A 100905-nucleotide genomic window follows, 5' to 3' on the forward strand; every position below is an offset into this window, starting at 1 on the left:
GATCAGTAATCAATTTTACAGCTTCATCTTTAAATTCTGGGGTATAACGTTGTCCACTCATAATGTTTTCTCCTATGCAAAAAGAATAGACCATATTTGTCTAGGAGAGTGGTGGCAGTCCAAGCCGCTTAACCAACTGTCCAACTTTATGGGGTCAGTTCATTAATGGCGGTTTTTTATATGTTGAGAAAATAGAAATGTGTGCTAAGAAATCTTTAGTAGAAGGGTATTGTAGAACCTTTAAAGATTGCAGGTAGTGCCGGTGGAGCATCATTGGGAGGATATGCTGCTGGTACGGTAGTTGGTCTAATAATTGGAGTTGGTACTGGAGGAGTAGGGCTAATTGTTATTGGTTTAGCTGTTGCAGCTGGAGGCTACATTGGTGGAGAAATAGGGAAATCTAGTGGTGATATAGCTGGAACATTTATAGCAGATCAGGTAAATGAATATTATGAGTAATTCTCAATTTTTTTATAATGTAATTAATATATTAAATATATTATTTTTATTTCTTTATTTAATCTCTATGTTGATTGAACGAACATATATCAAAAGAAACTTATCTAGAATATGTAAATTATCATTTGATAATGAGAGTTATTTTACTAAGATTGATTTAGGTAATTATATGGTTCTCAGCTTCTTGCCTATTGTTATACAAATAGGTTTTTTACGAGAAAAAATTATTTTAAAGAGAAAAGTGGTATTTCCAAATCCTCCAATTTTATTTTCATCTATCAATGATGAAAAGATGGATACATTTTTTAAAAAATATAAATCTTGGTTATATATATCTAATTTAAAATGGATATTTGGATTTTTATGGTTTTTTATTATTGGTGTAATAAACTTATATTTAAAGTAATTAAGATAGTACCTTATCAAAGGTACAACTTAGTGAAGTGAAAATGACCGCCTGAAAGGGCGGTTTTTTATATCTAATAATCGAAGACTACAAGCCATATTTTAATACAAAATTCCTATGAGCAATTTGAAGCAAAAGCCTAAAAAAGCTGTAGAGAAATGATGCTCTAAATTATTGATTTTATTGGGTCTAGTTTGGTAAGAAAGTGACTAAAATACGCTCAAAAATAAGTAATGAAATTGTTATATTCTAAAGGCTTATGTCGGGTTTTGACTTCATCTTGACATCGTAGAGGTCTCCAGTTCGAGTCTGAACATATTTGCCAATTACAGTTTAGTATTAAATCCAAATTGATGGAAAAAAGTTCTTACACACGCAATATAATTAAAGTATGCAAGTATTATGCTGGAAAAACATTTTAAAGTTAAAAATCAGAAGAGCAATGGGTTATACTCAAATTCACCTTTAAAAAGTTATTCGATCATTATTTATGAGCACATTGCTCTTTTTAACCAGTCGAAGGTGTCAATGGTAAATCTAGGAGATAAAGAGAGTAGGTGGACTACTACGTATTTCCAAAATTAAAGAAGTGAATCAAGATAAAACTATTCAACGCATTTAATTAAGATTAGAATAATTTTATTGTAAAATTGATGGTTTAAATAAATATATTTTATCAGTGAGATTGTTGATATTTAAAATATATAGAAATAAGGTTTTTAAATGGCGTTATTTGAAATTTATGTTAATTTTCTTCTATTTCTGACTTCTTTAAAATACGATTTATAACAGTTCGAGTGACAGAGTACTCTTTTGCTATAGAGTAAATGCTATACCCTTTTTTAAACTTATCTTTAACTTCCTTTTGTTGTTTTAGATTTAATTTTTCAGGACGTCCAACTTTTTTAACACTTTTGCTGAGAGGTTTGATTTTTGATTCAAATATGAAATTATTTTCAAAATCGAAACATAGTTTTAAAAAATGAATAAAACTTTCTTTTGCACTTCCTTCTATTACTGATTTAGAATAATCTAAACAGATGAGATTTATATTTTTTTGATAGATCCTATGAACGCTATTGTATATTTCTTTAAAATCCTTTCCCAAACAGTCAAAGCTTTTGACTATGAGTAAGTCTCCTTCTTCTAATGTTAGGTTAATAAGAGCCATAAATTTATCTCTATAAATAACAGAGGTTTCTACTGTCACGTTCTCGATAATCAAACGATTTGATGGGATTGAATAACCGAATTTATTTAAATTTATTCTATCCTGTAATTTTTTTAATCTATTTGGATTTTCCCTGAAATATCCATAAATACGCATGTAGCCCTCAAAATATAATTAATATAAAGTCCTGATTTGTATTTTATAATTAAATAAGTATTAAATAAATATGATGAAAACAGATATATGAATAAAACAGTGTTTAAAACATGTTTTTAATTATTAATTTTAACATTTGTTAAACGAAATAGTGGTTGCTTTTATTATTACCACGCATGCCTAAAATAAATCTATAGCTAGGTAGCAGATAATCTGAAGTTTGTTTAGATTAGCTGCGTAAACCTAGCATGATAGGCTGGGTATAGTGTTTACTCTCTTCTGAAAAATTAGTGATAGCTTAAAACAATCACTTTATGTGATTTGTCTGTATGACTAGTCGTGATATTAGCAACAGAATTTGAATTATTTGGAGTTTCATTACTCAGGTAACTCTTTTCGGATTTGATACTTTCGATCGTTTTCTGAATATCTTCACAAAGTTTATTTGGTTTGTTGTAATTACAGGTGAATTCTGAAATAGAGCCTTGAAAATTAATTTTTTGTGCATGACTCAGCTCACTGCCGCCCCATAAAAAAACTGTGCAAATAATAGGTATATACTTATTTAACATCATCTCTTTTCCCCATTTTGAGATGTCTTAGTTAAAAAATACATGCCTATATTATGAAAAACAACAAGAAAACCCAGAACTTATAAAAAAAAATTATAAATTGTGATGTAGTTCTATTAATCGTATTCTATTGTGACGGTTGCCATTCCTCTGACTGTCCCTGGTGATACAGTTTGTTCGGTTTGATAATAGCGCGCCTTCATTGGAACAGTGTATTGGAGAGTTTGGTTTGAGCTTAGAGTACCAAGAGTTAATTTATCACCCTTAGAAATTACTTTGTTTTGCTTCTGATAATCCCAAACGATTTGTGTACCCACACCTTTTGCACGTGTGCTAATTGGGGCTGTGTTCATAAGGACTTGATTATTGCTATTTGCTAAAGAAGTATAATCAAAACTTAAGCTAATTTTATTACTTTCTTCATATCCTGTCGGGTTTTTTCCACCATTACATAAAATATTGAGATCAAAAGCCTGTTCGCCTTGGGTAGATCCAATACCTTTAAAATCAGCTTTATTGACTACGGGTAATTGCACTACTTTATTAATACTTCCTTGAATTTCACATGAAGAAGAGGCGATTGTAATGGCATTGCCGTATACAGTACTGGTTAATATCGGGTTGTTGGGGTATTCATCTATATGGTAGCTACTATAACGGCCTGGCACGAGTGTTCCTGAACCAGTGTTTTCTGCTGTTTTTATAATTTCGACGACAAAATAGCCATTAGCCAATGAGTATGATCGACCTCGTTCAAGTTTTCGGCTATAAGGATAATAGCCTGAGAAGCCTGAAGCACCTTCGGCTTCACGATATAACCGTATACCGATGCCAGGAATATTGGTACTATAAACTGAATTACCGACTGAACTTAATGGATAACGTTGAGTTAATATTGCCTTAACATCTGAGGGCGAACTCCATCGATCACAAGTTATTGTTGAATTATTAGAATAAATAGGGAAGGTTGCTTTTCTGAGAACACTGCCTACAGCATCACTTGGTTTTACAACCACACGTCCGACAGCCATGCTTACATCTTGTGATTTAAAACCTCTCTCTGGAGTACAAGCGGCATAAACTTCGCTTATTGAAACTGTGCCAATCAACAGTACTAGTGTATTTACAATTTTAAGTTTCATTGACAAATACCCTCTGTGGTAATCATGTTTAATTTTTCATTTGACGTTTGTTTACTTACATCGTATTCAATACGGCATTGCTCACTGATGTCATCACCCCATTTTACGGTGATCGTATCTGCTGTTTTATTGGTACGTATGTAGACCATGCTACCTTGAGCGACTATACCGATATTCTCTCCGCCTGAATTATATGCCTCAGCTGCAAATGGTAGCGTTTTTCCGTCAGACGTTAGCCCATGAATATAAATGGCTTTACCTGTTTTGGTTGCAAAGCTAACCTGAGTAATCGCCCCTGCATAAGGTGCAATACGTTGACTGGTTTCTTCAAGTTCAACATCTGACGACATGTTCTGTGGATCTAGCGTGATATCATTTAAACGGTAAGGCGTAACATATGGAATGACAGCATAGCCAGCCTTATTTACTGTAAGGCCTGTTGCGTTATTGACTTTTGCTCCTGCTGCATCAGGTGCATGGACTAAGACCATGGTTTGTCCTTGATCTGGACCAAGTAAAACGCCTTTAGTGTGTGCAACAATATTGCCTCGTGCAGAAAGCATAGCTTGTTGATATTGATCAGAAATACTATATGAGCCACCCACTGTAGTAAAATTGGTACGGTATTGGGCATTCATGTTCATACTCGGGTTATTACCATAGGTATCCGTAATAGAAGTCCCATAATTGAATCGGTCACCAAGTAGGCCGCTCATTCCGACCGTTGTGCTGTCACGAGTGGTAATGGAGTTAAAATTGACCGAATTCTTTTTGAATGACCATGGCAGTGACAAGGTCAGCATATATTCCGTATCATTGGTAATCAGCTTTGTTGCCGTGTCTTCAACAGTACGTCTAGTAGCGGATAGGCCGTAGGTTAAAGCACTATAGGTATTGCTGTAACCCACTTGATACTGCCGTGTTGTCTCCTGACGATTCCAGTAATCACTCCATGAGCCAGTAGCATAAAAATTGCCCCAATTATTCGGCAAGCCTTGGTTCAATGTGATTTGAAACTCACTCCGCTGTTTGCCAACATGGCTTGAACTGATGCCTTTTTCATCGAGGTCTTGAATCATTAATGCATCACGAAGTTTGTAAAAATTCTCGGTAGAATAACGGTAAGCTGCTAATGTTAAATTAGTATTGGTTGGATTAATGAGCTTACTGTAACTTAATCGATAACTTTGTCCTGTTTCACTGTCCCGTTTTTTGAAATCTGCTTGTGAGTGTGTGACGTCTAGCGAAACTGCACCAATTGGAGTTGAAAAAGCGCTACCTAAAGTCACAGCTCGGTAATCTTCTGCACTTTGTATACCAGTAAAAGCAGTAATATAGTTATTAATGCCTCGTTGGTATTTGGCCTGAATAATCCATGGATCAAGATCAATCTCTTTATCTCGGAATTGTCCTGTGGTAATTGAATAACGGCTCATACCGGGTCTGAGCATTTGTACTACAGATGCATAAGGTACATTAAAGTGTTGAATTTCACCGTTAGCTTCTAAAATGGATACTTCTAGTTCACCACCGAAACCTGTTGGGTAAAGGTCATTAATTTCAAAACTACCCGGTGCGACAGTTGTTTGATAAATGAGTTGACCTTGTTGGCGTACTTCCACTTTTGCATGTGTTTTGGCATTTCCTCGAATACGTGGGGCGTAACCCAGCATGCTGTTTGGTAGCATACGGTCATCACTAGAAAAATCAGCACCGCGATAGCCAAATGAGTCGAAAATTTCACCATCAGTATAGCTATCACCTAAAGTCAGGACAGCTCTGTAGTTAGGGAATGCACGTTGAACATAAGTACTAACAGCATCATAACTACTTTGTTTATTTGTTGATGCATCGTTATTATCTTGATCGTGGTCTCGCCATTGCCACTGACCATTGTGGCGGAATTGCCAGCCTGCTAGATTGGCACCCGCATTAATTGAAGTAAATGCAGTGGTTCGTTCTTGATGTCCTTGCATTTGATCAAATGTTTTAAATGCGCTGGCATTATAAGAAAGAAATGCCGCATTAATACCTCGATCCCATACGCTTGGATCGACATAGCCTTGCGCATTTTTCTGCATCACAATTTGAGGAATTGAAATATCTATTCTCAATTTCGATTGATCAAATTCGTAATATGCATCCTCGACCCATTGTTCAATTTTTTGACAAGGGTTGATGTTGAGTGCTTCATTTTGTTGAATTAAAGCCTCTGGTTTAACACCATATTCAATTAAGTTTTTTTGAGTAAAACAGGTAAAGGCATTTTCTTTATTATCTAAAGCCTTAAATACCATACGATGTTTACCAAACCAATTATCATTCACATAAACATCTAGGCTATATTCACCAGGTAAAATTGGATTACCAAATTTAAAGCGGTCAATATCAATTTTTTTGGCATCACCCATTAAAAAAGCGGAGTCAAATTCTGCTTCTTCTGCAACATTTGCTTTATCTTCTGTTTCAGATGCATGAACAAGTGCGGGCATACTGAGTGTGATCACACCAAACGCAATATAGTAGCTAATGTGATGTTTAACCCATTTAAGACTTTGTTGTTTTTTTGGCATGAAACTGTCCGCCTATTAATTGAAATAGGTGTGTTTTTGAGTAAATTTACTTATCTTTGAATAATGTTATTGCACGCGAATTGGCAATTCGACACGACCACCGTAGTCATTGATGCTGGTGAAGACCATTTTGGAGGTGTTGCCTCCTTTCAACTTAACACTGTCCTCAGAAAAAGGTTTTAGCATTAAGCCTTCTTTAATTAAGTCTGTGCGCTGACCCGCGTTGTTCTGATTGATAGACGTCAATGTAATATGAAATGGCGTAGGATTTTTTACCTTAAGTTGGTCGCCTAGTACTGTCCATTGAAGTTTAGAGGGAGCAGCACCAGAGTCCCCTTTAATTTCACTTGGGCGATAAAAAAACTTAATGCGCGAGCGGATTGCTAATTGTAAGAAATTATCTGGTACGTCATTTGTAGTTTTTGCACTAGGTTTGGGAGGAATATCTAAAATATTCAACCAATACAAGGTTTCTTGAGTTTGAGATAAGTTTGCAGTTTTTGGTAAAGCTGAAATTCTTAAAGTTTGACCTTGTTGACTATCTACCCGTGAAATTGGAGGAGTAATCATAAAAGGGGCTTGAGATTGGTCTGGAGTACTTTTCGCATCACCTTCATCAATCCAAGCTTGTACAAGTGCAGGTTTGTTACCATTATTGCTCACTTGTAAAGTGATTTCACGAGCATCTGAAGGATAGATTACACGTGTGCCATGAATAATAATCTCGGCATTTGTTGCAGTAAATGGCATAAAACAAGCTAAAAGTGCAGTTTTGAAAAGGGATGACTTAAAGTGCATGATATATTCTCTCAAACAAATCTTAACAAGTGAGCTTATGCAAATAGCAGCACAAGCTCTCAGCTATACGCTATAAATTATTGATAAATAATTGTATATTGAATAGAAGTTGTTACTTTGCCTGCCGTAGAAGCATCAGTTGCATAGTATTCAGCATAGTAGTTCAAGTCTGCAGAACCTTGGTCAGCAACATCAACCCATTGAGAGTTTTCTTGAGCACCATTTGCACCTGCAGCTTTTAATGGAATGAATAAATTATTTGAACCTAAAAGTTGAACTTGTACGTTTTTCGCACCACTAGCATCTTGGTTATTTAGGCGGCCAGTTGAGAAATCAACAGTAGCACCTGGTTCAAAATAAGTAGCTACCTTACCTTCTGAACAGTTATCGAGTTGAATGGTGAACGGAGTACGGCCAGCTACGTCACCAACTTTAGCAAGGGTTTGTCGAGAAACGGTAGGTAAAGTTACAGTGAAGTCTTTACCTTGGGGAGTAACGATGTCACATGTTTTATCTGTTACTAATCCGTTGATCGTAATTGTGCCATCTGCTGCATTTGCTGCACTCATAGCTAATATAGTTGTAGTTGCGATAACTGCGATACTTTTCATTTAAAATCTTCCAAAAAAGATGTGGATAATTGTTAATAATGTACCATTTTGGTGCGCAAACTATAACAAACTAAAATATAAATGCAAACTATGTCACATATTAATTAAAATATGTTTAATTTGTACGATGAATTAAAAGCATATATATTGACAAAAAATTACAATAAATATCTTCTTAAATATAATAGTGACTTAGCAGTTTTTATATATTCATATAGGTCAAATATTCGTTCTTTTTATTCTTAATATTTGTCACACTTTTTTATAAAAAATTTATACATTTCTTATTGAAATAACTAAAAACTGAATTTTAAAAGCTTAAAATTTAAGCGAATTTCTAACTATTCTTACGTAACATCGACTTTTAAGTGTGGCTGTTTACGGAGATTAGTCATTAGGAGAGTGATCTGAAGAGATGACTATCACTTGTGAAGTTGAGTTGATATCAAAAAGGAAATTGAATTGAAATAAACATAATCTAAAAATTGATAAACGAGTTCAATTTGCACCTAGTCAAAAACTGCTTATTTATATATGGACAGTTGTTTGTTGTAAATCGAGTAGGACTCTATAACACTATAATCAGTGGTCGTATATTCAAAATATACAATTTGTTTTATATATTTGGGTGTAAATGCAACTGTCATTTGTATAGACATTCGGAATTTTATAAGAAGGTAATCGCTTTAAATCAGGCAAATTGGCATTTCAATCCTAAAACAATTGATGCTGACACGTGTATCTACAAAAAGCTACTGAATGGCTTGGAACACCCCGATGTCTGTCCAAAAGTATAAGGCTGAATTTTACTTCTTTTTATAGGCCATTTTTAGCAGAATCGTTATTACATACATATCAAAGGAATGATTAAGCTCATATGGGTATCGAAAATGTTCTAATTGCATTAGGCTTTTTTGCTTTTTGTGGAGGCTTAATTGATGCTGCTGTTGGTGGTGGAGGATTGGTCCAATTACCTGCACTTATACATGCACTACCACAGTATAGTTTGGCGACGGTTTTTGGAACGAATAAAGTTGCTGTTCTGGCAGGAACACTGTCCTCTATTTTTACCTATATAAAAAGAATAAAAATTGTATGGGTATTAATGTTACCCACCATGATTTCTGCATTTATTTTTGCATTTTTAGGAGCGATGTCTGTTTCATTTATTCCCAAAGAGTTAATGAAATATATTGTTTTCTTTCTATTGGTAGTTATGGCCATTTATACCTTTATTAAGAAAGATTTAGGAAAAATTCATAGCTATATTCAATGCAGTAAAAGAGAAATTTTATTGGGTATATTCTTTGGTGCACTCATTGGGTTTTATGATGGAGTCTTTGGCCCTGGTAGTGGAAGCTTTTTACTTTTCTTATTTGTTAAATGTTTTGGATTTGATTTCTTAAATGCTTCAGCTTCCGCCAAACTGGTCAATTTAGGAACATTCAGTGCGTCTCTCTTGTTTTTTATCCCTGCTGGTCATGTTTTATGGAACATCGGTGTGATTGTGGCTGTATGTAATATCGCAGGATCTATTTTAGGTTCATTTTTGGCTTTACGTTATGGAAGTGGTTTTATTCGAATATTTTTCCTGATATTACTGGTCTTTCTGATCGGGCGAATGGGGATGTCTATTTTTGTTTCATAAGGCCATACTTTTGAACGGTCATGTTTTAAAGTTCTAAGCGATTATCACAAAAACATGGCTGAAAATAATAAACCTAATAATACAATAGGAGCAATATATGAGTGAGCCGATAACGGGCCCTACCTTGTTTATTTGTGATAGATGCTGTTTACATATAGAGAAAAAGACAAAAAAAGGTTTCAAAAATAGAGTAGTTACTTCTTATGAATTTTAAAGCTTTTGAATCTCCAAATGAAGCTTAGCAAATCTGAAATCATCATCTCTGAAGTGTTTTTTCTCTTTGAGCATTTATTAACGCTTTATTTCGATTTGCATTTTCTTCTAAGTTCAATGCACCAGTATCATGATTGATTAAGTAATAATGTGACCTTTCAAATGAGCTCATATTTGCGGTATGTCTACGGTCTTCCTGTGTTTTGAATAAATCGTTTTCATGTTGTTGTATTGAATTTAATTCTTGCTGTTTGGCAGACTTAAAAAAATCAAATGGCTGTGGAGTTGAGTTCACCACCGAACTTGGTTTTTCTAATGGATATAGCTGGGGTTGAGCTAAAGAAAGTGTCGATGTCGAGATTGTTGTGGTAAGAATGATCCCATACACAGCTAAAAACATGCTTCTTTTCATTAAGTTTGTCCAATTTTAAAAGTTGCCTATTTTAAAATAAAACTACACAAATAGGGTAGTATTTCTAAAGGATGAAGACGCTTAAAAGCTTAGAACACCATTATTTTTTAGTGTGTTTTTTGGATTATCTTATCCACACTGCTGATATTTAGTTTGAAACTAGAATTGGGCAAAAGTCAGTATCTATATAGGATGACTATCATCTATAGAAATGTTTTACAAGCTTGCAAATTTTTCTATTCACGGTCGGGGAGAATGTAGCTAAATTTTGGACAAAATTCAGCTTGCTATTGGTATTTAGTCTACAGGCTAATACGTTCTAGGATTTAAAAAAAACTATTGTGTAGAATATATCCGATAATTATGGATAGCTGTTTGAGTTAAAGGCTTTGCAGCAGTTTAAATATCAAAAATGACCAATACTATTTGAATGGAAACTGGATTGTGTGCAAGGTATGTGGATCTCGTTTGATCGAGGTAATGGATTTCATTAGAGGAGGAGTCTTATTTTATTACTGGATCTGAACTACTGTCTATAATGTTAAATAGGCTTATTGGGGGCGATTTATGTGATTTTAGTAGAGGCTTAAACTCGAATTTCTGGAGAGAGTGAGCTAAGTGCTAGTGGATTGGATCTTGTTTATAAGTTTAAAAGGTAATATATGCTAGGCATTTACTTATTTAGATACTATAAGTGAAGGAGTTTTTTGCAGATTTTCTGGCTGATATTCAATCAGAGTGATGCTTAGTGTAAGGGAGATTCATATCAAGTACTACGAGAAGGCTATTTACATAGCCCACGTTAAAAGTGGGCTATGGTGTATTTAAAAATCTATTGAGTCAATTTCGGTTTTAAAGCTGTTAAATTTAATACACTTTATCTTTATTTCTTAAACTCAGTAATCTGGATCGGCTTATCTTTGACAAACTCAACAATGCCTTCACTTCCTTTGATATGAATAGAAACACCTTTGCCGTCCGTCATAAACATACCGCTTGCGGCTGGTGCACTTTTCAGCATGAATGTTCGATCTGAGTTATCCGTCATCATCGCTGTTTCAAAATTATCAGATGACTTCAGTTCAATGGTTAAATCCATTGGGCCGGTGAAGTGAATCACTTGTGTTTCTGCAGTATTACTGCCTGATGTATTTTCTTGGGTGACTTTTCCCGTTGGTGCAGAAGTACAGCCCACTAAGGCTAAAGTAATGAGTGTTGCACCTAAAATATTTTTCATAAAACTGACCTTTTTATATATAAATCATAAGTCCGTATATACTATTTGTTATACCTTAAGTTTAAAAGTTTGCTTTACATTCGCCTTACATAAATGGAGCTTTATGCTGTATAAACGTACTTTTATTCACCTTAAATGAATTCAAAATACGGTTTAAAGTGCTCATTCAAACTTTACACAACAGAGTAAATTGATATTTAAAAGTTCAATTTATTCAGTGGCATTAAATGCGTCATGATAACTGACAACGCCCTGAGGTATTTCTCCATTGAAACTAAGGGATTGAAAGTATTCGCTAGGAACGCTAGGTAAAACCAACTCTAGATAAGGTCGAAACCCAAAGCGATGATAATAATTTGGATCCCCTAATAGAACACAGCCTTTGGCACCCAGTTGTTTTAATTTTTCAAGGGATGCCTGCATCAGCTGTGACCCAATGCCCAAACCTTGTTTAGTTGGGTAGACAGAAATTGGGCCTAGGCCATACCAACCTGTTGTACCTGTCGAGATAGATACAGGTGAAATGGCGACATGACCGATAATTGAATCATCTTCAACAGCAACCAAAGAAATCGTGAGTTGACCACTTTTTCGGAGGCTGTTCACAATGAATTGTTCCGTATGGCTGGTATGTTCTGCATTTAAAAATGCAGTGCGAGTCAATGTCTCAATGCCTTCAATATCTTCTGGCTGTTCGTCTCGAATCGTGATGTTCATTCAAAAAATCCTTATGCGTATTCGCTTAGTTGAAAGTGACACTACTTTTATGAAGACACGATTTCAACCCACTCTAAAGAGCTCCGACCAGTTGCTTAAATAGGCAGGAGAGCGATTGCACTGATTCATTTGCCAAGGTTCTTTTTTCTCATGGCAAACCCCTAAAGAAATCATATTTTTACCAAAACGTTCAGCAATGGCATCCATTGTATTGGAGAGTTCTTCACGGTCATTTTTATGGCTATAGTCGGTAAAAAGATCATGCACAAATTTAGATTTATCCATAATTTCCAAAAGGACGATGCCCGCCTTTTTGTATTTAAACCCTGACTTGAAAATTTGGTCAATGCCTTTCATGGCCGCCTGTGTAATTTCAAGTAAATCATCGGTATGTTCATGCATATGCACAATGGTATAGGGCGAGTAACGTTCACTTTGACTAAAACGACCTGTTTGAATATACACCCCAATCATTTTACAAATAGAGCCATCATGACGTAAGCGTTTAACTGCACTGGCAACATATAAGCGTACAGAGGCTTTGATGTCATCAATTTCATACACAGCTTGACCATATGAGCGACTACTAATAATTTGCCTATGCGCAACCTCATCACTTTCAATATTGATGCAAGACATCCCTTGAAGTTCACGGACGGTCTTTTCCATGACAATACTAAAGTGCTTTTTAATTTCACTCGGCTTGGATTCGATCAAATCTAAAACCGTATAAATACCCATCGCGTTCAGCTTTTTGCAGTTCTGTCGACCGACGCCCCAGACTTCACCGACCTCCACATCTGCAAGCATGTATTCAGCAGTACATGGGTCCATGTGTGCCAAATTGCACACGCCATTCAACGCCTTATTTTTCTTGGCCAGATGATTGGCTATTTTGGCTTCTGTTTTTGAACGACCAATTCCAATACAGCAGGGAAGACCAAGCCACTGCCATGCCTTGTCTTTCATGTCTTTGGCATAGTCAGTGAGGTTAAATAAATGATCATAAGCCGTTAGCTTTAAAAAACATTCATCAATGGAATAGATCTCTTGTTCATCGGCTGCCACATATTGTCCCAATAACTGCATGAAGCGGCGAGACATTTCCCCATATAAAGCATAGTTACTCGAAAACACTTGAATATTATGCTGCTGGACAAGTTCTTGAATTTGAAAAAAAGGGACAGCCATACCAATTCTGAGATCCTTGGCTTCTTGGCTTCGAGCAACCACACAACCATCATTATTACTTAACACAATCACAGGGCGGTCATTGAGCTTTGGATTAAATACGCGTTCACACGAGACATAGCAATTATTCACGTCAACGAGCGCGAATATTTCAGTTTCATTTTTCATATTGCTTCTTCTTATTATTCTTAACGGTGGTACAGACGTTTTAAGTTAAACGTCACCACTCCCCAAATGACAAAGGTTTGATTTTCTGTAGGAATAATATGTTCATACTCGGGGTTTTCAGCTTTTAGCCAAAGTTGAGGCAAAGGGTAGTTTTCATCTCCAAAAATGTCTTTGATATCCGACTTTGACATTTTGTTTGTCATCATTAGTCTTTTAATCGTGGAGTCTTTATTATCAATTAAAGCCACTACAATGTCGTAGTGTTTGGCTTCAATACTCCGATCAATAATAATCGGGTCATTTACTTCAAGACCTACGCCCAACATTGACTCACTGTCTACATGAGCGATGAACGTTGAAATGGGGTTTTGTATTAAAAACTCATTGAGATCGATGGCTTTGCCTTGCTCATCTTTAGTGCTGAACGCTGGGCCTGCTGGAATGCGTTCTAAAGAAACAGGAATAGAGACTTTGGACTGAGGTAGAACAGGAGTCAGCCCAAGTTGATCCGCAAGTTCAGCTTGCTGCGCAATTTGTTCGAGCATGCTATTGATAGTGGGACTGGGTTTACCTTCTGGCCCCATGAGATCTTGTAAAGACGACCATGCGTCGTCCGAGAAGTAGATGGGTAACTTCTTTGACATGGTGAATACTCCTACGCTACAAGGCGTGTTTGGAAGTGAAATCTGTCTGTTTAGAATATGCTGATGTGGGTGAAAACTCAAATTTAAAAATGCTGAATAAACAATGCTCCGTCAATTTTGGTCGCGGATAAGAAAAATAAGAAACTTTCTTTTGGGTGATAAATAACCCTTTGATCAGGGCTATTATTAGTGCTGATTATATTGTTAAGCCGATGATCTAACTGAAAACTTAGGGATTAGTTCCTAAAAACTCAAAAGGTTTGGTGACTTTAAAGGATGCATTGGCTTTGCCTGCATACGTCATCGCTTGGTCTGGGCCAAGTTCTAACTTCTTGGTTTGACCATCTTTAAAGTTAATTTCCTTTAAATCCACCCAAAACACATTGGGTGAAACAGCAGATTCAAAGAAATATAAACCACGTTTATGGTCGACCACTGTACGCCAACGGGTTGAGGAAATATTTGGTTCTTCTTCAGTGTTCAATCCAAAGGGTACGGACGCATTGCGAATGACACCAAAAACACTCGCTAATGAGTGTTTATAATTCGCATTTTTTGGGATGGTATTGATATAAAAAGATGCTCTCGCAAAACGATCTGCCGCGCGGTTTGTACCCGGGAGCATGGTTGTTCCACCAATTTGCTTCCAATAAGCATTTAGCGCCAACTGCTGATCAAAGATTGGTGAGTTGGTCATGACTTGGTACTGGCGACTGTGGTGAATCACTTGTTTTCCGCCAATATATTCAATGATGGCACTGTCGCCTGTGGCATCTGAAATAGATAAATGCAGTGTCGCTAACCGTTTTTCACCGGGGACTTGGTCGGTCACCACCGTGAAAGGTTCTTTTTCCAATGCCTGAATGGCCTCGTTCACTGTGGCATAATTATCTAAGACGTATTGCGCCCACAGTGAAATGCCCAAAGTTGGCTTTTTAGAGGTTTTCACATTTGGATATTCAGATTCAACCAACCACAGTAAGTTTGCCATTAGCCCTTTTTCATTGACGCCGTCGGTAGTGGAGATGTCATAACCCGTTGCAACCACACTGCCGTATTTTGATGTCCATTGAATCGATTTTGGCCCCGCCATACCATTACGTTTGACACTATTGGGTAAAATCCACAAGTTGGTTCCAATATCGCTTTTCCAGTCCATCGAACGTGCTGTCATGACGTCATTATTGCCTAGATAAACCACACGAGTACATGCCATAGCAGCTTCTGCTACCACAAATATTCCTGCGGCAAATAATACTTTTTTTAATACATTGTTCATTATCATGCTCTCTTAGAAAATAGGTAACTGTGGTGTTAAATGTCTTAATAAAAATTGTTCGCTTTATAATTGTGTTCAAAATAACGATAACCTATTCCGAGATTTATTTTGGATCGCGTTGAGTTGTGTAGTCTCAGGAGATAGATACGCTTGATTGTAAATTCTATAACTGGTTTGATCTAATTGGGTATTTAAAGCAATAGGTAGGGACAATGCATGTTTTTCTTGAGAGGTTGCAGCTGTTTTCCAGTCAGCAAAAAAATTCAAGTTTTTTTGGCTTATTGTGTTGTCTAAATCTGCACCAAAGGCATACATGTTCGGGTTCAGTTTTAACGCGCCGTGCAAGCCTTCTATAAAGCGTTTAGCCTGAGTGCTTTGGCTCATAAAAATACCGATTGAAAGTAATGAATATATTTTTATTTTCATGTCATTCCCTTTTTTATATATTTTTACCACATGATATAAAAATAGAGTATGGCTTATTTGAACATTTTTAGCACAGTTTTATTTTAATGTCGGGTGAGTCGAAAAGATATCTTCAGAAGATAAATAGAAACCAATGTACAGCCAGATTTAATGAAATGATTGCACATTTTATGATTTAAATATGCTACTCATATTTTTAGGTACTTATTCAGAATATCGGCGCTGCCGATATTCTGAATAATTCACAGTTGCTGGTGCTATGAAACATCATAAATGGGTAAATAACAGATTCAGCGCCAGAGCAATTAATATGAGGCCCATCAATCGCTCAAACTGTTTTCCCATCTTTAAAAATTGCTGTCGAACGACGGGTCGAGAAAACAAAACAGCAACTAGCATGAACCAAAGTGCATTGATGCTACACATCCATATCCCATAAGCAAATTGTACTTTCATCGGAGTTGTTGGGCTGACGAGTGTGGTAAATATAGCTAGAAAAAAAATAGTCGCTTTGGGATTGAGTGCATTGGTCATAAAGCCCGTTATAAAGGCTTTGCTTTGACTCAAAGGTATATTGGCAGTTTCTTCAATTGAGGGGTCGATATTGACAGAGGGAGCACGTAATAAACTCCAACCTAAATAAATTAAATATAGTGCGCCTGCGATTCTTAAAATAAGCATGAACCACGGACTTTGTTGAATAATAATGCCCAAGCCTACAAGGGTATATAAAACATGAACTGAAATTCCTATACCAATGCCAATAGCCGTGATGCAGCCAATTGCATAGCCATAGCGCACGCTATTTCTAACTGTAATGGCGAAGTCAGGGCCGGGTAAAAGGACCGCAAGAAAATGCACCAAAGCCAAAGCTAAAAATTCTGAACTATATTGCATCCACATATTATTGATGCTCATCCGAAACGCTATAACTCACGGTTAACTTATCTTTTTTAAGTTTATAGCCTGTAATTTCGAGCGTCCCAATTTCAGATAAATTTTGGACATGGGTTCCACCACAAGCAAATGCAGGTAAATTCCCAAAAATGACTTCACGGTAGCCATCAGCATTTTGTTGGGTCAGTCTGACGAGTTGGCTAGAAATATATTGATTACATAGGTGCTGTAAAGTTTCTAAATCTTGGTCTTCAGAATGGTCTTGTTTGACAAATTGGACTTTGCATTCGTCTGGCCAGTGCTGTGCTTTGGTGGGTTGCCAACCAAAGGCTTGCATCACATGCCCGATTAAGTGGCCTGCTGAGTGTAGACGACTGTGATAGTGGCGTCGGTTGAGGTCAACTTGAGCCTGTGCCAGACCTAAAGAAATCGCGTGATTAGCATAATGAATAATTTGATCATCTTGCATAGCGACATGAAGCACATCTACACCATTGATTTTACCTAAATCACTAGGTTGACCACCACCTTGCGGATGAAACGGTGTTTGGGCAAGCTGAATGGCAAATCGTCCATCTTCACTGGGGTCACACTGTAAAACTTCTACCTCAGCTTGAGTAATGTCGGATAGATATAAAGCTTGTGTCATGATTATCTCTGTCAAAATTTCACAGAAAAGATTATATGAGGCCTAATTATTGATGATAATCTAGTAAAAAATTAAATTACTTTTTCCTCATGAGCACAAATCAAAGTATAGCTTTACTCCAAGAAATGGCTATTTTTGTCAAAGTTGTGGAGACTGGCAGTTTTTCAGAAACGGCTCGACAGCTTGGAAATACGCCGTCCGCAGTGAGTAAAGCCATTAGTCGATTGGAACGGGCTTTAGGAACAAGGCTGCTTGAAAGAACAACGCGAAAACTGCGTTTAAGTGAAAGTGGAAAACAAACGTATGATCATTGTTTAGAGATGGTTAGAGCTGCCCAAGCAGTAATTGAGCATTCAGGCAAATTCAATACTGAACCGAGTGGGACCGTTCGGATCAGTGTACCGAAAGCCGTAGGGCATTATCTGATTCATCCACATATACCCGAGTTTCTTGAACTTTATCCTCAAATAGATATTCAACTGCTATTGGAAGATCGTTTCATAGACTTTATTGATGATGAAATTGACTTGGCCATACGCATTACCAATGAACCACCGTTAGGCTTAAAGGGCCGACAGCTCATTCGCATTGACCATGTCTTAGTGGCGACAGCCAAGTATTTAAAAAAGAATGGAACACCTCAGCAACCGAGTGATTTAAGCTAACATCAATGTATTTATTTGGGGGAACAAGTCAGTGATTCAAAGTGGAAATTCCAAAAAGGCAATAAAACCACCAGTGTGACTGTAAAAGGACGATATTCGGCGAATCATACTGGTATCCGACTTGATGCGGCTTTGAAGCATATGGGAGTCGCAAGTTTGCCTTATTTTATGGCGAGACATGCTTTAAATAACCAAGCACTGATTCAAGTATTACCAGATTGGCATTTCAAGACCTATTATAGTGGAGATGCTTGGTTATTATATCCACCCACACGCTATTTAGCTCCGAAAATAGAGGTCTTTATCCAGTTTATTGCGCAGAAACTGAGTTTAGAACCCGTCCTAAAAAGTGAAGAGACGCTTGCTTAATTTATTAAGATGGCATCTTTCAACGAGCTTAGAGCATGACTAATGCTGAGTTAGATAGGTGATGAAGAGTAAACATTGATGATGCATCTTTTAAATAGCCTAAGCAGACTGTCGATATTTAAGCCATAGTATATGCATCCAATGTACCGCATAATTTGAATGATTTAATGTTTAAGTCCTAGCGTTGAAAAGACTTTAAAAATGAAATAAGCAATTTAATAAGAGATACGCAATGAAAAAACATCTACTTTATTCTTCTATTTTGGGTTTAAGCATCCCTACTTTGGGCTATGCAGATACAACCAATATTCATGTTTTAAGTGCAACGATAAAAGATCAAAATATTGCGAATGCACAAGTCATTTTACAAAAAAATGGTGAACAGTCTGCATCAACTTCAACTAATGCAGACGGCCGAGCAACGGTGAGCAGTAGCAGTGCGAATGGCGCAGACAATTTATTGATTATCAAAAAATCAGGCTATTCAACATTGGTTGCAAAATGTCCCTGTGATGGCATGACCTATGCTTTAAGTCCTATATTGAAAGACTTAAACAGTATGCGAATTGTTTTAAACTGGGGGCAGAGTCCTTTAGATTTAGACTCGCATTTAAGCTATAAAAATCAACATGTCTATTGGGACAATAAACAAGGGCAAGATGCCAATTTAGATGTCGACGATACAGACTCTTATGGCCCTGAAACTGTCACTATCGATAAACGTTTAGACGGGCAATATTATGTTTATTCAGTGCATGATTATTCAGATCGTGCTCAACCCAATACTGCGAACCTGTCGAATAGCCAAGCTAAAGTTATGGTTTATGCAGGCGAGTCTTTGATCCGTTCTTATTATATTCCAACCGGGCGGACAGGGAACTTATGGACTGTGTTCCGCATTAGTCCAGAGGGGGAAATCCAAGATATTAATCGTATTTCGGGGACAACTATTGGGGCAAGCCAAGTTGGTTCAACTGTATCGAGTTACCAAAGCCAAGCGACGCAGCTGCACTATGTTCCTGTTTCAGCCAATGCACAGGCACGAGCTAAAGCACTAAATTTGCAAGCGGATAAAGCCTATAAAAACAATCAATTTGAACAAGCTGCACTGATTTATCAACAATCTATTGATTACAATCCAAACGTTGGACAAACCTATAGTAATCTTGCTGTTGCTTATCAAAAGTTGAATCGTTCATCTGAAGCGTTATGGGCAAATCAAAAGGCGATTGCCTTAGCGTCTAATGACAATACCAGAGCGTATTCACATTACAACATTGGTAAAATTTATGAGAATAATCAGGACTATGCTCAAGCTAAACAACATTATCAACTAGCAAACCAATACAAACCAAGTGCGACCTATGATGAGGCTATTCAGAGAGTGAGTCGCTAAGTCTATTAATATATTGGCTTAAACTGAATAAGCCGTACTAGAGCGAAATGCACTCTAGAAGTTGGATCATTATGTCCAATTCGAAGGGTGCTTTTTTATTTGAGGTTTTTGTGATCTTTTTATGTCGTTAGCATGGCAAATGGCGAAGTATAGAGTAATGTTGCAAGCCAGAATTTTTACGTCCAATAAAAAGACACCTACAACATTAGGATCAATACAGCCCGAAATGTTGAAGATGCCTTGGATTTCAGTGAGTAATCGATTATTTCGGTTCGGTAATCACTGATAACTTCTCTACACCGACACGTTCTATACTGGCTAAAAGTTTAGCCACCGTACCATAAGGGACAGTTTCATCGGCATTTAGGTTTAATGCTAACTTGCTGTTGGCATTTTTACGCTGTGTGATTTCTTGCTCAAAATTTTCGAGTTTGACTGGGTCTTTATCCAAAAAGATTGCGCCATTAGGTTTTACACTAATCACCAATGCTTTGTTTTGATCAGTAGATTGTGTCGGTGCAGCTTTGGGTAAGTTGACCTTTACGCTATTGGTTAATAAAGGCGCCGTGACGATAAACACGATCAATAACACCAACATCACATCGACCAGTGGGGTAATGTTAATGTCACTGACGACATCGTCATCTTGAGAAGTTGAAATTGCCATTTAAGCCAAAGCCTCCTTTTCTTGAGATGATAACTGATGCGTCGCCACTGGTTTTGCTGCAACATGCACAGTTTGAGTTTTGGTTGGCAGTTGGAAACCTGCTTTTTGAGTGAGGCTGACAAAGTCTGTTGCAAAGTCATCTAAATCTGCACCAATGCCTTTTACTTTACGTACAAAATAGTTATAGGCAAGTACAGCAGGCACAGCCACAGCAATACCAATGCCTGTTGCAACCAGTGCCTGGCCAATTGGACCAGCAACCACATCCATACTGGCACTACCAGATTGTGCAATCGCCTGTAAGGCATGAATAATTCCGAACACGGTTCCAAACAAACCAATAAATGGAGCATTATTCCCAATGGATGCAAGAACAGCTGAACCTTTTTCCAGTTGACGACGTTCGGCAAGAATTTGCTTGCGTAAATGTCGCTCTAACAAATCCTGACGACTCCAGGTTTGTTGTAAGTCTTGATGGGTTTTTTCATTGGCTTCAGTCAAGGTTTTAAAACCAGTTTGGGCAATACGTGCTGTTGGTCCCTGCGCATCTTCAGACTGACCAATTGCATCTGCCAAGTTCTGGGCTGACCAAAAACTGTCGACAAACAGCTTACTTTGTTTAGTGGCTTTTGAGGTTTGTACGGCCTTCACCACAATTAAAACCCACGTTACGATCGAAAAACCGATCAATAACCAAATGGTTGCATCATGAATAATCGTATTAATATCAGACATATTGAGTTTTCCTAAGATAAAATTTTACAGTTTAATTGGGTAATTTGAAGTGAATCGGAACATCGACCCAACCGTCTACTGGCGTATTGCCACGCAGTGCAGGTGAAAATTTCCAACGCTTCACAGTTTTTACTGCTGCATCATCCAGTGCTTTTTTGCCGCTACTATTTTTCAGGTTGATTTCCAATGGACTGCCTGTGGGTGAGACTTTCACACGTAACATCACAACACCTTCCCAACCACGGTCTAATGCTACTTCTGGGTATTCAGGTGCAGGATTACTCAGGTAACCGGCATAACCTTTAGCTGCTGTCACGGGCAAGTTTTCTTGTGCAGGCTTAGTCACAGGTTCAGCGACTTTTGGGGTCGGTGTGACGTTTTCTGTAGGCTCAGTCTGTGGTACTGGTTGAGCAACGGATTTAGCGACTGGTCTAGGCTGCTCAATTGGCTTCTGCTCGACAGGCTTTTGAATGGATTTTTCAACTACTGGTTTTTGTACAGGTTGAGGCTTTGCTGAAACAGGAGGAATAATCGGTTTTTGTATTTCCTGTTTAAGTTTAGGCTCAATTACCTTAGGCGGTTCTTCCTTGGGTTTTTCAATTACAATCGCGATTGGTTCAGGCTTTTTCACGACTAAGGGCGGTGTTGGAAGATGCTCCGCAAGATAAAAAATGCCGTAATGTAACGCCAGAACAGCACCAATCGCCCAAAAGATCTTATAGGTTTGAACAGGTTTTTCTGCTGCGACTGGACTTGCCAAATGGGCAACAAATGGATCTACAGCATGAAATACATTGGACTGAACATTTTGAAGTTGTTCAAACAAAATTGCCTTTTTATAAGGACTTCGACTGACTTCACTCATATCAGTAATGCACCATTCAATAAGATTTAATTTGCATTGCAGAATATTTTTTATTTCATTAATTAAATTGCTTTAATTTGAATAAGGAAATATTCTTTCAATTCTAAGTTTTTAATTAATTCACAGATGCGTGAAATAATTTAGTTAAATGAGAGATTGGAAATATAATGAGTGATTTTTCTAAAATAGAAAAAGAACTTTTTTAGATTAGTATTTTTATAAAAAGGGATAAAAGAATAATTAAAGATCAAACCTTAGAGTAATTATGGATAATTTATTTTATATTTGAGATATCTATTTTGGTTATATCTATTTTTTCTCTGTGTGTAATTTAAATATCTCTAATAAATATATCTATTTATATGCAATAAGGCTGTCCATAGATAGAACAGCCTTATGCTATTTAAAGCTAAGATTTTTAAAATGCAGCAATCACGCTTAACTAAAGAATATTGGCCACTTTTAAAAAATGCTCACGCGCTCTAATACGTTCGATCCATGCTTTTAAGTGCGTATGATCATGCTGGTGCTCAACATCTAAATTGAACCAGTGATTGAGCGCTAAAGCCAACGGAATATCGGCAACACCAAAATGAGAGCCAGACAGATAGGGCTGTTGAGCCAACTCAGCATTGGCGACATCCAAGATCTTTTCTAGTTTTTCTGCTGCGACTTTGACCGCAGCCAAATCTCTTTTGTCTTCAGGCTGACGAACCAAATTAAAGAACACGATTCCAAACACAGGCAGGACGGTGGTGGTGTACCAGTCAATCCATTTTTCTGCACTAAAGCGTAAGCGTGGATCTTCAATCCATAATAAATTTTTCCCATATACTTCAGTCAGATAACGTAAAATGGTATTGGATTCCCACAAAACTGTGTCACCATCTTGAATGACTGGAATTAGACCATTGGGATTGAGCGCTAAAAATTCAGCAGTAACTGTCAGGCCATACCGCTGTCCCGCAGGAATATGTTCAAATTGAAGTCCAAGTTCGGCTGCAAGCCAAAGTACTTTGTGGACATTTAAAGAGTTGGGTCTACCCCAAATGGTGATGCTCATATATTTTCTCAGAAATTTGGAATGTGAAGATGCCATACTTTGGTGAAATCTAACATTTAAGCTATCGGCCATTTTGAACAGTCAAAATGGCTTAGATGATATTGAAATTTCACCAAAGTGTTTTGCTTTAAATAATTTTAGAAACGGTAATTAACACGTCCATAGTAATAGCCACCATAGAGTCCAAAAGGCGAAAGCTGGGCATAGTAGTTTTCACCTAAGCCATCGACAATGTTGGATTTTTCAGGGTAGGTATTAAATAAATTGTCCGCACCTAAAGTCAGTGAAAGACTGTCTGTAAGATGATAGGTTGCATCTAAATCAACAATCCATTTGGCATCAAAAGTTTGGTCAGTTGCAGCGGTTTCACTGCGCGCAATGTAACTACCATAGCGGGATAAACGGGTATTTAAATCCAGTTTTGCGTATTGCCAATTCGCAGCCAGCGTGAATTTAGTTTTCGGATCTGCATCGGTAATCATGCCTTGGGTGCGACGGGTGATACGATCAATGTTAATACCATCTAACTGGCTTGGATTATCCGCAATCGCTGTAATATCGGTTTCATTCCAGTTGAAGCCTAAGCTCCAGCGGATACGACCGTATTGATTTAAATTTTGAGTATAGTCCGCAACAACATCGACCCCATTGGTTTCTGTATCAAATAAGTTGGCATAGTAGGTGACATAGTTGACGTTAGAAAAACCGTTTGCCGCCAAGATGTTATAGATGCCTGTTCCTGTAAGTCCCGCCGTGGAGGCAATACGATCTTTCAGTTCAATTCGATAAGCATCGACTGCAAGGTTAAAATTCTTGAATGGGCTATAGGTTAAACCCAGTGAGAAGTTAGTCGATTCGGTGGGATCAAGTGCCTCTGCACCTAAAGCTTTTCCTAATGCTGAATCGGTACGTACAGATTTACTGTATACATCTGAGCGAACACCATTGTTTACCGTACTCACAATGCCTGTACTGGCAAAACCTTGTTGATATAAAGAGGGGGCAATAAAGCCTGTGCTGGCTGTTCCGCGTACTGCCAGTTGTGGGCTGAACTCATAACGGCTGTTAATTTTACCGTTAAATGTATCGCCCGAACTGTCATCATAATGCTCAAAACGGCCTGCTAAACCCACAAACCAGTTTTCGGTTACATCTAAACCCAAATCTAAATAGGCAGCGGTGTTACTCCGGCTAATATCGGCTTCATCTTCAGGTAAAAGTACACGAGCACCAAAGGTTCCAACAGTTGCAGGTAAGCCTGCATTATCACCTGTAGGAATAATATAACCGCCATTTTTATAGGCTAAAGGATCAGTGGCTTTAGAAGACCAACCTTCTTTACGATAGTCGAGCCCCCACGCAACACTCAGTGGGTTGGCACCAAAACCAATATCGAAGGTTTTCTTTAGGTCAAGGTTAGTGACCCATTGATAAGCATCGTATTTTTGCAAACCAAATGACGTTGGGCTAGACGGTCCAAGAGATGGATTTAAGTTATTTTGCGTAGAGTGATCTTGTGTGTTTTTACCATAAGAACTACTCACATCCCATGCCCAACCAAGCGCATTATCGCCTTTTAGTCCCCAAACGGTTTGTACATCCGTTTCATTTAAAATGACATCGGGTGTTGTCCCATTCGGGAATATTTCAACGATACCCGATCTAGAGTTCGGACGACGGTAGGATGCACCAGTCGAAGCATCGCGCCAGCCTGCGGTGGTGTAGCTATATAAGGTTGCGGCTTTACTTAAAGGCAGTTCAGCATTTGCAGAAACATTAAACTGTTCAACCGAAGGCAGACCTAATTTATTTAAATTACGATCTACCGTGGCTTCACGTGGGTCATCTTGACCATTCACTTTTGAATAGATTCTACCTGAAACAGCACCTGCACGAGTGGTGGCATCCTGATTTTTCAGGTCAAAACCCAAATTGATAAAGCCTTCTTGTCCCAGTGGTGCACCAACGTTGGCATTCAGTTGGAAGGTTTCTCCATTTCGGTCAGTAGCATCATAATGCTCTCGACCACCATAGGTGGCACTAATATTGCCGCCATTATCAGCAGACTTGAGCACGATGTTGATCACCCCTGCAATGGCATCGGAACCATATTGAGCGGCTGCACCATCACGTAAAACTTCAACTCGTGCAATAGCACCAATTGGAATCAGATCTAAGTCCGCTGCTTGGTAGCCCTCGCCAAAACCGTATTTGTTAATGGCCAAAGCACCGACATGACGACGTTTGCCATTCACAAGTACGAGCGTATGCCCACCACCCAAACCACGTAAACCCGCAGAACGGGCTACAGCTCCGTAACCATCAGGTTGGCTAGGCACGGTAGCCACGCTAAAAGAAGGAATTACTTTTGCCAAAATGTCTCTTAAAGCGAGGGTATTGCCTTGTTTGACGAGTTGTTCGCCACTAATCACATCTACAGGTGCAGGGCTTTCAGTGATGGTACGAATACCACCGCGGTTGCCTACCACGACTACGCTTTCGAGTTGTTGAACATCTTCTTTTTCAACGGATGTCACGGTTTTTTGTTGAATATCTTCAGCGTAGATTGAGCCGGTAATTCCGCAAGTTAATGCAAAAAAAATGGATTGATGAAGGAGTGATATTTTAAAACCCTGCTTTTCAGGCTGGGGCTGTATTAACTTGGTGTGCAGCATTATATTTTCCAATGATGATGTAATTTATAGAGGTTTACTTAAAATAATAATCTGATGAGTATTTCGACTCTGGTAGTCAATATATCGATTGTTTTTTTATTGTTAAATATTAAATAGTCATTTTAATATCACTTTTAATTGGAAGTTTTATTTTGAATATTTTAATAATTAATTCATTATTTTTTATAATAGATTATTTTTTAATTGGCTCTGTTTTTTCTCTTTTTTATATAACTTTAAGTTTATTTAATATTTAATTTTTAAAGCGTAAATTTGTTTAATAGATCCCAACTTTACATCTTTTGGGAAATAGGAAATGGGGCTGAATTATAAATTAAGCATACTGGATAAATGTCCAAGAGCCGAAGGTATCAGCGCGGAACAGTCATTTAAAAATGCCTTGAAAATTGCTCAAACGGCAGAAGCTTTAGGCTTTTATCGTTACTGGGTGGCTGAGCACCATTCCACAGCTTTGTTATCTAGTCCATCTCCCGAAATTTTGATTGCATGGTTATTGGCACAGACTAAAAGCATTCGAATTGGTTCGGGTGGGGTGATGTTGCAACACTACAGTCCTTATAAAGTTGCGGAAAATTTTAATGTTTTAGCAAGTCTTGCACCTGACCGCGTGGACTTGGGGGTAGGCAAAGCGCCTGGTGGTTTTCCTGTTTCAACGCAGGCATTACAACTTGGGTTAGACCAAAAACAAAAAGGCAACTTTAAAACCCAGTTACAAGCATTAGATCATTATTTGAATGCAAAATTAGATCGAAATCAGCCTGATCAGGTTGCTGCAACACCAATACCTCAGCAAAGTGCAGAAAAGTTCTTATTGGGGGCCAGTATTGAAAGCGCTCGACTTGCAGCAGATTTAGGCTGGAACTTCGTATTTGCTGCGCATTTAAATGGCGATGCCACCTTACTTCAAGATGCTTTGCAGACCTATTCAAACTTTTCAGCTGGAAAAAAGGCCATTGTTGCAGCACAAATTATTGTGGCTGATAGCCGTGATCAAGCAGAAGAACTGGCAGCAGGGCTATCCGTTTGGACCTTAGAACTTGAGAATGGGCAACGGGTAAAAATCCCGAATGAGCAAAGTGGCCAAGAGTTTTCGCGACAAGCTCAATCTGCGATTAAAAGCCTTAAAAAAGAGCAGCTAAATATTATTAAAGGTACTGCCGATGACATTCATCAGCAATTACACGCTTTGCATCAACAATATGGAATTCATGAATTTATTGTCGAATCGCCACTGTTGGATCATGCAACGCGTCTGAAATCTCTAACTTTACTGGCGCAGCACGCTGTGCTTGCAGCTTGAGTTGGAGAAATTGATGTCAAATAGACCATTACTAGAACAGCAGTTGCTGAGTTGGAGACATGAATTACATCGTCATCCAGAATTATCAGGTCAAGAGTTTCAAACCACCGACAAATTAAAACAATGGTTGTCTGAATATGGCATCGAAACCTCAACTTGGGGCTTAAAAACTGGACTGATTGCGGATATTGGCACTGGTCATCCGGTTGTGGCTATTCGAGCAGATATCGACGCTTTACCCATTCATGAAGAGATCGAGCAAGACTTTCGCTCGACTCAAAACGGAGTGATGCATGCTTGTGGACATGATTTACATAGCTCGACCATTTTAGGTGCTGCGATTTTACTCAAAGCGCAAGTGTCTGATTTAAAAGGCACGGTGCGCGTTATTTTTCAGCCTGCCGAGGAAACTTATAGTGGCGCTTATGAAGTAATCAATAGTGGAGCCTTGGAAGATGTATCCGCCATTTTCGGTTTTCATAATGTCCCTGAGTTACCTCTAGGCACTTTTGCGACACGTGCTGGTGGATTTTATGCCAACGTCGATCGATTCAAAATTGTGATTAAAGGCAAAGGAGGGCATGCAGGCCATCCACATGAAACCAAAGATCCAATCGTTGTCGCGGCACAGTTGATTAGTGCCGTGCAAACCATTGCTAGTCGCAACATTAATAATTTAGACACCTGTGTGGTCAGTATTACCCAAGTGCATGCAGGCACCAGTTGGAACATCTTGCCAGAAGAAGCTCACTTAGAGGGCACGGTACGAACCCATTCTCCTGAGGTTCGACTAGCCGTTGAACAAAAACTTAAACAAATTGCACAGGGTATTGCACTTGCCCACTCAGTTGAGATTGCTGTGGATTGGGACAATGGCCCCGCTGCATTAATCAACACTGCGACATGGACTGAACTGAGCCAATCTGTTGCACACGCGCAAGGTTATGAGGTGCAAGAGGCGCCGCTTTATTTGATCGGTGAAGACTTTGGCGCCTATTTAGAACAGATCCCGGGTGCCTTTGTCAGTATCGGCAGTGCCAGTCACTTCGGGCTGCACCATCCCCAATATCAACCCAATGAATCTTTAATTTATCCAGCTGCTCAGTACTTTGCTGCCTTAGCAACACAAGCACTTGAGTCTATTCATAAAAATGCAGAGGTTTAACATGAGTAATACCAAACAAATTCGCCTTGGAACAATCTTACACGGTGCAAACGGAAATATGTCTGCATGGCGCCATCCTGAAGCGGTAGTCGATGCCAGTATCAATTTTGAATTTGCCAAAAACGTCGCGCTTCAAGCAGAACGGGCAAAGTTTGATTTTGTCTTTGTGGCTGATGGTCTATATATCAATGAAAAATCAATTCCTCATTTTCTCAACCGTTTTGAACCGATTACCTTGCTTTCAGCACTAGCCAGTGTGACCCAAAATATTGGTTTAGTGGGTACGGTGTCGACCTCGTATAGCGAGCCTTTTACCATTGCCCGTCAGTTTGCCAGTCTGGATCATTTAAGTGGTGGACGTGCAGGATGGAATGTGGTGACCACACCGCTTGAAGGTACTGCAAAAAATCATACCCGTAAGCAGCATCCTGAGCACAGCCAGCGCTATGAAATTGCCGATGAATATTTGCAAGTGGCGAAAGGGCTTTGGGACTCATGGGGTGAAGGTGCTTTTGTTCGTAATAAAGAAACAGGGCAATTTTTTGAACGCAGTAAATTACATACGCTGAATCATCAAGGAAAACATTTTGAAGTGGCAGGCCCCCTCAATGTGGAGCGTTCGCCACAAGACCGTCCGATTTTGTTTCAAGCTGGAGCATCGGGTGCAGGTCGTGCATTAGCTGCGAAACATGCCGATGCTATTTTTACCCATCAAGCCTCTTTGGAAGAAGCACAAGCGTTTTACTTAGATGTGAAACAGCAAGTGATTAAGAATGGTCGCGACGCAGATGATTTGCTTATTTTCCAAGGGATTGGGGTCTTGATTGGAGATTCTGCTGAGGACGTAGAGCGTCAATATCTTGAAACTGCTGCATTGGTGACGATAGAGGATGCACTGAATTATTTGGGGCGCTTCTTTGAACACCATGATTTTTCTCAGTATGAACTCGATGCACCTTTTCCAGAACTGGGCACACTCGGTGAAAACAGCTTCAAAAGTGGCACTGATGAAATTAAACGTAAAGCCAAAGCAGAGAATTTAACTTTACGTCAGGTTGCACTGCAAGCAGCAACTCCACGTCCACCTTTTGCTGGAACCGCGGAAGAAGTGGCGGATCAGTTGGAACTGTGGGTAAAAGAAGAAGCGGCAGATGGCTTCATTATTGCGGGCGCAACCCCAAAAACTTTAGATACTTTTGTTGAAAAAGTCGTGCCATTGCTGCAACAGCGTGGCCTATATCGTACCGAGTATCCGGGCAGCACTTTACGTTCTAGTTTTGGTTTAAAGCGACCAGAAAATCAATTTGAACCATTAGAAAAGGAACAGTTTCATGCGGTTGAATAAAACACCTTTGACGATTGCTTTGGCATTGTTTCTAGGAATTTCTCTGGTTGGATGCAGTAAAGAACAGGCATCTACACAAACAGCGAGCTCAACAGCCGAGTCTACAAAATCGACCGATAAAACCGATTTTTATAGCCGTGAGCTTGCAAAGTTAAAAGAGAATATGACGCCGATTCATGTTGCTCAAAATGCAGAAGCCCGTCAAAAAATTCCAAAAGATTTTAAGTTTGTAAATGCAGGTTATTTAACGGTTGCTGCAATTTCAGGCGCACCTCCATTAAGTGTATTGGGACCCGATAACCAAACCTATATTGGAACGGAAATTGATATTGCCCGTTTGATTGCAGACAGTTTGGGCTTAAAGCTGAAACTGGTTCGTACCTCGTGGGAAGACTGGCCGCTCGGTGTGATTAGTGGCAAATATGATGCAGCCATTGCCAATGTCACTGTGACCAAAGAGCGTAAGGAGAAATTCGACTTTGCGACCTATCGCCAAGACGTATTGGCTTTTTATGTCTCAGAGAAAAGCAAAGTCAAAGCCATCAAAGGTCCCGATGATATTTCAGGTTTAAAAGTGATTGTTGGTTCTGGTACCAATCAGGAAAAAGTGCTGTTGGACTGGATTGAGGACAATAAAAAGAAAGGGCTGCCACCGGGGCAAGCACTTTATTACGATGATGGTGCATCCGCAAGTTTGGCGCTTCAGTCTGGGCGGGTTGATGCCTTATTTGGTCCTAACGTTGCTTATGCATGGCAAGCAGCAAATGGTGCAAAAATTCGTTTAGCAGGAACAGCGCTCGGTGGTGGAACACGACCTGCCGAATTGGGGGTCACGCTGAAAAAAGGCGGTGGTTTGGCCGATGCGGTACAGACCGCTTTAAATGGAGTAATTCAAACAGGGGAGTATCAAAAAGTCTTAGCGCGTTGGGGGGCACAGGCAGAAGCGATTCAGCATTCTGTAATCAACCCGCCGGGGCTAGGAGACTAAAAGGTACAATGCCCAGACAGTGGTAATTTTGTTCTGGCATTAAGAAGTGTGATGAGTTGCTACAACAATGGGAGAGCGGCTCACACGTAAAAAAGTTTGAAAACTGATTAATTGGATTAGATTAGTCTTCAATTGATTCAGGATAAATAAGAGGTCGTTATGCAAGAAAAATTTATCCAAATACCCGTTGATGTGCCCGAAGCACAGCCTTTACTGGATCAGTTATTTGCTGAATATGAAGAAATTTATGGTGATTTTTTTGCACGCCAAGATACTCACGTTATTGATGAACGCAAAAAAGCCACACATCGGGAACGCTATGAAGGCGCGGAAGACTTTTTACCGCCGCATGGATTATTCGTGGTGCTTAAACGTGATGATGAAGTCATTGCAATGGGTGCGTATAAACGCTATGACGCAGAAACCGCAGAGTTGAAACGGATTTGGTCACATCGGAACTTACGTAAACAGGGGCTGGCTGCAAAAATAGTCAAAGAACTAGAACGATGTGCGCTTGCTGCAGGGTATCGCAAAATCTTTCTCACCACGGGGTTTAAACAAATTCCAGCGGTGAAATTGTATTTGAGCTTAGGTTATGAACCGCAGTTTGAACTCACCCCAGATTTTAATTTTGATCGCTATATTGGCGCACCCTTACACGGTGGACTTCCTTTTAGAAAGACTTTATTGCAAAAGGAGGTCGCATGAATTTAGAGCACTATAAAATCGTTCCAGCACGTCATCCACTGCGTTACATTGGCGTCGCATTTTCGATATTAATTATTGCAGTCATCGCGGAATCGATATTTTCCAATCAAAACTGGGGCTGGCCTGTTTTTAGACAATGGTTCTTTGATCCTGCCATTCTTCAGGGCTTGTTGATGACACTGAAACTGACCTTTTGGTCAATCGTGTTTAGTTTAATTTTGGGCACCATTGTAGCCATGATGAGACTGTCTTCATCTTGGTTAATTCGCTCATTGGCATGGGTGTATATCTGGATGTTCAGATCATTACCATTGCTGTTGGTGTTGATTATTCTCTATAACTTTTCTTATTTATATGAATATATCAATGTCGGAGTGCCTTTTACTGACACGGTCTTTGCCCAGTTTAAAACCATCAATGCACTAGATCAGTTCTCAACAGCTTTGGTGGGTTTGGTGATTGTACAAAGTGCCTATACCGCGGAAGTCATCCGAGGCGGAATTTTGTCTGTCGATCATGGTCAATTTGAAGCAGCGGCAGCATTGGGTCTGTCATGGTGGCGCCGTACGACGCACATTATTTTACCGCAGTCCATTCGCAGTATCATTCCAGCGATTATCAATGAATGTGTGGGCTTATCTAAAGGCACATCGATTGTGTATGTTTTGGCAATGCCTGAACTCTTTTACACGGTACAAATGATCTATAACCGCAACCAAGAAGTGATTCCGTTGTTGATGGTTGCCGCCGTTTGGTACGTAATCGTCACCAGTGTTTTTTCCATCGTGCAATGGTATATCGAAAAAATATTGGCGAAAGGTGAACGGAAATCAGCCATTAATAGCTTTGCTTTTTTCAAGAAAGCGCAGCCACAAGTTACTCAGCCGCGCATAGGAGTCAGTTATGATAATTAATCAATCAGCACAGCCTACAAATGGTCATATCCAAGTGAGCCATGTCTTTAAAAACTATGCGGGACATGCGGCATTACAGGATATTAGTCTGGATATTCCGGCGGGATCCGTGACGGTAATTATTGGTCCATCTGGGTCGGGTAAATCAACTTTACTACGTACGATAAATCATTTAGAGCGTGTAGATGCAGGATTTATTCAAATTGATGATGAGTTTATCGGCTATCATAAAAAAGGCGATAAACTTTATGAATTAAAAGAACGAGACATTTTAAAACAACGTAAATCTGTGGGTTATGTTTTTCAGAACTTTAATTTATTTCCACATTTAAATGTTTTGCAAAATATTATTGAAGCACCCTTAGCACATAAAAAACTTAGTAAAGATCAAGCGATTTTAAAAGCCAATCAATTATTGGGTTTAGTTGGGCTAAGGGATAAAATTGCAGCATGGCCCAAACAACTTTCTGGGGGGCAGCAGCAGCGTGTTGCGATTGCCAGAGCTTTGGCACTAGACCCCAAAGTGATTTTATTTGACGAGCCAACTTCGGCTTTAGACCCTGAGTTGGTGGGTGAAGTTCTAAATGTAATCAAAAGTTTGGCGAAATTAGGTAAAACCATGGTGATTGTAACGCATGAAATTGCTTTTGCACGAGAAGTTGCCGACCATGTGGTGTTTATGGATCAAGGTAGAATTGTTGAACAAGGTACGGTGCAACAAGTTCTGGAACATCCTAAAGAAGAGCGTACTCAAAACTTTTTATCTCGGGTTTTATAAATTTGAGTCTTATTTTTTAATGATATCTATTTTAGTTTTATATATTAAAATCGTTGGTGAATGATAAAACTAACGATTTTTTTTATAAGTTTAATTTTGTTGATAAGGTATGATTAAATCCATATAAATAGAATAAATTTCATCGTTTATAATCATTTTAAATTTATTTTTAATAGTGATTAAAATGAGCAGATTAATTTATTTGGATTATGCAGCAACAACACCTATACTTCCTGAAATTTCTCAAGCAATGATTCGATGTTTGTCTGTAGAAGGTGATTTCGGAAATCCAGCCTCACAATCGCATCATTATGGTTGGGACGCGGCAAAACATATCACCACGTCTAGACAGCACGTTGCCAATTTAATCCACGCTAAACCTCAAGAAATTATTTGGACTTCAGGTGCAACAGAATCGAATAACCTCGCGCTCAAAGGCACTTTAGATATCTATAAGCATAAAAATAAACACATTATTACCAGTAAAATAGAGCATAAGGCCGTTTTAGATACCTGTGCAGAGTTAGAAAGTCTCGGTTTTCAGGTCACTTATTTGCAACCCGAATTGGTTACGGGGCTTATTCGCCCAGAACAGGTAGAGCAAGCCATTCAACCCAATACGGTTTTAATTTCGCTCATGATGGTGAATAACGAAATTGGCACATTAACTGATATTCAAGCGATTGGTCATATTGCACATCAGCATCAAATTTTATTTCATGTCGATGCCGCCCAAGCCGCTGGAAAGACACAGATTGATGTTCAGGCGATGCAGATTGATTTACTAAGTTTATCTGCCCACAAAATCTATGGACCCAAAGGCATTGGTGCGCTCTATGTTCGTCAAGACATTCAAAAACAGATCAAGACACAAATTCATGGCGGTGGACATGAACAGGGTTTACGTTCGGGAACTTTAGCCACACATCAAATCGTTGGAATGGGCGAAGCTTGCAGATTGGCTAAATTAGTCTTAGTGGAAGAACAACAGCGGATCCAACATCTAAGGAATAAGCTATTGCAAGGTTTACGGGCTTTGACACCCGTGAACTTAAATGGCCATGCTACACAGCATGTCGCAAATTATTTAAATGTCAGTTTTTTAGGCGAACGAGCTAATTCTATTATTGCCGCGATTAAACAGGTTGCCGCAGTTTCAAGTGGCTCGGCTTGTAATTCGCATCATGCCGCACCGTCGCATGTATTAAGTGCTTTAGGACTGAGTGAAAATTTAGTGTCAAATACGGTACGTCTTAGTTTTGGAAGATATACCACGCAAGATCATATAGAAATATTGTTGAAGCATTTAGCAATGGTTTTAAAGGAAAAAAAGAAAACAACACAGTTATCTTTTATCTAGCCCTTAAAGCTATGATTTATTTAGACTAAAAAACTAGAGTCTATTAATAAAATTTTCTCTAGTTTTTTAACTGATAAAGATGATACGCAAATTTCGTGTAAGTGATGTGTATTCAGTAAAATACAAATTAGTTTTAGTTTAATTCAGTACTTAGATGTGTGGGTATCTAAAATAAAAAAAAGTGTGTGTAAAATCAAAATAGTGATTTTGTGGTTTTGGGAGTGGGTTGTACTCAGTGTATAAAATATTGTGTTTTTAAATACAATATATATAAATTATTGTGATTTTGTTCTCATAAAAATCCATAAAAAAAATGTGCATTTTCATTCTTAATGTTACATAAAAAAACAATTTTATTTTTAATGTGTATAATTTTAAAAATAGATATCTTTCGATTTGTTAAAAATATTCATTATTGTTATCTATTTGTTTTTTATATAAAAAATAATTTTTAAAACATTGGTTTAACATGTGGATTTTAAAAGGTTTAATAAGATTTTTTAAAAAATCTTAATAATTTTTTGTCAGAATTGAGTGGGTTTATACAGGTGTATTTTAAAGAATAATAAACTAGTGTAAAAACACTTAGAGAAGAAAGAATTTACTTTTAATACTCATTTTTTATTTAATGAACCATAAGAACATACAGGTTATGAGTAGCTGAAAGTTGTTTAAGTTTAATAAGACCAGAAAACGCTTTTTTATTTTTGGATGGAAATAACAAATCAATACCATTTCAGAGGGTTATTTGTATGGTTACTCAAATTTCAATAGTAGGTAAGGAATCTCATAAAGAAGCTGTGGCTAATATGGGAGGATCAAATAAAGTTCAGTTATCAAAAGAAAACCCTTCGGTAGTCAAGCTTCAGCTAAATAAAGATGATGTTAAGAGTTTTTCAAAAGAAGGGAATGATCTCAAAGTTATTTTAAATAATGGAGAGATTATAACAATTGTTGGTTTTTTCGCATCGGATAATAGTTTAGTTTTAGAAGGTAGTAATGCCTTAATATGGGTAGATTTTGTTGCTAATGGCGATGCTATAAATGCAACATATTCAACTTTGAGTGATATTGAACCTTTACTTTACGATGATAATGGAATGTCTGCATTAGCGTGGATTGCAATTCCATTAGCTGCGGGAGGCATGATAGCTTGGGCAGCAAATGATTCAGATGATGATTCAGGTTCTGGTTCTAAAGGCGCTATAGGTGAAACGGGTGCCACTGGATCTACGGGTGAAGATGGAAAGTCAATTTTAGACCTGCTTATCGAAGCTGGAGAATTACCTGCAGATGCAACCATTACTGATTTAATTGAATATTTAAAAGGTGTGGATGGTGCGACAGGTGCATCAGGTGCAGATGGAAAATCAGCTTTAGAGTTATTGATTGATGCAGGTGAATTACCAACCGATGCGAATATTAATGATTTGATCAATTACCTAAAAGGGTTAGATGGTGCGATTGGTGCGACAGGTGCATCAGGTGCAGATGGGAAATCAGCCTTAGAGTTATTGATTGATGCAGGTGAATTACCAACCGATGCAACCCTTAATGACTTAATTGAATATTTAAAGGGTGCAGATGGTGCGACTGGCGCAACAGGTGCAGATGGCAAATCAGCACTAGAGTTGCTGATCGAAGCTGGAGAATTACCACCAGGTTCTGATACAAACGACTTGATTGATTACCTCAAAGGTGCAGATGGCGCGGCTGGCGCAACAGGTGCCACAGGTGCGGATGGTAAGTCAGCACTAGAGCTTTTGATTGATGCGGGTGAATTACCACCGGGTTCAGATACAAACGACTTGATTGACTACCTTAAAGGAGCAGATGGCGCGACTGGCGCAACAGGTGCCACAGGTGCGGATGGTAAGTCAGCACTAGAGCTTTTGATTGATGCGGGTGAATTACCACCGGGTTCAGATACAAACGACTTGATTGACTACCTTAAAGGCGCAGATGGCGCGACTGGCGCAACAGGTGCCACAGGTGCGGATGGTAAGTCAGCACTAGAGTTGCTGATCGAAGCTGGAGAATTACCACCGGGTTCAGATACGAATGACTTGATTGATTACCTCAAAGGCGCAGATGGAGCGACTGGCGCAACAGGTGCCACAGGTGCGGATGGTAAGTCAGCACTAGAGTTGCTGATCGAAGCTGGAGAATTACCACCGGGTTCAGATACGAATAACTTGATTGATTACCTCAAAGGTGCAGATGGTGCGACTGGCGCAACAGGTGCCACAGGTGCAGATGGCAAATCAGCACTAGAGTTGCTGATCGAAGCTGGAGAATTACCACCGGGTTCAGATACAAACGACTTGATTGACTACCTTAAAGGAGCAGATGGCGCGGCTGGCGCAACAGGTGCCACAGGTGCGGATGGTAAGTCAGCACTAGAGTTGCTGATCGAAGCTGGAGAATTACCACCGGGTTCAGATACGAATGATCTGATTGATTACCTTAAAGGCGCAGATGGCGCGGCTGGCGCAACAGGTGCCACAGGTGCGGATGGTAAGTCAGCACTAGAGTTGCTGATCGAAGCTGGAGAATTACCACCGGGTTCAGATACGAACGATCTGATTGACTACCTTAAAGGAGCAGATGGTGCGACTGGCGCCACAGGTGCGGATGGTAAATCAGTATTAGAATTATTGATTGATGCTGGTGAATTACCAGTAGGTTCTACAGTTTCAGACTTGGCTGAATATTTGAAAGGTGAGGCTGGCGCTACTGGATCTACGGGTGCTACAGGCGAAACAGGTGCAACGGGATCTACGGGTGCTACGGGCGAAACAGGTGCAACGGGATCTACAGGTGAAACTGGTGCTACAGGCGAAACTGGTGCAACGGGTGCTACGGGCGAAACTGGTGCAACGGGCGAAACAGGTGCCACAGGCGAAACTGGTGCTACAGGCGAAACTGGTGCAACGGGATCTATAGGCGCTACAGGCGAAACTGGTGCAACGGGCGAAACAGGTGCCACAGGCGAAACTGGCGCTACAGGCGAAACTGGTGCAACGGGCGAAACAGGCGCTACAGGTGGAACTGGTGCCACAGGCGAAACTGGTGCAACGGGATCTATAGGCGCTACAGGCGAAACTGGTGCAACGGGCGAAACAGGTGCCACAGGCGAAAATGGTGCTACGGGTGAAACAGGCGCTACAGGATCTACTGGTGCTACGGGTGCCACAGGCGAAACTGGTGCTACAGGCGAAACTGGTGCTACGGGATCTACAGGTGCTACGGGCGAAACAGGTGCTACAGGCGAAACAGGTGCAACGGGTGAAACTGGTGCCACAGGCGAAACTGGTGCAACGGGCGAAACTGGTGCAACGGGTGAAACAGGTGCAACGGGATCTACAGGCGCTACAGGTGAAACTGGTGCCACAGGTGCTACGGGCGAAACAGGTGCCACAGGCGAAACTGGTGCAACGGGTGAAACGGGTGAAACAGGTGCCACAGGCGAAACTGGCGCAACTGGTGCAACGGGATCTACAGGTGAAACAGGTGCCACAGGCGAAACGGGTGCTACAGGTGAAACTGGTGCCACAGGCGAAACGGGTGCTACAGGCGAAACTGGTGCCACAGGCGAAACTGGTGCAACGGGCGAAACAGGTGCTACAGGTGAAACAGGTGCTACAGGTGAAACTGGTGCAACGGGTGAAACAGGGCTTGTAGGTGCAGATGGTGCAACGGGTGCCACAGGCGAAACGGGTGCTACGGGTGCCACAGGCGAAACAGGCGCTACAGGCGAAACTGGTGCTACAGGTGTAAGTGGATCAGCTGATTTGATTACAGGTATTACTTTAAATGCCGATGCAAATGCAAATGGAAAACTCAGTCAGCGCGAGCTTCTAGATGGGCCAAATACAATAACGATTGGATTGGGTGCAGATGCCAAGGCAACAGATGTCATTATAGTAAATGGCACTCCGTATGTGCTTACTCAACAAGATATTGATGCAGGAGAAATAGAAGTTTCTGTATCTGTATTGGACGGGTTAAATTTCATACGTGTTGATGCCTCAAATAGCGATGGTCAGACAGATGTAGACTTTAAATTCTTTGAAGTCACTGATGGGAACTATATTGGTAATGTGAATGTCATAAGTGATACGAATGGAAATAACATTATTGATAACACTGAGCTAGGTGTAGGTAGTACGATCGATGTTCGTGTGCAGATTGGTGACGATGTCCGCGTAGGAGATGTTATCTCTTTGGGTGGCGTAGAACATACAGTAACGCAAGCTGACATAGATCAAAAATACGTAGAACTTTTAGATGTACCTGTAACACAAGGACAAACTGAGACGCTAGATGTCGATATTAAATCTAATACAGGGACTGAGTTAGATGATGCATCTAAAGATATACAGATTGATGGTGCACCGCGTGACATCGTAAGTTCGATTGACTTCCCTAATGATGTAAATATCGTAGGTGGCGATGGCATACTGACTCCAACAGAGATGGATGGTAAAAACTATACCCCTGTAAAAATTACATTAGGTGCAGATGCTCAGGTCGGAGATATCATTGTTGTCAATGGTGACAAATATATTCTTAATCCATCAGAGGTGAGCAGCCATACCTTAATAGTTAACGTATCAGTACGAGAAGGTCAAAATCCGATTGATGTTTCAGCAACGGATCAATGGGGTAATGTAGATCGAGTAACTGATTCAATCATTGTCGATTTATTACCACCTGTTGGAGGGGCTGTCAGTATTCTTACACCTATTGCTGGTGATGATGTTATTGATGCCAGCGAAGTTGGGGGTAATATTACGGTTACAGGGTCTGTAACGTTGCCTGCTGATACAGTCTCAGCAACAGTTGTGATAACGGTAAATGGTCAGACATATCCTGCAATTCTAACCGGAAACACATGGACAGCATCTATTCCAGGTAGTCAGTTTGCTGGCGGTGCTGGTAATGTTCATGCTGAAGCGACTTTTACTGACAGTGTTGGTAATACATCATTACCAACGGTGGCTGATGCTGCATATACCTTAGATATTCCAGCAGTACTGAGTGATTCCGTACTTGCAGGAGTTGGTGTAAATCCACCAGTTACAGGTAGTACTGTTAAAACAGGTACAAGCCTAGCTATGGACAGTACCTCAGCGCCCGTCACGGCAGTTGATGGAGTCGGTAACCCAATTGTACTCACTGTGGGTGGCGTTGCTGTGGTTTGGAATGGGGCAGGAACAGCAGCAAGTCCTTTTGTTGCAACGGTAGCAGGTCTTGCTGAGCCAGTGTTGAGTATCACGATCAATAATAATGGCGACTATACGATTGTTCAAAACCATAGTTTGGATCATGCATTGGCTGGTGCAGACAAAATCACAATTACTGTACCTGTTCTCGATGGTGGTGTTGCGCATGATGTATTGATACTAGACGTTGTAGATGGTGTACCTACAGCAGCGACAGATAGCACAGCTAACTTAACACAGCAAATCATACAAGGCGCAGATACGCTCGATATCAGCGTACCGCAAACCTACCGTGGCTCTGCCGTTGAAACTTTTGGTGGCGATTCAGAAGGCGCACATGTCAGTAAAGTGACTATCGAAGGAATAGAGTTTACTTATGATGGTACGACAGTGACAGCGCCTAATGACTTTGCTAATTCAGGTGTTGTTGCCTCACATACTGTAGTGGATGGTTCAGATACGTCTTTAGTGGTTACCACTGCTCGTGGTGAAACCATTACGGTGAATTTAGACACTGGAAACTATACAGTCGAGGTTACAGGCCAAGGTCTTGCAGTCAATGAAGCGCCTGAGGCCACAATCAATTCTAGTGGCGGATTGTTAGGCGTCGTTGATGCAAATGTATTGGGTGTTGTTGATTTATCGAAATCTCAAATGTTTAGTGTTAGTGATACTAATGAAAATCTAAAAACTGTTGAGATATCAATTACAACTGAATTAGGATCAGCCGTAATAAGTCAAGCAGTTGCTGGTATTCCTATTATTGGTGGAATTCTTGCAGGTCTATTGAATACATTAGGTATAACCGCAGTTTTAAACTATGCAGGAAGTGTCCTAGGTTCGTTAACTTCTGCTTTAGGTCTTAGTCAATATTCTTTGGATTACTCAACCACACTAGCGACAGAACTAGGTTTAACTGTAACGAAGAGTTCTGCAAATGCAACATTTATCCCAAATCCTAATGGTAGTGGGTATATTTACGGACAAACCCTTACAATTACTACTAGTGACCCCGAAGCCGCTGCTCAAAAGTTTAATGAGTTATTAGGATCTGTTAACGTTGCTACAAGCGCTTTGGGCGGGTTAGCACAAGCTGGAGTTGCCCCAACATTTACAGTCAAAGCGACTGATAGTAATAACGCCACAGATAGCTCAACGCACAGTGATTTAATTAGTGCGGATGTATTAGGTGGATTACTCGGTTCAAACAACGAATCTAACGAAGCTATTATTACTGGTACAGTAGGTGCAAACGTAATAGATCAAAGTGGAGCAGCTAACTCTGTACGCATTTATGGTCTAGACGGCAACGATATCATCACAGGCAGTAACTTTGCTGACATCATCCGTGGTGGAGCTGGTGACGACACAATCGATAGTGGTGCTGGAAATGACATTATCATTGGTGGAAAAGGCAATGACACGATGACAGGCTACTTAGGTCGTGTGGTCTTCAAGTGGGAAGCGGGCGACCAAGGAACTGTTTCATCAGCAGCAAGAGACACAATTCTTGATTTTGATACTCGCTCTGTAGCACAAGGTGGTGATGCAATTGATCTATCTGGTTTGTTGTCTGGTGCGAGTCGTGTTGGCACTAACTCAATTAATATAGGACAGTACTTATACTTTGTTGAAATTGGGGGGAACACAGAAATACATATCAGTTCAACAGGTGGTATTACAGATATTACAGCCTCTGATACGGTAAATGCAGTTGATCAAGTGATCGTACTTGAATTTGTGTCAGATCTGCTAGACCAATTTAATAGTCAAGAAGAACTCATCAATTTCTTACTTAAATCTGGAAAATTGATCATTGGCGAACAAGTGCTAGATCAGACGACTTATGACAGTATTAAAGCTGATGATCATCTGAATATCGACATTGAAGTCAAAGATGGAGATGGTGATACAGATACACATAACGTGGATTTAACAGTTGGTAGTTTAGAAGACGCCAATCAATATCAGCCAGACTTTGATCCAAATAATGTTGCACCAGAAATTAGTTTAGAAGTGAATACGCTTCTTGGCTTGATTGGTGTAGATGCACTTGGCTTACTAGATCTTAGTCGCCAGTCTTATTCAGTCATCGACCAAAACAACAATTTGCAACGCGTTGAATTGGTTTATCAACCTGTAGTTAATGTTGGCTTAACACGTGCTTACTTTGCCGTCAGTACAGAGTTGGCTACTGAGCTAGGTTTGAAATTTACCTCAGTGACAGATGGTGGTTTACTCAATCTACTCGGCTATAGCAATACACTCATCATTACGGCACTAGATGGTGGAACGATTAGCAATTTGGCTATCAATGAGCTTTTAGCAGCAGTTGAAATGCGTGCGGAAGATGGCACATTGCTTACAGGTAATTTGTTAACTACAAATGTACTGAACTCAGTTTCAATGACAGCCATTGATAGTCAAGGTGCATCATCAACGAAGAGTGGTGGTAGCTTAATCGATGTGAACTTACTCGATAGTTTTAGCAATGGTGATACGTTCATATTTGAAGGCTCCAATGTCACTGACAACCTAGACCATTCTGCGGCAACAGAAGGTGTACGTTTATATGGCTATGCTGGTAATGACACATTAACAGGTGGCGCTGGCAATGATCTGTTACGTGGTGGAGATGGAAATGACACACTCATTGGTGGCGCGGGGAATGACTTGTTGATTGGAGGGTCAGGCAATGACACGCTTACTGGTGGTACGGGTAATGACACAGCGCTATATGAACTTCTAGATAATTTAGATGCTAGAGGTGGTAATGGCACTGACACTTGGACTGATTTTACGGTTGGCGCGGGGGCAGATAAAATTGATGTTTCTGCATTGCTCGATGGACATCAGACTGCGACTAATATAGGTAACTATATTTCTGTGACAACTGATGTAAATGGACATGCAGTGATTGCAATTGACCGAGATGGTAGTGGAACGAACTTTACTGTCAAATCAGACTTGTTGGTGCTAGAAAACATTACAGCCAGTAGTTTAGGTGCTACAGCAGAGGATCAACTTCAGACCTTATTAAATAATAATCAGATCATCTTCTAAACAGAAGGAAAGGAATAAAAAAGGATGCTTTGTGGGTTTAAACACAAAGCATCTCTTCTCTATGTATTTGATGAATTGGATATAAGTAATAAATGAAAAAGCATATTCGCCTAAATATGATTGTTAAAAATGAGGCGCATGTCATCTTAAGATGTTTGGCGTCAGTTAAACCTTGGATAGATTCATGGTGCATTGTAGATACCGGTTCGAGTGATGGTACTCAGGACATTATTCAAGACTATTTAAAAGACATTCCTGGGCAGTTATATGAACGGCCTTGGAAAAATTTTGGGTACAACCGTACAGAGGCACTACAGCTTGCAGTCTCAAAAGATCTGCCTACTGCGGATTATCTCTTATTCATTGATGCGGATGAACAGTTGCAAGCTGCTGAAGATTTTGTTTTACCTGCACTTACGGCGAAAGCCTATTATTTTCCAGTGATTTATGGCGCTTTGCGTTATCGACGTAATGCCATGATTTCTACAACTCTAGAGTGGAGTTGGAAAGGGGTCATACATGAATATCTTCACTCACAGCAATTACATCGTTGGCAAACACTTGAAGGCTTGAACATATTTGTTCAGCATGATGGTGCTCGAGCAAAAAATAAAAATACATATCTCAATGATATTGCTTTGCTGGAACAAGGACTCATAGATGAGCCAGATAATTTGCGCTATGTTTTTTATTTGGCACAAAGTTACCGTGATGCTGGCATGTTTGAAAAAGCACGCGAGTATTTTTTAAAGCGTGCTGTAGCAGTTGGTTGGGAGGAGGAGCGCTGGATGGCCCAATTTCGGGCGGCGCAAATGGCTGAACGTCTAGGGCTAGATGAAGTCATCATTCATCGTGAATATTTAAAATCATGGATTTCAAATCAGTCACGCGCTGAACCACTCTATGCTCTAGCACGTTACTATCGGCTAAAAAAAGACTTTGACTTAGCTTGCTATTTTGCTATGCAAGCTATCGATATTCCTAGCCCCAAAGACGGGTTATTTGTGGATGCAAGTATCTATGAGTGGCGAGCATTAGATGAGTTGGCTGTTTCAGCAACCTATTGTAAAATATATAAAAAGCAAGGCCAAGAAGCCATGCAAAAATTGCTAACAGAAAAAAAGTACCCGAAGACACAGCAAGTGCGCATGTTGGCAAATGAGAAATTTTATAAATGAAAAAAAAGGAAATGATTCGCTCTGAATCAAAATCTGAATCCATCTTTTTAATGAACAAATGGTCTATTGCCGAAAAAAGAACGCATTTTATTTGTATGCTTAAGAGTTCTGGTTTTTGGCACTCCTCTTTATATTTAAGTTTAGTTCTATTGTTTCCCGTGACATTTGCAAGTGCCAATACAGAACAACCATCTTCTGTTAAAAGTAAAATCAATCAAATATGGCAGCCTAAACCTGACGATCAAGCCAATACGATTAAAATTGATGATTTTAATCGTTTATTCACCAATACATCGTCAGTCCAAGAGTTACCAAAAATAAGCGCCGCAGTGACGACTGACATGCCTAGTCATAGTGTAAGGTCTGTCGCTGTAACAAAAAGAAGCCAACTGGATTTTTTAGATGCGATTCGGCAGGCATTGCAACGTCGTCCCGAAATTACTCAAGGCATTGCGGAAATTGCTCAGCAGCAAGCAAACATTGATACCGTCAAATCACAGTATTTTCCTCAAATTTCAGGAGGATTTAATACTGGCGACTTTACGACAGGAGAGCGTGGCCGACAAGTTTTTAGTATTTCTGCGACACAAATGCTTTATGACTTCGGCAAAATAAAAAGTGCTGTGACTGTCGAACAAGCAAAGTTGATGCAAGACCAAGCACAGTTATTACTTGAAATTGATGATATTTCATACCAAGTAGCCAATGCAATTGTGAACATCAAACGTTATGAAGAGCTCGTAAAAATTGCTGATCAACAAATTAGTGGTATTGGTCGTATCGCCGAAATTGCGCGGTTACGTGCACAAGCTGGTATTAGTAGCCAAGCAGATCCGATTCAAGCGCAGTCAAATTTAGAAGCAGCGCAATCGACCAAGGTGGTTCAGGAAGCCCAATTACATCAGTATCAACAAAAACTCAGAACTTTATTGGGATACGACGTTTCAAATGTAAATATAAATATGCCCAGTTTTTTAGTTGAAAAAGCAGGGTTATACGATGAAATTGATTTTAATAACGTTTCAAAAATGATGGCCGCACAAACTGCAGTTCAGATTGCGAAATTTCAGAAGCAACAAACTAAATTAAATGTCTATCCAACGTTAAATATTAAAGGCAGCCTGAGTCAGGCGGTAAATGGGCGCAATCCAAATAATAACGAAGATGATGGTTTTTATAATTCAATCATGCTTGAAGCTTCAAGCACCTTTTTTCAAGGTGGAGCGATTAGTGCGAGAAACCGTGCTGCTAGTTATGCAGAGGAAGCAGCTAAAGCACAAGTCAGTACTGTTTATTTAGATGTATTGGATCAAACTCGTTTGATTCAGACAGAAGTGGAAAGTAAGCAAAAGCAAATGGTGGTTCTTGCTCAACGACGTGAAACCACAAAACGAACCAAAGAACTCTATCAAGAACAATATAAATTAGGCACACGAACTGTTGTTGACTTGCTCAATGCTGAACAAGCAATACATGGTGCAGCTCAGGAAATTGAAGCTGCTCGCTATGATATTTATACAGCACTGATTCGATATATTGAAATTACTGGCCGTAGTAGAGCTGTTTATCAATTAAATAATACGCCTATTCAGGGACTTGAGGTGGTGTCATGAGCAGTTCATTAAATTACCAACCATGGCTAAAAGCAGTGCTTCGTATTGCAAAGCACTATCGTATTGAAACATCAGAAGAACAACTGCGTTTGCAACTCAACTGGAATCAAAGTGATTCTATCGCGGAGACTTTGACACTCATAACCCGTCAACTGGGGATGAGTTTACGTCAAGTACCATTCAGTCAGGATTTGCTCAATCCATGGTTATTACCTGTTGTTGTCGAGTTATCGGATGGACAAGTTGCTGTAATTGAAAAAGCAGATTCAGAAGGCAATATCAGCATCCAATTTAGTGCTGACGCTGGGCTTACACAAACCTATACCATTACGAAACTACAAGAACATATTCGCTTTGTTTATATCATTCGACCTGAAAAATCGGTGAGTGATGTCCGGGTTGATGAATACATCAAGCCTTATGAAGCCAGTTGGTTTTGGGGCATTGTATTACAAGACTGGAAACGTTATATCGACATTATGTTTGCCTCTTTAATGGCGAATATCCTTGCATTAGCAACCGTCGTCTTTTCTATGAATGTCTATGACCGTGTCATTCCAGCACAGTCAATCCCAACGTTGTGGGTGCTGGCAGGTGGAGTATTAATTGCGGCAATTTTTGAGTTTTCGATACGCGTTGCACGGGTTTTTTTATCTGACATTATTGGTAAAAGAGCAGATTTAAAGATATCGGATCGGGTCTTTGGTCATGCTTTACGCATTAAAAATAAAGAACGCTCAAAATCAACAGGTACATTTATTTCTCAAATTAGAGAATTAGATGGGGTTCGTGAACTGGTCACTTCAACCACCATTTCAGCAATTGCTGACTTACCTTTTTTCTTAATGTTCTTAGTAATCTTTTGGCTTATTGGCGGCAATCTGTTTTGGGTCATGCTTGTGGTTGTTCCTTTGATGATTTTGCCGGGGCTGCTGATTCAAAAGCCTTTAGCAAAATTGGCTAAAGAAGGTATGCGTGAAGGTGCGATTCGTAATGCCATGCTCGTTGAAGTGGTACAGGGTATTGAAGACATTAAACTGCTTAGAGCTGAGTCTCGCTTTCAAAATCAATGGAACCGAATGAATGAAATTTCTGCGGATATTTCTATGCGTCAGAGAAAGTTGGTGGGTGTGTTGAATGCATGGACACAGAAGATTCAAGGGTTGACCTTTGCTGTTGTGGTGTTAGTGGGGTGTTTTGCGGTCATGAAAGGTGAAATGACAACGGGGGCATTGGTGGCATGTTCGATGCTGTCTTCTCGCATGCTTGGACCTATAGCCCAAATTGCAGGGGTACTTGGGCGCTTACAACAGGCAAAAGTTGCAAAAACAGGTCTAGATGAACTGATGAAACGTGCTGTTGATCAACCTGAGCGGGCACATTTAATTCATCGACCTGTGATCAATGGTGATTATGACTTAACAGACGTTAGTTTTAAATACAGTGATGGAGATGAAAAGCCCAACTTACACATTGCTAAATTGGTCATAAGAGCTGGCGAAAAAATTGCGATTCTTGGACGAAATGGCGCAGGTAAATCGACCTTATTGCAGTTGTTATCGGGGATGCAAGAACCCACACAAGGCAAAATTAAACTCGATGGACTGGAATTAAGACTGATTGATCCCGCAGATGTAAGGCGAGATATGGGATTGCTCAATCAAAATGCACATCTCTTTTTTGGCACAGTTCGAGAGAATTTGACGCTTGGAGCACCTCTGGCCAGTGATCAAGAAATTTTAAATGTCCTAAAAATTACAGGTGCACTCGATTTTATTCAAGCTAAAAAGGAAGGGCTCGATTTTCAAATTTTAGAAGGTGGTACAGGGTTTTCAGGTGGACAACGTCAGGCTTTGTTAATGGCGCGCTTATTGATTTGTCAGCCGAATATTTTACTGCTTGATGAACCAACGTCATTTTTAGATGAAGTCACAGAAAAACAATTAATTGATCATTTAAAGCACTGGTTAAGACCTAAAACTATGATTATTGCGACACATCGTCGTGCGGTCTTAGAGCTTGTCGATCGGATTATTGTGGTGAATGATGGAAAGATCGTCATGGATGGACCACGAGATCAGATTCTAAATCAATCAAAACAACAAAAAACTGCTGAGGTGTTGAAGTCATGAGTCAAACGGAGTCTAGTAAAAAAAGTGTTTCTGCTCTCAACTTTCAACCGCCTTTACCGAGTGTTAGCAAGTTCATATGGGTGATTTGTATTGGATTACTTGTGCTGTTGGCTTGGGCATGGTTTTTTGAATTAGAAGAAGTCTCTACAGGCTCAGGTAAAGTCATTCCATCATCTAAAGAACAATCGATTCAATCCTTAGAAGGCGGGATTTTAACTAAACTGTATGTCAGTGAAGGGGAAATTGTAAAGCAAGGACAAGTTCTAGCACAGCTAGATCCAACGCGTTTTGCTTCAAATGTAGGTGAGTCAGAATCACTCTTAATTGCGTCAAAAGCGACTGCTGCACGACTTCGTGCGGAGGTCAACGCTACTCCCTTGGTATTTCCAGAAGATGTGCTAAAAATTCCGAAGCTAGTTAGTGAAGAAACTGCACTATATCAATCTCGCCGTTCGAACTTAAATGATTCGATATCTGGCTTAAGTCAAGCTTTGGTTTTGGTGGAACAGGAGCTTGCGATGACAGAGCCCCTTGTCGCAAAAGGGGCAGCCAGTGAAGTAGAGGTGCTTCGTTTGAAACGAGAGGCCAATGACCTTCGAAATCAGATGAACGATATTCGCAATCAATATTATGTGAAAGCACGGGAAGAATTGGCCAAAGCCAATATTGATATTGAAACTCAAGCACAGGTGATTAAAGGCAAAACGGATACCTTACAGCGCACTGTTTTTAAGTCACCTGTACGGGGCATTGTCAAAGAAATTGATGTCATGACCATTGGTGGTGTCATTCCACAAAATGGAAAGTTGATGACCATCGTTCCTTTAGATGAACAGCTTTTAATTGAGGCCCGCATTTCGCCACGCGATATTGCTTTTATTCGACCTGACCAAGAGGCTTTGGTGAAAGTGACGGCCTATGATTATTCAATTTATGGCGGTTTGCATGGAAAAGTGACGGTCATTTCACCAGATACAATACGTGATGAGGTCAAACAAGATCAGTTCTATTACCGTGCTTATATCCGTACAGACTCTGACAAACTCATCAATAAGCAAGGTAAACAATTTAACATTACACCGGGTATGGTGGCAGTCGTGGATATTAAAACGGGGCATAAGACGGTGTTGGACTATTTAATAAAACCGTTTAACAAAGCCAAAGAAGCACTGCGTGAACGTTAATATCCGCCCATTGGTTTGAAACAATAAAAAAGCCAACGATGAGATCATATGCGTTGGCTTTTTTATTAAGTCACTGGTTTTAAAAAATAAGAATCAGCGCTGAAAATTGGCTTGAAATAGACGCTGTTTTAAATCATTTAAGCTTTGGTTTTGGTCGAAACCCAACAGAGTAGAGCACCAAGACAGACCATCAACGCGCCTTGCCAAAAACTGAAAGTTAAATGGGTACTTAAAATGAAGGCGGAAACCACAGCAGAAAGCACAGGAATAAAATATGATGCGGCAGCCAATAGCGTGACATTGCCATGCAATATACCAATATTCCATGCGCCATAGCCCATACCCATTGCAAAGGCTGCGAGGACTAAATAAATGGTGGGTTGCAGTTCAAAGTTCAAAGAGCCTTCACCTAACAACAACCATTTAACCCAAAGCACAATTGAAACTAAAACGAAAAATAGCGTTACGCCATTTTTACCATTCGCCAGTTTTGCGGTGAGGGTGCAATAAGACGCCCAAAGTACAGTGCCGAGCAATGCTAAACCATAGCTTAGAGGATTATTTTGCACATTGCTGAACATGCCTTTAAAGCTTAATCCTTGATCACCGCCCAGCACCCAACAAATACTGATCAGCGAGATTAAAAAGCCGGGTACGATGAGAAAATTGGCTTTTTGTTTATTAAATACAATCGCAAAAATGATAGTAAAGGTCGGCCACAGATAGTTCACCATACCAACTTCGATGGCTTGTCGACTGCTGGTTGAGTAACCAATGGACAGGGCAAGGCAAATTTCATAAGAGACAAACAGCAAGCTACCCCAAACCAGATAGGGAAGAGGAAATTCTTTTAACCGAGGCCAACCAAATAAGAGCAACAAAAAAACAGAGGCCAACGAGTAAATGAGGGCGGCACCACCAATTGCTCCAAAGCTGTTGCTCACTTCTTTAATCAGAGCAATAATTAAACTCCATAATACAATGGCCGCCAGACCAGTCCATGTTGCTTTCGTCGAGTTCATTTTGTTTGTAGTCTTTAACATATTCATTTAATTTGTAAATTCTGTTTAGCATTTCCATTGTTTAGTTTAAAAACAGATTTACAGTGCAGTTTTTAAGGCTACTGAGCGCCGCCGACATTATACGGAAAAATGGTGGTCAGTCGCTTATATACCTGATCATGAATCACGTGAATTTACTCCGCCTCAAGAGGCTGCTCATGCTGCTTAAGAACATGAGCCAAACTTTGTACAGCACGTTCTATTTGAATCAGCTCAAAATCACCTAAACCAAGTACTAAACCAGAGCGTTTACGTTCCAAGGAAAAGGTTGGCGAAACCGCTTTAATCGCAATACCAGCATAGAGTACAGCTTGAGCAATTTTCCGATCATCCATGTATTCTGCAAGCCATAGCACCATATGCATGCCTTGATCTCCAGCTTGTAAATAGCCTAAGTGTTTTGGAATATAACGCTCAATCATGTCAATCAAATATCGACGGTTCTCTGCATAGACATTACGAATCCGTCGAATATGACGTTCTAAATAACCTTCTTGAATAAAAGCAGCCAAAACATGCTGATCAGCAGAGGGAGGATGACGGTCGATTAAAACACGCAATCCACAAAAAGGGGCGACCAACGCTTTGGGAAGTACGGCATAGCCGAGTCGCAGTGATGGGAACAGCACTTTGCTAAATGTCCCCAAATAGATGACTTGTTCAGGTGCTAACCCTTGCAAGGCAGGAAAAGGCTGGCCACTGTAGCGCAGTTCACTGTCATAATCATCTTCAATAATCCAAGCGCTTTGCTGTTTGGCCCACGTGAGCAATGCTGTGCGTCTAGCTAAACTCATCGGCATGCCAATTGGGTATTGATGAGATGGGGTGACAAAAGCAGCACGGGCATTGGGCGCGAGGTTTATACCTGTATCGACTTGAATTCCTTCTTCATCCACGGGAACACGAACAATGTGTAAGGGTTGTATTGAGTTTTCTAGTAGCGCGGTTGTACCTCGGTAGGCAGGGTCTTCGACCCAAACTTGATCTTGTGCTTTAAATAGAATCTGACTAGATATATATAGAGCCTGTTGGATGCCACTGGTAATCACTATTTGCTCAGGTTCACAGCGGACAGAACGAGAGCGTCGGACATAGTCAGCAATCGCAACTCGTAAGGAAAATACACCTTGTGGGTCATCATAACCTGAGGGTGCACCTACTCCTTGAGCACGATAGCGGTTGCCAAATTTTCTCCAAATATCATTTGGTTGGGTGCGCCCAACAGGTACAGAGACTGCAAAAGGAAGATGGGGAAGTGGTTTAAATTCTTTCAATACTTCAGCATAGGCCTGAGCTGCGGGTGTTAGCTGAACGTGAGTAGGCTGAATATTTCTCCGCTCCTGAGTTTGCTGAGACTTTGAATGCGATAAGGTATCTGAAACGAAAGTTCCTTGGCGCGCACGTGCCTCTAAAACCCCTTCAGCCAAGAGTTGATCATACGCTTCAATGATGGTGCCACGCGAAACACTTAATGTCATCGCCAATTCTCGCGAAGAAGGTAAGGGATCCCCCGCTTGTAAATCACCGTTTTGTACTGCGTGTCGCAATGCTTGGATCAGCTGGGCAGCTATTTGTCCCTGCATTTTATTGAGTTTTGCGATAGAGGGAAGTTCTACGACTTTTGCCATTCTTGCCATAATTCTGGTCTACTCAAAGTAATACAAACTGGTACTTTTGAATAATCCAATTAAACCTGAAAATTTACAAGAACAAATATAGCAACATTGAGTTTAAGGAGGTTGTGCCGTGTATATTCCAGCAGATTTTGAAGTGACTCAAATAGATGAGCTATATCAGCTCATACAGAATTATCCATTGGGTATTTTATTTACACATGGGATCAGTGGTTTAGATGCAAATCACTTACCCTTTGAGTTACAAGCCGATACTACTGAATTTGGCATATTGCATGCCCATGTCTCTCGAAATAATCCTATTTGGCAAGAACTGAAGAGTGGCGATGAAGTGTTGGTGGTCTTTCGAGCTGGGGATGCGTATATCTCACCGCAGTGGTATCCCAGCAAACAAGAGCATCATCAGCAAGTACCGACATGGAATTATCGAGTGGTACATGCTTATGGTCGTGTGAGTATTCGGGATGATGAGCGCTATGTACGCGGTGTGGTGGCACGTTTGACACGAACTCATGAAGCGGCGCAGTCAGAGCCGTGGAAAATGTCGGATGCTCCGAAGGACTATCTTGAACCTATGCTAAAAGCAATTGTGGGGATCGAAATCGAAATTACTCACTTACAAGGCAAATCGAAACTAGGCCAAAACAAAGAGCACCGAGATGTTCTAGGTGTAGCGAATGCACTGACAAAAACGGGACAGCTTGAGATAGCCGATGCAATGCATTTGATTGCAACATCAAAAATCAACTCGAACTAGCCACAGATGATCCAATTTAACGAATTGAAATATAAGGAGTGAGCCATGCAGTGCTTAAAACCTGTGGTTTTACAAGGTGAGAGAATTATATTAAAACCGCTTGAATTTGAACATGCACCAGCACTGTGTGAGTCAGTGCGTGATGGTGAGCTATGGAAACTGTGGTATACCCGCATTCCTTCACCTGAGCAGATGACGGCTGAAATCCAACGCCGCCTAGATTTACAGCGGCTGGGCACTATGTTGCCATTTACGGTTGAAGCACGAGACAGTGGTCGGCTGTTAGGGATGACTACTTTTATGAATATTGAAGCCGAGCACCGCCGTGTTGAAATTGGCTCAACATGGTATAGCCAGTCCGCGCAGCGTAGTTATGTCAATACGGAGTGTAAAAATCTTCTGCTTTCGCATGCATTTGATACTTTGAATTGTATTGCGGTTGAGTTCCGTACGTCTTCTTTTAATTTTAAAAGTCGGGCTGCGATTGAACGTTTAGGGGCAAAATTAGACGGGGTACTTAGAAGTCACCAAATTGTGCAGAATGATATTTTAAGAGATACATATGTGTACAGTATTTTAAAAAGTGAATGGCCTGCGGTGCAGCAGCATTTGAGAGCGCTCTTGAGCAAGAAATAACGTTTTGTCTAGCCGACTCGTTTCATTAGAGAAAAATAATACATAAAAAAGCGGCATTACTTTCATATGAAAATAATGCCGTAGATGTACAACTAAATGATCAGTGATATTTGACCTAAAATTACCAGTCGTATTTTAGTCCCACTCTAAAGTTAGTTGGTGCGCCATAGTAGCTGTTTGTAGTTGATAGATGATATTTCTCATTGAACAGGTTATTTAAATTAAAATTCACTACAAGATTTTCATTGATTTTATAACGTGCCATCAAGTCAACCAATGTATAGCTGTCTTGTGTGAATCGAGTCTTATTAGACTCATTATCTTGATAAATTTCACTTTGCCAGCGTAGTCCACCACCTACTGTTAAAGCTTCGTCGAGGTAAGGCAGGGTATAAGTGGTAAATAATTTAGCGGTATTGTTTGGGATACTTGTATTTAAGTTCTTGCCATTTTTGTCCTGAGAGAGATTGCGTGAAAAACTTGCAGAAAGTTGCCAAGTATCCGTCAGTTTACCTGTGGTTTCTAACTCAAAGCCGCGGCTTTTTGTACCAGATTCTGTACGGTATGCTTGAGAGCCATTTGGTGCAGTTTTCCCTTCTATTGCAATGCTTTTATTATCTTCTTGGGTTTGATAAATGGCAGCACCGAAGTTTAGTTGGTTATCAAAGAATTCACCTTTAATCCCCAGCTCTGTGCTATTTCCTACCAGTGGATCGATATAGCTACCTGTGGTGGTTTGCTTGTCTTGTGGTAAGAAAATATTGGTATAACTTGCATAACCTGTCCATTGCTCTGTTAAGTCATAGGTGATGCCAACATAAGGAATGAGTTTGTTCTTTTCTTCACGTATTGAAGTCACGAGTTTTTGATCTGAGTTGGTGTAGTCTTTATCTACGCGTTGCCAATTTTCTAAACGTGTTCCTAAAATCACCGCCAGTGGATCAGCCAATTTTAAACGTACTGCACCAAATACAGATTGGCTTTTCTCATCATTGCTGTACCAGCCATCAATCGGCATTTCAGGGCGTGTCGGGTTATGCCCATCCCACTCGAAAATATTATCCAAAGTATTTACACTCCAACCCGAATAGGTTGGACGTTTATTTTTACTTCTGGCATAGGTGGTGCCTAAAACCACATCATGGCTTTGGTTGAGTAAGTCAAATGAACCATTTAAGGTTAAGTTAAAGAGGTCTTGAGTGGGTTCGTAGTCCCAGTGAGATCCATAGAGTAAAGTACCTGCCCCAGTTTCTTTATTAATTCCTGAGCGTGCGTAACCATAACCGACAATTTCATCAGAGGCTGTGATCGTACGAGATATGACACCTTTGAGCTTCCAACGCTCGTTAAACTGGTGCTCAATATCTGCAAAATAAGCTGTTGTTGTTCGATCAGACTCACTCCAACTTGCAGCATTTGAGTCCGAACGTGACCAATCGATGAGACTGCCATCGGTATAAAATGAAGGTAAACCGCCACGGGCAATACCTGAAATATCCATTTTTTGATAACTGAGCCCCAAACTGGCTTTGGTTTTTTCTGTAAGGTCTGCCTCAACAACACCATAGGCAATTTTACGTTCTTCACTATAGCGGTCGATATAAGAGTCGCCCGTTTGATAGGCGAGAACGGTACGTCCACGAATCGTGCCTGCTTGGTTTAATGGAGATGAGACATCGACATCGGTACGATAAGTGTCCCATGAACCTGCGCTAGCGCTAATAGAGGCTTTAAAATCTTGTAAAGGTTTCTTTCTTACCATATTAATACTTGCACTGGCAGAGCCTGCACCCGTCATTAAACCATTGGCACCACGCACCACCTCAACACGGTCAAATAAAGCAGTGTCCTGACTTTGGAAAATACTGCTATATGAACTTATCAGCTTTACGCCATCGAGTAGAAAGTTATCAACCGTTTGGCCACGTGCATAAATAGGCGAGTTATCACTGCCGATGTTACCGTTTTGGTTAATGGTCAAACCTGCGGCCTGTGAAACAACATCGGTTAGTTGGGTCAGGTTTTGATCTTCCATTTGTTGGCGCGTAATGACACTCACCAACTGTGGCGTCTCTTTGAGTGAAAGTGCCAAACCCGTCGAGGCTGTGGTGGCTTTGGCTGTATAAGAACCCGAGCCTTCAGTCGTTAAGTTATTGCCTGAGTTTGCTTTTAAAGAAATCGTTGCGAGCTGAGCAGTTCCATCTGCACTGGTCAATTGACTACTGTTTGCACCTGAAGCGTTATTGGCTTGACTATGAATGGCTTCAAGTTGAACTTCTCTTGTTTGAACGTGAGCTCGTTGTTTTGCTTGAACACTATAGCCGCCATTGTTGACTTTTACTGCAAGCAAAGCATGAGGTTGTAATAATGCAGCCAATGCCTGATCGACAGCATAATTACCTTTTAGCGCCTTCGCTTGCAAATTTGAGAGGGCCTTTGAGTCATAACTGATGGTAGTCCCTGTTTGGATTGCGAGTTGTTTTAGCGCCTCATCTAAAGGGAGTTGAGTAATGTTCACAGGATACGTTGTGGCAGCATAAACAGCAGTAGTAGCGAAGCTTCCTGCCATCAGTGGCATGCCCCATAAAACTGCGCGAATAGCCATCGCTAATCTACTTTTTGCCTGATAATCCTTCATGCGGTGTTCTCGACTGGGAGTGTATTTCTGTATAAGTCGAGTCAGCTCAAAAAAAGGGTCAAATTTTTATCTTTTTTTTATTTTTAATAGATAAGCACTGTAATAATCCAATTCAAGCTGATGGGTATAGGCCAAGTTCTCTAGACTTTGCTTTGGGTTTTTTAATGAAAACACCCCTGAAACACGAACTTTTTCTAACTCAGGATCGATAAAATAAGTTCCATTTTGATAACGATACAATTCATCCAATACTTTTTTAAGTGGCCATTGTTCTACAACCAGTAAATGTTGTGTCCAATAGGGTTGGTCATTTTGAAGCGGGTTGATGACTGAAATTGAACTGGCATCAAAACTGGTACGTTGACCTTGCTGTAAAAGTTTTCGTGTCGTTGTTTCAGCAGGATATAATGCTACCGCATGTTCATAAACTTTGACTTTGGTGCGATGTCGGTCTTCTTGGCGAACGGTAAATTGTGTACCCAGTGCTTCAATTTTGCCATCTTGGGTCGTAACCATAAATGGACGATGCTGCGGATCTTTTGCCGTCTGAATATAAATTTCGCCTTCTACCAATTCAATTTGTCGAGTTTGTTTTGAAAAGTCGACATTCACATAACTGTTACTGGCTAAAATCAGCTTCGTGCCATCTGCCAAAGGCACCGTTTTAATTTCACCCACTTGGGTGTGGTAGTCGGCTTGCCACTTTGCCCAAGGCATACTATGTGCACTTAAACCAAGGACTAAAAAGCTTGATAGCCCAAACAGCATATTGTGTTTTAAAGAAATATTAAATTTTTGCTTAGACTCTACTAATGCATCAGGTTGGAAAGAGGAAGGTAAATCCGATAAACCTTGTGTAAAACGTTCGATCTGCGAAATGGCTAAAGCATGTTCCTTACTTTCAGACTTCCATTGCTCAAATTGCTGTAGTTGTATTTCGGTGATTTCCCCAGAATGAATCAGCACCAGCCAATCCGCGGCTGCATCTAAGATACTTTCAGGAAGGGGGGAAGGCTGTGACATAGCAGTTGTAAGGAAATCGATTAGTCGGTTGGATTATAAAGACTTATACAGGCTAAAAAAGCCTGTTTCATATCTCTTTTTACCGTTGCTTCAGAAATATTCAGCTTTTCGCTAATCACTCGATAGGTCAGGCCATCTAACTGAGACAACAAAAAGACTTGAGATGTGCGCGTCGGTAGTTTCTCAAGCATACGATGAACCTGATACAAGGTTTCTCGAATGCACACCTCATGTTCTGCCGAAGGGTAGTAGTTTTCTGGTAGCTGTGCCAACGCATCTAAATACAACCTTTCAACATGCTGATGCCGCCAGTGATCAATGATCACATGTTTAGCAATACCCATGAGCCATGCTTGAGGCTCTTTAATTTTTTCAAAACAATATTCACTTTTGAGAGCACGATAAAACACTTCCTGACTCAGGTCTTCAGACTGATGATGGTGTTGCAGTTTGTGTTTGAACCATGACAACAAGGTTGTTTGATGGGTGTTGTAGAGATGACTAAACCACAATTTTTTTTGGACATTTAAGTTCATATTTTTAACTCATGACCCTAGAAAAATATCCTGAATCTCAGCAGTAAAAGTGGGATAAAGAAATGAAAGGTTGAATATTAATGATAATCATTATTAAATGCAATTACAAATCGCAACATTTAGCGTGAGCTGTTTTTTGTTTTCATCCGTCTTATTAATAGATATGCGTGATTTGGGATAGGAAGTTTCAATTTTTTAAATACTTAATTTGATCAAATTTTAAAAAAATGTATGGAACTTCCGATTTTGAACAGTATGTGTTTGGCGAGAATTTTTTGTAATGAATAGGAAATGTAATGAGTGAGCCATTGAACAATAACAACCCAGCAAAGCATTTTCTTCATCGTCGAACACTTTGGATTGGATTCATCATTGTCATTTTATTGTTAGGCATGGGAGGGTTGTATTGGAAAAAGGCCATGTCTCAGCCTAGTGAAGAATATAGTCAATGGGATAAACCTGTGCCTGTACGTGTTGTACCTGTGCAGCGACAAGACCTGCAGGTGGAAATCAAAGCCATTGGGACGGTTGTTCCGACCCATACAGTGAATGTGCAAACTCAGGTCTCAGGCGTTCTCAAGCAGATTTATTTTAAAGAAGGGCAGACTGTTCAAAAAGGACAACTTCTTGCTCAAGTTGACCCTGCACCATTTCAAGTGGCTTTGGCACAGGCAGAGGGGACACAACAGCAAAACTTAGCCCAACTCCGAAATGCAGAAACTGAGTTAGCACGTTATCAACTGCTGTTTAAGCAAGACTCCATTGCTAAACAACAAGTTGAACAACAGCTCGCTTTAGTCAATCAGTTGAAAGGGCAAATACAGGCCAATCGTGCACAGGTTGATGCAGCCAAATTACAATTGTCTTATACCAAAATTTATTCACCGATTAATGGACGAGTTGGTTTTCAGCAGAAAGATGCGGGTAATTTAATTCAGGCCAATGATACGACAGGTTTGGTCAGCATCACCCAAGTTCATCCTATTTATGTACAGTTTTCAGTTGCTGAACATGATTTGACTCATTTGCGTGAAAATATGAAACAGGGACATCAAGTCCCAGTCAAGGCATGGGATAAAGCAGAACAAAAGCAACTTGCGGTTGGGCAGGTGCAGGCGTTGGATAACCAGATTGATGCCAATACAGGTACCTTAAAGATCAAGGCAATTTTTGATAATCGTGATGATGTTTTATTTCCCAATCAGTTTGTCAATGTTCGTTTAAAAGCACATACCGTTCAAGATGCCATCAGTATTCCAAGTGACGCCGTGCAACATGGGGCCAAAGGCACTTATGTGTATATCGTCAATTCGCAGAAAAAAGCAGAAATTCGTATGCTCACCCTTGGCTTAAGTTCTAATGGGCAGATTCAAGTTTTAACAGGCTTAAATGGTACGGAGCAGGTGGTTTTAGAAGGAATTGACCGACTTGCAGAAGGCAAAGAAGTTCAAATTGTCTCGGATCAACCTCAAGCCATGGCCACATCAAAACCTGCTGTTGGATAAGACATGAATATTTCAAAGTTCTTTATTGTCCGTCCAGTCGCAACTACGTTGTTGATGCTGGCATTGCTGTTTAGTGGCTTATTGGTTTGGCGGCTTTTGCCAGTATCGGCTTTACCACAGGTCGACTACCCCATTATTCAGGTCTATACCTTTCAGCCTGGGGCAAACCCCGACACTGTACAACGAACTATCACCGCACCGCTTGAACGGGAAATGGGCAAAATTGCGGGCTTAAAGCAAATGTCTTCGCAGAGTTCTGTCGGGGCGTCTGTCATTACCTTACAGTTTGAGTTAAGTGCTGAACTGGGCGTAGTGGAGCAAGAAGTACAATCGGCACTAAGTACTGCCAGCAGTAAATTACCAAGTGATTTGCCAACGCCACCAGTATATCGAAAGGTCAATCCAGCCGATGTGCCTGTCATTACATTAGCGATTAGTTCAGAGACTTTACCCCTCACCACGGTTTATGACATGGTGGATACACGGGTGGCACAAAAGCTTTCTCAGCTCACGGGTGTGGGTATGGTGAGCCTTGCTGGTGGGCAACGACCAGCAATACGGGTGCAAATGAATCCTGCTGCGCTTGCCGCTTATAAAATGAGTGCCGAAGATGTCCGCACCGCAATCAATGCGGCCAATGCCAGTCAACCCAAAGGCAGTTTTGATGGGCCCTATCGCAGTACTATGCTAGATGCCAATGATCAAATCCGTTCAATTGGCGACTATGAAAGCCTCATTTTACGCTGGAATAACGGTGCTCCGATTCGATTAAAAGATGTGGCACAGGTGATTGAAGGTAGTGAAGACCGCTATATGGCGGCATGGGCAGACAGCCAAACCGCTATTTTGGTGAGTGTGCAGCGTCAACCGAATGCCAATGTCATTCAAGTGGCCGATCAGATTAAGCAGCTATTGCCTGAGCTGCAAAAGAACCTGCCTGAAAACGTCAAAATTCGAGTACTGACCGACCGTACAGAGAGTATTCGTAGTTCGATCCACGATGTGCAAAAGGAATTGGTTTTTGCGGTCTGTTTAGTGGTCATGGTGACTTTTCTCTTTCTAAGAAATTTATCAGCCACCATTATTCCGAGTATTGCCGTTCCACTGTCAATCATTGGTACCTTTGTACTGATGTATTTTTTAGGTTTTTCAGTCAATAACCTGACTTTAATGGCACTGACCATTGCCACAGGCTTTGTGGTGGATGATGCGATTGTGATGTTGGAAAATATTGCACGACATCGTGAAGCTGGTGAAAGCCTGATGCAAGCAGCGCTCAAAGGGTCGAAAGAAATAGGTTTTACGCTCATTTCTTTAACCATTTCATTGATTGCTGTTCTCATTCCGCTGCTGTTTATGGGCGATGTAGTCGGACGGTTGTTCCATGAGTTTGCAGTGACTTTAGCAGCTGCAATTGCAATTTCTCTAGTGGTCTCTTTAACCTTAACGCCGATGATGTGCGCTTATTTGCTCAAAGGCAAAGCGCCATTAAAAGAAGCAGAGCATCAAATTTCAGCCAATAGGTGGAGTTTGGATGGCATCATTCAGAAGTATGGAAAAGCTTTGCAATGGGTGTTTCAGCATCAAACCCTGACACTGGCCGTTATGCTCAGTACAGTGTTATTCGCAGGTTTTTTGTATTGGATGATTCCTAAAGGCTTTTTCCCTGTGCAGGACAGTGGCGTTATCCAAGTGGTGACCGAAGCGCCAGACGATATTTCATTTCAAGCCATGAGTGAGCGTCAGCAAGCACTAGCGGCTGAAATTGTAAAAGATCCCGCTGTTGAAAGCCTGTCTTCGTTTATTGGCATTGATGCCAATAACCCGAAACTTAGTAATGGCCGAATACTTATTAACTTAAAGTCACATGCTGAACGAGAGGGTGCAGATCAAGTCATGGCACGTCTGCGTGGAGAGTTGGGTCATGTTCAGGGTATTCGTGCTTGGATGCAACCTGTGCAAGAGTTGAGTATTGAAGATAAAGTTAGTCGTACTCAATATCAACTTAGTCTGACGGCAGCAAACTACTCAGACTTAGTGTTATGGACACCCGTCTTGGTAGATGCTTTACGCCAACAATCTGAGTTTGCAGAAGTGAGTAGTGAAAACGGTGGGCAAGGTTTACAGGCATATATTGATGTCAATCGAGATGCAGCAGCGAGATTCGGCTTAACAGTAGAAGACATTAGTTTGGCTTTGCAAAATCTATTTGCACAGCGGCAAATTGCGACTCTATATACCCAGTCGAATCAGTACCGCATTGTCTTAGAACTTGCGCCAGAATTAACTCAAGGGATACAAGCTTTAGAGCAAACCTATATCCATAATGCCAGGGGAGAACCGATTTTACTCAGTTCTGTGGCAAGCATTGTGCAAAAACGTGTCCCGATTATTTTACAGCAACAAGCTCAGTTTCCTGCCAATGCTATCTCTTTTAACCTTGCAACAGGCGTGGCCTTGGGAGATGCCATCCAAGCCATTCAACGTGTAGAGCAGCAGCTTAATTTACCTGCTGAAGTTAAACTTCAGCTACAAGGGGCTGCTGCTGCATTTGAAAACTCGCAACAGCATACCTTTTGGTTGGTGATCGCCGCGATTGTGACCATGTATATCGTGCTTGGGATGTTGTATGAGAGCTTTATTCATCCCATCACTATTCTTTCAACCTTACCATCTGCGGCAATCGGGGCTTTATTGGCGCTGTTTATGGTCGGTCGACCACTCGATATGATTGCTTTAATCGGCATTATTTTATTGATCGGCTTAGTAAAGAAAAACGGCATCATGATGGTGGACTTTGCCTTGGCAGCACAGCGTCAAGAGGGTCTTTCACCTCAGCAAGCGATTTATAAGGCGGCGTTGATGCGATTCCGCCCTATTCTAATGACGACACTGGCGGCATTGGTTGGTGCTATTCCACTCATGTTGGCATCAGGCTCTGGAGCTGAATTACGCCAGCCTCTAGGAATTGTCATGGTTGGTGGTTTGATTTTAAGTCAGGTACTGACGCTATTTACCACACCTGTGGTCTATTTGTTTTTTGACCGTTTACAGCTTGTTTTTCAAAAGCCGAAGTTGCCTTTCGTTGAACTTGATGAATCAAGGAGCGAGTTTTGAAATTGCTCTCTGCTTTGGTTCATCGTCCTGTTGCCAGTGTGTTATTGGGCATCGCAATTGTGTTGCTTGGTGTATTGGCGTATTTCCGCTTACCCGTGGCGTCCTTACCTCAGGCAGATATTCCGACCATCGTGGTGCGGGCCAGTTTACCTGGGGCAAGTCCTGAAAGTATGTCGGCGACCGTTGCCACACCCTTAGAACGGGCCATGATGAGCGTTTCTGGGGTAAAAGCAATTAACTCTTCCAGTAGTCAAAATGCAACGCAAGTGACTTTGCACTTTGACTTAGATACCGATATAAATGAGGCGGCACGAGAAGTACAGGCCGCTATTAATGTTGCAATGTCACAACTTCCATCAGGAATACCTAGCCCACCTGAATATTTCAAAGTTAATCCCAGCCAAAGCCCAATTTTTTATTTGGCATTGAGTTCAGCGCATTTATCTGCGGGTAAATTATATGAAATTGCCAGTAATCAACTCCAGCCCAATCTTGCGCAGATAAGTGGAGTTGGTGAGGTTGAAATTGATGGCGCGTCTATGCCTGCGGTGCGGATCACCTTAAATCCGAATGCACTCATTGCACAGGGTGTTTCATTGGAACAAGTCCGTACTGCAATTGAACAAAGTAATACAGTACAAGCATTGGGCGTGGTTGAAACCGATCAACTTCGTTGGCAAGTCGCACTGTCGAATGATTTGAAACAAGCGCAAGATTTTGCCAACTTGGTGATTCATCGTAATGCTCAAGCCATCGTACGTTTAAAAGATGTGGCTGAGGTGCAAGATTCTGTTGAAAACCGCTATGTCAGTGGTTTTCATAATGGTAAACCTGCGGTGATTATCAAAATCAGCCGTCAACCCAATGCCAATACTGTGGCGACCATTGATCAAATCAAAGAAAAATTGCCTGAATTAAAATCACTCATACCCGCAGATGTACAATTGACTACAGTGATGGATGGTTCTGAAATCATTCGCGCAGGCTTAGCGGAAGCTCGCGATACGCTGTTGTTTTCTATGCTGTTGGTCATTATTGTCGTTGCTTTAATGTTAGGGCGTATGCAAAGTGCTCTTGTGCCGAGTATTGCCATGTTGGTGACCTTAGTGGGGGCTTGTGGTTTGGTGTATTTGGCAGGCTTTTCGCTCAATAACCTCTCCATTATGGCGGTGATTGTCGCTATAGGATTGGTGGTGGATGATGCGATTGTGGTGCTGGAAAACATTGAGCGTCATATTGAGCAGGGAGACTCTCCTGTACAGGCTGCCATTAAAGGGATTCAGGAAGTGGGTCTGACTTTAGTGGCCATGAATTTGGCTTTGGTGGTGATTTTCATTTCAGTGTTGTTTATGGGCGGTGTGATTGAGCGACTGTTCCGCGAGTTTTCACTGACCTTAGTTTTTATTGTAGTGTTGTCTGTTTTTGTTTCCTTGGTCCTAACACCAAGCTTATCTGCACGTTGTTTAAAACCGTTAGAGAGCGACCAACATCAGCCTTTATATCAATTTAGCCATCGCTGCATGCAGCAGTTCAATCATGCTTATTTAACATCTTTAAAATGGATGCTAGCACATGGCTATGTCGTGATTTTATTTTGGCTAGGTGCGATAGGTGCTTCATTCTATGTCTATCAGCACCTCCCTAAACGAGTATTACCTGAGCAAGATACAGGACGGGTTGAGGCTTTTATTCGTGGTGATGACGGGTTTTCCTTTCAAATTATGCAACCCAAAATTGCAGCCTTTAGTGAAAGCTTGTTGAGTGATCCTGCTGTAAAAGATGTGGTTGGAACTTCAGGGGGAGCAGGCGGAACCACCAATTCCTTTTTCATGGTGAGTTTAAAACCCAAAGCAGAGCGTGAGGGGCAAAGCTCACATGCCATTGTCGAGCGTATGAAACAAAATGCGCCGTGGCAGGCTGGGGCAATTTTCTCAGCACGTGTGGAACAAGAATTAGAACTGGATGATCCTTTTTCAAGCGGTAGTGGTCAAGACTATATGCTGTTGCTACAGTCAGATGATGTTGCACAGCTACGCCAATGGGTGCCGAAAGTCGCGCAGGCCATGCAAAAACTGCCTGAACTTGAGGCAGTGGAAACTATGGGGGATGAAGGTGCGCAGCATGTCACCCTAGATGTAGACCGTGAAGCGGCACGCCGTTTGGGCGTTGATATTGAAAGCATTTCAAGTGTACTGAACAACTCATTTGCACAGCGCCAGATTTCAACCATTTATGATCCGACCCAACAGTTTCATGTGGTCATGGAGGTAGATAGGCACTTCACGGAACATCCTGAATCCTTAGCCAATGTACAAGTTCCTAATAAAGATGGACAAGCTGTGCCGCTGCGTAACTTTGCGACATGGTCTTATGGAATTACCAATGATCGAGTGTATAGACGTAATCAATATGCCGCGATGGGTATTGGTTATGTGGTGAAACAGGGCTATAGCTATGAACAGGCCGATGCCGCGATCCGATCTGTTTTAACTGAAGTGATGTTGCCAAACAACGTTTTTATGACCACGGATAAAGATGTAGAAGCAGAAAGTTTACAAGCGGGCTTAAGTACACCGTTGCTAATTCTTGCGGTAATTTTGTTGATTTATATCGTGCTTGGGGTGACCTATGAAAGTGTGGTACATCCATTAACGATTTTATCGACCATACCCGCTGTGGCTTTGGGCGCACTGTTAACCTTATGGATCTTTAACTTTGAGTTCACCCTGATTGCATTGTTGGGCATGTTTTTACTTATTGGTATCGTGGTGAAAAATGCCATTTTATTGATTGATTTTACTTTATATGAACGGCGTGCAGGAAAGTCAGCATATCAAGCTGTATTGTCTGCGGCGGCTCTGCGTTTTCGCCCGATCTTAATGACCAATACCGCAGCATTATTGGGTGCAATTCCGTTGGCTTGTAGTTGGGGTGAGGGGGCTGAGCTACGTCAGCCTTTGGGTGTGGTCATTGTGGGCGGCTTAGCGCTTGGGCAGCTCTTAACTTTGTACACAACGCCTGTTTTGTATTTGCTCTTTGAAAAATGGGCTGAATCTTGTTCGAGATTTAAACGTAAATTTGTGCTGCCAAGCTCAGGCAAATAGATAAAGAAATAGGAAAATAGAATGTCAGGTTTGGTTTATAAAAATGTCTTAAGCCTAAGTTGTGTGTTGTTGTTGACTGCATGTAGTTCTACGGCGGTCGTACGTCCTCCCGAATATAAAACACCGATGATTCATGTAGATGAGCAATATAAATATGCTGCGCTTAATTGGACAGAAACCGTAAAGTTAAAAGGCAAGACATTTGCATGGTGGGACATTTATCAAGACACTGTTTTAAGCCAACTGCTGCAACAGTTAAATGCAGAAAACTTAAATTTGAAACAGGCCGAGGCACGTTATAGACAAGCCAATGCTTTACTTGAGCAGCAAAAAGCCAGTCGTTCTGTCAGTCTAAGCTTAGAAAGTGCTGCCAACCGTAATGGCGCAAAGCATACCTCTCCAAACAGTCAGTTTAGCACAGGGGTTCAGGCCAGCTGGATTCCCGATGTCTGGGGGCGTGTAGCCAAAGCGATAGAGGGACGACAGGCAAATTTAGAAGCAGTGCAGGCGGACTTAGCCGCAGTGAAATTGAATCAACAGTTATTGGCGACCGAGGCCTATTGGAACATTCGTGTTTTGGATGCGCAACTTGATGTATTGCAGCAAACCCAAAAAAGTTACCTACGTTCAGTGCAAATTTTAAAAAACCAATATACAGCAGGGATGATTGCGCGGGCAGATGTGATACAGGCAGAAACACAGTTGAAACAAGTGCAAATACAGCAAATCGAAACGCAGCGTGAACGCAATTTACAGGAAAATGTGCTGGCGGTCTTGCAGGGTAAAAGTGTGGTTCAGTTTCAACTGGTGAAACGTCAGCAAGGTTTGAGTATTCCTACTGTACCTGCACAGTTACCCAGTCGCTTACTCATGCAACGTCCCGATGTGATTCGTGCAGAGCGAGAGCTTGCGAGTACACATGCACAGTTGGGTTTAGCACAAACGGCATGGTTGCCAGATATTAATATTGGCCTTAATGCGAGTTTAAATAGTCAAGTGTTGGGTCAGTTGTTCCAAGCCCCTGCATATTTATGGTCTACGGGACTAGAAGCGGCTTCGGTTATTTTTGATGGTGGAAAACGGCAAGCTGAAATTGCCCAAGCGCAGGCAAGTTATGATGAAAAATTAGCAGCCTATAAGCAAACTGTACTTACGGGCTGGAAGGAAGTTGATGATGCTTTAATGCAAACTTCAAGTTTGAAACAACAACAACTGGAGCAAGCTCAGTTACTGCAACTAACTAAAGAAAATGAACAAGTGGTGATGCGACGTTATAACGCAGGTTTAGTCAGTTATTTGGAAGTGGTCACGGCGCAGAATTTAAGGCTGCAAGCTGAACAGAGCACATTAGAGTTGCAACAAATCCAATTAAAAAATACAGCGCAATTAATGACTGCTTTGGGTGGGAATATTTCCTAAACACTTGCTTTCTTTTCACATGGTTATTGGCCCAAACGAAATTAAGCCTTACATCTTGGGCATCAGATGTAAGGCTTATGCTATTTATTTGAAAGTAATAATAAAATAGAAAGTATGTGTTATTGAACACGAATTTTTATGACACACCGTTTATAAAAATAGTGCGCCTGACATTGCTCCAAAGAGCATGACCCACAGTGGATGAATTTTTTTCACTAAACTTAACCCCGTCGCCAAGATAACGATTGCAATGAGTAACCAGTTCTGAGCAGATGCTGCGGCAATAATATAGGCACTGACCAAAACCAAGCCGACGGTAATCGGTTTCAATGCCTTTTCAAACATGCTACGTAGTGGGTGATCCTTAAACTGATTCCAAAACTTGAGTGCAAATATAGTCAGTACAGAAGAGGGCCCAAACTTCGCCAATGAAGTCACGAACAGTCCAGCAGGTCCAGCCACATGCCAGCCGACCAAAGGTACAATCATCATATTGGGGCCCGGTGCCGCTTGAGCCATGGCAAACATGGTACTGAACTCTGTGGCAGTAAGCCAACGATGCACTTCGACTACTTGATGTTGCATTTCAGGCAAAATAGCATTGCCTCCACCAAAGGCCAGTATAGAAAGTTGGGTAAAAACGATGGCTAGAGTGAGTAAAATCATGCGTTTTTTCCTCTTTTTTTCAAGCTTAAGACTGCGACATTGATGCTGACTAAGATCAGTAACGTTAATGCCAAGGGAATCTTAATAATCAGCATAAAGACAATGGTCAGCGCAATGGTAAAGATCGTGAGGTAACTTTTCAGAATGGGTTTCAGCATTTTTAGCCCCATGGCAAACAGTAAACCTGCTGCTGCCGCTGCCAGTCCTTGTATCATGTGCTGAATCACGGGGATATTTTGAAATTGGCTATAGAGCTGATACAGCAAAATCACAATCACCGTCGGTGCAAAAATCAAGCCGAGAACAGCACTAATAGCACCTTTAGCACCCTGAAACTCATAACCAATGGCAACAGCCATATTAATGATGTTTCCACCGGGGAGGATTTGACAGACACCCAATAAGTGCGTGAACTCTTCCGTGTTGAGCCATTTTTGGTCTTCTACAACCATTTGATGTGCAAGTGGCAATACGCCACCAAAGCCCATGAGTCCCAGCTTCATAAAGCCTGCAAATAATTCCCGTGAAGTTGGATGGGTTATTTGTTCAGCAGGGAGCACTTCAGTGTTCATGTCTTTCGCCTTTTGTGGAATGTGCCCAGTATGAACCTGTAGAGATATGTTGAAAAATGCTATTTTTGACGTTATATATACTAAAAAAGTATGTTTGATGGGGCAGACATGATCGATATTCATAAACTCAGAGCATTTGTTGCAGTGGTAGAAGAAAGTAATATTTCGCATGCTGCTGTTCGTTTGAATATGCAACAACCACCGTTGACACGGATTATAAAAAGTTTGGAAGAAGAGCTGAATGCTCAGCTGTTAAAGCGTTTGCCGCGTGGTGTCGAGGTAACAGAAGCGGGCAAGGTTTTGTACAAAGAAGCCCTTGCGATATTGGCGCATGCACAATTAATTCCTAAACGTGTGCAGGATATTTCTTTGGGGGTCGAAGGTCAGATTAATATTGGCTTTACCAACTCGGTTGGCTTACATCCATTTTTACCGGCCTTGCTGCGTAACTTTCGGGAAACTTTTCCACGTGTTTCAATTCATCTGGAAGAAGATGGCAGTAGCTCGCTGATTGATTCCATTAGTAATGAAAAAAATGACATTGTGTTCTTACGCAAACCTGCACCGATTGGCCTTGGTTTAACCAGTCTACATGTACTAGATGAGCCGCTCATTGTGGCCTTACCCAACAATCATCCTTTGGCTGAACACGCCGAACCAATTCACTTGCTGGATCTTGAACCGCATGATTTTGTGTTATACCGACGTTTAGCTGGACAAGATTTATTCGATAATATTTTGGCCAGTTGTTACCAAGCTGGATTTAGTCCCAAAATTGTACAAGAAGCGCCACGTTTAACCTCAAGCTTAAACTTGATTGCTGCAGGGATTGGTTTATCCATCGTGCCTGAGGCCATTCGTGACTTTTGGAATAAGCAGATTGTTTATAAAACGCTTAAGGCCAATAACCCATGTATTGCGCCGATTTATGCAGTGTATAAAGAAAATATAGACAATGTCCGTTTGCAGCATATTTTAAAATTATTGCAATAGACAGTTGAATATTGAGCGCCCTATTCTGCCTAACAAGAGCTGGCTTAAAGTGCTAAGGTAGAGTGATAATGTGTTGTATTAAAGTTTTATACCTATAACGAATGCTCGTATGGAGCAAAATATAATATTTAGCAATATGAGGTGTTTAACCCATGCTTTTTAATAAGGTTTCTTTTGCACTTACGGCTCTAATTTCTTCCTCTGTAGTACTGATGAGTGGTTGTACAACCAGTCCGTCTAGCACCGCTTCAAACACACAACAACAGACGCAAAATGCCTTATTGGTCTATGGTGGCCCCATTTTAACCATGCAAGGCATGCAGCCCAGCTATGTCGATGCCATGTTAATTCAAGACGGAAAGATCCGTTATACAGGCACCTTGTCTGAGGCTGAAAAACTTGCGCCACAAGCTAAACGTTTGAACTTGAATAACAAGACCGTCATTCCTGGCATCATTGATGCCCATAGTCATTTAAACTCTGTCGGTATGCAGCAAACTGTGGCAAATTTATATCCGCCGCCAGATGGCAAGGTGGTGAGTATTGCCACACTTATCCAAGAAATGAATGCGTGGGCGAAGCAAAATCCAACTTTTGTCCAAGCGACTTCCGGCTGGATTATTGGCAATGGTTATGATGATGCCCAGCTACAAGAGAAAACCCATCCGACAGCCACAGATTTAGATCAGATTTCAACGACTCAGCCTGTACTGATTTTGCATCAGTCTGGACATTTGGCCTCTGTGAATCATAAAGCGCTAGAGTTGTTAGGCATTAATGAAAAAAGTAGCAACCCCAGTGGTGGAGTGATTCGACGCGTAGTAGGGATCAATATTCCAAATGGTGTACTGGAAGAAAGTGTTGTGATTGAGGCCATGCTACAGGCGTTTAAAACGGTCCCACCTGAAATGATGCAGCAGATGGCGTTGACTGCGGTACAGACCTATATGAAAAATGGTTACACCACAGTACAAGAAGGACGAGCTGATCGTGGTACTTCAGAACTTTGGCGTAGTTTGGCCAATCAAAACAAATTAGCCATCGATGTCGTCTCTTATCCTGATATCAGTTCAGAACAGGCGTATATGCTTGAAAAAGGTGTAAGCAAAAACTATGTCAATCACTTTAGAGTTGGCGGTGTAAAAATCAGTTTAGATGGTTCATCCCAAGGTAAAACAGCGTGGTTAACAGAACCTTATGTGGTTCCACCTGAAGGGAAAGATAAGAACTATCGTGGCTATCCTGCATTTCCAGAGCAAAAAACAGTCCAGCACATGATTGATTTGGCTTTTCAAGAGCAGTGGCCAATTTTGGCACATGCCAATGGTGATGCCGCGATTGATCAATACCTTAATGTGATTGCCAATGCGCAAAAGAAATATGATGCCTCACAGCGACGAGATGTGATTATTCATGCGCAAACCATGCGAGAGGATCAACTGGATCGGGCGAAACAGCTTCACTTGATTCCCTCATTTTTTTCTCTACATACTTATTACTGGGGCGACTGGCATGTGGCACAAACCTTAGGTGAAAAGCGTGCTGAACACATCTCACCAACAGGTTCGGCCTTAAGAAAAGGCATGATTTTCACTGAGCATCATGATGCCCCTGTTATCCCACCGAAAAGTATGATGGTGCTGGATGCAACCGTTAATCGCACCACGCGAACAGGCAAAGTTTTGGGTAAGGCACAAAAAGTCAGCCCGTATATCGCACTTAAAACGATGACGGACTGGGCTGCATATCAGTATTTTGAAGAAGACATCAAAGGCACATTAAGTACTGGGAAATACGGTGACTTTGTTGTTTTAAGTGACAATCCAATCACAATTGATCCGTCTAAGATCAAAGATATCAACGTTCTTGCAACCTATAAGCAAGGATAGTTGGTTTATCAAAGATAAAGTTGTTTAGCGGCTTGTAAACCTGCGACTGAAAAGGTCATGAGATGTTTGACCAAAAGCGCAGGTTCAAGCTTGGAGACATTTTTAAGTGGGCTTGGCCCATTTGCATCTGCCAAAATCAGCATCATACAAGGCGCGACTGTGCTGAGTACACAAGGCAAAAGTGCAGGGTGATTTTCATCAATGCCTGAAACTTGGCTAATAATTTTTTTGACCAAAAGAAACTTTCGCGCACCATCATTTTGCATAAACGTGTATAGGTGGGTGGTCGGTGAAAAAAGTTCACGAACAAACACCTTGCTATGCCAGACATCGGTTTCAACCAGCTTACCGATCAGGCTTTCAAAAAAAGCTTCGAGTTTTTTAGTAGGCGTTTTAGAGCTGTTAAGCAAGGTCAAGAGTTCTTGTTCATCAATATAATGCGTATGTGCTTCGGCAAGTACGGCACGATATAAGCCATCACGACCATCGAAGTGATAGTTAATGGCAGCTAAATCGACTTCGGCCAGTTTGGCAATGGCTTTACTCGTGGTTTTTGCAAAACCATCCTGAGCAATTAGGCGGCCAGCAGCATCCAAAATTTTCGATTTGGTTAAATCACCATCGCTACGTCCAGCTCTAGACATTATTTACTCTGCATCAAAATTTAGACTTGAAGTATATCTTTCTTAACTGAATTGTTATAGTTTAAATTAAATTTAAACTTGTATTAAAACTAAGCGAAGGTTTGGTGTGCATGAACAAAAGTAAGTTCATACTGCTGGTTGGGGTATTGCTCATTGCTATAGCGGCTGCATTTTTGTGGTTCAGTCGAGACAAAGCCGATCCCGATCATCTGGTGTTATATGGCAATGTCGATATTCGACAAGTCTCGCTGGCATTTGAAACGGCTGGACGTATTCAAAGCTTATCTGTTCAAGAAGGTGATCGCGTTCAAAAAGGTCAGGTTCTTGCCGAACTGAATACCGAATCGCTGATTATACAAGCACAGCAAGCCCAAGCACAGTTACAAGTTCAACAGCAAACCTTAAATGAGCAAGCTGCGGGCAATCGACCTGAAGAGATTACCCAAGCGAAAGCGAAAGTACAGTCTGCCCAAGCCCAATTTGAAAATGCCGATAAACAATACCAACGATTAAATGTCTTAAATCGGAGTACTGCGGGTCAAGCGGTGAGTAAGCAAGAGGTTGATGCTGCAAAAAGCAATATGAAAATGGCGGAAGCGGCCGTCGGTGAAAGCAAAGCCAACTTGGAGCTACTTTTGAAAGGTGCACGCACAGAAGATCGTGAAGCGGCTAAAGCACAATATGAATCGACCAAGGCCAATCTTGATTTGATTGATTACCAAATTACTCAAAGTAAGCTGCTGGCACCTGTTAATGGTGTAATTCGTGCACGTTTACAAGAAGTCGGCGACATGACGACTTCAAACAAGTCCGTCTATACCATTGCTCTGATCCACCCTAAATGGGTGCGTGTTTATGCCAGTGAAATGGATCTTGGATATATCAACATGGGCGCAGCAGCACAAGTCATTCGTGACTCACAACCGAATCAGCCCATCACAGGAAAAATTGGTTATATCTCATCTGTGGCAGAATTTACCCCGAAAACGGTACAGACCGAAGATATTCGCACGACTTTGGTGTATGAAGTCCGTATTTATGTCGATGACCCGAATGACCAACTAAAAATGGGACAGCCTGTGACAGTGAGCATAGCCAAATCATCGCGTCCAACTGCCAAGAATAATCCTTAAGGCATGGGAGTATGTCGATGTCAGTAGAGAGCATTGTGATTGCCACGGATTTAAACAAAACCTTTAAAGCAGAACAAAAAGATTTGGATGATGTGCAGGCTTTGCAAGGCATAAATATGCAGATCAAAACAGGAAAACTGACGGCTTTGGTCGGGCCTGATGGTGCTGGTAAAACCACATTTTTAAGATTGATCGCAGGTTTATATAAGCCAACCACTGGAAGCTTAAAAGTCTTAGGAATGGATGTCGCCAAAGACCCGCAATCTGTGCAAGATCGTATCAGTTACATGCCGCAAAAGTTTGGTTTGTATGAAGACCTCAGCATTCAAGAAAATTTAGACTTGTATGCGGATTTGCATGGCGTGCCAATGAACATTCGCAATGAGCGTTTTGCACGTTTACTCAAGATTACCGATTTAGCGCGCTTTACAGAGCGTCCCGCAGGAAAACTCTCTGGAGGCATGAAGCAGAAGTTAGGTTTGGCCTGCACTTTAGTCCGTTCACCTGAACTATTGCTGTTGGATGAACCAAGTGTCGGTGTCGATCCACTCTCACGCCGTGATTTGTGGATCATTATTGAACAGTTGGTGAGGGAGGAGAACTTGAGTGTCATCCTCAGTACGGCGTATATGGATGAAGCTGAGCGCTGTCATCAGGTTTATGTCATGTTGGATGGGCAAGTCTTAAAGCAAGGTACACCCGACGAACTGACGGCTCAGGCACAGGGACAAACATGGCAAGTAAAACCTAGTCCCAACATGAAGGCGCGGGTGTTACAAGCACATTTACTCGATAATCAACATTATATTGCCGATGCAGTTCCCAAAGGAGATGTAGTCCGTTTTATTACGCGAGCTGAAAGCTCAACACTTCCAACAGATCTGTTACCCAAAGGCATTGTTGCGGAACAGAGGCCAGCAGAGTTAGAAGATGCATTTATGTTGCTTTTACATGAGGCGAAGCATACTCAAAAAATGGTATTGGCACAGGAAAATTTAGCTTTAGACCCTTCAAAATCATGGATAGAAAACTCTGATCCACCAAAAGTGAAAACAGAGCAGAATGTAAAACAGCAGCTCGAGAAACCTGTGATTGTGGTGAAGGATTTGGTACGCAGCTTTGGTGATTTTACTGCCGTAGCCAGTACTTCGTTTGATGTATCTCGAGGCGAAATTTTTGGTTTACTTGGCCCCAATGGTGCAGGTAAGACCACGACGTTTCGTATGCTCTGTGGCTTACTACCCGCCAGCAGTGGTGTGTTGGAAGTGGCAGGCATGAATTTGCGCACAGCTCGTGCACAGGCAAGGGCAAAAATTGGTTATGTATCGCAGAAGTTTGCCCTGTATGGCAATTTGAGCGTACTGGATAATCTAAAGTTTTTTGGTGGCGCTTATGGCTTATCGGGCAAACAGTTAAAGCAGCAAATTGATAAAGCGTTGCTCCAATTTGAACTTAAGCCACATGCTAAAAGTGGTGATCTACCAAATGGTTTTAAACAACGTTTGTCGATGGCAGCAGCACTGTTACATCAGCCTGAAATTGTATTTTTGGATGAACCGACCAGTGGTATTGATCCTTTAGCAAGGCGTTCTTTTTGGTACACCATTGGAGAGTTGGCGAACCAAGGCATGACCATAATTGTGACCACACACTTTATGGAAGAAGCTGAATATTGTGATCGGATTGCGATTCAAGATGCAGGGAAGTTGCTGGCGATTGGCACACCTCAACAGATTCGTAGGATGGCGCAGTTAGAGGGTGTAAACGATATGAATAGCGCTTTTATTGCCATCGTTGAACAGTCCCGTGCAGACATGCAGGCTCACTGAGGAGCGTCAGATGAATCATTTCTCAGCTTTCTGGACACGACTGTTTGCCTTGACACGTAAAGAATCCAAACAGCTGCTTCGTGATAAAAGCAGTATGTCGATCGGTTTCATTCTACCGATTATTTTAATTTTACTGTTTGGTTATGGACTGTCTTTCGATTTAACCAACGGACGCGTCGGGGTGGTGGAGCAACAATCCACGCCACAGAGTCAGCAACTGATGAGTGGGCTAAACGGCTCTAAATACATTACCGTCAAGCACTATACAAGCTTTAGCCAAGCTAAAGCCGCAATGGGCAAGGCTGAAATTGATGCCATCGTCAATATACCCAGCAACTTTGCGGAGCAATATGCAAAGGGAGTTGGTGCTGTTCAGGTCATTACGAATGGCCGTTCGACCAGTATTGCTTCGGCTTTGCAGGGTTATATTACCAGTGCGCTCAATACCGCCAGCTTGATACAAGCAGACCGAACCAATGCAGCTTCGGTGGGTGGCATTATCACGGTTGAACAACGTATGTGGTTTAACGAGTCCGCAAATAGTACGTGGTTTTTAGTACCAGGTTTAATTGTCCTAATTTTGACCTTGGTCGGCGCATTTTTAACAGGTTTACTGATTGCACGTGAGCGCGAGCGTGGCACTTTAGAAGCATTATATGTTACGCCCGTACGTCCTCTAGAAATTGTACTTTCAAAACTGGCGCCCTATATCGTGATTGGGATGATTGATATTGTGATGTGCTTAGTTGCAGCACATGTTCTGTTTGATGTACCCATCCGCGCATCGCTGTTCTCTGTTATGAGTGCCTCTTTTTTATATTTAATGGTGTCGTTACTGCTGGGGCTGATGATTTCAGGCCTATCAAAAAGTCAGTTTCAAGCCAGTCAGATGGCACTGCTTGCCAGCTTCATGCCCGCTTTGATGCTTTCAGGTTTTGTGTTTGATACACAAAACTTACCGCTAATTGTGCAAATCATCAGCAATGTTTTACCTGCAACGCACTATATGACTTTGATTAAAACGCTATTACTCGGTGGTGATGATTGGTCTTTATGGTTCAAAGAATGTGGCATTTTACTGATTTATATCGTGCTATTCACAGTAATGACCGCGCGTACACTGAAAAAGCGCTTGGGCTAACGAAAGGAAGAATGGTGTTATGACAACGTTAATTCGCTGGTTTCGTTATCTTTGGGTACTGATTCGAAAAGAGTTTTTAGCTATTTTAGTCGATCCAGCCAATCGAGTGACCTTAATTGCTCCTGTATTTATTCAAGCGGTCTTGTTTGGTTATGCCGCAAGTTATGATGTGAATCATGTTGATTATGCTGTACTGGATCAAAGCTGAAGTCAAAGTTCACAACAAGTTTTAGCGCATTTAGATGGTTCAGGAATTTTTAAACGCACGGCAGATTTGCAGAATAATCAACAAATTCAACAGGTGATTAATGATCGAACAGCCTTGGCCGTTATCACCATTCCTGCTGATTTTGAAGATAAGCTCAATAATCAAGAGGCTTCGCCGATTCAAGTGATTCTAGATGGGAGAAACTCATCTACTGCAAGTATGGCGGGCTCCTACATCAGTAGTGTGGTGGGGCAGGTCAATCGAGAACGTTTGGGGGCTAGCTCAGCGATTATGGTACAAGCGCGGACATGGTATAACCCGAATGTCGAGTCGAGATGGGGCATCATGCCATCTCTGATTGCAACTTTAAGTATGATGCAGACACTGTTACTTTCGGCACTTTCAGTAGCACGCGAGCGTGAACAAGGGACTTTTGATCAGCTCTTAGTTACACCTTATACCCCGACGCAGATTATGATCGGGAAGGCCATTCCGCCGATTATGATTGGGGTTATTCAATCTTCCATTATTTTGGCGATTATTCTGTTCTGGTTTCAGATCCCGATGAATGGCTCCTTGACCTTACTTTATTTTGGATTATTTGCCTTTAATATTGCTGTTGTGGGTGTGGGACTGTCGATTTCAGCAATTGCACTCAATATGCAACAAGCCATGCTGTATACTTTCTTTTTGATCATGCCTTTGACACTTTTATCTGGTTTACTAACTCCTGTACAAAATATGCCAAAAGTGTTGAATTGGCTGACTTATGCCAACCCGCTACGCTTTGGAATAGACTTGGTACAACGGGTGTATTTGGAAGGTGTGAGTTTTGCGCAAGTGAAATGGGACTTTGTACCGATGTTAATATTAGCCGTAATTACCTTGCCTTTGGCTGCGTGGTTATTTCGAAATCGTTTGTCATAATAGAGTGATATCTTTATGTATCGCTTATGGATACAGACTGTGATTCGGCGTTTGACGTTAAATAATGCAATCAATATCGGTTCATGATTAAAAAAAACGATTTTTGCATTGTATTTCTGGCTTAAGCTTTTTATTATTGCCCGCTTGTTTTCGCGATCAGCTTGGAATGGAACCTTGAGTAATTTTCTAACCGAACACCTGATTCATCGAGATGAAGACTTTATGGTCATCCATAAGCCTGCAGGTATACTCACCGTTCCGGGGAAGACAGAAGATTTACAAGATTGTATGATCAATCGTTTAGTCAAACTAGAACCTAAAACTCTACTGATCCACCGTCTTGATCGCGATACCTCAGGTATTTTGGTTTTTGGTCTCAGCCGTTGGGGACAAAAAAACATTTCTCGTCAGTTTCAAGAGCGCCAAACCGATAAAACGTATCAAGCGATTGTGGCTGGTCATTTAGAGGGTCAGGGCACTGTTGATGTGCCTGTGATCTATGATCCATCCCGTCCACCGTTACATATTGCAGAGCCCAGTCATAACAAGCCTGCTGTGACAGAGTGGAAAGCCATTGAACATTTTGAAATACAGGGTCAGCCCGTGACTCGTGTAGCGCTCACCCCCATTACAGGGCGTTCGCATCAACTTCGTGTACATATGCAGTTTTTAGGTCATCCTATCGTGGGAGATACGCTTTATGCTGCGCCTGATCAGCAAGATTTGATGCCGCGTTTGTGTTTACATGCAGAGCGTTTGAGTTTTCATCATCCCCAAACAGATGAACGTATCGAATTTATTTGTCCAGTACCATTTTAAGTACGTGGAATCATCAAATTTGCTCACTTTTTTAGTGAGCTTTATGTCAAAATATATTGCTTAAAGGTGTATAATTTTGCTCAAATATCAAACAATGTTTGAGCATTAAATTTGCAGTCCTAACTTGTAGATAAAGGTGGAAAAATTGCAGCAGTTTGCTATTGGTCAACGTTGGTTATCAGATACTGAAACGGAACTAGGTCTAGGAGTTCTTATTGATGTAGATGAGCGATCTGTCAGCATCTTATTCCCTAAAAGTGATGAAACACGTGTTTATGCACGGAATAATGCACCTTTATCACGTATCATTTTTAACGTGAATGATGAATTACAAGATCAAGAAGGCACCAAGTGGACGGTTGAATCACATGAAGACCGTCATGGTGTGGTGCGTTATAACGTTGTTCGTCGCTTAGAAGATGGCACGGAAGAACGTAAATCACTGAATGAGACTCGTATTGGCGCTCAAATCCAGCTGTCTAAACCGCTTGATCGCTTATTGGCAAGTCAAATTGACTATAAAGAATGGTACGACTTACGTATTGAAGCGATGCTGATGCAAGCCAATATGAAGTCGAGCCCACTGCGTGGTATGGTCGGTTCACGCGTCGGTCTGATTCCTCATCAGTTGTATATTGCACACGAAGTAGGTCAGCGTTTTGCTCCCCGTGTCCTTTTAGCCGATGAAGTCGGCTTAGGTAAAACCATTGAAGCTGGATTAATTATCCATCAACAGCTTAAAACGGGCCGTTCAGAACGTATCCTAATTTTGGTACCTGATTCACTGCAATATCAGTGGATGATTGAAATGCGTCGTCGTTTCAATTTGAACTTCTCATTATTTGATTTAACCCGTACGGCTTCAATCAAAGAACATGATCCTGAACTGAATCCATTCCTGACTGAACAATGCATTATTGCGTCAATCGATTTGATGATTGACCATGATGACTTGCGTGAACAAGCCCTAGAAGCTGGTTTCGATCTGTTGGTGGTCGATGAAGCACATCACTTGATGTGGAATGAAGAAGATGGTGGTAATGACCGCTATGACTTGATCGAAGAGTTAGCAGAAAAAACACCGGGTGTTTTGCTATTAACGGCAACTCCTGAACAGCTGGGTGTGGAAAGTCACTTTGCGCGTTTACGTTTACTTGACCCACAACGTTTTAGTTCATTGGATCGTTTCTTGGATGAAGAAACCCAGTATCAACAAACTGCAAAAATTGCGGAAGTACTGATGTCAGATATGCCACTTGAAGAAGGGCATTTAGCTGCATTAGAAGGTTTGCTAGGACATCGTATTGAAGATGCACCCGAACAACGTTTCCGTGCCATTCATGAGCTTTTAGACCGTCATGGTACAGGGCGTATTTTGTTCCGTAACACCCGTGAGGCCATTCAAGGTTTCCCAGGTCGTGACTGTCAGCCTGCACCTTTGCCTGCACCAGAAAACTGGTCTAAAGATGGTAAATTGCGTGAACAAATGTGGCCAGAAGAAGCACAGCTTGACGGTGCGTGGATGGAAGCTGACCCACGTGTCATGTGGCTCATGGAAAAACTACGTACAGACTTAAAACACAAAAAAGTGTTGCTTATTGCACGTAGTGGTCCCGTAGTTGAAGCGCTTGAAAATGTACTCCGCTTACATGCAGGTATTCGTACCGCAATGTTCCATGAAGGCATGAGTTTACTTGAGCGTGACCAAGCATCGGCTTACTTTGCTGAAGAATCTTATGGTGCACAAATTTTACTGTGTTCCGAAATTGGTTCCGAAGGTCGTAACTTCCAATTTGCATCAGATTTGATTTTATTTGACTTGCCTGCGAACCCAGATGTGCTTGAACAACGTATTGGTCGTTTAGACCGTATTGGTCAAGAAAACCGGATTCAAATTCATGTGCCGTATCTAATTGGTACAGCGCAAGAACGTATGTTCCGTTGGTATAACGAAGCCTTGAATATTTTCAGTAATATCTCGCCAACTGCTCAAACTTTACAAGAAAACTTTATTGTTGAATTAAAAGATTGTTTACTGACAGATCAAGGTCAGCAGTTTGATGACTTACTCGAAGCAGTTAGCGTACAACGTGAAGCCTTAGAAGCAGAGTTACAATCAGGTCGTGACCGTTTGCTTGAATATAACTCTTGTCGTCCAATTGTGGCGCAAGAAATTGTACAAGCGCTTGAGTCTTATGATGACAACACCACTTTGCCAATGTTTATGAAGCGTTTTATGGCGTCGACAAACATTGATTTTGACGAGCAAAGCAATGGTACAGTCATCATTAAACCAACCGATCAAATGCAAGTTCAAGGTTTGACCTTGGATGAAGAAGGCATGACAGCGACCTTCTATCGCGATCAAGCTCAGATACGTGAAGATGCTCAGTATTTAACCCTTGAGCATCCGTTTACTGAAAGCGTAATGGAAATGATCAACACTCAAGGTTTTGGTAGTACCAACGTTGCAGTGTTGAAGTCAGCTGCTTTACCACAAGGTTCGGTATTGTTGGAAGTGTGGTTTAAGGTCGATGTGGTTGCACCGAAAGCATTGAATTTGCCTTCAAGCTTACCGCAGCAGCTGGTTCGCGTTTTGTTAAGTGAAAAGGGTCAAGACCTGTCGCAGAAAATTGCACCTGAAATTTTAAAACCGTACTTGCATCATTTGGATGGTAATAGCTGTCGCCAAGTCGTGAAAGCACGCCGTGAAGTGATTGAACAGCGTTATGTACAAGCATTGGAGCTTGCGCGTGCAGCTTTACCAAGCTTTGTGCAACAAGCGAAAGAAGTTTACGGTAGCAAGTGGCAATACGAAATTGACCGCCTGACTTACTTAAAGCAGTTTAATCCGAGTATTCGCGAAGATGAAATTTCACGTCTACAAAAACTGCAAAAAGAAGGTCTTGGTTTACTAGATGGCCTATCGGTTACACCAGAAGCAATTCAAGTGATGGTTGTGGTTAAACCATAATTGGAATTGCTGTATGAAAAGCACCTTCGGGTGCTTTTTTAATGAATTTTAAAAAAGGAATGTCGAAGTTGTATTTGAAAAGTAATTCATTGAAATTTTAAGCGCTTGCTTATGCTAGAATTTTCGCCATTAAAACTCTAATGTATCGAACAATAAATTATGTCTAAAGCTCTAGTAACAATGGGTTCAAAAACAACACATGGTGGCATCGTCACTGAGTGTGAAAACAGTTTTGTGATCAATGGTATTGCTGTGCACTTAAATGGAATGAAGCACTTTTGTCCAAAGTGTCGAATGGTGGTTTCTGCGATTGCAGCAGATCAGAGTACAACGGTCTTGGGGCGTGCTGTGGTGATTGCAGGAGACAAAACCAACTGTGGTGCTACTTTCTTAGGCAATCAAAATCTAACTGTTTCTGCAAAGTGATCTTAGATCTATCCCAGAATATTTTTAAAAATTGGCCGAAGTGATCAAAGTCCATGACTTAGGATTCATCCTGTGCCATTTCGTTTGGATTAAAAAAAGATTATGGTAAATAGGCTATAAAAATAGATTTGAATGATATGAGCAAACCAGCCTTACACTTTACCCATGCAAACGGCATTCCCTCGGGCAGCTATCAAAAATTTTTCCAATTTTTAAATAAAGATTTTGATGTCAAAGCGATCCCGATGATTGGCCTAGATCCGCACTATCCTGTGGAATACCGTTGGGAAGCGTTGGTGGACCAAGTTATTTCAGATATTGAACAGCAGTTTCCACGGCAACAAGTGATTGGTTTAGGGCATTCTTTTGGCTCTTTACTCACGCTTATGGCGGCCTATAAAAAACCACAGTTGTTTTCGCAAGTGATTATCATGGACCCGCCGTTTGTGATTGGTTCCAAGGCCTTTTTATTTGAAGCATTACAAAAGCTGGGATCAAAGTCCATTGAAAAACTTACCCCAGCTGCAGTGACTGTCAAGCGTCGTGATCATTGGGAGAGTATAGAACAGGCCAGTCAGGCGCTCAGACCGAATCGTATTTTTAAAGACTTTGATGAACAGTGTTTTGCGGACTTTATAGCGTGTGGTTTAAAAAGTGATTCGACTCGAAATGGGGTGACGCTAACCATTCCCAAACATACAGAAGCTGAGATCTTCAGGACAGTGCCTGCATGGTGGTGGCGTACCCCACGCAAAGCACCTGATATGCCAATTCATGTGTTGACTGCAAAAGATAGCCATTTCTATAAGCAAGGTTTACCCCAAGGCATGAAAAAAACCTATGCGATCGACTATAGTGTGCTTGAAGGTGGGCATATGTTTCCGCTAGAACAACCGAAACAGACCGCAGAATTTGTGCACCAGCTCATTAAAGAGCAACAGCGAAACAAATAAGAAGATATTTCAGTGAATCTGTTGAGTGTAATAACAGATTAGCGAATCATCGCCTCATCCAAATGACGCGAACCTTCCAAAATCATGCGAATCATGATCATGGTGTGTTCAGCCATTTTTTTACGCTCTACACTTGGCATATCAATCACTTTGGCACCCATATTGAAAACCAATTGGGTGATTGCCATGGACACCAATTCAGGGTGGAAGAGTTTGCTATTATTTAAACGTTCTAAACGAATTAAATCATCTTTGAGTTCTTGTTGGAAATAATTTAACTGTTTTTCGACCGCATTTTTATAAGATGCCGAACCCGTATATGCTTCGCGTAATAGCAGGCTTAAGTTGCCGTCATCAGCATCCAGTTGTTCAATAAAAACTTCGACTGAGCTACGAATAATACTTTCTTGGCGAATGGCCTTAATCCGTGCTTCATGCAAAATTTGGCGTAGCACAACACCTGCACGTTCAATCAACTCAATAGCAAGTTCATCGGTATCTTTAAAATGACGATAAAAACTATTCGGCGCAATGCCTGCTTCACGTGCAACTTCGCGCAAACTTAAGGATGCAATACTTTTTTCAGGACCAATCAAATTTAAAGCAGCTTGAAACAGTTCATCTTTTGTAATCGTTGCTTTTCGACCAACACTACGTGCAAGCACTGGTGCATGTTTTTTTGAAGCTTCATGCTCTGTGTTGGTTGTATGGGTTTGAATGGTGGTCGGTGTCATATTTATCAAGCAATTAAATCAATCGGTTCATTATAGCCCCACTGGTCGGCATTGTGAAACGAAACGAAACAATCAGAGTATATATACAAATATATATACATGTGTATAATAATTCAAAATCTATGGCGTGGTCCTTTACTATGCAGATCCTTGAAAAAACTAAATCTCCTTTAACTGAGTATGCTGAGAGTGTTATAGACCGACACACAGCTAACTTTTGGCTTCAAAAAATCAACCCACTTTGGTCGATACACCAAGCTTTGGGTAAAGTGGTAAAAAAAGAGCAAGTTGCACACGATATGGTGAGTTTAACGCTGCAAACCAATCGTCATTTTCAAATGGGGCAAGCGGGACAGCACCATCCTGTATATGTCGTGGTTCAAGGCGTACGTTATGAACGTACCTATAGTTTGACCCAGATTGATGCGCAACATGTCTTACTGAATGTAAAAATGGTAGATCAAGGCAAGGCAAGTCATTGGCTATGTGAGCAGGCTCAAATCGGCGACGTTTTAGAGTTCGGCCAGCCTTATGGCGATATGCAATTGACTGTAAATGATCAACAGTTAATTTTACTTGCTGCGGGCAGTGGTATTACCCCCATGCTGAGTTTACTGAAACGTTTAGAGAAGACCGCTAAGCTTAAAAAGCAGCCTGTACATTTGATGTATTGGGTGAAAAAACATACTGATGCAGCTTTCAAAGCATATTTTGAGCAGTTGGCAGCACAATACACAAACTTCACATTCAGCATGTTTTATACCCAAGAGTCAGATGAAGGTGAGCGTTTAAATCAAAACCATGTGTCTAGATTGGATCAGATTGAAAATGCAACGGTATATGCATGTGGCCCTTCAGGGTTTGTGGCTACGGTTGAGCAGCTTTTCGCTCATGCCAACACCTTAAAAACTGAAGCATTTAGCATGAGTCCATTTGCAAATGATGATGTTGGTTTTGTGAATATTACCTTAACAAAGTCGAAGAAGATTTTAAGCATTCCCAAAGGCCAATCCATTCTTGCAAGTTTAGAACAGCAAAATGTGAAGCCTCAGCATGGCTGCCGTATGGGAATCTGTAATAAATGTGCTTGCAACAAAGTTGAAGGTTCAACCAAAAACTTGGTCAATGGTGCACAAAATTCTGAGCCTGGAAATTTTCTAAAAATCTGTGTCAACACGGCACAAACCGATCTTATTGTTGATTTATAAGGGGAATAAATACAATGAATATGCCTGTTAAAGTTGAATATTTTAAAAACCCGAAGAATCGTGAGTTAACGACATGTGAGTTAGATGAACTTGCGCGTGAGCTCGATGCCATTAAGCAAGAAGTACTGGATGATATTGGCGAGAAAGATGCGCAATATATTCGTCGTGTCTATGCAGCGGTGCGTTATGCATCTATTGCAGGTCGTGCATGTTTATTTGCAGGTTGGTTCCCACCTGCATGGGTGTTGGGCACGGGCTTGCTGAGTTTTGCCAAGATTATGGAAAACATGGAATTAGGTCATAACGTGATGCACGGTCAATATGACTGGATGAACGACCCTAAGTTTAATGGTCAAAACTATGAGTGGGACATCGTAGGTACAGCAGACAATTGGCGTCAGACTCATAACTATAAGCATCATACTTATACTAATATTAAAGGGATGGATGATGACATTGGCTATGGTCTGCTTCGATTATTCCCAGAACAACGTTGGAAACCGGGTTTTTTATTACAACCGATTTATAGCATTCCATTTTGTTTGTTGTTCCAATGGGGCGTTGCGATCCAAAACTTGGAATTAGGCAAATATTTCAAGGGGCGTAAAAGCAAAGCGCAGACTTTAGCTGAATGGAAACCTATGCAGCGCAAAATTGGTAAACAATTGTTTAAAGATTATGTGTTTTTCCCACTTATTGCAGGACCTGCGGCGTTGCCAGTGTTTACAGGGAATTTGGTTGCAAATGGTATCCGTAATATGTGGACATTTAGTGTGATTTTCTGTGGTCACTTCACCAAAGACGTTGAAGTTTTCCCGAAAAAAGTACTGGAAAATGAAAGCCGTGGTCACTGGTACATGCGCCAAATTCGTGGTTCGTCGAATTTAACTGGTTCAGAAGCATTCCATATTTTGACAGGGCACTTAAGTCATCAAATTGAGCATCACTTATACCCAGACGTACCCGCACGTCGTTACCGTAAAATGGCGCCGAAAGTACAAGCGGTGTGTGAAAAGTATGGCATTAACTATAACAATGCCAGTTTAGTCAAACAGTATGGTAGCGTCATCAAACGTATTGTGAAATATGCGTTTCCCTTTAAAAAGTAAGTAAAAAAGCCACTTCATTTGAAGTGGCTTTTTTTGTTATTTACTAAATTGACGTAATGTCTTTACCAGATGATTGTAATCACCTTGTTTGGCGATATTGAGCACATGTTCAATTTCGTGTTTTAACCATTTTTGTTTTGAAGCATTAAAAGCGAACTGCGCCAATAATACAAAGGGACTTTCACCGAATTTGATCGAAAGACCTTTGACATACTTGGGTGGAGATAACTGTTCCATACTGATGCCTTTTTATAATTTAAGTGGAATGGTTCTCAAAATATTTTTATTAGGCAAAATTTATCATAAATATATTTTTTGGTAAATAAAACATACTGAATTTTAATAATAAATATTTTTAAAAATTTAATATGGTTAATTATTAATCTGTGCTTAATAATTAACTTATTTGGCGCTGATTTGATGTATTTGACAAGTCAGGAAGACTTAAATCTGTCCCTACCAAGTAGCTAAAATCAGCCAAAGACAACATTTGTTTATCTTCAATACTGTTTCCATAAGCATAAACGGCATGATAACTATCCAGCGCATATTTTTCTTGGATACGTTGCGCTTTGTACTCACAGCTACAGTCAGCTGTCAGATAGCGTCCTGTATAGCGTTGCTGGTCTTGTTCAACTTGGGTACAGATCAGATCAATTGAGAGTATTTCACACACATATTTTAAATAGATATCAATTGAAGCAGAGACCAAAACCACATCATCACCCAAACTTTGGTGTTGCTTCAGTTGGCTATAAAGTGCTGGGTTAAGTCCTTTGATTAAGAGCTCAGCATAGCGTTTTGCATAAGCGTCAATTTCGCTCACTTCAGCTTGCTTAAACATCGCATGGAAGAGTTTGGAGCGCATATGATGCGCAGGATAAAAACCTAAATAATAACTTTGAATATAAGGCAGAACTTTTAAGCCTTGTAGAGCAATATGCCGTTTTGAATGTACATAGAAGATGAACCCCGTAAAACTGTCTTTGTCATACAGGGTGCCATCAAAGTCAAATAAGGCTAGATTTTTATGCGCTTTGCACGTTGCATGCATGTTTGATAACGTCCATTGACACGAGTGGCAAACCAGTTGGTATTATAGTCACGGCTGAGCTTTGGACCAGAAATGACAACTTCTGGCATCATGGCATAGAAAGGTTCTTTTTTAGTGACTTCTTGATAAAGCTTAGCCACAGCGCGATAGGTGGCTGTATCTTCAAATTTCTTCTCTTTCTCTTTTTTCAGGTCAGAGCGAATTTGACGCGGAGTAACCAAAATATTGTGCTGAGCGAAAACACTGATGAGTTCACGTTCTGATTGACTCTTTGCAGATTTAGGTGAGCCATCTTTGCCATAAAGTAACAAGTCACCGTCTAAATCAAGTTCAGCTTCAGTTAAGTCATTTAACATACTTTGGAAGGCTGCATTTCGACTTGAGTACATACCTGAGTTATAGTCGGCAAAACGGTAAAGGGGTTTGTCATAGTCAGCAGGGTACATCATCAGGCGGTGAATGCCATAGTATAGACCACCATATTGGCTATAAAGGTCGGTACGAAGGTCAGCCATGCTGCCACCTTCACGTTTATTGTCTTTAGCATAGCCGATATGCACTTGCATTGAACCCAATGTGGTAATCGGGTTCATTTTTTCGCCCACGTCCTGACCGACAAGTTTGGCTGCACCTGTGAGTGCACTGACGTGATAGTGCTTTGACATATAGTCAAAAATTTCACGGTACAGTTCATCCAGTTCGCGTTCTGTTTTAACGCGGCGCATTTGGCTTAAATAGTTATCTTCAGGGCTTGGCTGCTCTTTTAAAACCTGTTGGAAATAGCCTGCGATGGTGCCACCAATGGCATCGCCGAGCTTATCTTTAAATTTTTCATCTAAACGATCTTGGACTTCTTTAACCGCTTTTTCACCTAAACCATAAACTTGTGGATCCGCAACAAAGTTAGACTCTTGATCAACCACGGCAATGATCGAACACATATTCTCTTTATTTTGAGGAATGCCGAACTGCTCTGAAATATCGTAAATATCTTCAGCCCATGAACGGCGGTCATTTACGCGTCCGGGAATGATGCGTGCGATTTGTTCAGCATTGAGCTTAGGCTCATCATCTGTCCACCATGAACGATCACCACAGGCGGTTAAGCCTATAGATATGGCCAAGACACTTAGTGTTTTTAAACCAGAAGAAAGAAACAGCTTTTTATTCATAAACAGAGAACACATGATAAAAGGTGAGCCGAAACAGCAGGTGCAGTATACTATGTTGGTCGAAAAAGTGATGAATTTATATGTATATTGGTCGGTATCAACTGTCAAATCATTTGATTGTTGTTCCGATGGTAGGTGGGTTCGATTATTAAGAATAATGAATATTATTCAGCCTGTTATCTGTTTTATTATGACGGATGGAGTAAAATTAGTGTAATAGATTGAGGAGAGTTTAACTTATGATATTTCCATTTTTTGAGATTCTTTTTTTAATAAATTAAACAGAAAATAGTTCAATGAATAGGATGACAACTTTAAAAGGCATCTAATTCCTAATACAACTCACGCTTAAGAGATAGGATAGGCCTTACTTTGTCATTACAAGTCATCTTTGGGCATGACCGTCATGCAAAAAAGATATCAAAACGATGTTTCTAATTTTCGATGAACTATGAACAATAGTTATGGAGTACAGCCAAAGGCTCGGCAATAAGCCTCAAAAGCTTATTAAAGAGTAGGCTTTTTTATTTGTGCTATAGTTCAATTGTTACTTAACAGGCAGAACAATATGAATATCTGTATTGGTGGTGACTTGGATGGTCAAGTAGTGGTTTTAAATAAGATGCGATTTAATGCAAAAGAGATAGATCAAAATAAATCATCGAGCTATATCAAGCAAAAGTACGTTAAGGGCGGTCAAGTCTTTAATTTTTGGCGACATGCAGAAATGAAAATATGGGATGTCACCTATCAAGTTGAGTTGATTTTAGGAAAGACAAATTAGCTAGAAGCGGGCAAATAAGCTTTATTCGCTTTTAGTGAAGATTTTCTTATCAATATGGATGAAAAAGCATTTCATGTGGGGTTAGGTGGGAGCAATAAAATAATATGCTAAGGTCTATCTATTGCACGCTAAAAAGCTTATAGTGATAGTGTATCTGAATTATTTATTTTATTGTATTTACTAAAGTTATTTCGCAATTGATTAAACTCTGCGGTTTATCCGATGTATATGATTTAAAAGATTAATTCTTATATTTTTCAAAATTTAAGAGAATATTTATGTCAAACATTACAACTGGTACCGTTAAGTGGTTTAATGAAACTAAAGGCTTTGGTTTTATTTCTAGCGATACTGGAGAAGACGTTTTTGCACACTTTAGCGAAATCCAATCAAACGGTTTCAAAGTGTTGAATGAAGGTCAACGTGTTCAGTTTACGATTGTAGCTGGCAAAAAAGGCCCTCAAGCAAGCTCTATCACAGTAATCTAAGAATATTGTGAATTAAAAAACCCGCTTCAGTTAGCGGGTTTTTTAATGGCAGTTTATTTACTATTCGGTTGTTAAGGCGTCGTGCGCTCACTATCTTTAGGGGTGAATGGCTTATTTAAAAAACATATGAACAAATATTAATTTATCTATAAGAAATCTTTTGAAGGACTTATTAAGAATAGTATAAAAATCCCTAGATAAAGGGATTTCAATGCCAAGTAATCAATATGAGAATAGGAATGAGGTGAAATTGTGATATTTGCTATGACACCGTAAAAGACTCTAGGAACGAGTTTAGTGATGAAAGTGTAAAAGCTGACTCGGAAAAATGGAGTGATCTATGAGTATTGTTGAATTACATGAAGTGAAGCGCCACTTACACTATGCCGATGATAGCAATGATGTTTCATTAAAAAGCTTTATTGTTGCTGCTGACGCTATAATTAAAAACTACATTACAGATAATTTTGGATCGGAATATCCATCTGCCATTAAACAAGCTGCTTTACTATTAATTGAATACTGGGAACAGCACAGAAAAGATGGGGGAGAGGTATCTGTGAATGGTAACTACCTCCCAATACCCGTACTCTCTTTGCTTAATCTATATCGTAAGCCCACTGTTTGATAGGTGATGTAGATAATTGTATGTATCTTTAGGTAGGCATATTTGAAATTATGATAATTGTAATTGAGAATTATTTGCATTTATTGAGTTTGTGCGTTAGAATCAATTTCAAGAATAAAATAAAATTTAACAATGAAGTTTCATTAACCCAGCTCTATTGATTCTCCAGAGGCTGGGTTTTTTATCTACTTTAACAAAGAAAAAAATTAGGTTAAATTATACCAATTGTTAAAATAAATATGAGAAGAATAGACCATGAATAAAAAATTTGAATTACATGTACTCAGCCAAATCTATGACTTTCTAATTGAAAGAGAAGGATTCACTGCTCTGAATCTTCATTTTAAGGTTATGGAATTTTTTAGGGAGTTACATGTAGGGGATAAGAGAGATTTTGTTATTTTGGCACCGAATAAAATTTCAGGTAATTTCGGTGAGGTTACTCATATTCATTTATTAAATATTCCTCATTTCCATGAAAAGGACAAATTCATTCATTGGGCACATAAAGCTCTAAATCGCCAAGTGTCTCATCTGTAAAGAAAGAGAATGGGGTTGTTTCATAAATTAAACATTGAAATCTTTAGATTTTGATAAGTTATATTTTTAAATCGTGCTAGGCAAAAATGATGAAAATATTTGCAATAGTAAGTTTAGTTTTAATGCTGGGATTAACGGCATGCCAAAAAAGAGATACAGATACGAAAGAGCAGGATAAAACTACAACGCCACATTCCATGGATAAAGATCAGTAAGAAAAAGCTCGCCAAATGGTGGGCTTTTTTAAGAGTTAAAATGGTATAGTAGTGCTGTCCTTTAAGTACTTTTTTCTATGTCTGAAACCTATAAATACATTTACACCCAAATTAGTACATTTGGATCATTACCTACACATAAAGTCCTTATAAGTAGTGTAGGAAGGAAGACAAAATTAGTTTTCGCTGATAATACTTTTGTTTATAGTACTGTTTCTGATTGGGCTTTAAGTCATTCGGGTCTTGATTCAAGAAAATCAATATGGTCTGAAGAACCTAAGTCATTTTTAGACAGTGAAAAAACAAGATTAAGCGTCTATAGAGCCTCACATCCCGCTTTTATCACTGAAGCAAGCATTGGTTAAGCACTAGAATTTGTATGTTGCTCATGTAATAACTGCTTATATTACAAATAAAGTTTGCTTTGTGGGTGCTTAGGGCGTATAAAGCTAACTCGTTGATGCGGGATGGAGCAGTCTGGTAGCTCGTCGGGCTCATAACCCGAAGGTCGTTGGTTCAAATCCAGCTCCCGCTACCAACGAAAAAAGATTCAAAGTTTATAGCCTAATCTTCACAGATTAGGCTTTTTTTATGGCTGGTTAATTTTATACATAGCGGTTTTTAAGAACGTGCTTTTATACAAGTTACTGGAATGGTGTGTAAGCTATGAAACTACAGTATTTCTAGAAAACACTGGACTGTAAGTGACGTAAAACAGGTTTAAATTTTATTCTGATTCTAACGGCATAATGGGTTTCCCAAATAAACCAATATTCTTATCCCCCCATTGTTTTAATGCAACCAAAATAGGTGCTAAAGAAGTGCCGAGTGTAGATAATCGATATTCTACTTTAGGTGGAACAACGGCATAAACCTTTCGTAGAATCAGTTGATCCTCTTCAAGTTCACGTAATTGTCTAGTGAGCATTTTTTGAGTGACATTTGGAATTTTCTTTCTCAGTTCATTAAACCTTAAAACGTCGTCTTCTAATAAATGCCATAAGATAATACTCTTCCATTTACCATCAAGTAAGCCTATAGCCGCTTCAACAGAACATCCTGGTGTGCAATCAAAACGCGAATGTTTTAGCTTACCCATTTCAATAGTATCCTTTTGGTAACTATAAGACGAATTTGTCTGTATAACTTAAAAAAGAATATTAAGTAAACTCAAATAACAAAACAAGAGGACAAGTGAATGAAGGCTATTTCTTATATTGACGGTATGGATCATGGATTTCAAAATCCACTGATAGATATTGAAAAAGCGATGCCGAGCTTAAAAGATCGGGATTTATTGGTTAGAGTCAAAGCGATCTCGGTTAACCCTGTCGATACTAAGGTTAGACGAAACCCAGTAGCAGTAGGCAACACACGTATCTTAGGATGGGATGCAGTGGGTGAGGTTGTTGAAGTCGGTTCTGGCGTGCAACATTTTAAAGTCGGAGATCAGGTCTGGTATGCAGGTGATTTAACTCGGGATGGGAGTAATGCTGAGTATCAAGCAGTCGATGAGCGTATTGTTAGCTTAAAACCTCAAAGCCTGAGTGATGCTGAAGCTGCTGCGCTGCCATTAACTGCTATTACAGCGTGGGAAATGTTATTTGATCGTTTCAATGTTGATTTAGATCAATCTGATAATATTTTAGTGATTGGAGGCGCTGGCGGTGTAGGGTCTATTGCGATTCAATTACTCAAAGCGAAGACAAATTTAAAAGTTATTGCTACAGCATCTAGGGAAGAGACTAAGGCATGGGTTAAGTCTTTAGGGGCTGACTATGTCATCGATCATACCCAAGATTTAAACATGCAAATCAAAGCATTGGGTTTAGACGCACCTATATATATTTTTTCAACCAATCAAACAGAAACGTATCTTCCTCAAATTTCTAAGCTTATTGCTCCACAAGGTAAGTTTGGCTTAATTGATGATCCGAAATCAATGGATATCGTTGAGTTTAAGTCTAAGTCAGTTTCTATACATTGGGAGTTCATGTTTACACGTTCAATGTTCAATACAACAGATATTGAACAACAATCTCAGCTCTTACATCAGGTTGCAGAACTAGTAGATAACTACAAAATTAAAACCACGCTGAATCAGACTTTAGGCAAAATTAATGCGAAAAATTTAAAACTTGCTCATGAACTGATTGAAACTGGCCGAGCGAAAGGAAAAATCGTTTTAGAAGGCTTTTAACTAGTTTTAAGCTCAACTTAAATAAGTGGGTTGATTTTTAAGTTAAACACTTGAAACCATACAATTAGGATCAATATTCTCAGCAAGGCCATTCTAGGGTTCAGCGCACTAGAATGGCTGTCCTCTTTTCGAAATCCGTTTCACTCATGTACACATAATAAAGAGCTTTTAGAATAATTTTTTCAATTCATTAAGTATTATGTTGTAAAGAATGAAACACACAACTTTGATTTAATATATTATCCTCAGCATAAGTCTAGATAGAGCGCTGTGTAGCGCTTTATTTTTATTTAAGTTAAATCAAAACAGTGCTTTGTGAGTATTAAAAATCTTAGGCACGGAAGATTTCGTATAGTTGTGATTATTTGAACACCCAAGAGCTATTTCACTGTTCCTGCTTTTTGCATTTCTTGGTAAAGCTGATCAAGATAATGTTGTTGTTGGACGTTATCTTTAAAGTATCGTTGATAATTCACACTACAACTATCGATATCGGTGATATTATTGAGATTGAATGTCCAATCATCCGTATTTTTAACACGGATGCCTAAGTCATCACTACATTTCTGCCAAAGTTGAGAAAAACGTGTCTGTTTATTGCTTGGGAGTTGGTTGAAACGTGCATAAACGCTGAAGCCTTTCATTTCTGAGTTAAAATATTTGTGAATAAAACCAATGGGTACACCAGCCCAATTCATTGATTGATCTTTTGGGAAGGAAATCCTGATGAGTTTTTTTTCGTTTAGTAATGAATCTTGTTGGCCTGATTTAAAATGTTGTTCTTCATATTCTAGTTTCGTGCCTATAGGTACATTGATTTTTTTCACGATCATTGGTTGTGTCGTGATGTAATAAGGATAATCAGGCCGACCATTGCCGCCTGTAGGGTTCATATTGCCAACACATGCTCCCAAATTTGAGAGTATGGCAATGCAAAAGATTAATCTAACTTTATTATTCATTATTGATCCTAAAAAACTTTATTTAAAGGCTATTTTATTTATCCAGAATGAACCCATAGTACACCCTATGCGAAACGTTTGAAATTTCATCTCTAGCCTCAATGTTTTGGCTCAAGCTATTCTAAGGCTCAACACAAGGCTAGGGCTTTTTTTAGATGCTACGCTTCTATTTTTAAGGACGATTCAATTCATTGCAAGGAACACCTAATATAATTAAAATTTATGACAGCTATAAATAACTTGAATATTTATTTTTTTCATGTATACTTGGCCTAACTAGAAAAAAGTAATGTTTAGTAAATCTTCTTTAAGTATCGCAGTTTTAGTCATAATCCTCCGTTGTTTCAGATCTTAAGCTCCACTTTTATTATTTTCAAAGTTACATCTAGTCATTTATTTTTGACTAAAATTATTAAAATTCAGCAGGATATGTTATGTCTACTATAGTTACCGGTACAGTTAAATGGTTTAATGAAACTAAAGGCTTTGGTTTCATTCAACAAGAATCTGGTCCAGATGTTTTTGCTCACTTTCGCGAAATCGCTAGTTCAGGATTCAAAACATTGCATGAAGGGCAACAAGTGTCATTCAGCATAGAGCAAGGTCAAAAAGGCCCAAATGCTGTAAATATTGTTGCTTTATAAGAAGCATTAAATATAAAAAGCACTGAATAGTGCTTTTTTAATGACCAAAAATTATTAATTAAATATTTATTCCTTGTTGGGATATATGAAAAAAACTGGTGAAAATTGAAAAAACTTAATACCTTAATTGCTAAATCTTCAAATGGTACTGAAATTATAGTCTCGTTAATTCCTCTAAATAAAATGCAAAATACTCGTGATGGATTGAAATCTATTGAAGTGGGTAAGCGTGTGTTGCTTCAGTCTGGAATCGAAGTGGACTTAAATTTAGATGGTAGAACATTTTATACCGATTTAAATCAATTATTTAAATTTAACTATAAAGTTGCCTAACTAAATATTTGATTATATTTTTTTAAAATAGATTGCTTTTTGAGTTGTGAAAGAGATCTATTGATTTTTAAGGTTTAAGTCAAGCCTAACCTGAATAAAAAGCTGAGCATTCTATTTTTCTTTACATTTTTTGTTTAAGCTTTTTTTAACAGCTCCGTTTTATAAAAATATTTAAAACTTAGGAAAAGCGATGAAGAATAACTATCCAAAACCTATAATAATCATGCATTGGATTACCTTTGTTTTAGTTGCAATGGTGTATCTGACTGCAGGTGATCCCACAATAACGGACTGGCAAGGCCAGATTCATGTTGCAGGTGGACTTTTAATATTTATCCTATTTTTCTTGAGATTAAGTTTTGTTTTTCTGTATAGAAAAAGTATTCCTAAAACAGAAATAATTAATTCTTACCAGATAATGTTATTTAAAATGGTCAGATTTTTCCTTTACTTAAGCCTATGTATCGTTCCAATAGCGGGCTGGATGACATTATCGAGTTTTACTGGTAGTTTCCAAGTTTTATCGTTAAATTTACCGCTTTTGAGCACTGTTTGGGGGAGTGACTATATTGCAGATGCGCATCAATTTTTAGGGAATCTCTTTATTGCACTCGTGGGTTTACATGCCTGTGCGGCATTGATTCACCACTTCATTTTCAAAGATAACGTCTTAAAAAGTATGCTTTTTAAAAAATGATGTGATTTAGAGGCTATCTGATGGTTGCCTTTTAGGTTTGTCTGGCTTTTTTATATTTTGAGTACTTCATAGTCATAGAGCAGATGATAAAAGATGAGCCGAAAGTGTAGATGCAGTATACTGTGCCGGTCGAAAAAGTGATGAATTCATATGTATATTGGTCCGTATCAACTGTCAAATAATTTGATTGTGGCTCCGATGGCAGGCGTAACTGACCGTCCATTTAGGTCTCTGTGCAAATACTTTGGTGCAGGGCATGCTGTCAGTGAAATGATGACATCAGATCAAACATTACGGATGAGTAAAAAAAGCTTATATCGTGCTAATTTTGATGGTGAATTGGCGCCTATTTCAGCGCAAATTGCAGGATCAGATCCCAAAGAGTTGGCGGAAGCTGCACGATATCAGGTCTCAAATGGTGCTCAAATTGTGGACATCAATATGGGATGTCCTGCCAAGAAAGTCTGTAATAAGCTGGCAGGTTCCGCACTTTTAAAAGATGAAGACTTGGTGGCTCGAATATTGGATGAAGTTGTTGCTGCAGTTGATGTACCTGTCACACTTAAAACTCGTTTGGGTTTCTTAAATGGTCATGAAAATATCTTACGTGTAGCGAAACGTGCTGAAGAGGCGGGTATTGCTGCGTTGGCGTTACATGGACGCACCCGTGAAGACATGTATTTGAACACGGCTCGTTATGATTTAATTAAGGAGGTTAAACAGCTGATTCGTATACCAGTGGTTGCGAATGGAGATATTGATAGTCCAGAAAAAGCCAAATATGTACTCGATTATACCGGTGCAGATGCAATTATGATTGGTCGCGCTGCGCAAGGGCGTCCATGGATTTTTCGTGAAATCGCACATTATTTGGAGACAGGTGAACATTTGGCAGCACCAAGTATTCAAGAAGTAAAAGAAGTTCTACTTGGACATCTTGCCGAACTGTATGCATTTTATGGGGAATATTCTGGCTGCCGAATTGCACGTAAACATATTGCTTGGTACACCAAAGGTTTACGTTCAAGTAATGAGTTTCGCCAGAACATGTACAAAGTGGAAAGTACAACTGAACAATTTAAAGTGGTCGCAGCCTACTTTGACCAATTACTCATTCATGGTGAAACCATGAATGACGTACAAGTTGAACAGGTCAATTTGCTGGAAACCAAATAAACAAAGCTCCACGTATGGAGCTTTAAGTGAATAACTTGATTTAATAACTAACTTGTTGCATTTCAACCAACAGTTGGTTAATTAAGTCCGGTGCTTCCATGGCACGAATTTGCGAAACGTTCGTGCCTGCCCAAAATGCGCCAAAACCTTGATCGCCTTGTTTGGTTGCTGCGGCATGTAATTGTTTCCCTAGATCATAACAGTACGGATAAGCAGTAACAGCAGGGCGATTCGGTAGATCAATCTGGGTATGCCAGTGACCGAGTAAACCGCGAGCAGGGCGACCTGAAATACTGGCACTTATTTGTGTGATGTGCTCATGGAAAAGTGCATGACGGTAGGCATCATTGGCATTTGATGTTTTGCATTGTACGAAAGCTGTCCCCAACTGTACCGCACTCGCGCCGAGGCTTAACATCTGCTGAGCCTGTGTACCATTCATAATGCCACCCGCAGCAATAATCGGGCGCCGACAGTGCTGCGTCAGTAATTGTACGAGGTCGACCGTACGTATTGCACTATCAAAATGTTCATTAAAAATTCCGCGGTGTCCACCTGCTTCTATGCCTTGAGCAATAATAAAATCAATTCCTGCTGCTTCAATGGTCTGTGCTTCCGCTAAGTTGGTTGCAGAAACCATGGTTAAAATGCCAGCGTCTTTTAGCGCCTGTATTTGGTGCGGATGGGGAATACCGAAGTGAAAACTGACAGCTTTAGGTCGGGTTTCAAGTACAACATTTAAAAAGTTATCATTGTCCAAAAAGCTAGGATAAATACAGTGCAGTTGAGTAGGTGGTTCTGCATCGTATTGTTCAAAATTAGGCCTTACAAAATCAATCCATGTTTGTGCGATAGTTGGATCAAGTTCGACACTTTGATGACAGAAGAAATTAACTTGAAAAGGTTGTTCGGTCAGTGCTTGAGTTTTTAAAATTTGGCTACGTGCGGCTTCCGCGGTGTTTGCGCCTAATCCAAGTGAGCCTAGCCCGCCTTGATTTGAAACTTCCGCTGCAAGCTCTGGTGTAGAAACACCGGCCATCGGTGCAAGGAAGATAGGATGTTTAATTTCAAGGCGTTCTAATAATAAAGACATGTACTTGCTCCTTTTACATATAGATACTTTGCCCAAGCACTGCAAAATTGGCAAATAATATTCAGTATTTTCTCGAAAAATATCTAAAAGCAATCAAGTTTATTTTTCGGTTTTTAGCGACAAGCCATGTCGTTGGGTATGTGTATTGGCAATGCTTTTAGTCTGAAATTTTTTATACTTTTATTTTAGATTTTACCGAGGACCGTCATGACCGATCGTATCCGTGAAAAGCTACAGATTCTAGCTGATGCAGCTAAATATGACGTGTCTTGTTCGTCCAGTGGTAGCAGTCGTAAAAACAAAGGCAAAGGTTTGGGGAATACTGGAAACGGTATTTGTCATAGTTATACAGAAGATGGTCGCTGTGTTTCATTGCTTAAAATTCTATTTTCAAATGTCTGTATTTTTGATTGTTCCTACTGTGTTTCTAGACGCTCTAACGATGTCAAACGAGCCGCTTTTACTGTACAAGAAGTGGTGGATTTAACCATTAACTTTTATCGCCGCAATTATATTGAAGGGTTGTTTTTAAGTTCAGGTATTTTTAAATCAGCTGATTTCACTATGGAACGAATGCTACAAGTGGTGAAAAAGTTACGTCTTGAAGAAAACTTTAATGGTTATATTCACCTAAAAACGATACCAGGTGCTTCCCAAGAGATTATTACCGAGGCGGGCTTATACGTAGACCGCATGAGTATTAACTTGGAAATGCCAACGGAAGTTGGTTTAAAACAGTTTGCACCTGAGAAATCACATGCAGAAGTACAAAAGGACTTGGGCATTGTCCGCGATCGCTTAATTCAGTTGACGGATGAGCGGCGTGTGATTCAGCATGTGCCGAAGTTTGTACCAGCGGGACAAACCACCCAAATGGTGGTGGGCGCACATCAAGAAACAGACAAAGATATTATTTTAATGGCAGATCACCATTACAAAGTGTATCAGCTCAAACGAGTGTATTTTTCAGGCTATATCCCAATCAATGAACAGGAAAAAATGCTTCCTGTTGTGGGTTCTGCTCCGCCATTATTAAGAGAAAATCGGCTGTACCAGTCGGATTGGCTCATGCGTTTCTATGGTTTTGATGCGCAGGAAATTGTGAATGATAAACATCCGAATTTAGATTTGGACATCGACCCGAAGCTAAGTTGGGCACTACGTAACCCTGAGCATTTCCCTGTTGATATTCAACATGCAGACTATCGTATGATTTTACGTGTTCCGGGGATAGGTGTTCAATCGGCTAAAAAAATTGTGCAAGCTCGTCGTTTTGGGCAGATTCATATCGATCATCTAAAGCGTATGGGCATTGCTTACAATCGGGCACAGCATTTTATTAGCTGTGCTGATACGCCAAAGTTTAAAAAAGAACAACAAGCGAACCAGATTCGGCAGCACATCTTGCAATCGGGGCAATCTAAATATCAAAAACAGCTTTCACCTCAACTGGGCTTTGGTTTTTAGTATGTCGATATATTGCTTTGATCAAAGCATGACTGGGTTGCTGAGTTGTGTGTATAGGAGCTTTCAGTTTAAAGATTTTGACGTCAAGCTTGCATCTAACAATTCCCAAGCCAGCTTGTTTGATGAGTGTATTGAGGTTGCTTCAAATGATGAGCATGCTGAGCGAGTTTGGCGAGGGTTAAAGCAAAAAATTACGGCTGAAAGTCTACGATCTTTTTATTATTGCTTTCTGTCTGAGCAGGAACAGGCGCATCAACATCTTTTTAATTTCTGTATCTATGTGTTTAAAAATACACATGCGGTAGATCGTAACTATACGCATGCGGATGTATTGGCTGTTTCGCAGTGGGCCAAGCAAGTGGGCAGAGAAAAGCACCGTATGGAAGCTTTTGTCCGTTTTAAAAAATGTCAGGATGGATTGTTTTTAAGTCTGGTACAGCCAGATTTTAATGTTTTACCGCTGATAGAACGGCATTTTAGAAACCGATATCAAGATCAAAGATGGTTGATTTATGATGAAAAAAGAAATTTTGGAATTTATTATGATTTGACAGCTGTGCATCAGGTAGAAATGGATGTAGATCAAATTGATCATGCGCACAAAGTCGGACACAGTCAGTCCTTTAGTGTTGAATTAGATGATGATGAGCTGTTGTATGACCAGTTATGGAAAGATTATTTTAAAAGTATCAACATCGAGGCAAGAAAAAATATCAAACTACATGTGCAATATGTTCCTAAACGCTACTGGCGTTATATGAATGAAAAAACAATCTAGCGAGATGTAAGTAAGGCATTGACTCATCATTTTCTATGATGTTTTGGGCTGTTATGGGAAGGAGAACAGACGTTAAGCAATTCATGCTAATTAAAAAAATAAGCTATTGCACCTGTAGAATGGAACTTCAGTCATCAGCAATAGTGCATCTGAGTAGTGGCTCAGAGAATAATGTGTAAGTTTAGAGTCGATGATGAATGATGCTGTAAATAGTAAAAAGCCCATTCAATCCATGGACTTTTTACATTTTAAATAGGTAGTCTGCTATCGCTTATCGTGTTGTTGACGTTAAACATGCACATTAAACAGGGAGCCAATCCAACTGGCAAACAGCATCGCAAAAATCCCCCATAGCGTCACACGAAATGCGCCTGTCCACATAGATGTCCCAGAAAAGTAGCTCGATAAAGCCCCTAAGCCAAATAACGATAGTACCCCTGTAAGAGCAACTGACTGAGTCAGATAACCTTGAGGGCTTAATAGAATGGCCAGCATAGGAAACAGAGCACCTAGTGAAAAGGCGAGGGCAGAAGAACCCGCGGCTTCAAGTGGTTTAGCACTGGTATTTTCATGGATGCCTATTTCATCACGAGCATGTGCAGACAGTGCATCATGTGCGCTGAGTTGTACTGCAACTTCATGCGCTAGTTCAGGTTCTAGTCCACGTTGTATATAAATTTGAGTCAGTTCTTTAAGTTCTAAGTGCGGGTTTTTATCTAATTCCCTAGCTTCATGTTTTAAGTCGGCTTCTTCAATATCTGATTGAGACTTCACCGAAATATACTCGCCCGCAGCCATAGAGCTCGCACCTGAAATGAGCCCTGCAATACACGTGATGAGTAAGGTATGGCTAGTTGCGCCACTGGCCGCCATCCCCATAATCAAACTGGTCACTGAAATAATGCCGTCATTGGCACCCAACACCGCTGCACGTAGCCAACCAGTACGATGAATTAAATGAGGTTCAACATGGTGAGAATAGGACATGACGATAGATCATCCTCAAATTTTAAAGTTATGATTTATTTAATAATACGCGTTTCATTTACTATAGCACAGCCCATAAAAAAGCCTCCGAGTGGGAGGCTTTTTTAAGCTTAGAAATATTATTGCGCTTTTTCTTTCACATCAGCAGCACCTTGTTCTACGGCGCCAGCAACATGAGCTGTTGCTTCTTTAGAGGCATTTTTAACATCTTCAGCAGCAGCTTCAGTTTTCGCAGCAGCTTCGTCAGCGGCAGCACCAATTTTTGCAGATGCTTCATCAGCAGCTTTTTGAGTGTCAGATACGGCTTCACTTGCAGCTTGGTTAATGTCATGACCTGCTTGTTCAGCAGCATTTTCAAGGTGTTCACCTGTCGTTGCACCTGTTTCAGGTGCTTTTTCTTTTGAACAACCCACTAAAACAACAGCAGCAGCAAGACCTAAAGCAATAAGTAATTTATTCATTTTCATATCCTTTTCGTTTTATACCCAAAAGTAGGGGTTGGGCAAAATATAATCTACTTTGAATGTAAAGCAGACTGCATTATTGTTAAAAAAATGTAATTTTTTATAAAAAACAGCGTGATAAAAAGGCTTATAAGCTGAGTTGCCTATAAGCCTTTAGCAAGGAAGCATCTGAGAGGATTACACGCCAGAACGAATAATATAATCAAAAGCAGACAGAGATGCTTTTGCACCTTCACCTGTGGCAATGATGATTTGCTTATAAGGCACTGTCGTACAGTCACCTGCGGCAAATACACCTTTGACATTGGTTTCGTTGCGATCGTTAATCACAATCTCACCACGGTTTGAAAGCTCAACAGCAGTCTCTTTTAAGAAATCAGTGTTTGGCAATAAACCAATTTGTACAAAGATTCCTGCAAGCTCTACCGTATGTTCTACATCAGTTGCACGATCTCTATATTTCAATGCTGTCACTTGTGAACCATCACCGACTACTTCAGTCGAGAGTGCATTCAGGATCACTGTGGTATTAGGCAAGCTATGCAATTTATCTTGCAACACTTGGTCCGCACGTAATTTGGTATCAAACTCAACCAAAGTCACATGTTCAACAATCCCAGCAAGATCAATCGCGGCTTCGACACCTGAGTTACCTCCGCCAATTACTGCAACACGTTTGCCTTTAAACAGTGGGCCATCACAGTGTGGGCAGTAAGCAACACCGCGGGTACGGTATTCTTCTTCGCCCGGCACATTCATTTCCCTCCAACGTGCCCCTGTTGAAAGA

General features: G+C 40.4%; 85 protein-coding genes, 1 tRNA gene and 2 pseudogenes. 50 read left to right on the top strand and 38 right to left on the bottom strand.

Annotated features, from left to right (window positions below):
- Positions 1-273 precede the first annotated feature (273 nt).
- Both JZ787_RS15395 and JZ787_RS15400 read left to right on the top strand, forming a co-directional pair.
- Positions 274-459, top strand: coding sequence for a hypothetical protein (locus tag JZ787_RS15395; RefSeq protein WP_346312764.1), 186 nt, complete (start codon positions 274-276; stop codon positions 457-459).
- Positions 452-865 carry a hypothetical protein gene (locus tag JZ787_RS15400; protein WP_148826247.1) on the top strand — a complete coding sequence of 138 codons (414 nt, stop codon included), beginning with the start codon at positions 452-454 and terminating at the stop codon, positions 863-865. The genes JZ787_RS15395 and JZ787_RS15400 overlap by 8 nt, the downstream gene beginning before the upstream one ends.
- Before the next feature lie 745 nt (positions 866-1610).
- On the opposite strand, the gene JZ787_RS15405 is transcribed toward JZ787_RS15400, so the two are convergent.
- The 6 genes from JZ787_RS15405 to JZ787_RS15430 form a co-directional block, all read right to left on the bottom strand.
- A complete protein-coding gene (locus JZ787_RS15405) occupies positions 1611-2192 on the bottom strand; it encodes a helix-turn-helix domain-containing protein (RefSeq protein ID WP_346312765.1) in 582 nt (193 codons plus the stop codon).
- 287 nt (positions 2193-2479) lie between these two features.
- Positions 2480-2767 carry a hypothetical protein gene (locus JZ787_RS15410; protein ID WP_168159786.1) on the bottom strand — a complete coding sequence of 96 codons (288 nt, stop codon included), beginning with the start codon at positions 2765-2767 and terminating at the stop codon, positions 2480-2482.
- Between the two features lie 113 nt (positions 2768-2880).
- The gene (locus tag JZ787_RS15415; RefSeq protein ID WP_346312766.1) at positions 2881-3906 is read right to left on the bottom strand and encodes a fimbrial protein; all 1026 of its coding nucleotides are present in this window, start codon (positions 3904-3906) and stop codon (positions 2881-2883) included.
- Positions 3903-6479 carry a fimbria/pilus outer membrane usher protein gene (locus tag JZ787_RS15420; protein ID WP_346312767.1) on the bottom strand — a complete coding sequence of 859 codons (2577 nt, stop codon included), beginning with the start codon at positions 6477-6479 and terminating at the stop codon, positions 3903-3905. Before JZ787_RS15420 ends, JZ787_RS15415 begins: the two co-directional genes overlap by 4 nt.
- 66 nt (positions 6480-6545) lie before the next feature.
- Positions 6546-7229, bottom strand: coding sequence for a fimbria/pilus periplasmic chaperone (locus JZ787_RS15425; protein ID WP_346312812.1), 684 nt, complete (start codon positions 7227-7229; stop codon positions 6546-6548).
- A 125-nt stretch (positions 7230-7354) separates the two neighbouring features.
- Positions 7355-7888, bottom strand: a complete 534-nt coding sequence (locus JZ787_RS15430) for a fimbrial protein (RefSeq protein ID WP_218287622.1) — start codon at positions 7886-7888, stop codon at positions 7355-7357.
- An 877-nt stretch (positions 7889-8765) separates the two neighbouring features.
- Between JZ787_RS15430 and JZ787_RS15435 the strand changes: the two genes are divergently transcribed.
- A complete protein-coding gene (locus JZ787_RS15435; RefSeq protein WP_346312768.1) occupies positions 8766-9536 on the top strand; it encodes a TSUP family transporter in 771 nt (256 codons plus the stop codon).
- A 256-nt stretch (positions 9537-9792) separates the two neighbouring features.
- On the opposite strand, the gene JZ787_RS15440 is transcribed toward JZ787_RS15435, so the two are convergent.
- From JZ787_RS15440 to JZ787_RS15480, 9 genes are all read right to left on the bottom strand, one after another.
- Positions 9793-10161, bottom strand: a complete 369-nt coding sequence (locus JZ787_RS15440) for a hypothetical protein (RefSeq protein ID WP_346312769.1) — start codon at positions 10159-10161, stop codon at positions 9793-9795.
- Between the two features lie 883 nt (positions 10162-11044).
- Positions 11045-11398, bottom strand: coding sequence for a hypothetical protein (locus JZ787_RS15445; protein WP_238952844.1), 354 nt, complete (start codon positions 11396-11398; stop codon positions 11045-11047).
- Positions 11399-11608: 210 nt separating this feature from the next.
- The gene (locus tag JZ787_RS15450) at positions 11609-12115 is read right to left on the bottom strand and encodes an N-acetyltransferase (RefSeq protein WP_346312770.1); all 507 of its coding nucleotides are present in this window, start codon (positions 12113-12115) and stop codon (positions 11609-11611) included.
- A 63-nt stretch (positions 12116-12178) separates the two neighbouring features.
- Complete coding sequence (locus tag JZ787_RS15455) at positions 12179-13474, bottom strand: Y-family DNA polymerase (RefSeq protein ID WP_238952842.1); 1296 nt, start codon at positions 13472-13474, stop codon at positions 12179-12181.
- 20 nt (positions 13475-13494) lie between these two features.
- Entirely contained in the window at positions 13495-14118 is a 624-nt protein-coding gene (gene umuD, locus JZ787_RS15460; protein ID WP_234951627.1) for a translesion error-prone DNA polymerase V autoproteolytic subunit, read from the bottom strand.
- Positions 14119-14347: 229 nt separating this feature from the next.
- Positions 14348-15397 (bottom strand): linear amide C-N hydrolase, encoded by a 1050-nt coding sequence (locus tag JZ787_RS15465; protein WP_346312771.1) that lies wholly within the window; start codon positions 15395-15397, stop codon positions 14348-14350.
- 75 nt (positions 15398-15472) lie between these two features.
- A complete protein-coding gene (locus JZ787_RS15470; protein ID WP_346312772.1) occupies positions 15473-15823 on the bottom strand; it encodes a hypothetical protein in 351 nt (116 codons plus the stop codon).
- 267 nt (positions 15824-16090) lie between these two features.
- The gene (locus JZ787_RS15475; protein ID WP_346312813.1) at positions 16091-16726 is read right to left on the bottom strand and encodes a LysE family translocator; all 636 of its coding nucleotides are present in this window, start codon (positions 16724-16726) and stop codon (positions 16091-16093) included.
- 1 nt (position 16727) lies between these two features.
- Complete coding sequence (locus JZ787_RS15480) at positions 16728-17369, bottom strand: alanyl-tRNA editing protein (protein WP_346312773.1); 642 nt, start codon at positions 17367-17369, stop codon at positions 16728-16730.
- An 89-nt stretch (positions 17370-17458) separates the two neighbouring features.
- On the opposite strand from JZ787_RS15480, the pseudogene JZ787_RS15485 reads away from it, so the two are divergent.
- Together JZ787_RS15485 and JZ787_RS15490 are read left to right on the top strand one after the other, a co-directional pair.
- Positions 17459-18403, top strand: a pseudogene (locus JZ787_RS15485) (LysR family transcriptional regulator).
- Between the two features lie 232 nt (positions 18404-18635).
- Entirely contained in the window at positions 18636-19799 is a 1164-nt protein-coding gene (locus JZ787_RS15490) for a hypothetical protein (RefSeq protein ID WP_346312774.1), read from the top strand.
- Positions 19800-20061: 262 nt separating this feature from the next.
- On the opposite strand, the gene JZ787_RS15495 is transcribed toward JZ787_RS15490, so the two are convergent.
- The 5 genes from JZ787_RS15495 to JZ787_RS15515 all read right to left on the bottom strand — a co-directional run bounded on the left by JZ787_RS15495 (position 20062) and on the right by JZ787_RS15515 (position 25804).
- A complete protein-coding gene (locus tag JZ787_RS15495) occupies positions 20062-20466 on the bottom strand; it encodes a biopolymer transporter ExbD (RefSeq protein WP_062035397.1) in 405 nt (134 codons plus the stop codon).
- Entirely contained in the window at positions 20467-21201 is a 735-nt protein-coding gene (locus JZ787_RS15500; RefSeq protein ID WP_346312775.1) for a MotA/TolQ/ExbB proton channel family protein, read from the bottom strand. It lies immediately after the preceding gene.
- A gap of 31 nt (positions 21202-21232) precedes the next feature.
- On the bottom strand, positions 21233-22066 hold the full coding sequence (locus JZ787_RS15505) for an energy transducer TonB (protein WP_062035400.1): 834 nt from the start codon (positions 22064-22066) through the stop codon (positions 21233-21235).
- A 442-nt stretch (positions 22067-22508) separates the two neighbouring features.
- On the bottom strand, positions 22509-23129 hold the full coding sequence (locus JZ787_RS15510) for a glutathione S-transferase family protein (protein WP_346312776.1): 621 nt from the start codon (positions 23127-23129) through the stop codon (positions 22509-22511).
- A 137-nt stretch (positions 23130-23266) separates the two neighbouring features.
- On the bottom strand, positions 23267-25804 hold the full coding sequence (locus JZ787_RS15515; protein WP_346312777.1) for a TonB-dependent receptor: 2538 nt from the start codon (positions 25802-25804) through the stop codon (positions 23267-23269).
- A 316-nt stretch (positions 25805-26120) separates the two neighbouring features.
- Here JZ787_RS15515 and JZ787_RS15520 point away from each other — a divergent pair, with 316 nt between their 5' ends.
- The 13 genes from JZ787_RS15520 (at position 26121) to JZ787_RS15580 (ending at position 48781) form a co-directional block, all read left to right on the top strand.
- On the top strand, positions 26121-27125 hold the full coding sequence (locus tag JZ787_RS15520) for an LLM class flavin-dependent oxidoreductase (protein WP_346312778.1): 1005 nt from the start codon (positions 26121-26123) through the stop codon (positions 27123-27125).
- Between the two features lie 13 nt (positions 27126-27138).
- A complete protein-coding gene (locus JZ787_RS15525) occupies positions 27139-28290 on the top strand; it encodes an amidohydrolase (RefSeq protein WP_062035406.1) in 1152 nt (383 codons plus the stop codon).
- A 1-nt stretch (position 28291) separates the two neighbouring features.
- A complete protein-coding gene (locus JZ787_RS15530; protein ID WP_062035414.1) occupies positions 28292-29635 on the top strand; it encodes an LLM class flavin-dependent oxidoreductase in 1344 nt (447 codons plus the stop codon).
- The gene (locus JZ787_RS15535) at positions 29622-30623 is read left to right on the top strand and encodes an ABC transporter substrate-binding protein (RefSeq protein WP_346312779.1); all 1002 of its coding nucleotides are present in this window, start codon (positions 29622-29624) and stop codon (positions 30621-30623) included. The genes JZ787_RS15530 and JZ787_RS15535 overlap by 14 nt, the downstream gene beginning before the upstream one ends.
- A gap of 159 nt (positions 30624-30782) precedes the next feature.
- On the top strand, positions 30783-31331 hold the full coding sequence (locus JZ787_RS15540; RefSeq protein ID WP_087014244.1) for a GNAT family N-acetyltransferase: 549 nt from the start codon (positions 30783-30785) through the stop codon (positions 31329-31331).
- Positions 31328-32245: an amino acid ABC transporter permease gene (locus JZ787_RS15545; RefSeq protein WP_346312780.1), complete on the top strand. Its 918-nt coding sequence runs from the start codon at positions 31328-31330 to the stop codon at positions 32243-32245. Before JZ787_RS15540 ends, JZ787_RS15545 begins: the two co-directional genes overlap by 4 nt.
- Positions 32235-33023 (top strand): amino acid ABC transporter ATP-binding protein, encoded by a 789-nt coding sequence (locus JZ787_RS15550; RefSeq protein WP_168159763.1) that lies wholly within the window; start codon positions 32235-32237, stop codon positions 33021-33023. The genes JZ787_RS15545 and JZ787_RS15550 overlap by 11 nt, the downstream gene beginning before the upstream one ends.
- 184 nt (positions 33024-33207) lie before the next feature.
- Positions 33208-34383 (top strand): aminotransferase class V-fold PLP-dependent enzyme, encoded by a 1176-nt coding sequence (locus tag JZ787_RS15555; RefSeq protein ID WP_346312781.1) that lies wholly within the window; start codon positions 33208-33210, stop codon positions 34381-34383.
- 1100 nt (positions 34384-35483) lie between these two features.
- Positions 35484-42674 (top strand): type I secretion C-terminal target domain-containing protein, encoded by a 7191-nt coding sequence (locus tag JZ787_RS15560; RefSeq protein ID WP_346312782.1) that lies wholly within the window; start codon positions 35484-35486, stop codon positions 42672-42674.
- Positions 42675-42766: 92 nt separating this feature from the next.
- Positions 42767-43852: a glycosyltransferase gene (locus tag JZ787_RS15565; protein WP_218287581.1), complete on the top strand. Its 1086-nt coding sequence runs from the start codon at positions 42767-42769 to the stop codon at positions 43850-43852.
- A complete protein-coding gene (locus JZ787_RS15570) occupies positions 43849-45465 on the top strand; it encodes a TolC family protein (protein WP_346312783.1) in 1617 nt (538 codons plus the stop codon). The genes JZ787_RS15565 and JZ787_RS15570 overlap by 4 nt, the downstream gene beginning before the upstream one ends.
- Complete coding sequence (locus JZ787_RS15575) at positions 45462-47597, top strand: type I secretion system permease/ATPase (RefSeq protein ID WP_346312784.1); 2136 nt, start codon at positions 45462-45464, stop codon at positions 47595-47597. The genes JZ787_RS15570 and JZ787_RS15575 overlap by 4 nt, the downstream gene beginning before the upstream one ends.
- Positions 47594-48781: an HlyD family efflux transporter periplasmic adaptor subunit gene (locus JZ787_RS15580; protein WP_234966095.1), complete on the top strand. Its 1188-nt coding sequence runs from the start codon at positions 47594-47596 to the stop codon at positions 48779-48781. Before JZ787_RS15575 ends, JZ787_RS15580 begins: the two co-directional genes overlap by 4 nt.
- 137 nt (positions 48782-48918) lie before the next feature.
- Here the strand turns inward: JZ787_RS15580 and yddG are convergent, their stop codons facing one another.
- Positions 48919-49803, bottom strand: coding sequence for an aromatic amino acid DMT transporter YddG (gene yddG / locus JZ787_RS15585; RefSeq protein WP_346312785.1), 885 nt, complete (start codon positions 49801-49803; stop codon positions 48919-48921).
- Between the two features lie 173 nt (positions 49804-49976).
- Complete coding sequence (locus JZ787_RS15590; protein WP_346312786.1) at positions 49977-51479, bottom strand: PLP-dependent aminotransferase family protein; 1503 nt, start codon at positions 51477-51479, stop codon at positions 49977-49979.
- Between the two features lie 109 nt (positions 51480-51588).
- Here JZ787_RS15590 and JZ787_RS15595 point away from each other — a divergent pair, with 109 nt between their 5' ends.
- Entirely contained in the window at positions 51589-52233 is a 645-nt protein-coding gene (locus JZ787_RS15595; RefSeq protein WP_346312787.1) for an FMN-binding negative transcriptional regulator, read from the top strand.
- Positions 52234-52278: 45 nt separating this feature from the next.
- On the top strand, positions 52279-52869 hold the full coding sequence (locus JZ787_RS15600) for a GNAT family protein (protein ID WP_159127636.1): 591 nt from the start codon (positions 52279-52281) through the stop codon (positions 52867-52869).
- A 121-nt stretch (positions 52870-52990) separates the two neighbouring features.
- Here JZ787_RS15600 and JZ787_RS15605 read toward each other — a convergent pair whose 3' ends face one another.
- The 3 genes from JZ787_RS15605 to JZ787_RS15615 all read right to left on the bottom strand — a co-directional run bounded on the left by JZ787_RS15605 (position 52991) and on the right by JZ787_RS15615 (position 57066).
- Complete coding sequence (locus JZ787_RS15605) at positions 52991-55507, bottom strand: TonB-dependent siderophore receptor (RefSeq protein WP_346312788.1); 2517 nt, start codon at positions 55505-55507, stop codon at positions 52991-52993.
- A gap of 66 nt (positions 55508-55573) precedes the next feature.
- Entirely contained in the window at positions 55574-56530 is a 957-nt protein-coding gene (locus JZ787_RS15610; protein ID WP_346312789.1) for a FecR family protein, read from the bottom strand.
- Positions 56531-56550: 20 nt separating this feature from the next.
- Positions 56551-57066, bottom strand: a complete 516-nt coding sequence (locus JZ787_RS15615) for a sigma-70 family RNA polymerase sigma factor (RefSeq protein WP_168159751.1) — start codon at positions 57064-57066, stop codon at positions 56551-56553.
- A 296-nt stretch (positions 57067-57362) separates the two neighbouring features.
- Between JZ787_RS15615 and JZ787_RS15620 the strand changes: the two genes are divergently transcribed.
- Genes JZ787_RS15620 through JZ787_RS15635 form a run of 4 tightly spaced genes read left to right on the top strand, consistent with a single transcriptional unit; the run spans position 57363 to position 66211 of the window.
- Positions 57363-58571, top strand: coding sequence for an efflux RND transporter periplasmic adaptor subunit (locus tag JZ787_RS15620; RefSeq protein ID WP_346312790.1), 1209 nt, complete (start codon positions 57363-57365; stop codon positions 58569-58571).
- Positions 58572-58574: 3 nt separating this feature from the next.
- The gene (locus JZ787_RS15625; RefSeq protein ID WP_346312791.1) at positions 58575-61688 is read left to right on the top strand and encodes a multidrug efflux RND transporter permease subunit; all 3114 of its coding nucleotides are present in this window, start codon (positions 58575-58577) and stop codon (positions 61686-61688) included.
- Positions 61685-64792, top strand: a complete 3108-nt coding sequence (locus JZ787_RS15630; RefSeq protein ID WP_346312792.1) for an efflux RND transporter permease subunit — start codon at positions 61685-61687, stop codon at positions 64790-64792. The genes JZ787_RS15625 and JZ787_RS15630 overlap by 4 nt, the downstream gene beginning before the upstream one ends.
- A gap of 21 nt (positions 64793-64813) precedes the next feature.
- Entirely contained in the window at positions 64814-66211 is a 1398-nt protein-coding gene (locus JZ787_RS15635; protein ID WP_346312793.1) for an efflux transporter outer membrane subunit, read from the top strand.
- Between the two features lie 150 nt (positions 66212-66361).
- Here the strand turns inward: JZ787_RS15635 and JZ787_RS15640 are convergent, their stop codons facing one another.
- A complete protein-coding gene (locus JZ787_RS15640; RefSeq protein WP_346312794.1) occupies positions 66362-66877 on the bottom strand; it encodes a chromate transporter in 516 nt (171 codons plus the stop codon).
- Positions 66874-67449, bottom strand: a complete 576-nt coding sequence (locus tag JZ787_RS15645) for a chromate transporter (RefSeq protein WP_346312795.1) — start codon at positions 67447-67449, stop codon at positions 66874-66876. The genes JZ787_RS15640 and JZ787_RS15645 overlap by 4 nt, the downstream gene beginning before the upstream one ends.
- A gap of 108 nt (positions 67450-67557) precedes the next feature.
- Here JZ787_RS15645 and JZ787_RS15650 point away from each other — a divergent pair, with 108 nt between their 5' ends.
- Together JZ787_RS15650 and JZ787_RS15655 are read left to right on the top strand one after the other, a co-directional pair.
- On the top strand, positions 67558-68442 hold the full coding sequence (locus JZ787_RS15650; RefSeq protein WP_114837322.1) for a LysR family transcriptional regulator: 885 nt from the start codon (positions 67558-67560) through the stop codon (positions 68440-68442).
- 152 nt (positions 68443-68594) lie between these two features.
- Complete coding sequence (locus tag JZ787_RS15655) at positions 68595-70331, top strand: amidohydrolase (protein WP_346312796.1); 1737 nt, start codon at positions 68595-68597, stop codon at positions 70329-70331.
- 8 nt (positions 70332-70339) lie between these two features.
- Here the strand turns inward: JZ787_RS15655 and JZ787_RS15660 are convergent, their stop codons facing one another.
- A complete protein-coding gene (locus JZ787_RS15660; RefSeq protein ID WP_346312797.1) occupies positions 70340-70975 on the bottom strand; it encodes a CerR family C-terminal domain-containing protein in 636 nt (211 codons plus the stop codon).
- A gap of 110 nt (positions 70976-71085) precedes the next feature.
- On the opposite strand from JZ787_RS15660, the gene JZ787_RS15665 reads away from it, so the two are divergent.
- The 8 genes and pseudogenes from JZ787_RS15665 (at position 71086) to JZ787_RS15700 (ending at position 81385) form a co-directional block, all read left to right on the top strand.
- Positions 71086-72108, top strand: a complete 1023-nt coding sequence (locus JZ787_RS15665) for an HlyD family efflux transporter periplasmic adaptor subunit (RefSeq protein ID WP_346312798.1) — start codon at positions 71086-71088, stop codon at positions 72106-72108.
- Between the two features lie 17 nt (positions 72109-72125).
- On the top strand, positions 72126-73937 hold the full coding sequence (locus tag JZ787_RS15670; protein ID WP_346312799.1) for an ATP-binding cassette domain-containing protein: 1812 nt from the start codon (positions 72126-72128) through the stop codon (positions 73935-73937).
- 10 nt (positions 73938-73947) lie between these two features.
- Positions 73948-75078 carry an ABC transporter permease gene (locus JZ787_RS15675; protein ID WP_346312800.1) on the top strand — a complete coding sequence of 377 codons (1131 nt, stop codon included), beginning with the start codon at positions 73948-73950 and terminating at the stop codon, positions 75076-75078.
- Between the two features lie 19 nt (positions 75079-75097).
- Positions 75098-76213 (top strand): annotated as a pseudogene (locus JZ787_RS15680) (ABC transporter permease).
- Positions 76214-76387: 174 nt separating this feature from the next.
- A complete protein-coding gene (locus JZ787_RS15685) occupies positions 76388-77032 on the top strand; it encodes an RluA family pseudouridine synthase (RefSeq protein ID WP_346312801.1) in 645 nt (214 codons plus the stop codon).
- A 136-nt stretch (positions 77033-77168) separates the two neighbouring features.
- Complete coding sequence (gene rapA / locus JZ787_RS15690) at positions 77169-80006, top strand: RNA polymerase-associated protein RapA (protein ID WP_159127624.1); 2838 nt, start codon at positions 77169-77171, stop codon at positions 80004-80006.
- Between the two features lie 159 nt (positions 80007-80165).
- A complete protein-coding gene (locus tag JZ787_RS15695) occupies positions 80166-80432 on the top strand; it encodes a PAAR domain-containing protein (protein ID WP_005399638.1) in 267 nt (88 codons plus the stop codon).
- 137 nt (positions 80433-80569) lie between these two features.
- Entirely contained in the window at positions 80570-81385 is an 816-nt protein-coding gene (locus JZ787_RS15700) for an alpha/beta hydrolase (protein ID WP_346312802.1), read from the top strand.
- 38 nt (positions 81386-81423) lie between these two features.
- Here the strand turns inward: JZ787_RS15700 and fabR are convergent, their stop codons facing one another.
- Positions 81424-82119 (bottom strand): HTH-type transcriptional repressor FabR, encoded by a 696-nt coding sequence (gene fabR / locus JZ787_RS15705; RefSeq protein WP_346312814.1) that lies wholly within the window; start codon positions 82117-82119, stop codon positions 81424-81426.
- A 140-nt stretch (positions 82120-82259) separates the two neighbouring features.
- On the opposite strand from fabR, the gene JZ787_RS15710 reads away from it, so the two are divergent.
- Complete coding sequence (locus JZ787_RS15710) at positions 82260-83327, top strand: ferredoxin reductase (protein ID WP_168159733.1); 1068 nt, start codon at positions 82260-82262, stop codon at positions 83325-83327.
- A 14-nt stretch (positions 83328-83341) separates the two neighbouring features.
- Positions 83342-84436 carry an acyl-CoA desaturase gene (locus tag JZ787_RS15715; RefSeq protein WP_168159732.1) on the top strand — a complete coding sequence of 365 codons (1095 nt, stop codon included), beginning with the start codon at positions 83342-83344 and terminating at the stop codon, positions 84434-84436.
- A 36-nt stretch (positions 84437-84472) separates the two neighbouring features.
- On the opposite strand, the gene JZ787_RS15720 is transcribed toward JZ787_RS15715, so the two are convergent.
- The 3 genes from JZ787_RS15720 to JZ787_RS15730 all read right to left on the bottom strand — a co-directional run bounded on the left by JZ787_RS15720 (position 84473) and on the right by JZ787_RS15730 (position 86662).
- On the bottom strand, positions 84473-84673 hold the full coding sequence (locus JZ787_RS15720) for a hypothetical protein (protein WP_010326552.1): 201 nt from the start codon (positions 84671-84673) through the stop codon (positions 84473-84475).
- 160 nt (positions 84674-84833) lie between these two features.
- Complete coding sequence (locus JZ787_RS15725) at positions 84834-85490, bottom strand: HAD-IB family hydrolase (RefSeq protein ID WP_168159731.1); 657 nt, start codon at positions 85488-85490, stop codon at positions 84834-84836.
- Positions 85457-86662, bottom strand: a complete 1206-nt coding sequence (locus tag JZ787_RS15730) for a DUF1615 family protein (protein ID WP_004980175.1) — start codon at positions 86660-86662, stop codon at positions 85457-85459. Before JZ787_RS15730 ends, JZ787_RS15725 begins: the two co-directional genes overlap by 34 nt.
- Before the next feature lie 568 nt (positions 86663-87230).
- Between JZ787_RS15730 and JZ787_RS15735 the strand changes: the two genes are divergently transcribed.
- The 7 genes from JZ787_RS15735 (at position 87231) to JZ787_RS15765 (ending at position 89855) form a co-directional block, all read left to right on the top strand.
- Positions 87231-87446, top strand: a complete 216-nt coding sequence (locus tag JZ787_RS15735; RefSeq protein WP_346312803.1) for a hypothetical protein — start codon at positions 87231-87233, stop codon at positions 87444-87446.
- A 278-nt stretch (positions 87447-87724) separates the two neighbouring features.
- Positions 87725-87934 (top strand): cold-shock protein, encoded by a 210-nt coding sequence (locus tag JZ787_RS15740; RefSeq protein WP_004693516.1) that lies wholly within the window; start codon positions 87725-87727, stop codon positions 87932-87934.
- Positions 87935-88274: 340 nt separating this feature from the next.
- A complete protein-coding gene (locus tag JZ787_RS15745) occupies positions 88275-88562 on the top strand; it encodes a head-tail connector protein (protein WP_004980169.1) in 288 nt (95 codons plus the stop codon).
- Between the two features lie 255 nt (positions 88563-88817).
- Positions 88818-89102 (top strand): hypothetical protein, encoded by a 285-nt coding sequence (locus tag JZ787_RS15750; protein ID WP_218287536.1) that lies wholly within the window; start codon positions 88818-88820, stop codon positions 89100-89102.
- Between the two features lie 89 nt (positions 89103-89191).
- A complete protein-coding gene (locus tag JZ787_RS15755; protein ID WP_017397253.1) occupies positions 89192-89317 on the top strand; it encodes a hypothetical protein in 126 nt (41 codons plus the stop codon).
- 77 nt (positions 89318-89394) lie between these two features.
- Positions 89395-89682 (top strand): hypothetical protein, encoded by a 288-nt coding sequence (locus JZ787_RS15760; RefSeq protein ID WP_078426816.1) that lies wholly within the window; start codon positions 89395-89397, stop codon positions 89680-89682.
- A gap of 96 nt (positions 89683-89778) precedes the next feature.
- Positions 89779-89855 (top strand) — tRNA-Met (locus JZ787_RS15765).
- A gap of 189 nt (positions 89856-90044) precedes the next feature.
- Here the strand turns inward: JZ787_RS15765 and JZ787_RS15770 are convergent.
- The gene (locus JZ787_RS15770) at positions 90045-90416 is read right to left on the bottom strand and encodes a helix-turn-helix domain-containing protein (RefSeq protein WP_004693511.1); all 372 of its coding nucleotides are present in this window, start codon (positions 90414-90416) and stop codon (positions 90045-90047) included.
- Positions 90417-90515: 99 nt separating this feature from the next.
- Here JZ787_RS15770 and JZ787_RS15775 point away from each other — a divergent pair, with 99 nt between their 5' ends.
- Entirely contained in the window at positions 90516-91517 is a 1002-nt protein-coding gene (locus tag JZ787_RS15775; RefSeq protein WP_346312804.1) for a zinc-binding alcohol dehydrogenase family protein, read from the top strand.
- A 380-nt stretch (positions 91518-91897) separates the two neighbouring features.
- Here the strand turns inward: JZ787_RS15775 and JZ787_RS15780 are convergent, their stop codons facing one another.
- The gene (locus JZ787_RS15780) at positions 91898-92479 is read right to left on the bottom strand and encodes a hypothetical protein (RefSeq protein WP_346312805.1); all 582 of its coding nucleotides are present in this window, start codon (positions 92477-92479) and stop codon (positions 91898-91900) included.
- A 434-nt stretch (positions 92480-92913) separates the two neighbouring features.
- Here JZ787_RS15780 and JZ787_RS15785 point away from each other — a divergent pair, with 434 nt between their 5' ends.
- The 4 genes from JZ787_RS15785 (at position 92914) to dusB (ending at position 95329) form a co-directional block, all read left to right on the top strand.
- Complete coding sequence (locus tag JZ787_RS15785) at positions 92914-93123, top strand: cold-shock protein (RefSeq protein WP_346312806.1); 210 nt, start codon at positions 92914-92916, stop codon at positions 93121-93123.
- Between the two features lie 105 nt (positions 93124-93228).
- A complete protein-coding gene (locus JZ787_RS15790) occupies positions 93229-93456 on the top strand; it encodes a hypothetical protein (RefSeq protein ID WP_168159724.1) in 228 nt (75 codons plus the stop codon).
- Positions 93457-93646: 190 nt separating this feature from the next.
- A complete protein-coding gene (locus tag JZ787_RS15795; protein WP_346312807.1) occupies positions 93647-94153 on the top strand; it encodes a cytochrome b/b6 domain-containing protein in 507 nt (168 codons plus the stop codon).
- 150 nt (positions 94154-94303) lie between these two features.
- On the top strand, positions 94304-95329 hold the full coding sequence (gene dusB, locus JZ787_RS15800) for a tRNA dihydrouridine synthase DusB (protein ID WP_168159722.1): 1026 nt from the start codon (positions 94304-94306) through the stop codon (positions 95327-95329).
- 40 nt (positions 95330-95369) lie between these two features.
- Here the strand turns inward: dusB and JZ787_RS15805 are convergent, their stop codons facing one another.
- A complete protein-coding gene (locus tag JZ787_RS15805) occupies positions 95370-96422 on the bottom strand; it encodes a nitronate monooxygenase (protein ID WP_346312808.1) in 1053 nt (350 codons plus the stop codon).
- Positions 96423-96629: 207 nt separating this feature from the next.
- On the opposite strand from JZ787_RS15805, the gene JZ787_RS15810 reads away from it, so the two are divergent.
- Together JZ787_RS15810 and JZ787_RS15815 are read left to right on the top strand one after the other, a co-directional pair.
- Complete coding sequence (locus tag JZ787_RS15810) at positions 96630-97889, top strand: putative DNA modification/repair radical SAM protein (RefSeq protein WP_346312809.1); 1260 nt, start codon at positions 96630-96632, stop codon at positions 97887-97889.
- A 1-nt stretch (position 97890) separates the two neighbouring features.
- Positions 97891-98667 (top strand): TIGR03915 family putative DNA repair protein, encoded by a 777-nt coding sequence (locus JZ787_RS15815; RefSeq protein WP_346312810.1) that lies wholly within the window; start codon positions 97891-97893, stop codon positions 98665-98667.
- 288 nt (positions 98668-98955) lie between these two features.
- On the opposite strand, the gene JZ787_RS15820 is transcribed toward JZ787_RS15815, so the two are convergent.
- The 3 genes from JZ787_RS15820 to JZ787_RS15830 all read right to left on the bottom strand — a co-directional run.
- Positions 98956-99654 (bottom strand): VIT family protein, encoded by a 699-nt coding sequence (locus JZ787_RS15820; RefSeq protein ID WP_062032668.1) that lies wholly within the window; start codon positions 99652-99654, stop codon positions 98956-98958.
- Positions 99655-99773: 119 nt separating this feature from the next.
- The gene (locus JZ787_RS15825; protein WP_010326567.1) at positions 99774-100115 is read right to left on the bottom strand and encodes a hypothetical protein; all 342 of its coding nucleotides are present in this window, start codon (positions 100113-100115) and stop codon (positions 99774-99776) included.
- 180 nt (positions 100116-100295) lie between these two features.
- The coding region (locus JZ787_RS15830; RefSeq protein WP_346312811.1) for an FAD-dependent oxidoreductase at positions 100296-100905 on the bottom strand (610 nt) is incomplete at its 5' end.

It is taken from the genome of Acinetobacter sp. BWR-L5 (assembly GCF_039655985.1).
GTDB lineage: Bacteria > Pseudomonadota > Gammaproteobacteria > Pseudomonadales > Moraxellaceae > Acinetobacter > Acinetobacter johnsonii.

Bases quoted from the DNA above. Each gene is read 5' to 3' on its own strand.
- JZ787_RS15400 (WP_148826247.1), top strand. From the start codon at position 452: ATGAGTAATTCTCAATTTTTTTATAATGTAATTAATATATTAAATATA.
- JZ787_RS15405 (WP_346312765.1), bottom strand. From the start codon at position 2,192: ATGCGTATTTATGGATATTTCAGGGAAAATCCAAATAGATTAAAAAAA.
- JZ787_RS15410 (WP_168159786.1), bottom strand. From the start codon at position 2,767: ATGATGTTAAATAAGTATATACCTATTATTTGCACAGTTTTTTTATGG.
- JZ787_RS15415 (WP_346312766.1), bottom strand. From the start codon at position 3,906: ATGAAACTTAAAATTGTAAATACACTAGTACTGTTGATTGGCACAGTT.
- JZ787_RS15420 (WP_346312767.1), bottom strand. From the start codon at position 6,479: ATGCCAAAAAAACAACAAAGTCTTAAATGGGTTAAACATCACATTAGC.
- JZ787_RS15425 (WP_346312812.1), bottom strand. From the start codon at position 7,229: ATGCCATTTACTGCAACAAATGCCGAGATTATTATTCATGGCACACGT.
- JZ787_RS15430 (WP_218287622.1), bottom strand. From the start codon at position 7,888: ATGAAAAGTATCGCAGTTATCGCAACTACAACTATATTAGCTATGAGT.
- JZ787_RS15435 (WP_346312768.1), top strand. From the start codon at position 8,766: ATGGGTATCGAAAATGTTCTAATTGCATTAGGCTTTTTTGCTTTTTGT.
- JZ787_RS15440 (WP_346312769.1), bottom strand. From the start codon at position 10,161: ATGAAAAGAAGCATGTTTTTAGCTGTGTATGGGATCATTCTTACCACA.
- JZ787_RS15445 (WP_238952844.1), bottom strand. From the start codon at position 11,398: ATGAAAAATATTTTAGGTGCAACACTCATTACTTTAGCCTTAGTGGGC.
- JZ787_RS15450 (WP_346312770.1), bottom strand. From the start codon at position 12,115: ATGAACATCACGATTCGAGACGAACAGCCAGAAGATATTGAAGGCATT.
- JZ787_RS15455 (WP_238952842.1), bottom strand. From the start codon at position 13,474: ATGAAAAATGAAACTGAAATATTCGCGCTCGTTGACGTGAATAATTGC.
- umuD (WP_234951627.1), bottom strand. From the start codon at position 14,118: ATGTCAAAGAAGTTACCCATCTACTTCTCGGACGACGCATGGTCGTCT.
- JZ787_RS15465 (WP_346312771.1), bottom strand. From the start codon at position 15,397: ATGAACAATGTATTAAAAAAAGTATTATTTGCCGCAGGAATATTTGTG.
- JZ787_RS15470 (WP_346312772.1), bottom strand. From the start codon at position 15,823: ATGAAAATAAAAATATATTCATTACTTTCAATCGGTATTTTTATGAGC.
- JZ787_RS15475 (WP_346312813.1), bottom strand. From the start codon at position 16,726: ATGTGGATGCAATATAGTTCAGAATTTTTAGCTTTGGCTTTGGTGCAT.
- JZ787_RS15480 (WP_346312773.1), bottom strand. From the start codon at position 17,369: ATGACACAAGCTTTATATCTATCCGACATTACTCAAGCTGAGGTAGAA.
- JZ787_RS15490 (WP_346312774.1), top strand. From the start codon at position 18,636: ATGAAAAAACATCTACTTTATTCTTCTATTTTGGGTTTAAGCATCCCT.
- JZ787_RS15495 (WP_062035397.1), bottom strand. From the start codon at position 20,466: ATGGCAATTTCAACTTCTCAAGATGACGATGTCGTCAGTGACATTAAC.
- JZ787_RS15500 (WP_346312775.1), bottom strand. From the start codon at position 21,201: ATGTCTGATATTAATACGATTATTCATGATGCAACCATTTGGTTATTG.
- JZ787_RS15505 (WP_062035400.1), bottom strand. From the start codon at position 22,066: ATGAGTGAAGTCAGTCGAAGTCCTTATAAAAAGGCAATTTTGTTTGAA.
- JZ787_RS15510 (WP_346312776.1), bottom strand. From the start codon at position 23,129: ATGAGCATCACCATTTGGGGTAGACCCAACTCTTTAAATGTCCACAAA.
- JZ787_RS15515 (WP_346312777.1), bottom strand. From the start codon at position 25,804: ATGCTGCACACCAAGTTAATACAGCCCCAGCCTGAAAAGCAGGGTTTT.
- JZ787_RS15520 (WP_346312778.1), top strand. From the start codon at position 26,121: ATGGGGCTGAATTATAAATTAAGCATACTGGATAAATGTCCAAGAGCC.
- JZ787_RS15525 (WP_062035406.1), top strand. From the start codon at position 27,139: ATGTCAAATAGACCATTACTAGAACAGCAGTTGCTGAGTTGGAGACAT.
- JZ787_RS15530 (WP_062035414.1), top strand. From the start codon at position 28,292: ATGAGTAATACCAAACAAATTCGCCTTGGAACAATCTTACACGGTGCA.
- JZ787_RS15535 (WP_346312779.1), top strand. From the start codon at position 29,622: ATGCGGTTGAATAAAACACCTTTGACGATTGCTTTGGCATTGTTTCTA.
- JZ787_RS15540 (WP_087014244.1), top strand. From the start codon at position 30,783: ATGCAAGAAAAATTTATCCAAATACCCGTTGATGTGCCCGAAGCACAG.
- JZ787_RS15545 (WP_346312780.1), top strand. From the start codon at position 31,328: ATGAATTTAGAGCACTATAAAATCGTTCCAGCACGTCATCCACTGCGT.
- JZ787_RS15550 (WP_168159763.1), top strand. From the start codon at position 32,235: ATGATAATTAATCAATCAGCACAGCCTACAAATGGTCATATCCAAGTG.
- JZ787_RS15555 (WP_346312781.1), top strand. From the start codon at position 33,208: ATGAGCAGATTAATTTATTTGGATTATGCAGCAACAACACCTATACTT.
- JZ787_RS15560 (WP_346312782.1), top strand. From the start codon at position 35,484: ATGTCTGCATTAGCGTGGATTGCAATTCCATTAGCTGCGGGAGGCATG.
- JZ787_RS15565 (WP_218287581.1), top strand. From the start codon at position 42,767: ATGAAAAAGCATATTCGCCTAAATATGATTGTTAAAAATGAGGCGCAT.
- JZ787_RS15570 (WP_346312783.1), top strand. From the start codon at position 43,849: ATGAAAAAAAAGGAAATGATTCGCTCTGAATCAAAATCTGAATCCATC.
- JZ787_RS15575 (WP_346312784.1), top strand. From the start codon at position 45,462: ATGAGCAGTTCATTAAATTACCAACCATGGCTAAAAGCAGTGCTTCGT.
- JZ787_RS15580 (WP_234966095.1), top strand. From the start codon at position 47,594: ATGAGTCAAACGGAGTCTAGTAAAAAAAGTGTTTCTGCTCTCAACTTT.
- yddG (WP_346312785.1), bottom strand. From the start codon at position 49,803: ATGAACTCGACGAAAGCAACATGGACTGGTCTGGCGGCCATTGTATTA.
- JZ787_RS15590 (WP_346312786.1), bottom strand. From the start codon at position 51,479: ATGGCAAGAATGGCAAAAGTCGTAGAACTTCCCTCTATCGCAAAACTC.
- JZ787_RS15600 (WP_159127636.1), top strand. From the start codon at position 52,279: ATGCAGTGCTTAAAACCTGTGGTTTTACAAGGTGAGAGAATTATATTA.
- JZ787_RS15605 (WP_346312788.1), bottom strand. From the start codon at position 55,507: ATGAAGGATTATCAGGCAAAAAGTAGATTAGCGATGGCTATTCGCGCA.
- JZ787_RS15610 (WP_346312789.1), bottom strand. From the start codon at position 56,530: ATGTCACAGCCTTCCCCCCTTCCTGAAAGTATCTTAGATGCAGCCGCG.
- JZ787_RS15615 (WP_168159751.1), bottom strand. From the start codon at position 57,066: ATGAACTTAAATGTCCAAAAAAAATTGTGGTTTAGTCATCTCTACAAC.
- JZ787_RS15620 (WP_346312790.1), top strand. From the start codon at position 57,363: ATGAGTGAGCCATTGAACAATAACAACCCAGCAAAGCATTTTCTTCAT.
- JZ787_RS15625 (WP_346312791.1), top strand. From the start codon at position 58,575: ATGAATATTTCAAAGTTCTTTATTGTCCGTCCAGTCGCAACTACGTTG.
- JZ787_RS15635 (WP_346312793.1), top strand. From the start codon at position 64,814: ATGTCAGGTTTGGTTTATAAAAATGTCTTAAGCCTAAGTTGTGTGTTG.
- JZ787_RS15640 (WP_346312794.1), bottom strand. From the start codon at position 66,877: ATGATTTTACTCACTCTAGCCATCGTTTTTACCCAACTTTCTATACTG.
- JZ787_RS15645 (WP_346312795.1), bottom strand. From the start codon at position 67,449: ATGAACACTGAAGTGCTCCCTGCTGAACAAATAACCCATCCAACTTCA.
- JZ787_RS15650 (WP_114837322.1), top strand. From the start codon at position 67,558: ATGATCGATATTCATAAACTCAGAGCATTTGTTGCAGTGGTAGAAGAA.
- JZ787_RS15655 (WP_346312796.1), top strand. From the start codon at position 68,595: ATGCTTTTTAATAAGGTTTCTTTTGCACTTACGGCTCTAATTTCTTCC.
- JZ787_RS15660 (WP_346312797.1), bottom strand. From the start codon at position 70,975: ATGTCTAGAGCTGGACGTAGCGATGGTGATTTAACCAAATCGAAAATT.
- JZ787_RS15665 (WP_346312798.1), top strand. From the start codon at position 71,086: ATGAACAAAAGTAAGTTCATACTGCTGGTTGGGGTATTGCTCATTGCT.
- JZ787_RS15670 (WP_346312799.1), top strand. From the start codon at position 72,126: ATGTCAGTAGAGAGCATTGTGATTGCCACGGATTTAAACAAAACCTTT.
- JZ787_RS15675 (WP_346312800.1), top strand. From the start codon at position 73,948: ATGAATCATTTCTCAGCTTTCTGGACACGACTGTTTGCCTTGACACGT.
- JZ787_RS15695 (WP_005399638.1), top strand. From the start codon at position 80,166: ATGTCTAAAGCTCTAGTAACAATGGGTTCAAAAACAACACATGGTGGC.
- JZ787_RS15700 (WP_346312802.1), top strand. From the start codon at position 80,570: ATGAGCAAACCAGCCTTACACTTTACCCATGCAAACGGCATTCCCTCG.
- fabR (WP_346312814.1), bottom strand. From the start codon at position 82,119: ATGACACCGACCACCATTCAAACCCATACAACCAACACAGAGCATGAA.
- JZ787_RS15710 (WP_168159733.1), top strand. From the start codon at position 82,260: ATGCAGATCCTTGAAAAAACTAAATCTCCTTTAACTGAGTATGCTGAG.
- JZ787_RS15715 (WP_168159732.1), top strand. From the start codon at position 83,342: ATGAATATGCCTGTTAAAGTTGAATATTTTAAAAACCCGAAGAATCGT.
- JZ787_RS15720 (WP_010326552.1), bottom strand. From the start codon at position 84,673: ATGGAACAGTTATCTCCACCCAAGTATGTCAAAGGTCTTTCGATCAAA.
- JZ787_RS15725 (WP_168159731.1), bottom strand. From the start codon at position 85,490: ATGCATGCAACGTGCAAAGCGCATAAAAATCTAGCCTTATTTGACTTT.
- JZ787_RS15730 (WP_004980175.1), bottom strand. From the start codon at position 86,662: ATGAATAAAAAGCTGTTTCTTTCTTCTGGTTTAAAAACACTAAGTGTC.
- JZ787_RS15735 (WP_346312803.1), top strand. From the start codon at position 87,231: ATGAATATCTGTATTGGTGGTGACTTGGATGGTCAAGTAGTGGTTTTA.
- JZ787_RS15740 (WP_004693516.1), top strand. From the start codon at position 87,725: ATGTCAAACATTACAACTGGTACCGTTAAGTGGTTTAATGAAACTAAA.
- JZ787_RS15745 (WP_004980169.1), top strand. From the start codon at position 88,275: ATGAGTATTGTTGAATTACATGAAGTGAAGCGCCACTTACACTATGCC.
- JZ787_RS15750 (WP_218287536.1), top strand. From the start codon at position 88,818: ATGAATAAAAAATTTGAATTACATGTACTCAGCCAAATCTATGACTTT.
- JZ787_RS15755 (WP_017397253.1), top strand. From the start codon at position 89,192: ATGAAAATATTTGCAATAGTAAGTTTAGTTTTAATGCTGGGATTAACG.
- JZ787_RS15760 (WP_078426816.1), top strand. From the start codon at position 89,395: ATGTCTGAAACCTATAAATACATTTACACCCAAATTAGTACATTTGGA.
- JZ787_RS15770 (WP_004693511.1), bottom strand. From the start codon at position 90,416: ATGGGTAAGCTAAAACATTCGCGTTTTGATTGCACACCAGGATGTTCT.
- JZ787_RS15775 (WP_346312804.1), top strand. From the start codon at position 90,516: ATGAAGGCTATTTCTTATATTGACGGTATGGATCATGGATTTCAAAAT.
- JZ787_RS15780 (WP_346312805.1), bottom strand. From the start codon at position 92,479: ATGAATAATAAAGTTAGATTAATCTTTTGCATTGCCATACTCTCAAAT.
- JZ787_RS15785 (WP_346312806.1), top strand. From the start codon at position 92,914: ATGTCTACTATAGTTACCGGTACAGTTAAATGGTTTAATGAAACTAAA.
- JZ787_RS15795 (WP_346312807.1), top strand. From the start codon at position 93,647: ATGAAGAATAACTATCCAAAACCTATAATAATCATGCATTGGATTACC.
- dusB (WP_168159722.1), top strand. From the start codon at position 94,304: ATGTATATTGGTCCGTATCAACTGTCAAATAATTTGATTGTGGCTCCG.
- JZ787_RS15805 (WP_346312808.1), bottom strand. From the start codon at position 96,422: ATGTCTTTATTATTAGAACGCCTTGAAATTAAACATCCTATCTTCCTT.
- JZ787_RS15810 (WP_346312809.1), top strand. From the start codon at position 96,630: ATGACCGATCGTATCCGTGAAAAGCTACAGATTCTAGCTGATGCAGCT.
- JZ787_RS15815 (WP_346312810.1), top strand. From the start codon at position 97,891: ATGTCGATATATTGCTTTGATCAAAGCATGACTGGGTTGCTGAGTTGT.
- JZ787_RS15820 (WP_062032668.1), bottom strand. From the start codon at position 99,654: ATGTCCTATTCTCACCATGTTGAACCTCATTTAATTCATCGTACTGGT.
- JZ787_RS15825 (WP_010326567.1), bottom strand. From the start codon at position 100,115: ATGAATAAATTACTTATTGCTTTAGGTCTTGCTGCTGCTGTTGTTTTA.